The organism is Aliiroseovarius sp. D2-2, from assembly GCF_055809455.1.
Genome location: NZ_CM147913.1, coordinates 2,520,344 through 2,635,245, shown reverse-complemented (window position 1 = coordinate 2,635,245; position 114,902 = coordinate 2,520,344). Strand labels below are relative to the sequence as shown.

General features: G+C 55.0%; 105 protein-coding genes, 2 tRNA genes and 4 pseudogenes (2 of these 111 running past the window's edge). 51 read left to right on the top strand and 60 right to left on the bottom strand.

Going from position 1 to position 114,902, the window contains the following annotated elements:
- A pseudogene (locus AC0L6A_RS12965) lies at positions 1-2,043 on the bottom strand (valine--tRNA ligase) (it extends 1,099 nt beyond the left edge of the window).
- A gap of 264 nt (positions 2,044-2,307) precedes the next feature.
- Here AC0L6A_RS12965 and AC0L6A_RS12960 point away from each other — a divergent pair.
- Positions 2,308-2,646: a hypothetical protein gene (locus AC0L6A_RS12960; protein WP_473290606.1), complete on the top strand. Its 339-nt coding sequence runs from the start codon at positions 2,308-2,310 to the stop codon at positions 2,644-2,646.
- A 236-nt stretch (positions 2,647-2,882) separates the two neighbouring features.
- On the opposite strand, the gene AC0L6A_RS12955 is transcribed toward AC0L6A_RS12960, so the two are convergent.
- On the bottom strand, positions 2,883-4,520 hold the full coding sequence (locus AC0L6A_RS12955; RefSeq protein WP_473290605.1) for an alpha-D-glucose phosphate-specific phosphoglucomutase: 1,638 nt from the start codon (positions 4,518-4,520) through the stop codon (positions 2,883-2,885).
- Between the two features lie 42 nt (positions 4,521-4,562).
- A complete protein-coding gene (locus AC0L6A_RS12950) occupies positions 4,563-4,994 on the bottom strand; it encodes an Lrp/AsnC family transcriptional regulator (protein ID WP_473290603.1) in 432 nt (143 codons plus the stop codon).
- Positions 4,995-5,116: 122 nt separating this feature from the next.
- On the opposite strand from AC0L6A_RS12950, the gene AC0L6A_RS12945 reads away from it, so the two are divergent.
- Positions 5,117-6,256 carry a type III PLP-dependent enzyme gene (locus AC0L6A_RS12945; RefSeq protein WP_473290601.1) on the top strand — a complete coding sequence of 380 codons (1,140 nt, stop codon included), beginning with the start codon at positions 5,117-5,119 and terminating at the stop codon, positions 6,254-6,256.
- Here the strand turns inward: AC0L6A_RS12945 and AC0L6A_RS12940 are convergent.
- Both AC0L6A_RS12940 and metF read right to left on the bottom strand, forming a co-directional pair.
- The gene (locus AC0L6A_RS12940) at positions 6,253-6,735 is read right to left on the bottom strand and encodes a PaaI family thioesterase (RefSeq protein WP_473290599.1); all 483 of its coding nucleotides are present in this window, start codon (positions 6,733-6,735) and stop codon (positions 6,253-6,255) included. The two genes, AC0L6A_RS12945 and AC0L6A_RS12940, sit on opposite strands and share 4 nt — an antisense overlap.
- A gap of 104 nt (positions 6,736-6,839) precedes the next feature.
- Positions 6,840-7,706 carry a methylenetetrahydrofolate reductase [NAD(P)H] gene (gene metF, locus AC0L6A_RS12935; RefSeq protein ID WP_473290598.1) on the bottom strand — a complete coding sequence of 289 codons (867 nt, stop codon included), beginning with the start codon at positions 7,704-7,706 and terminating at the stop codon, positions 6,840-6,842.
- Between the two features lie 98 nt (positions 7,707-7,804).
- Here metF and AC0L6A_RS12930 point away from each other — a divergent pair, with 98 nt between their 5' ends.
- The 3 genes from AC0L6A_RS12930 to AC0L6A_RS12920 all read left to right on the top strand — a co-directional run bounded on the left by AC0L6A_RS12930 (position 7,805) and on the right by AC0L6A_RS12920 (position 9,844).
- The gene (locus AC0L6A_RS12930; RefSeq protein ID WP_473290596.1) at positions 7,805-8,710 is read left to right on the top strand and encodes a LysR substrate-binding domain-containing protein; all 906 of its coding nucleotides are present in this window, start codon (positions 7,805-7,807) and stop codon (positions 8,708-8,710) included.
- Positions 8,711-8,782: 72 nt separating this feature from the next.
- On the top strand, positions 8,783-9,568 hold the full coding sequence (locus AC0L6A_RS12925) for an inositol monophosphatase family protein (protein WP_473290595.1): 786 nt from the start codon (positions 8,783-8,785) through the stop codon (positions 9,566-9,568).
- A gap of 75 nt (positions 9,569-9,643) precedes the next feature.
- Complete coding sequence (locus AC0L6A_RS12920; protein ID WP_473290593.1) at positions 9,644-9,844, top strand: hypothetical protein; 201 nt, start codon at positions 9,644-9,646, stop codon at positions 9,842-9,844.
- Between the two features lie 11 nt (positions 9,845-9,855).
- On the opposite strand, the gene AC0L6A_RS12915 is transcribed toward AC0L6A_RS12920, so the two are convergent.
- Together AC0L6A_RS12915 and putA are read right to left on the bottom strand one after the other, a co-directional pair.
- Positions 9,856-10,605, bottom strand: coding sequence for a rhomboid family intramembrane serine protease (locus AC0L6A_RS12915; protein ID WP_473290592.1), 750 nt, complete (start codon positions 10,603-10,605; stop codon positions 9,856-9,858).
- A 46-nt stretch (positions 10,606-10,651) separates the two neighbouring features.
- Complete coding sequence (gene putA, locus AC0L6A_RS12910) at positions 10,652-14,098, bottom strand: bifunctional proline dehydrogenase/L-glutamate gamma-semialdehyde dehydrogenase PutA (protein ID WP_473290590.1); 3,447 nt, start codon at positions 14,096-14,098, stop codon at positions 10,652-10,654.
- A 125-nt stretch (positions 14,099-14,223) separates the two neighbouring features.
- Between putA and AC0L6A_RS12905 the strand changes: the two are divergent.
- Together AC0L6A_RS12905 and AC0L6A_RS12900 are read left to right on the top strand one after the other, a co-directional pair.
- Positions 14,224-14,680 (top strand): annotated as a pseudogene (locus tag AC0L6A_RS12905) (Lrp/AsnC family transcriptional regulator).
- Between the two features lie 66 nt (positions 14,681-14,746).
- Positions 14,747-14,832 (top strand) — tRNA-Leu (locus AC0L6A_RS12900).
- 72 nt (positions 14,833-14,904) lie between these two features.
- On the opposite strand, the gene AC0L6A_RS12895 is transcribed toward AC0L6A_RS12900, so the two are convergent.
- The 6 genes from AC0L6A_RS12895 to AC0L6A_RS12870 form a co-directional block, all read right to left on the bottom strand.
- A complete protein-coding gene (locus AC0L6A_RS12895) occupies positions 14,905-15,894 on the bottom strand; it encodes an ABC transporter substrate-binding protein (RefSeq protein ID WP_473290588.1) in 990 nt (329 codons plus the stop codon).
- Positions 15,895-15,941: 47 nt separating this feature from the next.
- On the bottom strand, positions 15,942-16,787 hold the full coding sequence (locus tag AC0L6A_RS12890) for an ABC transporter permease (protein ID WP_473290586.1): 846 nt from the start codon (positions 16,785-16,787) through the stop codon (positions 15,942-15,944).
- A complete protein-coding gene (locus AC0L6A_RS12885; RefSeq protein WP_473290584.1) occupies positions 16,784-17,719 on the bottom strand; it encodes an ABC transporter permease in 936 nt (311 codons plus the stop codon). Before AC0L6A_RS12885 ends, AC0L6A_RS12890 begins: the two co-directional genes overlap by 4 nt.
- Complete coding sequence (locus AC0L6A_RS12880; RefSeq protein ID WP_473290582.1) at positions 17,712-18,494, bottom strand: ABC transporter ATP-binding protein; 783 nt, start codon at positions 18,492-18,494, stop codon at positions 17,712-17,714. Before AC0L6A_RS12880 ends, AC0L6A_RS12885 begins: the two co-directional genes overlap by 8 nt.
- A gap of 2 nt (positions 18,495-18,496) precedes the next feature.
- Positions 18,497-19,951, bottom strand: a complete 1,455-nt coding sequence (hydA, locus tag AC0L6A_RS12875) for a dihydropyrimidinase (protein ID WP_473290580.1) — start codon at positions 19,949-19,951, stop codon at positions 18,497-18,499.
- A gap of 78 nt (positions 19,952-20,029) precedes the next feature.
- Complete coding sequence (locus AC0L6A_RS12870) at positions 20,030-21,277, bottom strand: Zn-dependent hydrolase (protein WP_473290578.1); 1,248 nt, start codon at positions 21,275-21,277, stop codon at positions 20,030-20,032.
- Positions 21,278-21,477: 200 nt separating this feature from the next.
- Between AC0L6A_RS12870 and AC0L6A_RS12865 the strand changes: the two genes are divergently transcribed.
- The gene (locus tag AC0L6A_RS12865) at positions 21,478-22,116 is read left to right on the top strand and encodes a TetR family transcriptional regulator C-terminal domain-containing protein (protein WP_473290576.1); all 639 of its coding nucleotides are present in this window, start codon (positions 21,478-21,480) and stop codon (positions 22,114-22,116) included.
- Positions 22,116-22,742 (top strand): TetR family transcriptional regulator C-terminal domain-containing protein, encoded by a 627-nt coding sequence (locus AC0L6A_RS12860; protein WP_473290574.1) that lies wholly within the window; start codon positions 22,116-22,118, stop codon positions 22,740-22,742. Before AC0L6A_RS12865 ends, AC0L6A_RS12860 begins: the two co-directional genes overlap by 1 nt.
- Here AC0L6A_RS12860 and AC0L6A_RS12855 read toward each other — a convergent pair.
- The 4 genes from AC0L6A_RS12855 to ychF all read right to left on the bottom strand — a co-directional run bounded on the left by AC0L6A_RS12855 (position 22,723) and on the right by ychF (position 27,550).
- On the bottom strand, positions 22,723-23,613 hold the full coding sequence (locus tag AC0L6A_RS12855) for a DMT family transporter (RefSeq protein ID WP_473290572.1): 891 nt from the start codon (positions 23,611-23,613) through the stop codon (positions 22,723-22,725). The genes AC0L6A_RS12860 and AC0L6A_RS12855 overlap by 20 nt on opposite strands.
- Before the next feature lie 7 nt (positions 23,614-23,620).
- Positions 23,621-24,925 carry an NAD-dependent dihydropyrimidine dehydrogenase subunit PreA gene (preA, locus tag AC0L6A_RS12850; protein ID WP_473290571.1) on the bottom strand — a complete coding sequence of 435 codons (1,305 nt, stop codon included), beginning with the start codon at positions 24,923-24,925 and terminating at the stop codon, positions 23,621-23,623.
- On the bottom strand, positions 24,925-26,265 hold the full coding sequence (locus AC0L6A_RS12845) for an NAD(P)-dependent oxidoreductase (protein ID WP_473290570.1): 1,341 nt from the start codon (positions 26,263-26,265) through the stop codon (positions 24,925-24,927). The genes preA and AC0L6A_RS12845 overlap by 1 nt, the downstream gene beginning before the upstream one ends.
- Positions 26,266-26,452: 187 nt before the next feature.
- On the bottom strand, positions 26,453-27,550 hold the full coding sequence (gene ychF, locus AC0L6A_RS12840; protein WP_473290568.1) for a redox-regulated ATPase YchF: 1,098 nt from the start codon (positions 27,548-27,550) through the stop codon (positions 26,453-26,455).
- Between the two features lie 100 nt (positions 27,551-27,650).
- Between ychF and AC0L6A_RS12835 the strand changes: the two genes are divergently transcribed.
- Together AC0L6A_RS12835 and trpA are read left to right on the top strand one after the other, a co-directional pair.
- A complete protein-coding gene (locus AC0L6A_RS12835) occupies positions 27,651-28,067 on the top strand; it encodes a VOC family protein (protein ID WP_473290567.1) in 417 nt (138 codons plus the stop codon).
- Positions 28,068-28,126: 59 nt separating this feature from the next.
- Positions 28,127-28,918, top strand: a complete 792-nt coding sequence (trpA, locus tag AC0L6A_RS12830) for a tryptophan synthase subunit alpha (protein WP_473290565.1) — start codon at positions 28,127-28,129, stop codon at positions 28,916-28,918.
- Here the strand turns inward: trpA and AC0L6A_RS12825 are convergent, their stop codons facing one another.
- Together AC0L6A_RS12825 and AC0L6A_RS12820 are read right to left on the bottom strand one after the other, a co-directional pair.
- A complete protein-coding gene (locus AC0L6A_RS12825) occupies positions 28,919-30,136 on the bottom strand; it encodes an NAD(P)/FAD-dependent oxidoreductase (protein ID WP_473293492.1) in 1,218 nt (405 codons plus the stop codon).
- Between the two features lie 13 nt (positions 30,137-30,149).
- The gene (locus AC0L6A_RS12820) at positions 30,150-30,683 is read right to left on the bottom strand and encodes a DUF2478 domain-containing protein (RefSeq protein ID WP_473290563.1); all 534 of its coding nucleotides are present in this window, start codon (positions 30,681-30,683) and stop codon (positions 30,150-30,152) included.
- A 118-nt stretch (positions 30,684-30,801) separates the two neighbouring features.
- Between AC0L6A_RS12820 and AC0L6A_RS12815 the strand changes: the two genes are divergently transcribed.
- Together AC0L6A_RS12815 and creD are read left to right on the top strand one after the other, a co-directional pair.
- On the top strand, positions 30,802-31,665 hold the full coding sequence (locus AC0L6A_RS12815) for an urea carboxylase-associated family protein (protein WP_473290562.1): 864 nt from the start codon (positions 30,802-30,804) through the stop codon (positions 31,663-31,665).
- 69 nt (positions 31,666-31,734) lie between these two features.
- Positions 31,735-33,168, top strand: a complete 1,434-nt coding sequence (gene creD / locus AC0L6A_RS12810) for a cell envelope integrity protein CreD (RefSeq protein WP_473290560.1) — start codon at positions 31,735-31,737, stop codon at positions 33,166-33,168.
- Positions 33,169-33,220: 52 nt separating this feature from the next.
- Here creD and deoD read toward each other — a convergent pair whose 3' ends face one another.
- Positions 33,221-33,925 carry a purine-nucleoside phosphorylase gene (gene deoD / locus AC0L6A_RS12805; protein ID WP_473290558.1) on the bottom strand — a complete coding sequence of 235 codons (705 nt, stop codon included), beginning with the start codon at positions 33,923-33,925 and terminating at the stop codon, positions 33,221-33,223.
- A 46-nt stretch (positions 33,926-33,971) separates the two neighbouring features.
- Here deoD and AC0L6A_RS12800 point away from each other — a divergent pair, with 46 nt between their 5' ends.
- Positions 33,972-34,496, top strand: a complete 525-nt coding sequence (locus AC0L6A_RS12800) for a DUF4329 domain-containing protein (RefSeq protein ID WP_473290557.1) — start codon at positions 33,972-33,974, stop codon at positions 34,494-34,496.
- Positions 34,497-34,559: 63 nt separating this feature from the next.
- Here AC0L6A_RS12800 and AC0L6A_RS12795 read toward each other — a convergent pair whose 3' ends face one another.
- Positions 34,560-35,192: a CAP domain-containing protein gene (locus AC0L6A_RS12795; RefSeq protein ID WP_473290555.1), complete on the bottom strand. Its 633-nt coding sequence runs from the start codon at positions 35,190-35,192 to the stop codon at positions 34,560-34,562.
- Between the two features lie 129 nt (positions 35,193-35,321).
- Positions 35,322-37,286: a methylmalonyl-CoA mutase family protein gene (locus AC0L6A_RS12790; protein WP_473290553.1), complete on the bottom strand. Its 1,965-nt coding sequence runs from the start codon at positions 37,284-37,286 to the stop codon at positions 35,322-35,324.
- 213 nt (positions 37,287-37,499) lie between these two features.
- Between AC0L6A_RS12790 and AC0L6A_RS12785 the strand changes: the two genes are divergently transcribed.
- The 7 genes from AC0L6A_RS12785 to AC0L6A_RS12755 all read left to right on the top strand — a co-directional run bounded on the left by AC0L6A_RS12785 (position 37,500) and on the right by AC0L6A_RS12755 (position 44,567).
- On the top strand, positions 37,500-38,945 hold the full coding sequence (locus tag AC0L6A_RS12785) for a 1-acyl-sn-glycerol-3-phosphate acyltransferase (RefSeq protein WP_473290551.1): 1,446 nt from the start codon (positions 37,500-37,502) through the stop codon (positions 38,943-38,945).
- A 147-nt stretch (positions 38,946-39,092) separates the two neighbouring features.
- Complete coding sequence (gene ccrA / locus AC0L6A_RS12780; RefSeq protein ID WP_473290549.1) at positions 39,093-40,382, top strand: crotonyl-CoA carboxylase/reductase; 1,290 nt, start codon at positions 39,093-39,095, stop codon at positions 40,380-40,382.
- Between the two features lie 233 nt (positions 40,383-40,615).
- Positions 40,616-40,831 (top strand): hypothetical protein, encoded by a 216-nt coding sequence (locus AC0L6A_RS12775; RefSeq protein WP_473290547.1) that lies wholly within the window; start codon positions 40,616-40,618, stop codon positions 40,829-40,831.
- On the top strand, positions 40,776-41,489 hold the full coding sequence (locus AC0L6A_RS12770) for a helix-turn-helix transcriptional regulator (protein WP_473290545.1): 714 nt from the start codon (positions 40,776-40,778) through the stop codon (positions 41,487-41,489). The genes AC0L6A_RS12775 and AC0L6A_RS12770 overlap by 56 nt, the downstream gene beginning before the upstream one ends.
- Before the next feature lie 89 nt (positions 41,490-41,578).
- Positions 41,579-42,229, top strand: coding sequence for an acyl-homoserine-lactone synthase (locus tag AC0L6A_RS12765; RefSeq protein ID WP_473290543.1), 651 nt, complete (start codon positions 41,579-41,581; stop codon positions 42,227-42,229).
- 78 nt (positions 42,230-42,307) lie between these two features.
- Positions 42,308-43,846, top strand: a complete 1,539-nt coding sequence (locus AC0L6A_RS12760) for an ATP-dependent DNA helicase (RefSeq protein WP_473290541.1) — start codon at positions 42,308-42,310, stop codon at positions 43,844-43,846.
- Positions 43,839-44,567, top strand: coding sequence for an SDR family oxidoreductase (locus tag AC0L6A_RS12755; RefSeq protein ID WP_473290539.1), 729 nt, complete (start codon positions 43,839-43,841; stop codon positions 44,565-44,567). The genes AC0L6A_RS12760 and AC0L6A_RS12755 overlap by 8 nt, the downstream gene beginning before the upstream one ends.
- Before the next feature lie 59 nt (positions 44,568-44,626).
- On the opposite strand, the pseudogene AC0L6A_RS12750 reads toward AC0L6A_RS12755, so the two are convergent.
- From AC0L6A_RS12750 to AC0L6A_RS12690, 13 genes and pseudogenes are all read right to left on the bottom strand, one after another.
- Positions 44,627-45,395 (bottom strand): annotated as a pseudogene (locus AC0L6A_RS12750) (TIGR02186 family protein).
- Positions 45,395-46,309 carry a sulfite exporter TauE/SafE family protein gene (locus AC0L6A_RS12745; protein WP_473290537.1) on the bottom strand — a complete coding sequence of 305 codons (915 nt, stop codon included), beginning with the start codon at positions 46,307-46,309 and terminating at the stop codon, positions 45,395-45,397. The pseudogene AC0L6A_RS12750 and the gene AC0L6A_RS12745 overlap by 1 nt, the downstream one beginning before the upstream one ends.
- Positions 46,310-46,360: 51 nt before the next feature.
- A complete protein-coding gene (locus AC0L6A_RS12740; RefSeq protein ID WP_473290535.1) occupies positions 46,361-47,173 on the bottom strand; it encodes a purine-nucleoside phosphorylase in 813 nt (270 codons plus the stop codon).
- Entirely contained in the window at positions 47,157-48,164 is a 1,008-nt protein-coding gene (locus AC0L6A_RS12735) for an ABC transporter permease (protein ID WP_473290533.1), read from the bottom strand. Before AC0L6A_RS12735 ends, AC0L6A_RS12740 begins: the two co-directional genes overlap by 17 nt.
- Before the next feature lies 1 nt (position 48,165).
- Positions 48,166-49,272 (bottom strand): ABC transporter permease, encoded by a 1,107-nt coding sequence (locus AC0L6A_RS12730; protein WP_473290531.1) that lies wholly within the window; start codon positions 49,270-49,272, stop codon positions 48,166-48,168.
- A complete protein-coding gene (locus AC0L6A_RS12725; RefSeq protein ID WP_473290529.1) occupies positions 49,272-50,840 on the bottom strand; it encodes an ABC transporter ATP-binding protein in 1,569 nt (522 codons plus the stop codon). Before AC0L6A_RS12725 ends, AC0L6A_RS12730 begins: the two co-directional genes overlap by 1 nt.
- Positions 50,841-50,847: 7 nt before the next feature.
- Positions 50,848-51,843 (bottom strand): BMP family lipoprotein, encoded by a 996-nt coding sequence (locus AC0L6A_RS12720; protein ID WP_473290527.1) that lies wholly within the window; start codon positions 51,841-51,843, stop codon positions 50,848-50,850.
- 178 nt (positions 51,844-52,021) lie between these two features.
- Positions 52,022-52,444 carry a GNAT family N-acetyltransferase gene (locus AC0L6A_RS12715; protein ID WP_473290525.1) on the bottom strand — a complete coding sequence of 141 codons (423 nt, stop codon included), beginning with the start codon at positions 52,442-52,444 and terminating at the stop codon, positions 52,022-52,024.
- Between the two features lie 7 nt (positions 52,445-52,451).
- The gene (gene tsaB, locus AC0L6A_RS12710) at positions 52,452-53,039 is read right to left on the bottom strand and encodes a tRNA (adenosine(37)-N6)-threonylcarbamoyltransferase complex dimerization subunit type 1 TsaB (RefSeq protein WP_473290523.1); all 588 of its coding nucleotides are present in this window, start codon (positions 53,037-53,039) and stop codon (positions 52,452-52,454) included.
- 10 nt (positions 53,040-53,049) lie between these two features.
- The gene (locus AC0L6A_RS12705; RefSeq protein ID WP_473290521.1) at positions 53,050-53,613 is read right to left on the bottom strand and encodes a NifU family protein; all 564 of its coding nucleotides are present in this window, start codon (positions 53,611-53,613) and stop codon (positions 53,050-53,052) included.
- A gap of 68 nt (positions 53,614-53,681) precedes the next feature.
- Positions 53,682-54,137, bottom strand: a complete 456-nt coding sequence (locus AC0L6A_RS12700; protein ID WP_473290519.1) for a universal stress protein — start codon at positions 54,135-54,137, stop codon at positions 53,682-53,684.
- A gap of 67 nt (positions 54,138-54,204) precedes the next feature.
- A complete protein-coding gene (locus AC0L6A_RS12695; RefSeq protein WP_473290517.1) occupies positions 54,205-55,077 on the bottom strand; it encodes a branched-chain amino acid aminotransferase in 873 nt (290 codons plus the stop codon).
- Between the two features lie 227 nt (positions 55,078-55,304).
- Positions 55,305-55,739 (bottom strand): DUF1489 family protein, encoded by a 435-nt coding sequence (locus AC0L6A_RS12690; RefSeq protein WP_473290515.1) that lies wholly within the window; start codon positions 55,737-55,739, stop codon positions 55,305-55,307.
- Between the two features lie 127 nt (positions 55,740-55,866).
- On the opposite strand from AC0L6A_RS12690, the gene AC0L6A_RS12685 reads away from it, so the two are divergent.
- A complete protein-coding gene (locus AC0L6A_RS12685; RefSeq protein ID WP_473290513.1) occupies positions 55,867-58,122 on the top strand; it encodes an adenosylcobalamin-dependent ribonucleoside-diphosphate reductase in 2,256 nt (751 codons plus the stop codon).
- A 576-nt stretch (positions 58,123-58,698) separates the two neighbouring features.
- On the opposite strand, the gene AC0L6A_RS12680 is transcribed toward AC0L6A_RS12685, so the two are convergent.
- From AC0L6A_RS12680 to AC0L6A_RS12625, 12 genes are all read right to left on the bottom strand, one after another.
- Positions 58,699-59,772, bottom strand: coding sequence for a glycosyltransferase family 4 protein (locus tag AC0L6A_RS12680; RefSeq protein ID WP_473290511.1), 1,074 nt, complete (start codon positions 59,770-59,772; stop codon positions 58,699-58,701).
- 343 nt (positions 59,773-60,115) lie between these two features.
- Positions 60,116-61,084 carry an NAD-dependent epimerase/dehydratase family protein gene (locus AC0L6A_RS12675; RefSeq protein WP_473290509.1) on the bottom strand — a complete coding sequence of 323 codons (969 nt, stop codon included), beginning with the start codon at positions 61,082-61,084 and terminating at the stop codon, positions 60,116-60,118.
- A 172-nt stretch (positions 61,085-61,256) separates the two neighbouring features.
- Positions 61,257-62,063: a glucose-1-phosphate cytidylyltransferase gene (locus tag AC0L6A_RS12670; RefSeq protein ID WP_473290507.1), complete on the bottom strand. Its 807-nt coding sequence runs from the start codon at positions 62,061-62,063 to the stop codon at positions 61,257-61,259.
- A 115-nt stretch (positions 62,064-62,178) separates the two neighbouring features.
- Positions 62,179-63,828, bottom strand: a complete 1,650-nt coding sequence (locus AC0L6A_RS12665) for an ArnT family glycosyltransferase (protein WP_473290505.1) — start codon at positions 63,826-63,828, stop codon at positions 62,179-62,181.
- 253 nt (positions 63,829-64,081) lie between these two features.
- Positions 64,082-65,227, bottom strand: coding sequence for a glycosyltransferase family 4 protein (locus AC0L6A_RS12660; protein ID WP_473290503.1), 1,146 nt, complete (start codon positions 65,225-65,227; stop codon positions 64,082-64,084).
- 89 nt (positions 65,228-65,316) lie between these two features.
- Positions 65,317-67,410: a polysaccharide biosynthesis protein gene (locus tag AC0L6A_RS12655; RefSeq protein WP_473290501.1), complete on the bottom strand. Its 2,094-nt coding sequence runs from the start codon at positions 67,408-67,410 to the stop codon at positions 65,317-65,319.
- A 1,142-nt stretch (positions 67,411-68,552) separates the two neighbouring features.
- Complete coding sequence (locus tag AC0L6A_RS12650) at positions 68,553-69,782, bottom strand: polysaccharide biosynthesis/export family protein (RefSeq protein WP_473290499.1); 1,230 nt, start codon at positions 69,780-69,782, stop codon at positions 68,553-68,555.
- Positions 69,779-70,156 (bottom strand): hypothetical protein, encoded by a 378-nt coding sequence (locus tag AC0L6A_RS12645; protein ID WP_473290497.1) that lies wholly within the window; start codon positions 70,154-70,156, stop codon positions 69,779-69,781. The genes AC0L6A_RS12650 and AC0L6A_RS12645 overlap by 4 nt, the downstream gene beginning before the upstream one ends.
- Entirely contained in the window at positions 70,153-71,508 is a 1,356-nt protein-coding gene (locus tag AC0L6A_RS12640; protein ID WP_473290495.1) for a lipopolysaccharide biosynthesis protein, read from the bottom strand. Before AC0L6A_RS12640 ends, AC0L6A_RS12645 begins: the two co-directional genes overlap by 4 nt.
- Positions 71,505-72,938, bottom strand: coding sequence for a pectate lyase family protein (locus AC0L6A_RS12635; RefSeq protein WP_473290493.1), 1,434 nt, complete (start codon positions 72,936-72,938; stop codon positions 71,505-71,507). The genes AC0L6A_RS12640 and AC0L6A_RS12635 overlap by 4 nt, the downstream gene beginning before the upstream one ends.
- Positions 72,916-74,784: a GumC family protein gene (locus AC0L6A_RS12630; protein ID WP_473290491.1), complete on the bottom strand. Its 1,869-nt coding sequence runs from the start codon at positions 74,782-74,784 to the stop codon at positions 72,916-72,918. The genes AC0L6A_RS12635 and AC0L6A_RS12630 overlap by 23 nt, the downstream gene beginning before the upstream one ends.
- 186 nt (positions 74,785-74,970) lie before the next feature.
- The gene (locus AC0L6A_RS12625) at positions 74,971-76,107 is read right to left on the bottom strand and encodes a glycosyltransferase (RefSeq protein WP_473290489.1); all 1,137 of its coding nucleotides are present in this window, start codon (positions 76,105-76,107) and stop codon (positions 74,971-74,973) included.
- A gap of 209 nt (positions 76,108-76,316) precedes the next feature.
- Between AC0L6A_RS12625 and AC0L6A_RS12620 the strand changes: the two genes are divergently transcribed.
- From AC0L6A_RS12620 to AC0L6A_RS12550, 15 genes and pseudogenes are all read left to right on the top strand, one after another.
- Positions 76,317-76,928: a sugar transferase gene (locus AC0L6A_RS12620; protein WP_473290487.1), complete on the top strand. Its 612-nt coding sequence runs from the start codon at positions 76,317-76,319 to the stop codon at positions 76,926-76,928.
- Complete coding sequence (locus tag AC0L6A_RS12615) at positions 76,925-77,842, top strand: methionyl-tRNA formyltransferase (protein WP_473290485.1); 918 nt, start codon at positions 76,925-76,927, stop codon at positions 77,840-77,842. The genes AC0L6A_RS12620 and AC0L6A_RS12615 overlap by 4 nt, the downstream gene beginning before the upstream one ends.
- Positions 77,839-78,543: a PIG-L deacetylase family protein gene (locus AC0L6A_RS12610; protein ID WP_473290484.1), complete on the top strand. Its 705-nt coding sequence runs from the start codon at positions 77,839-77,841 to the stop codon at positions 78,541-78,543. Before AC0L6A_RS12615 ends, AC0L6A_RS12610 begins: the two co-directional genes overlap by 4 nt.
- A gap of 11 nt (positions 78,544-78,554) precedes the next feature.
- Complete coding sequence (locus AC0L6A_RS12605; protein ID WP_473290482.1) at positions 78,555-79,718, top strand: DegT/DnrJ/EryC1/StrS aminotransferase family protein; 1,164 nt, start codon at positions 78,555-78,557, stop codon at positions 79,716-79,718.
- 27 nt (positions 79,719-79,745) lie between these two features.
- On the top strand, positions 79,746-80,531 hold the full coding sequence (locus AC0L6A_RS12600; protein WP_473290481.1) for a metallophosphoesterase: 786 nt from the start codon (positions 79,746-79,748) through the stop codon (positions 80,529-80,531).
- 210 nt (positions 80,532-80,741) lie between these two features.
- A complete protein-coding gene (locus tag AC0L6A_RS12595; protein ID WP_473290480.1) occupies positions 80,742-81,950 on the top strand; it encodes an aminopeptidase P family protein in 1,209 nt (402 codons plus the stop codon).
- 355 nt (positions 81,951-82,305) lie between these two features.
- Entirely contained in the window at positions 82,306-83,406 is a 1,101-nt protein-coding gene (locus AC0L6A_RS12590) for an ABC transporter ATP-binding protein (RefSeq protein WP_473290478.1), read from the top strand.
- A 116-nt stretch (positions 83,407-83,522) separates the two neighbouring features.
- The gene (locus tag AC0L6A_RS12585; RefSeq protein ID WP_473290476.1) at positions 83,523-84,629 is read left to right on the top strand and encodes an extracellular solute-binding protein; all 1,107 of its coding nucleotides are present in this window, start codon (positions 83,523-83,525) and stop codon (positions 84,627-84,629) included.
- Positions 84,630-84,741: 112 nt separating this feature from the next.
- The gene (locus AC0L6A_RS12580) at positions 84,742-86,016 is read left to right on the top strand and encodes an ABC transporter permease (RefSeq protein WP_473290474.1); all 1,275 of its coding nucleotides are present in this window, start codon (positions 84,742-84,744) and stop codon (positions 86,014-86,016) included.
- 32 nt (positions 86,017-86,048) lie between these two features.
- A pseudogene (locus AC0L6A_RS12575) lies at positions 86,049-86,873 on the top strand (ABC transporter permease); the annotation flags it as partial.
- A 236-nt stretch (positions 86,874-87,109) separates the two neighbouring features.
- Entirely contained in the window at positions 87,110-87,736 is a 627-nt protein-coding gene (locus AC0L6A_RS12570) for an ATP-dependent Clp protease proteolytic subunit (RefSeq protein WP_473290472.1), read from the top strand.
- Between the two features lie 148 nt (positions 87,737-87,884).
- Positions 87,885-89,153, top strand: coding sequence for an ATP-dependent Clp protease ATP-binding subunit ClpX (gene clpX, locus AC0L6A_RS12565; protein ID WP_473290471.1), 1,269 nt, complete (start codon positions 87,885-87,887; stop codon positions 89,151-89,153).
- 187 nt (positions 89,154-89,340) lie between these two features.
- The gene (locus tag AC0L6A_RS12560) at positions 89,341-89,712 is read left to right on the top strand and encodes an NADH:ubiquinone oxidoreductase subunit NDUFA12 (protein ID WP_473290470.1); all 372 of its coding nucleotides are present in this window, start codon (positions 89,341-89,343) and stop codon (positions 89,710-89,712) included.
- 46 nt (positions 89,713-89,758) lie between these two features.
- Positions 89,759-90,217, top strand: coding sequence for an outer membrane lipid asymmetry maintenance protein MlaD (gene mlaD, locus AC0L6A_RS12555; RefSeq protein WP_473290469.1), 459 nt, complete (start codon positions 89,759-89,761; stop codon positions 90,215-90,217).
- Positions 90,214-90,573: a DUF2155 domain-containing protein gene (locus tag AC0L6A_RS12550; RefSeq protein WP_473290467.1), complete on the top strand. Its 360-nt coding sequence runs from the start codon at positions 90,214-90,216 to the stop codon at positions 90,571-90,573. The genes mlaD and AC0L6A_RS12550 overlap by 4 nt, the downstream gene beginning before the upstream one ends.
- On the opposite strand, the gene aat is transcribed toward AC0L6A_RS12550, so the two are convergent.
- From aat to AC0L6A_RS12525, 5 genes are all read right to left on the bottom strand, one after another.
- A complete protein-coding gene (gene aat / locus AC0L6A_RS12545; protein ID WP_473290466.1) occupies positions 90,537-91,163 on the bottom strand; it encodes a leucyl/phenylalanyl-tRNA--protein transferase in 627 nt (208 codons plus the stop codon). The genes AC0L6A_RS12550 and aat overlap by 37 nt on opposite strands.
- Before the next feature lie 36 nt (positions 91,164-91,199).
- Positions 91,200-92,552 (bottom strand): acetyl-CoA carboxylase biotin carboxylase subunit, encoded by a 1,353-nt coding sequence (gene accC, locus AC0L6A_RS12540; RefSeq protein WP_473290464.1) that lies wholly within the window; start codon positions 92,550-92,552, stop codon positions 91,200-91,202.
- A gap of 10 nt (positions 92,553-92,562) precedes the next feature.
- Complete coding sequence (gene accB / locus AC0L6A_RS12535; RefSeq protein WP_473290463.1) at positions 92,563-93,054, bottom strand: acetyl-CoA carboxylase biotin carboxyl carrier protein; 492 nt, start codon at positions 93,052-93,054, stop codon at positions 92,563-92,565.
- A 146-nt stretch (positions 93,055-93,200) separates the two neighbouring features.
- The gene (locus AC0L6A_RS12530) at positions 93,201-93,599 is read right to left on the bottom strand and encodes a hypothetical protein (protein ID WP_473290461.1); all 399 of its coding nucleotides are present in this window, start codon (positions 93,597-93,599) and stop codon (positions 93,201-93,203) included.
- A 120-nt stretch (positions 93,600-93,719) separates the two neighbouring features.
- On the bottom strand, positions 93,720-94,262 hold the full coding sequence (locus AC0L6A_RS12525; RefSeq protein WP_473290460.1) for a helix-turn-helix transcriptional regulator: 543 nt from the start codon (positions 94,260-94,262) through the stop codon (positions 93,720-93,722).
- Positions 94,263-94,383: 121 nt separating this feature from the next.
- Here AC0L6A_RS12525 and AC0L6A_RS12520 point away from each other — a divergent pair, with 121 nt between their 5' ends.
- Entirely contained in the window at positions 94,384-95,889 is a 1,506-nt protein-coding gene (locus tag AC0L6A_RS12520; protein WP_473290458.1) for a class I adenylate-forming enzyme family protein, read from the top strand.
- A gap of 52 nt (positions 95,890-95,941) precedes the next feature.
- Here AC0L6A_RS12520 and AC0L6A_RS12515 read toward each other — a convergent pair whose 3' ends face one another.
- On the bottom strand, positions 95,942-96,169 hold the full coding sequence (locus AC0L6A_RS12515) for a glucose-6-phosphate isomerase (protein WP_473290456.1): 228 nt from the start codon (positions 96,167-96,169) through the stop codon (positions 95,942-95,944).
- Positions 96,170-96,540: 371 nt separating this feature from the next.
- Between AC0L6A_RS12515 and AC0L6A_RS12510 the strand changes: the two genes are divergently transcribed.
- The 8 genes from AC0L6A_RS12510 (at position 96,541) to AC0L6A_RS12475 (ending at position 105,486) form a co-directional block, all read left to right on the top strand.
- Positions 96,541-97,875 (top strand): short-chain fatty acyl-CoA regulator family protein, encoded by a 1,335-nt coding sequence (locus AC0L6A_RS12510; protein WP_473290454.1) that lies wholly within the window; start codon positions 96,541-96,543, stop codon positions 97,873-97,875.
- Positions 97,876-97,992: 117 nt separating this feature from the next.
- Positions 97,993-98,361 carry a response regulator transcription factor gene (locus AC0L6A_RS12505; protein ID WP_473290453.1) on the top strand — a complete coding sequence of 123 codons (369 nt, stop codon included), beginning with the start codon at positions 97,993-97,995 and terminating at the stop codon, positions 98,359-98,361.
- Positions 98,362-98,438: 77 nt separating this feature from the next.
- Complete coding sequence (locus AC0L6A_RS12500; RefSeq protein WP_473290452.1) at positions 98,439-98,750, top strand: hypothetical protein; 312 nt, start codon at positions 98,439-98,441, stop codon at positions 98,748-98,750.
- Complete coding sequence (locus AC0L6A_RS12495) at positions 98,750-101,485, top strand: ATP-binding protein (protein WP_473290451.1); 2,736 nt, start codon at positions 98,750-98,752, stop codon at positions 101,483-101,485. The genes AC0L6A_RS12500 and AC0L6A_RS12495 overlap by 1 nt, the downstream gene beginning before the upstream one ends.
- A gap of 45 nt (positions 101,486-101,530) precedes the next feature.
- Complete coding sequence (locus tag AC0L6A_RS12490; RefSeq protein ID WP_473290449.1) at positions 101,531-102,568, top strand: FliM/FliN family flagellar motor switch protein; 1,038 nt, start codon at positions 101,531-101,533, stop codon at positions 102,566-102,568.
- 76 nt (positions 102,569-102,644) lie between these two features.
- On the top strand, positions 102,645-102,971 hold the full coding sequence (locus AC0L6A_RS12485; protein WP_473290447.1) for a TraR/DksA family transcriptional regulator: 327 nt from the start codon (positions 102,645-102,647) through the stop codon (positions 102,969-102,971).
- Between the two features lie 87 nt (positions 102,972-103,058).
- Positions 103,059-103,271 carry a hypothetical protein gene (locus AC0L6A_RS12480; protein WP_473290445.1) on the top strand — a complete coding sequence of 71 codons (213 nt, stop codon included), beginning with the start codon at positions 103,059-103,061 and terminating at the stop codon, positions 103,269-103,271.
- A 130-nt stretch (positions 103,272-103,401) separates the two neighbouring features.
- Positions 103,402-105,486 (top strand): 3-hydroxyacyl-CoA dehydrogenase NAD-binding domain-containing protein, encoded by a 2,085-nt coding sequence (locus AC0L6A_RS12475; RefSeq protein WP_473290443.1) that lies wholly within the window; start codon positions 103,402-103,404, stop codon positions 105,484-105,486.
- A 49-nt stretch (positions 105,487-105,535) separates the two neighbouring features.
- On the opposite strand, the gene AC0L6A_RS12470 is transcribed toward AC0L6A_RS12475, so the two are convergent.
- Positions 105,536-105,751 carry a hypothetical protein gene (locus AC0L6A_RS12470; protein ID WP_473290441.1) on the bottom strand — a complete coding sequence of 72 codons (216 nt, stop codon included), beginning with the start codon at positions 105,749-105,751 and terminating at the stop codon, positions 105,536-105,538.
- A gap of 191 nt (positions 105,752-105,942) precedes the next feature.
- On the opposite strand from AC0L6A_RS12470, the gene AC0L6A_RS12465 reads away from it, so the two are divergent.
- On the top strand, positions 105,943-106,200 hold the full coding sequence (locus tag AC0L6A_RS12465) for a DUF2312 domain-containing protein (protein WP_473290439.1): 258 nt from the start codon (positions 105,943-105,945) through the stop codon (positions 106,198-106,200).
- Positions 106,201-106,250: 50 nt separating this feature from the next.
- Here the strand turns inward: AC0L6A_RS12465 and AC0L6A_RS12460 are convergent, their stop codons facing one another.
- Positions 106,251-107,168: a hypothetical protein gene (locus AC0L6A_RS12460; RefSeq protein WP_473290438.1), complete on the bottom strand. Its 918-nt coding sequence runs from the start codon at positions 107,166-107,168 to the stop codon at positions 106,251-106,253.
- A 48-nt stretch (positions 107,169-107,216) separates the two neighbouring features.
- Between AC0L6A_RS12460 and AC0L6A_RS12455 the strand changes: the two genes are divergently transcribed.
- From AC0L6A_RS12455 to AC0L6A_RS12440, 4 genes are all read left to right on the top strand, one after another.
- The gene (locus AC0L6A_RS12455; protein ID WP_473290436.1) at positions 107,217-108,878 is read left to right on the top strand and encodes an ABC transporter permease; all 1,662 of its coding nucleotides are present in this window, start codon (positions 107,217-107,219) and stop codon (positions 108,876-108,878) included.
- A 46-nt stretch (positions 108,879-108,924) separates the two neighbouring features.
- A tRNA-Thr gene (locus AC0L6A_RS12450) sits at positions 108,925-109,000 on the top strand.
- A 210-nt stretch (positions 109,001-109,210) separates the two neighbouring features.
- Positions 109,211-110,269 (top strand): HNH endonuclease signature motif containing protein, encoded by a 1,059-nt coding sequence (locus tag AC0L6A_RS12445; RefSeq protein WP_473290434.1) that lies wholly within the window; start codon positions 109,211-109,213, stop codon positions 110,267-110,269.
- 104 nt (positions 110,270-110,373) lie between these two features.
- On the top strand, positions 110,374-110,730 hold the full coding sequence (locus tag AC0L6A_RS12440; protein WP_473290432.1) for a hypothetical protein: 357 nt from the start codon (positions 110,374-110,376) through the stop codon (positions 110,728-110,730).
- Positions 110,731-110,894: 164 nt separating this feature from the next.
- On the opposite strand, the gene AC0L6A_RS12435 is transcribed toward AC0L6A_RS12440, so the two are convergent.
- The 5 genes from AC0L6A_RS12435 to AC0L6A_RS12415 form a co-directional block, all read right to left on the bottom strand.
- Positions 110,895-112,529 (bottom strand): DUF6119 family protein, encoded by a 1,635-nt coding sequence (locus AC0L6A_RS12435; RefSeq protein WP_473290431.1) that lies wholly within the window; start codon positions 112,527-112,529, stop codon positions 110,895-110,897.
- Between the two features lie 270 nt (positions 112,530-112,799).
- Positions 112,800-114,062, bottom strand: coding sequence for a hypothetical protein (locus AC0L6A_RS12430; RefSeq protein WP_473290429.1), 1,263 nt, complete (start codon positions 114,060-114,062; stop codon positions 112,800-112,802).
- A gap of 109 nt (positions 114,063-114,171) precedes the next feature.
- A complete protein-coding gene (locus AC0L6A_RS12425; RefSeq protein WP_473290428.1) occupies positions 114,172-114,396 on the bottom strand; it encodes a hypothetical protein in 225 nt (74 codons plus the stop codon).
- Between the two features lie 130 nt (positions 114,397-114,526).
- The gene (locus AC0L6A_RS12420) at positions 114,527-114,745 is read right to left on the bottom strand and encodes a helix-turn-helix transcriptional regulator (protein WP_473290426.1); all 219 of its coding nucleotides are present in this window, start codon (positions 114,743-114,745) and stop codon (positions 114,527-114,529) included.
- A gap of 107 nt (positions 114,746-114,852) precedes the next feature.
- On the bottom strand, positions 114,853-114,902 hold the 3' portion of the coding sequence (locus AC0L6A_RS12415; protein WP_473290424.1) for a hypothetical protein. It continues 628 nt past the right edge of the window; the window shows 50 of its 678 coding nt (coding positions 629-678); the start codon falls outside the window, past its right edge — the gene reads right to left on this strand; it ends in the stop codon at positions 114,853-114,855.

The following is a 114,902-nucleotide window of genomic DNA, read 5'->3' as shown; positions in this document are numbered from 1 at the left end:
TAGACCGTGTGGAACGGGTTCTTGTGGCACACGGCTTGGCTCATCATCATCATGCGCGCGACCCAGAAGAACAGAATGTCCTGACCAGTGATCAGCACATCACCGGGGAAGAAGCGGTTCAGCTCGTCCGTGTCCTGAGGCCAGCCCAGTGTGCCGAAGGGCCAGAGGCCCGACGAGAACCACGTGTCGAGCACGTCAGGGTCGCGCCAAACCGGGTAGATCAGCTTGGTGGGATCCTGTGAAGTCTCATAGGTCGCAAGGCTCTCGGCTAACATGTGCATAGCTTCGGCGCGGGTGGAAACCTCGACCACGCGGGCGTGGTTCAGCGGGGCAGGCAGCGTGACCAAAACTTCATTGAACTGCGGTGCGACTGCTTCAAAATCATGAGCGCAATGGCTGTGCTCGTGACCCGGCAGTAGATCTTGGTTCAAAAGCAAACGGCCCATTTCGACCAAATCAAGTGCACCGTCGTTTTCGTCGTCCTTGAAATCTTCGCCAGACAGATCGAGCCCGTACCAAACCGGCACCTGATGCCCCCACCACAATTGGCGCGAGATACACCACGGCTCGATGTTTTCCAGCCAGTGATAGAAGGTCTTCTCGCCGCTTTCCGGCATGATCTTCACGTCGCCGTTGCGGACAGCCTCCAGCGCGGGGCCGGCGATTTCCTTTGCGTCCACGAACCACTGGTCGGTCAGCATCGGCTCGATCACCACGCCCGAGCGGTCACCGAAGGGCTGCATGATCGGCTTGTTTTCAACGTAAGGCACGGTTTCGGTGAGTTGGGTCTCATTACCCTCGTCATCTTTCTCGGTCCGCGTGACGTCGTGCATCACGGCCAGACCCTCGGCGGTAATCTGATCAACGACCAACTTACGTGCTTCGAACCGGTCCAGCCCGCGATATTCATCCGGCACAAGGTTCATCGCAGCGATCTTCGCCTCGTCAAACCCTTCTTCTCCGTTTGCGATGCGCTGGGCGGTCGCGGCTTCGTCTGTATAGGGCAGGCCGTCCGCGCGCATGTGGCCACGCGTGTCCATCAGCGAATACATCGGAATGCCGCCGCGTTTGGCAACCTGATAGTCGTTGAAGTCATGCGCGCCGGTGATTTTCACGGCACCAGACCCGAAGGTCATATCCGGGTATTCGTCGGTGATGATTGGGATCAGGCGACGATGCTCTTTCGGACCCACTGGGATTTCGCAAAGCTTGCCCACGATGGATGCATAGCGTTCGTCATCCGGGTGCACGGCAACTGCGCCGTCGCCCAACATGGTTTCGGGCCGCGTCGTGGCGATCGAGATATAGTCACGCTCCTCGCTCAGCGTGATATTCCCGTCCTCGTCTTTCTCGACATAGGTATAGGTCGCGCCACCGGCCAGCGGGTATTTGAAGTGCCACATGTGGCCGTGTGTCTCGATGTTCTCGACCTCAAAGATCCGAAATGGCGGTTTCAAAATGTGGGTCCCAGTTGACCAGACGCTTGCCGCGATAGATCAGGCCCTTGTCGTACATGTCGACGAAGACCTTCAGAACGGCATCATGGAAATCTGCCGAGTTTTCGTGACCCGTGCGCGGATCGCCCGGCGCACCTGCCATGGTGAAGGCATTGCGTGACCAGTCGCAAGTTGATCCAAGACGCTTCAGCTGTTCGATGATGGTCGAGCCGTATTCGCCCTTCCATTCCCAGACCTTCTCAAGAAACTTCTCACGGCCAAGTTCACGGCGGCCGGGCTGACCGGTTTCGGCCAGCATCTTTTCGACCTGCAACTGCGTGGCGATGCCTGCGTGGTCTTGACCGGGCTGCCACAGAGTGTCGAAGCCACGCATGCGGTGCCAACGGGTCAGAATGTCCTGCAGGGTGTTGTTGAACGCATGGCCAAGATGCAGCGCGCCCGTCACGTTGGGCGGCGGGATCATGATGGTGAAGCTGTCCGCGCCGGGCTTGGCATTTGCGCCTGCTTTGAACGCGCCTGCGTCTTCCCAGGTTTTATAAATGCGTGCCTCGGCAGATGCCGCGTCGAAGGTCTTGTCCATGGCCATGGTGGTCGCCTCAAATGCTATAAATCAAAGACCGTTTACCCAAGTGGGCGCGAAAGGGAAACCCCGCCGTCGTCTGCAAGGCTCAGGATGTGCGAAAACGCCTTCAGGCGAACCTTTGTGCAAACTGGAGGCAGGGATGGCTTTGGAAAGAGTTAGTAAGGGTTTCGACAAATTGATGCCTTATTCAACTCTTAGCAGTGCGGATCACGCGACGGATCAATCTATGATGTCCGAAACTTAAACCGGATCAATAAGCGAAAAAACATGAAAAAAGCACTTCTTCTACTCGCCTTCTCCCCTTCCATGGCCTTTGCGCAAGAACGGAAGTTCAATTGCGAAGTTCCGAACGGCAGGCTGGCCGAAATGTCGGTGACTTTGGTGGCTTTCGATGGTGGCAAGGACGGCTATGTGATGGTGGATGGCGAGAAGAAATCCGCCAGTGTCTACCCGGGTCTTGATTCAATCACCTATCTAATGTTCAGCGACGACTACAGCTATACGCTGCACTACAATATGAACATGGAGGACGGGGACTATGACTTTTCGGCCTCTGGGGCCAAGTCTGGCTGGGGACGCGGCACCTGCACTGAGGTGACCAGCTAACCCCAAACAGAAACGCCCGGCGGATTGCCGGGGTTTCTGATCTCTGCTCCGATGTTGGCCCTCGGTTGCAAACACGCGGAGTGGCAGAATAAATAACAGCGGCCATAGCAACTTGAAGACCGCGTTAAGCGACATGTTAACAATTTCTTAACCTTTCCCCCGAATGGCGTCGCGGATGCAAGAAAACAGGGCTTCAAAGTCACTACAGCGAACAAAAGACGCAGATTTGCTGCACTTTAGCTGACGACATCCGGTCGCGTTCGCCCAAGCAGGCCTTGAATGCCTGCAATCTGCGATGTTGCGGCAATCACCTTTGAAAGCGCATCTTGCGCGTCACGGGTCAGATCGCCAGCGGGATCTGCGTATTGTTCAAGGTAAACCCGCAATGTCGCGCCCTCGGTGCCTGTGCCCGAAAGCCTTAGCATGGCCCGTGCGCCACCTTCATAGGTCACGATCACCCCTTGGCCCGTGGTAACGGACCCGTCAATCGGATCAGTATAGGCAAAGTCTTCTGCCCCGGTGATGGTCAACCCAGCGGCCGACTGGCCGGGCAGGGTGGGCAGTTTGGATTTAAGTTCTGCCATCAAGCTGTTGGCAGCGCCCGTGTCCAGCCCCTCATAGTCGTGCCGGGAATAGTAATCGCGGCCATAGGTTTTCCAGTGATCGTTCAGAATAAGGGCGACACTTTCGCCACGTACCGCCAGGATGTTCAGCCACAATAGAACGGCCCACAGCCCATCTTTTTCACGCACGTGATCTGACCCGGTGCCGGCGCTTTCTTCGCCGCACAATGTGGCGCGGCCAGCATCTAGTAGGTTGCCAAAGAACTTCCACCCGGTTGGGGTCTGGAACGCTTCAACCCCCAGCTTTTCTGCCACACGATCCGACGCAGCTGACGTCGGCATTGATCGTGCAACCCCTGCAATCCCTTGGGCATAGCCCGGCGTAAGATGGGCGTTTGCAGCCAGCACAGCCAAGCTGTCAGAAGGGGCAACATAGATGCCCTTTCCAACAATCATGTTGCGGTCTCCATCCCCATCTGATGCCGCGCCAAAATCCGGGGCATCCGGTCCATGAAGATGATCAAAAAGCTCGTTTGCCCAAACAGGGTTCGGGTCAGGGTGTCCGCCGCCGAAATCTTCGCTGGGAATGCCGTTCACAACGCTGCCAGCCGGGGCCCCTAAACGCCGCTCGAGAATTTCGACGGAATAGGGGCCGGTCACGGCGTGCATTGCATCAAATCGCAGGGTGAACCCATCTGCGATCATCTTGCGGATGGCGTTGAAATCAAACAGGTCCTCCATCAGTGCCGCGTAGTCGGAAACGGGGTCTACGACCTCGACCACCATATCGCCCAGCATCGCCTCGCCACAGTCTGACAGGGTTGGAGCGGCGGCTTCTGCGATATGGTAAGCGTCGATGTCTTGTGCACAGGCGACAATTGCATCCGTTACAGCCTCGGGGGCGGGGCCGCCGTTTGAAATGTTGTATTTCAAGCCGAAATCTCCGTCCGGACCGCCGGGATTGTGACTTGCCGACAGGATCAGCCCACCATCTGCCTGACGTTTTCGGATCAAATGACTGGCGGCGGGTGTGGACAGAATGCCGTTTTGCCCAACGATGACCTTTGCGACCTGATTGGCCGCAGCCATGCGCAAGATTGTAGCCATTGCCGGACGATTGAAATAGCGCCCATCACCGCCCAAAACCAAGGTTTTTCCTACAGGATCGATGGCGTTGAAAATGGCCTGCGTGTAGGTCTCCAGATACCCCGGTTCAGAGAACACCGCGACCTTCTTGCGCAATCCTGAAGTTCCCGGAACTTGGCCATCAATCGGGGCGGTTTTAAAGGTCGTCGAGGCGGTGGAATTCACAATCGGTCCCCTTGAAATGCAATAATCAATATTGAGACAGTCTTAGCCCAACCGGTCGATCCGCGTCGAGAGGTGGATCAGACTTTCCGATCCTTTGACACCGTCAATTTCCCCAACTGCATCCAGAACTTCATCCAAAAGCGCCGTCGAGGGGGCTGCCAGTTTTAACACCATGTCCCAACGTCCAGACGCGGTATGAGCGGCTTCGACCTGTGTCAGGGTTTTCAAACGCGCCAGTACAGCTGGCGTCGAGCGGGGTTCAATCGAGATCAGAACGGTTGCGTGGATTTTATCACTGCGGGCGGCATCTCCTAGCCGAAGGGCATATCCGGCGATGATCCCCTTTTCTTCCAGTCGCTCGATGCGGGCTTGTACCGTAGACCGCGCAAGCCCCAGCCGTCGGGCCAAAGTGGCGACCGGAAGGCGCGCATTGCTTTCAAGCTGGGCAAGTAATTCTCGGTCCGTGTCGTCCATTTGTCCGATCTCTCATTCAATTTGACGATATATAAGCGACATATTGACCGGAGTGCCACTAGAAATCGACGGCGCGAGTGGTGATTCTTAGTTTAGCGACAACAGGATCATGGAATATAATAATGAGCAGGCAACCCTCAATCTGGCTGACACCGCTGTCTCATCTGAAGACAGAGCGTCCGATGCAGCCCGTCATGTATTTTGCACCCGCCGTACTGCAGTCCACTGCGCGTCGATTCATCGCCGGATTTGACGGATTGGTGACCTATGCGGTGAAAGCGAATGATACGCCGATGGTGCTTGAAAATCTTGTCACCGCAGGGCTGCAAGCCTTTGATGTTGCAAGCCCGGCTGAAATGCAGGCTTTGCGCGCCGTGTCCCGTGATGTCGAGATGCATTATAACAACCCCGTGCGTTCACGCGCCGAAATCACCGAAGCCGTGTCCTTAAATGTGCGCTCTTATTCCGTAGACAGCACCCGCGAGCTTGAGAAGCTGATCGCGCAAGTTCCGCCGGAAGGGGTTGAAATTTCCGTGCGTTTGGCCCTTCCGATTGAAGGGGCCGCCTATAACTTCGGGGCGAAGTTTGGGGCTGATCCCGATTTGGCTGTTTCACTGCTTGAACAAGTTAAGGCCGCTGGATTTATCCCATCGATGACGTTCCATCCCGGTACGCAATGTGCCGAACCGTCGGCATGGGTGGCGTATATTTCCCAATGTGCCAAGGTGGCACAGCAGGCAGGAATTAAGTTGCGTCGCCTGAACGTTGGGGGCGGGTTCGCCGCCAACCGCGGTGTTGCGCCGGACCTTGAAGCGATATTCCATGCCATTCACGCCGCTGTTGTGATCGAGTTCGGAGAGAGTGCGCCGGAACTGGTTTGCGAACCGGGCCGGGCCATGGTGGCCGAAGCGTTCAGCCTTGCCACTTGTGTCAAAGCCATCCGCGAAGATGGTGCGGTCTATCTGAATGACGGCATTTACGGCGCATTGTCGGAAGCACCGTCCATTGGCGTTCCTGATCGGCTTAAAACAGTGCGTGCTGACGGCGGCCCGCATCAAGGTAAACAAGAGAAGCGGACGGTGTTTGGGCCGACATGCGATTTAATTGATCAATTGCCCGATCCACTTGTGCTGCCCGATGACTTGGCTGAAGAAGACTATCTTCTTTTGGCAGGCATGGGGGCCTACAGCCTTGCGACCGTCACGCGGTTCAACGGCTATGGCGCGATTGAGACCGTGACCGTGCAGTCCTTGGCGCTTTAAGTCGCTTTCATAATGATACAGGTGGTCGAGCCGGTGGCGTAAAGTTTGCCGTCCTCGACGCCTCGGATCTCTCCGTTCGATATCCCGGTTGATCGCCCTGCGTGTTGGATTTTCCCGCTGGCCTCAATCAACGTGTCGCGTGGAATAGGGCGCAGGATATTCACCTTGTATTCCAAGGTCGTATAGACCGACCCTTTCGGCACGCGGGTCATCACTGCGCAGGCCATCGCGCTGTCCAGCAGCGTGCCGTACCAGCCCCCATGAACGGTTCCCATCGGGTTGCAATGCTCAAATAACGGTGTGCCGCGAAAGGTGACTTTCCCATCCTCGACCGCGTGAAGGTGGTAGTTCAGCGTGGTCCCAATCGGCGGCCCGGGAATGGTCCCGTCCAAGATCCCTTGCATGAAATCCAGCCCAGACATTGACGTGGTGACGTCCAATGTTGGCAGTTGCTCATATGAGGTTGCGATGATGCTCATAAGGGGACCTTTCCGATCTGACACTTGGGAAGGCTAAAGGCAGCACCCCAAGGCGCAAGACTTACGCTAGGTCACAAAATCTGTGCAGTCGGAAGAAACTGAAATCAGGCCACATTTGCCAGACTGATTTGTGGCGTTACACCCAAAGCGTGGGCCACATCGCGTGTCAGGGTCGGTTTGTTCAGCGTGTAGAAATGAAGGTCGTTCACACCTTCATCAATCAGATCCGAACAAAGCTCTGTGCATAGGGCCGTGGCCAACAGTTCGGTACGGTCATCGCGTTCCGCTTTCACGAAGGCATCATCTAACCATTTGGGAATGTTGGTGCCGCAGCGTTCGGCAAATTTTCGCACGCCTTTCCAGTTCTCAATGGGCAGGATGCCTGGAATGATAGGCACATCAATGCCGGCTTTTTCGCATTTGTCACGGAAGCGGAAGAAGGTCTCGGCTTCGAAAAAGAACTGAGTGATGGCTGATCCAGCACCAGCATCAACTTTGCGCTTAAGCCATTCCACGTCAGCATCCAGATCCGACGCTTCAGGATGCGGATCGGGGTAAGCGCCAACACGGATATGGAAATCACCAGTATTGGCAAGCGCTTCGATAAGCTCGACCGAGTTCGCAAACCCGTCTTCGCGGGGGGTGAAGCTGTCTGCGCCTTTGGGTGCATCACCGCGCAGGGCGACAATTTCTTTCACGCCGACCTCAGCATAGCTTTTTGCAATCGCCAAGGTTTCATCGCGTGTGGCCTCAACGCAAGTCAGGTGTGCTGCAACATTCAGACCGTAATGCTTGTGGATCGTGCCAACCGCGTCATGGGTAAGCTCGCGCGTTGTTCCGCCGGCTCCGTAGGTGACGGAAACAAAGTTTGGGTCCAGCGGCGACAATTGACGAACGGTTTCCCAAAGCCGGAACGATGCGTCCAGCGATTGCGGGGGGAAGAACTCGAATGAAATATTTGGCGTGGTCATGGCACCCTCAGCGGAAGTATGGCGATTGGGGCCTCTTGTGCCTCAACTTCGATTGTGAGACAAATTCATAATGCTCACATAGAACATGAGGTGCGTGCATGTATATTGAATTTCGGCACTTGCGCACGATACGGGCCATTCACCAATCGGGGTCTCTGGCCCGTGCGGCTGACATCCTGCACATAACTCAGTCCGCGCTGAGCCACCAGATCAAGGGATTGGAAGAACAGGTGGGTATGGAGTTGTTCCATCGCAGGACAAAACCCATGCGTCTTAGTCCGGCAGGTATGAAACTGCTGCGACTCGCCGAACAAGTGCTGCCCGAGATTGATCGGCTCGAGGAAGAATTCAGGGCGTTGCAATCAGGACGCTCTGGACGGTTGCACATCGCCATTGAGTGCCACGCCTGTTTTGATTGGCTATTTCCGGTGCTTGATAAACTGCGTCACGCATGGCCTGACGTGGATTTGGATATTCGCCAACGTCTTGCCTTTGATGCGATCGAGGCGTTGCGCCGCGAAGAGGTCGACTTCGTGATCTCCTCCGATCCGGTTGAGGTGCCAGGCATCACCTTTACCCCGCTTTTCGCATATGAACCTCGGTTTGTTGCGTCTGCTGGACATCGGTTGGCGGATGAAGACTTCATCGTTGCAGAAGATTTCGAGCAGGAGTTCCTGCTGACCTATCCAGTAGAGCGTTCGAAGATTGATGTTTTTACAGCTTTGCTCACCCCAGAACGCATTGAACCGCGCAGTATCAGACAAGTTGAAATGACAGAAGTGATCTTGATGCTTGTTGCCGCCGGGCGGGGTGTCGCGGTGCTGCCAGATTGGGTTTTGGGAGAGGTGAAAGACAATCCAGACTTCATCACCAAGCCCCTGACCGAGGATGGTCTGAGAAAGCAAATGTATGCCGCGACACGGGATGAGGATACAATGGTTCCATTCATGGCACATATGATCCGCCTGTGCCGGTCAGAGCCCGTGAAACTTCAACGCAACTAGCGCCCTTTCAGGCTTGGCAAACAAGGCGCACGGGCGTATACGCGCCGTTTGAAACCTCAGGAGTCCTTTTCGATGCAAGGCAGTGCAAATCTGAACGTGATGATCAAAGCGGCCCGCTCGGCTGGTCGTAGCCTTGTGAAAGACTTCCGCGAGGTTGAAAACCTGCAGGTCTCGATGAAGGGTGCTGGGGACTTCGTGTCAAAAGCAGACATCTCGGCCGAACAGATCATCCGTGAAGAGCTGATGGAAGCACGCCCGAACTATGGCTGGTTGGCCGAAGAGGGTGGCGCTGCTGAGGGCAAAGACCCGACCCGTCGCTGGATCGTTGATCCTTTGGACGGAACCACAAACTATCTGCATGGCCTGCCGCACTGGGCAATCTCGATTGCATTGGAACACAAAGGCGAAATCATCGCTGGTGTGGTTTACGATGCCGCCAAGGACGAGATGTTCTACGCCGAAAAAGGTGAAGGTGCATGGCTGAACCAAAGTCGCCTTCGTGTTTCGGGACGCTCGCGTTTGATTGAATGTATCTTTGCAACCGGCCTGCCATTTGGTGGCCGTTCTGATCTGCCTGAAACTCTTCAAGATCTGGCCCGCATCCTGCCCGCAACGGCCGGTGTGCGCCGCTTTGGATCCGCCGCCTTGGATTTGGCCTATGTCGCTGCTGGTCGCTATGATGGCTATTGGGAACGTAACCTCAATTCATGGGATATCGCTGCCGGTCTGCTGATTGTACGCGAGGCAGGTGGCATGGTTGCCCCAGTTGAAGGCGAGTCGATTTTGGATACTGGCAGCATTGTTGCTGGAAACGAGCCAATCTTTGAAAAGTTCCTTGGATTGGTCCGCAACAGCTAAATCAAGTGGTTTTCGAGCTTAAAAAACCCCAGCCATGACACATTCGTGCCGCAAATGTCGCCAATAGAATAAGCCATGAGCACACTGTTACATATCCCTCACCGCCTTACCCGTTTCGTCTGTGACGAGGATGGTGCCGTTACTCTTGATTGGGTGGTTTTGACCGCAGCAATTGTGGGGCTTGGGCTAACCGCAGCTTTGCTTGTCAGGGCAAATATCCCTAGAATTGCCGAGGATATCGGAACTTACGTTTCCACGATGTCGGTTGGCCTTTAATATTAGCCAGATTAACGCTTGCGACGCCCGGTCCGGGGAATGCTGGATCGGGTGAGTTTGTATTTGGTTTCCGGATGATCGGGATGCCCATCTGTGCGTTCCCAGAACTTCTGGGCACCCAATCGAAGCCAAAGCGGAAGCACAAACGCAAAGCCTGCGATAAAGCCACCGGCATGGGCCCAATGAGCCACGCCTCCTCCTTCAGCCCCGAATGAGGAAACACCATTGAAAAGTTGCAATCCAAACCAGAACAGCAACGCGGCCCAAGCAGGAATCGGGATCACCTTGATGATGATCACGATGATGAAAAGCACATCAACTCGCGCTTTTGGAAACAGCAACAGATAACCGCCCATGACGCCTGCAATCGCCCCTGACGCCCCGATCATCGGTACTGCGCTGCTGGGGTCTGACACGTATTGCAACAGCGCCGCTGCGATGCCCGTTGCCAAATAGAAAAGCAGGAATTTGACGTGGCCCAGCATGTCTTCAAGGTTGTCGCCGAAGATCCATAAGAACAGCATATTTCCTGCGAAATGCATAAAGCCGCCATGCAGGAACATGGATGTCACAAGTGTTATAAGATCTGTGCCCTGTGACAGGCGCGCTGGGATCATGCCGAAGTTGACGAAGATGTCTGATGCGGCAGAACTACCATAAAGCGGCAACATGAACAGAAAGATCAGTGAGTTCGCCGCCACTAAGCCATATGTGACGACCGGGCGACGTGTTGAGGGGTTGTGATCGCGTAATGGAAACATGCGCTGACTTGACCCGATGCCTGTCACCGGGTCAAGTCAAAGGCGGTCAGGCTTTGGTTTGGGCCAGCATCAGCAATTCTGCATTTCCGCCCGACGCAGTGGTGTCGACACAGAGATGGCGTTCATGGGTGACCGTTTCAGCGGTCGGTGCGCCTGTGATCAAAGGCAGAATGGCCCCCGGACGTTTGGCCAAAGCCGTCGCGATTTGGCATGCGGTTTCGTCATCCCCCCAGAACACAACACCCCCTATGCCGTCGAGGACCTCGACGATTGATGTAGGTGCATTCGGAGCGAGTACAGCAGTGCCTCCCAGCTTCTCGACCGCCTCTTTCTGAGCCTTTGCGTTGGCTTGACCCGGCCCCATGCACAGGAACGGCGCGCGGGGGTGAACGGAAAGTTGGTTCAACTCTCCTGTAGGTCCGGGCAGACGTTCAGAAGATAAAGTGATATTGCAATCGATCGCTGCGATTTGAGTTTCGAGAACTGATAATGGCGGGGCGCCAACCTTGTCAGCGGGTGCAGTTTTCGGTGCAGCGCCCGCTTTGCAGAAACGATCCATATACATCGGACCACCCGCCTTGGGGCCAGTGCCTGAAAGGCCTTCACCACCGAAGGGCTGAGAGCCAACGATGGCGCCGATCTGATTTCGGTTCACGTAGGCGTTGCCAACATGCATGCGATCGCAGACATGCTGCACCCGATCATCAATGCGAGTGTGCAAGCCGAAGGTCAGGCCATAGCCAGTAGCATTGATCGAATTGATCACCTGATCTAACTGGTCGGCTTTGAAGGTTGCAATATGCAGCACAGGCCCGAAAATCTCTCGCGTCATCTGCTCTATGCCCGACACACGCACCAAGGTGGGCGCGATGAAGTATCCACCTTCAAGCGGCGTTAGTTCATGGGCGATGCGACCCTCTGCACGGGCGGTATCCACATAGGATTTGATACCCTGATAAGCTTCGTCGTCGATCACCGGACCAAGATCAGTGTGCAGATGCCACGGGTCGTCCTGTTTCAGCTCGTTCATCGCGCCGATCAACATCTCGGTCATCGTGTCAGCCACATCTTCCTGCACATACAAGCAGCGTAAGGCGGAACAGCGCTGACCCGCCGATTGGAAGCTCGAGGCGACGATGTCGCGCACGGCCTGTTCGGGCAGGGCAGTGCTGTCGACGATCATTGCGTTCAATCCGCCGGTCTCTGCGATTAAGGGCGCGGAGGGTGCCATGTTTGCCGCCATGGCGCGACGGATGATCTGTGCTGTGTCGGTCGACCCGGTGAAGGCGACGCCGCCAACCCGGGCATCCGATGTCAGCGCCGCACCGACGGTGACGCCATCGCCTGGCAACAGCTGCAAAACGTCACGCGGGACACCGGCTTCGTGCAGCAGTTTGACCGCAGCGTGGGCGATCAGGCCCGTCTGTTCGGCCGGTTTTGCCAAAACGCCATTGCCCACAGCCAAGGCCCCGGCAATCTGGCCAGTGAAGATTGCCAACGGGAAATTCCAAGGTGAGATACAGGTGAAAACGCCCACGGGTTCGCGGTTATGCTCGGACGCGTGACTGGCGTAATAGCGCATGAAATCAACGGCTTCACGCAGCTCTCCCATGCAGTCCAGCCAGATCTTTCCGGCTTCACGCGACAGAAGCGCAAAAAACAGGCCAAGGTTCTCTTCGTACAGATCCGCGGCGCGGTTCAGCACCTCGGCGCGTTCTTTCGGTGACGCGTCCCAACGTTTTGCTGCGGACAAAGCGGTCTCGACGTCCTTGGGGCTAGCCCATTGGATCTTCCCGATCTCGGCATGGGTCGAGGGGTTTTTTACAGTGACCAGTTCCCCAGCCGTAAGCGTTCCAGCGATCAAAGGCTCTGCAGTGAATTGGCTGTCAGCAAATGCTCCACGCGCAGCTTCGATCTGTTCCAGATGCGGGTCATAGGTCAAATCCAAACCCATCGAGTTTTTGCGCGCCCCGAAAATCTCGGGCCCAGTGGGGACATGAGGGGCTTCCAAGGCAAGAGCGTCAAACGGGCAGGCGGCGACCTCTGCCGGGGTGACGCTTTCGTCAACAATTTGGTTCACGAAAGAGCTGTTCGCGCCGTTTTCCAACAACCTGCGTACCAGATAGGCAAGCAAATCTCGATGCGCGCCCACAGGAGCATAGATGCGGCAACGCGTGTCGTTGGCGTCCATAATGATTTGGTGAAGCCGTTCACCCATCCCATGCAGCCGCTGAAACTCGTATGCTTGCGGTTCAATGTTTCCAGTTTGGGCGATGTCCAGAATAGCGGCGGCGGTGTGGGCGTTATGGGTGGCAAATTGCGGATAGATGCGATCGGTGAGGCCCAAAAGCTTCTTCGCGTTGGCGATGTAGCTGACGTCCGTAGCCACTTTGCGCGTGAACACGGGGAAGCCCTCAAGCCCTTCGACCTGCGCACGCTTGATTTCGCTGTCCCAGTAAGCTCCCTTCACCAGCCGGACCATGATCTTGCGATCCAACCGCTCGGCCGTCGAATGCAACCAGTCGATCACAGCGCCGGCCCGGTGACCATAGGCTTGCACGACGACGCCAAACCCGTCCCAACCAGCCAATGCGGGGTCTTCCAAAACCTTCTCGATCACGTCCAACGATATCTGCAGGCGGTCGGCCTCTTCCGCGTCGATGTTGAACCCCATCCCTGCGGATTTTGCCAGCTGCGCCAGCGCGGACACGCGTGGAACGAGGGTATCCATCATGCGCTTGTGCTGACCACGTTCATAGCGCGCAAATAGCGCTGAGAGCTTGACCGAAATGCCGGGGTTGGCTCGGATGTCGTTCGAGTGGCAAGCGCTGGCGATCTCGGAAATCGCTTTGGCATAGGCCATCTGATACCGGCGTGCATCGCTGTCGGTCAGGGCGGCTTCGCCCAACATGTCATAGGAGTAGGTGAACCCTTTTTCTTCCATCTTCGAGCCACGCTTCATCGCGGCCTGAATGGTTTCCCCCAACACGAACTGGCTGCCCATTTCCTTCATCGCGCGCCCAACCGCGGTGCGGATCACGGGTTCGCCCAGACGCTTCACCGCACCACGCAATGCGCCTGCAATGCCCGGTTCGCGATCTTCAAGGACTTTACCTGTCAGCAGCAGTGCCCAGGTTGAGGCGTTCACCAAAGAAGACGACGAACGGCCCAAATGCTTGCCCCAATCTGAGGGCGCGATTTTGTCTTCGATCAGCGCGTCAATGGTTTCGGCATCCGGCACACGAAGCAATGCTTCGGCCAGACACATCAAGGCGATGCCTTCATCGGTGGACAGCCCATATTCGGCCAAAAAGACTTCCATCAGACCGGGGTCGGATGATTCCCGGATTGCCTGAACCAACAAGGCCCCACTGGCAGAAATGCGCGCGCGATCTGTGTCAGACAGATTGGCGGCATTCACAAGAGTATCTAGATGGCGTTCTTCATCTGTGTAGGCCAGGTCATCAATCAGCGTGCGCAGATTCGAGGTCATACGGAGGTCTCCTGAGTTGTCGTTATGATTAGTGTATATCAATTTGGGGGGTCGAAAATCCTGAAGATATACCTTATGGCAAGTCATAAGCCTGAATTATGAAATATTAGCGGGAAGAAAAGACAATGGAATTTGATCGCTTCGACCGCCTGATTCTGGACATTCTTTCAGTAGATGGGCGGATATCGATCACGGATCTTTGCAGCCAAAATCGGGTTGTCAAAATCCCCCACACAGGCCCGCCTGAAAAAGCTTGAGAATACCGGCGTGATCACTGGCTATCGTGCACAGATAGACCCGATCCGAATGGGCCGCGACCACGTGGCATTTGTCGAGGTGAAGCTTTCCGATACGCGAGAGGTCGCGTTGTCAGCCTTTAACGCGGGTGTTGCAGCCATTCCTGAAGTCGAAGAGTGCTACATGCTGGCTGCGCATTTTGATTATCTTCTGAAAGTGCGCACTCAGGACATGCGCGATTACCGCCGTATCCTTGGTGAGAAAATCAGCTCATTGCCTTATGTGGCGCAAAGCTCGACCCATGTAGCGATGCAGGCTGTTAAGGAAGATGGCGCTGCGCTTTGATCCGCCGTTGCCCCCATCAAATTTTGATTGTAGGGAAAAGACGTCAGACCTGATGGGATGCGCTATGCGGGCGTGATGGAATGGTAGACATACCAGACTTAAAATCTGGAGGCCGTATGGCCGTGTGGGTTCGAGTCCCACCGCCCGCACCAAACTTAACTAAGACTATGAACGTAAAACGGCGCACCAAAGTGGCGCGCCGTTCATGATGATATTATGCCGTCTTATTTCAAAGCAGCATCAGTGATGGCACTGGTCCATGCGCCCGAAGGCTCGGCCGTGATGACGGGATCAGATCCGCCGCCCAGAAGGGTCGCGACCGTGCGTTTATACGCGGCCTCGTCCAAGGCACCATTTGACCCTGCGGTTAGCTTGGCAATCTCGCCCATCATGCGAACCTGATGCTTTTCGGTTTGTGCACCGGTTTCATCATATTCCAGAACGATCATGGCAGCGTCTGCTGGGTTTTCTTCTGCCCATTTCCACCCCTTCATCGAGGCACGAACGAAACGCTCCATTTTCCCGGTGAACTCGGCATCGCCAAGGTTTTCTTCCATGACGTACAGGCCGTCTTCAAGTGTTGCGACCCCTTGGTCTTCATACTTGAATGTCATCAGCTCTTCCGGCGCGACGCCTGAATCGATGACCTGCCAGTATTCGTTATAGGTCATGGTCGAAATGCAATCGGCCTGACGCTGAAGCAGAGGATCAACGTTGAAGCCTTGCTTCAGAACCTCGACACCCGTTTCGCTGGCGCCGTCCGTGGCAATGCCCAGCTGTGACATCCAGCTCATGAATGGGAATTCATTGCCGAAGAACCAAACACCCAGTGTGCGGTTTGCCAGATCAGCTGGTGTTTTTATCCCAACGTCCCCCCAGCAGGTCAGCATCATACCAGATGAGGCGAAAGGTTGGGCGATGTTCACAAGTGGCAAGCCTTTTTCGCGTGCGGCCAAAGCTGCTGGCATCCATTCAACAATGACGTCTGCGCCGCCACCTGCAATCACCTGCGTAGGGGCAATATCCGGTCCGCCGGGTAGGACAGTAACATCAAGATCCTCGTCCGCGTAGAAGCCGTTTTCCAACGCCACATAATATCCCGCAAACTGGGACTGTGTGACCCATTTCAATTGCAGTTTCACCTCGTCCGCAGCCATCGCCATGCTGGACGATGCTGCCAGCACTGCCGCGCTGATCATAGATGTGAGTTTCATGTCTCTCTCCTTGTTGAATGTTTTTTCGTTATTTTTATTGGGTTTACTCAGCCTCTTTGAGATGGGTGCCAGAACGTCACCTTCTTTTCTATCCAAGCCACAGCACCATAAAATGCGGTGCCTGCCATTGCGGCCACGGCGATCTCGGCCCAGACCAGATCAATAGACAGGCTGCCGACGCCAGTGGAAATGCGAAATCCCATGCCGCGCGTGGGGGATCCGAAATACTCGGCCACGATAGCACCGATAAGCGCCAAGGTCGCGGCAACTTTCAATCCATTGAAGATGAACGGCATCGCTGCGGGGATACGCAGTTTGATTAGGGTAGAAAAATAGCCAGCCGCATAGGTTTTCATTAGGTCGCGCATCATCGCATCGGTCTCACGCAATCCCTGCACGGTGTTCACGAGCACGGGGAAGAAGACCATCACGACCACGACTGCGGCTTTTGAATGCCAATCAAATCCGAACCAACTGACAAGGATCGGGGCCACGCCGACAATGGGAAGGGCTGCAACGAAGTTTCCGATGGGCAGCAGCCCACGGGTCAGGAATGGCGACTTGTCGATCAGGATGGCGACAAGAAACGCCGCTGCCGCACCGATGAAATAGCCGCGAAGCGCGCCTTTCAGGACGGTTTGTTTGAAGTCCACCCACAGCATGCCGGTCGACTTGGCAAATGTTTCTGCCACGTCGGACGGCGCAGGTAGGATTGCTGCCGAGACGTTGAAGGCATGAACCAATGCCTCCCACGCGACGATAAGTGTCAGGCCGAAGATGATTGGCACCAGATAGCGGACCAGCGTCGTGTTGGCCCATTTAGAGCGCACCATAGCGACATTCGCGGCCCACGCTGCCATCCAAAAGATAAGGGCAATGATCAACCAACTCATGAGCGCATCCCCATCTTGCGCAACAGCACATGCTGCGTTCGATCAATCAGGGTGACGAGCAAGCCCGCCAGAATGGCAGCTGCAAACAGGGCAGACCAAATGGCCAGCGGCGTGCCAAATTGATCCCCGATCAAGATGCGTGCACCAAGACCACTGATTGCGCCGGTTGGAAGTTCACCAACAATGGCCCCAACAAGCGCCGCGGCAATCCCGATCTTAAGCGACGTGAAAAGATAGGGCAGGGACGCCGGAAGGCGTAGTTTCAAAAACCGCTGCGTCCCGGACGAGCTGTAGGTTTTCAAAAGGTCCAACTGCTCTCCAGTCGGAGATCGCAGCCCTTTCACCATGCCCACAAGTACCGGGAAGAAACACAGGTAAGATGAGATGAGCGCCTTCGGAAAGCCGCGCCCTTCGATCCCGACTTGGGACGACAAGACGATGATCATCGGGGCAAGCGCCACGATAGGAACCGCTTGCGAGATGATGGCCCAAGGCATCACTGACATCTCGATCACACGGGACTGCACGATGGCAATGGCGCCGATGATCCCAATGGTTGTGCCCAGTACGAAGCCCCAGAAGGTCGATTGAAGGGTGATCCAGCCGTGGTAAATCAACGATCGCTTGGACCATGTGCGGCCCTTCAGGACCATCGCGCCCGTGGTTTTCCAAAGCTCTTGTCCGACCTGAGTGGGGGTCGGCAGCCTTGGCCGATCCAGATCATAGCCGGCAGTGATGTGGTCGCTGTTCTTGGCCATCAACACCCAGCTAGATACCTCGCGCCGTTCCACGGGCGTTTCGGGCGTGACGGTTTCGCCCGCCCGATCCGCCTGATCCAAAGCAACGCGGATGTTCATGGGCGCGACCGCCAGATACCAGATGACGACGATGGCCGCCAAAACCGTCAGGACTGAAAGCGCGGTTTTAGTCATAAGAATGCCCCGCGCGCAGTCCTTCACGCACCCTGTGGGCCACGTCCAGGAACTCTTGCGTGTCACGTATATCCAAGGGCCGATCCTTGGGCAGCGGGCTTTCGATCACATCCGAAATCCGTCCGGGACGCGGTGACATGACAACGATCTTGGTCGACAAATACACGGCCTCGGGGATCGAGTGGGTCACGAAAGCAATCGTCTTTTCGGTCTTGGCCCAAAGCTGCAAAAGCTGCTCATTCAGGTGATCACGCACGATCTCGTCCAGCGCGCCGAACGGTTCGTCCATCAACAATATGTCCGCATCAAAGGCCAGCGCACGCGCGATCGAGGCGCGTTGCTGCATGCCACCTGACAGTTGCCATGGGAACTTCTTCTCGAACCCCTCTAGATCAACCAATTCAAGCACACGTTTAATCCGTTCGTCCTGATCTTCTTTCGGGTAGCCCATGATCTCAAGCGGCAGGCGGACGTTCTTGCCAATCGTGCGCCATGGATACAGGCCAGCGTGTTGGAACACATAGCCATAGGCGCGCGATTTGCGTGCCTCGCGCGCGGACACACCATTGACGGTGATCGTGCCGCCCGTGGGCTCTTCAAGGTCTGCCATGCAGCGCAGAAAAGTGGTTTTCCCGCAGCCCGACGGGCCGATGAAGCTGACAAAGTCACCCTTGTTGATATCCAGCGACACGTCTTTCAGCGCATGCACTGGACCGTCATTGGTTTGAAAGGTCAGCGAGAGATTCTCGGCCTTAATCGCCGTTTCTGTAGTCAAAGTCAGACCCCTGTCGCCGGAATGCCGGTGCGTTTGACCGGCTGCGGCGCAGTCAGTTCTTTCCATTTGCTCAGCGCGGTGTTGACGGTCGCATTCGGCTCGCGCTCGACAAACTTGCCGTGGCCTTCCTGTGTGCGGATTTCGCCGTCATGCACCGCAACTTGGCCGCGCGACAGCGTGAAACGGGGCAGACCTTTGACCTTGTGACCTTCGAACACGTTGTAGTCGATGGACGATTGCTGGCTGCCTGCCGCGATGGTCTTTTCCTTTTCAGGATCCCACACAACAAGGTCGGCATCCGCGCCCACCAGAACCGCGCCTTTACGCGGATAGCAGTTCAGGATTTTGGCGATGTTGGTCGAGGTCACAGCGACGAATTCATTCATCGTCAGGCGACCCGTTGCCACGCCATTGGTCCACAGCATCGGCATTCGATCCTCAAGCCCACCTGTGCCGTTTGGAATCTTAGTGAAATCCCCCACGCCAAAGCGTTTCTGCTCCGTGGTAAACGCACAATGGTCCGTCGCGACAACCGACAGACTGCCCGATTGTAGACCGGCCCACAGGCTGTCTTGATGCTTTTTATTGCGGAAGGGCGGCGACATCACGCGGCGTGCAGCGTGGTCCCAATCCTTGTTGAAATACTCGCTTTCATCCAGCGTCAGGTGCTGGATCAGCGGCTCGCCCCACACGCGTTTGCCTTGCATCCGCGCGCGGCGGATGGCTTCGTGGCTTTCCTCGCAGGACACATGCACGACATAAAGCGGTGCACCGGCCATATCGGCGATCATGATCGCGCGGTTGGTGGCTTCGCCTTCGACCTGAGAGGGGCGCGAATAGGCGTGTGCCTCGGGCCCGGTATTGCCCTCGGCCAACAGCTTGGCGGACAGTTCGGCAATCACGTCGCCGTTCTCGGCATGGACCATCGGGGTTGCACCGAGTTCGGCCAGTCGGTTGAACGAGGAATAGAGCTCGTCATCATTCACCATCAACGCGCCCTTATAGGCAAGGAAGTGCTTGAACGTGTTGATGCCGCGCTCTTGCACGACGGTTTTCATGTCGTCGAACACTTGCTCGCCCCACCATGTGACCGCCATGTGGAACGAATAGTCGCAATTGGCGCGGGTCGATTTGTTGTCCCAGCGCTTCAGCGCGTCCAGCAGGCTTTCACCTTGGTTGGGCAGAGCGAAATCGACAACCATCGTGGTGCCGCCCGCAAGTGCTGCCCGCGTGCCACTTTCGAAATCGTCCGAGGAATAGGTGCCCATGAACGGCATTTCGAGGTGCGTATGAGGGTCAATCCCGCCGGGCATGACGTAGCAGCCCGTCGCATCCAGTTCCTTATCGCCCTTCAGGTCCGGCCCGATCTCAATGATCTTGCCGCCCTCGGTCAGAACGTCGGCCTTGTATGTTAGGTCAGCGGTTACAACGGTTCCGTTTTTGATGACTGTGGTCATATCAATCCTCCCAGTGGATGACGCCGGTTGATGCTGTCACTCGATTGGGCGAAGCATCTTTGCGCCATAGCTATTTGTTCAATCGACGATTTCCGCCGTCGCCAACACCGCATGCATCAGCACATCCGTGCCAGCTGCGGCCCATTCCTTGGATATGTCCTCGGCCTCGTTATGGCTTAGACCATCCACACAGGGGCACATGATCATGGCTGTTGGATAGATCTCGTTGATCCAGCAGGCGTCATGGCCCGCGCCAGAGACGATATCCATGTGGCTGCAGCCCAGTTCCTCGGCCGCATCGCGCACGGCTTTCACGCAGCCTTCGTCAAAGGCGGGTGGGTCGAATGTTCCGACCATCTCCCAGCTCATCTCGACACCGATATCGGTGCAAAGCTTCGGGGCACGTTCGTCGAATTCAGAGATCATCGCGTCGATGACCTCTTGCAGATGCGAGCGGAAGTCGACGGTGCAGACGACCTTGCCGGGGATGATGTTGCGCGAATTTGGATAAACGTCGACATGACCGATGGCACCCACTGCATTTGGCTGGTGCTTCATCGCGATCTCGTGGACCAGTTCGGTGATCAGGGCCAATCCGCGCCCCGCGTTGATCCGCATGGGCATGGGGGTCGAGCCTGTGTGGCTTTCCTTGCCCACGATGGTTACTTCCAGCCAGTTCAGCCCTTGGCCGTGGGTAACGACACCGATGTCCTTGCCTTCGGCTTCCAGAATGGGACCTTGTTCAATGTGCAGCTCGAACATGGCGTGCATCTTGCGCGCGCCAACCTCTTCGTCGCCGACCCAACTGATACGTTTCAGCTCGTCTCCGAACTTCAGGCCTTCAGCATCTTCGCGATCATAGGCCCAATCTTGCGTGTGCTTGCCCGCAAACACGCCGGACGCCAGCATGGCAGGCGCAAAGCGCGTGCCTTCTTCGTTGGTCCAGTTGGTCAGAACAATCGGATGCTTGGTTTTGACGTTCAGGTCATTCATCGTGCGGATGGCTTCCAGCCCGCCCAGCACGCCCAACACGCCGTCATACTTGCCGCCCGTAGGCTGCGTATCCAGATGTGAGCCCATATAGACGGGCAGGGCGTCGGCGTCTTCGCCGGCCCGCGTGGCAAACATGTTGCCCATCGTATCAAGACCCATCGTCATGCCCGCCGCTTCGCACCACGTCTGGAACAACGTGCGTCCTACGGCGTCTTCGTCGGTCAGGGTCTGGCGATTGTTGCCGCCCGCGATGCCGGGGCCGATCTTGGCCATCTCCATCAGACTGTCCCACAGCCGATCAGGATCGATGCGCAGGTTTTTCCTGTTGGTCATATTCATCTCCCTTTGGGTACGCATGAATGTCGTGGCGGATTATAGATTCCGTCTTAGCCTCAGGCTGGCGGATTTCTGCACGATCGGTCAACATTTTTCTGACCGACCGTGCAGAATATGTCTGTTTTCCCTGCAAAACTCGTGCCAAAAGGAAAGACATTGCGCGTTTTTTGCGCAGAAATTTGGTGCAAAGTGCAAACGTGAGCAAATCGACAACGGGCATCCAGAGCCGTAATCGGCAAGAGGTGACGGCGCGAATTCTGACCGCCGCCGAACGCGTGTTTGCCGATTTTGGCTATGCTGGGGCCTCGATCAGCCGCATTGCTGCGGTGGCGGGTATTCCGAAGTCGAACGTCGTTTATTACTTCGAAACCAAAGAAGCGCTGTATCGTCGTGTCGTGGGCGAAATCTTCGATATCTGGCGTGACGCGGCGGACAGCATTGCTGTCGACAATGATCCGGTTTGTGCGCTGGGCGACTACATCGATACCAAGCTGGATCTTGCCCGTACGCGACCGTATGGTTCTAAGGTCTGGGCGAATGAGATCATTCAGCGCGCGCCCATCGTGCAGGATTATCTTGAGGATGAACTCAGGTCTTGGACCGAGGACAGGATTGTTGTCATCAACACGTGGATTGAACGTGGACAGATCCGCCCAATCAGCGCGCGTCATCTGCTTTATGCGATTTGGGCCACGACGCAGCATTATGCGGATTTTACCCATCAGATTACCACGCTGAACGAAGGGGTTGAGCTGTCTAACCGCCAGTGGGACGAGACCAAAACCGCGGTGAAAGATCTGCTTTTGTCCGGTGTTCAGAAGCACGAGGGTGCGTAATGGCACGGGCTGGAAGTACCGCGCGTAAGACGCGCAATCAGCTGGAAAAACGGCAGGCGATTTTTGAAGCCGCGCTTGATGTGTTCTCAGAAAAAGGCTTGCGTGGCGCGACGTTAGAGCAGGTTGCCAAGGCCGCCGGACTGTCCAAGCAGAACGTGGTTTATTACTTCAATGGGAAAGACGAGATCTATTCCGAGCTTCTAGAAAGCCTTCTTGAAGTTTGGGTGCAGCCGTTGCGCGATATGTCAGCGGATGGCGATCCAATGGACGAGATCCTGACCTATGTCTCGCGTAAGGTTCAGATGTCGCGTGACATGCCCCGTGAAAGCCGGTTGTTCGCAACCGAGATTTTGCATGGCGCGCCACGTTTGGGCGATGTATTGAACTCGGAGTTGAAGCAGCTTGTGGATGAAAAGGCCGCCATCATTCAAGACTGGATGGACGCGGGAAGGCTTGCCCCACTGGACCCACATCACTTGATCTTCTCGATTTGGTCAATGACGCAGCATTATGCGGATTTTGATGTGCAGGTGCGGTCTGTCCTTGGTCCTGAAAGGTCTGCAACGCGGTTCGAAGATGCTGAGCGTTTCATCAAAGAGATGTTGATCAGGACCCTTCGGACCTAAGCAGCATCAAAAGCGCGACCAGTGTTGCCCCGACTCCCAGCAGAAGCATTATTGGCTGCGTGGCATCGTGTAACAACAAATCCCACAAGACCACCCAACTTGGCACAAGATAGGTATAAGCCATGACCTTGCCTGCGGGCAGGCGCTGGGCCGCGTATTGAAGCAGGAAAAAGGACCCGGCTGTGGCCGCAACGGCCAGATAGACGATCACCAGCCAAACCACGGGACGTATCGACGTATAGTCCGTCGCGATCAGGTCTGGTGCGCCGTAAATCGCCGTGACAATCAGCGCCCCAAGGATGGTTCCGATTGAGGTTTGCACTGGCTTCACGTCATAAGCCAGTTTTCGGGCGAGGGCAGGGACCATGGCATGGGAGAAAGCCCCGAGTGTGAAGAGCGCTTCGCCAAAGCCGATTTCGAACCTCAAGAGCGCATTCAGATCAGCGCGGAAGATGACCCAGATGGCTCCTGCCGCGCCGATGGTCAGGGCGACTAATGTCCAACGGCAGGCGTGTTGTCGGGCGATTAGAAAACCGAACCCGGCCGCCATCAGAGGGGTCAGCGTGAAGACGGCAGCGGTAGATACGGCTGATGTCACACGCAAGGCTTCGAACATGGTGATGAAATAGACGGCCATCAGCCCACCCATTAGCCCGAAGCGCCAGAAGCGCTGAAATACTGGGGCCAGCGGGACCCGCATCGCTTTCGCGACAGCCATCAGCAGCGCCGCCGCCAAAGCAAATCGAACAGTGCTAAGCGCGGCTGGGGCCATGTCACGAGCTACGATGTGCCCAAAGGTAAACGACAACGACACCAGCATCGAAAAGCTGAGCATCGCCAGATGGCCCTGCCGGGAGAGGGACAGGGCCATCTCAGCCTTACTCAGCGGCTGTTGCGCTTGGGTTGTTTGGGTGGGTAGTCCAGTTGGCATACTCCTCCTTTACAACCGTTCCGGTTCGTTCATCCATCGCGCCGGGCGCAATGGTTTCCATTGTGATACAGCCTTCAACCGGGCAGACATTGACGCACAAGTTGCAGGCGACACATTCGTCATCCTTCACGTCAAACACCCGATCCTCTGACATGCTGATTGCCTGATGCGAGGTGTCTTCGCAAGCCGCATAGCAGCGCCCGCATTTGATACAATCATCCTGACTGATCCGCGCTTTGGTCACGTGGTTCAGGTTCAGATATTGCCAATCTGTGACGTTGGGAACAGCACGTCCGACGACCTCGTCGATCGAATTGTAACCTTGTTCATCCATCCATTGGCTCAGACCTGTGATCATCTCTTGCACCACTTTAAACCCATAGGTCATAGCAGCTGTGCAGACCTGCACGTTGCCAGCCCCAAGTGCCATGAATTCGGCCGCATCGCGCCATGTGGTGACGCCGCCGATGCCCGAAATTGGAAGGCCGTGCGTGCCGGGATTGCGTGCAATCTCGGCCACCATGTTCAGCGCAATTGGCTTCACCGCGGGACCGCAATAGCCACCATGGGTGCCTTTGCCGTCGATCATGGGTTCGGGTGCCATGGCATCCAGATTGACGTTGGTGATCGAGTTGATGGTGTTGATCAGGCTGACCGCATCCGCGCCGCCATCCTTTGCCGCCTGAGCGGGCATCAGGATGTTGGTGATGTTGGGTGTTAGCTTCACAATCACCGGCAGGTCGGTGGCTTCTTTGCACCAACGCGTGACCATCTCGATGTATTCCGGCACCTGACCGACGGCAGATCCCATACCGCGTTCGGCCATCCCGTGTGGGCAACCGAAATTCAGTTCGAACCCATCACAGCCCGTTTCTGCGATGCGCGGAATGATCTCTTTCCACGCTGCTTCTTCGCACGGCACCATAACGGAGGCGATGAGCGCGTGATCAGGATAGTCCTTCTTCACGCGGGTCATTTCCTCAAGGTTCACCTCAAGCGGGCGGTCGGTGATCAGCTCGATATTGTTCAAACCCAGCAGGCGACGATCCGCGCCGTGAATCGCGCCGTAACGCGGGCCATTGACGTTGACGACCGGGGGCCCTTCCATGCCGAGCGTTTTCCACACGACGCCACCCCAACCGGCTTCGAACGCGCGGCGCACGTTGTATTCCTTGTCGGTGGGCGGGGCGGAAGCCAGCCAGAACGGGTTCGGTGATGAAATTCCAAGAAAGTTTGATGTCAGATCGGCCATTAGCTTGCTCCCATCAGGCTGGCGTGAATGTCCATGGCCGCATCGCGGCCTTCAGCAACGGCTGTGACGGTCAAATCGTCCCCGCCTGAGGCACAATCGCCCCCGGCCCAGACGCCTTTGGCGCTGGTGCGTTGAGTGTCGTCGACAGCGATCTTGCCGCCGTCCAGCGCAAGCGCATCAGGTGTGCTGCCCAGTTTCTGGCCAATGGCTTTAAACAGCTGATCGGCTGGCAGCGTGAAGGTCTCATTCAACGTGACCAGCTTGCCATCCTGCGTTTCAGTGTAGGCGAAGGTGACGCCAGTCAGCGACCCGTTGCCTTCAATTCCAACAGGGGTGGCATTGCAGATGAGCGTGACGCCCTTTTGCTGTGCCAGATCCTGTTCAAACTCGGATGCCGCCATAGCGTCTTGGCCGCGACGGTAAACAATTGTGACGTCCTCGGCCCCAAGCAGTTTGGCTTGCACGCCTGCGTCAATCGCGGTCATACCGCCACCGATCACCACAACGCGCCGACCGACGGGCAAGGTGGACATGTCGCTGGCTTGGCGCAATTCAGCAATGAAGTCGACCGCGTCCGAGACGTTGTCTTTGTCTTCACCGTCCATGCGCAGGGCATTCACAGCGGAAAGCCCCATGCCAAGGAAGATGGCGTCAAAGTCGTCTTGCATCGCGTCCATGGTGATCGATTGGCCAAGGCTTTGATCATAGCGGATGTCGATCCCGCCGATGGACAGCAGCCAATCCAGTTCGCGCTGGGCGAAGTCGTCGGTAGACTTGTAAGCGGCGATGCCAAATTCGTTTAGGCCGCCCCCTTTGGCGCGCGCTTCAAACACCACAACGTCATGACCCAACATGGCCAAACGGTGGGCGCAGGATAGACCTGCGGGGCCAGCGCCAACGACGGCAACTGTTTTACCTGTTTTATCGGCGCGGGCGAATGGGTGTGCATTCGCAGCCATCACTGTATCGGTGGCAAAGCGTTGCAAACGACCGATTTCGACGGGCTTACCTTCGGCTGTTTCGCGCACGCATACCTCTTCGCAGAGCGTTTCTGTGGGACAGACCCGCGCGCACATGCCGCCTAGAATGTTCTGTTCCAGAATGGTCTTCGCTGCGGCCTCGGGTGTGCCTGTGGCGATCTGACGGATGAAAAGCGGAATGTCGATCGAGGTCGGACAGGCCGTCATGCACGGCGCGTCGTGGCAAAAATAGCAGCGATCCGCGGCTACCAGAGCTTCGTGTTCGTCATAAGCGGGGTGAAGGTCTGTGAAATTATCGGCAACTTGCGTTGGGTCTATTCGCCCAGCTGCAACACCGTTTTCCCTGTTGATATGTGCCATAGCTACGTCCTTGAATTGGCTTTGGTCCAATCAGTAAGGCACAGAACTAAAAGTTTTACCAGATGGTAAAATAAATTGACGATGAAACCCATTCGCCCGTTGTGACGAGGTTGGCATTGGAACGAAACCAATGAAAAAAGCCGCAGCGCTTCCGCTACGGCTTCTGAAATTCTGCGTTTAAAGGGGGTTAGGCGTTGAACAAGAAGTGCAGAACGTCGCCGTCTTTGACAGTGTATCCCTTACCCTCGGCACGCATCTTGCCTGCATCCTTGGCTCCGTTTTCGCCGCCAAGCGCCACGTAATCATCATATGCGATGGTTTCAGCCCGGATGAAACCGCGTTCGAAATCGCCGTGAATCACCCCAGCGGCCTGAGTCGCCATGGTGCCTTCTTTGATGGTCCAGGCGCGGGCTTCTTTCGGGCCGACGGTGAAATAGGTTTCCAAATGCAACAGCTCATAGCCCGCGCGGATCAGACGATCGAGGCCTGCTTCCTTCAGGCCAAGTTCTTCCAAAAACATCTCCATGTCGTCGGCGTCTAATTGGCTGATTTCCTCTTCAATCTTGGCAGAGATCACGACAGATGCAGCACCCTGAGAAGCGGCCATCTCCTCGACCGCCTTTGAATAGGCATTGCCAGTTGCCGCATCCCCTTCGTCCACGTTGCAGACGTAAAGGATCTTTTTCGAGGTCAGAAGCTGCAGCATTTGCCACTGCTTACGATCTTCTTCATCCACGTCGACGGTGCGGGCAGGGCGGCCATCTTCCAGCGCTTCCTGTGCCGCTTTCATCAGGCGTTCCTGTTGAACGGCTTCTTTGTCGCCACCGCGCACCTTGCGTACGATGTTCTGAAGGCGCTTTTCGATGCTTTCCAGATCGGCCAGCATCAGCTCAGTCTCGATCACTTCGGCGTCTTCGACCGGGTTCACGCGTCCATCCACATGGGTCACGTCGCCATCGTCAAAGCAGCGCAGCACATGGGCAATGGCGTCGGTTTCGCGAATGTTGGCCAGAAACTGGTTGCCCAGACCTTCGCCTTTGGATGCACCTTTTACCAAACCGGCGATGTCCACAAAGGTCATGCGAGCTGGAATAATCTCTTTCGACGTTGCGATCTCGGCCAGCTTGTAAAGGCGGCTGTCGGGCACGTTCACTTCGCCCACATTGGGTTCAATGGTGCAGAAAGGGAAGTTGGCAGCCTGCGCCGCAGCCGTTTTGGTCAGCGCGTTGAAAAGCGTTGATTTGCCCACATTCGGCAGACCCACGATACCCATCTTGAAACCCATCACGGCCTCCGTCGTTGAAACACTCGCGCGTTCTAGGGCTTTGACAGGCTGGGCGCAAGCGTGGTGGAATTGAAAGACATGAAACGGAGGAGGACGACTCATGCAGCCTATTCCCTATGTATTTTTCAAAGACAGCGCCCGCGCGGCCATGACCCGTTATGGCGAAGTGTTCGGCGCCGCGCCCGAAATCATGTCGTTTAAGGACATGCCCGAGGAGGACCGCGCCCAAATGCCAGGGGTGCCCGATGACGCCGTGATGCACGCGGGGATTGCGATTGGCGATGGTTGGCTTTTCGCAAGTGATGACCCAACCGGCGAGCCACCCGAGATGTCGGGCTGTAATGTCTGTGTGTCGTTGGCGGGTGACGATGAAACGCGACGCGTGTTCGACGCGCTTGCCGACGGTGGAGAGGTTCGCATGCCGCTTACGCCGATGTTCTGGACGTCATTGTTCGGTACGCTTACCGACAAGTTTGGTGTGCGTTGGATGATTATGGCCGACAGCGAGTATCAGTGAGCCATTGATTTTCCCGTCCCGCTTGGGCAAACCGGGCGGGACCAAGGAAAGGACCGGGCATGACTCGCATCGACGCCAAATTCGCCGCGCTTAAGGAACAGGGCCAAAAAGCCTTCGTTAGCTACATTATGGGCGGCGACCCGGATATGGCGACCTCGCTTGAGGTGATGAAGGGGTTGCCCGCCGCTGGCGTGGATATTATCGAGCTTGGTATTCCGTTCACCGACCCAATGGCCGATGGCCCGACCATTCAACTGGCCGGTCAGCGGGCTTTGGCGGCTGGGATGACCCTGCAAAAGACGCTGGATATGGCGGCCGAGTTCCGCAAAGGCGACGACACCACCCCGATTGTTCTGATGGGATATTACAATCCTATCTACAACCGAGGTGTGGATACGTTCCTTAAGGATGCAAAGGCTGCCGGCATTGACGGGCTGATCGTTGTGGACCTTCCGCCTGAAGAAGATGAAGAGCTGTGTATTCCCGCCCAGAAAGCCGGTCTGAATTTCATTCGCTTGGCCACGCCGACCACAGATAATAAGCGCCTGCCCAAGGTGCTTCAGAACACCTCGGGCTTTGTTTATTACGTGTCTGTCACGGGCGTAACAGGCTCGGCCGAGGCGCAGTCGGATGATGTTGGCCCGGAAGTGGCACGCATCAAAGCGGCAACTGACATTCCTGTTATCGTGGGGTTTGGCGTCAACACGCCCGAGAAAGCTCAAGCCATTGCAAGCATCGCAGACGGTACCGTCGTCGGATCAGCAATCGTGTCGAAAATCGCAGCAGGCGAGCCCACTGCGGACGTTCTGGCATTTGTCAAAACGCTGGCGGATGGCGCACATCGTGGCTGATCAGATCACTGCGCTTTCCCCAAACGGGATGCCCGTTACAATCCGTTCATAGCCAAAGGGCGAAAGGTCCATGCTGCGATAGCACCCATGGCAAATCAGCTCTGCCAATCCGCGCCCCATGGCCGGGGCTTGCTGTAGGCCGTGCCCCGAGAAGCCATTGATAAAGTGGAAGTTTACCAAATCGGGATGCCCCCCTAAGATCGCATTCTGATCAAGCGTGTTATACGCATAGTGACCAGTCCATTCGGTGACAATCTTCAAAGCTTCGAACTGAGGGATGCGCGTCGCAACATGGGGCCAGATGTGGTTTTCCCAGATGCTGTGATCCATATGAAAGTCGTCCGGGTCGGCGGTGGTATCTTCTTCTGGGGCCGCCCCAATCATATAGGTTTCCGGCCCGTCCTGACGGAAGTGGATGCCACTTGGGTCCACTGTCAGGGGCAAGGGGCGATCCAGGGGATCAGCGGCACTGACCACCCAAGTGAACCGTTTGCGGGGCTCAACAGGGACGTCCAGCCCAGCCATTTTTGACAAGCTAGCCGCGCGTGGACCAGCAGCGTTTACCAGCTGCCCACATCCAATTTTGGTGCCATCTGACAAGCTGACAGATGTCGCACGCGCGCCTGAAGTTTGCACAGCGGCAACCTCGCCTGACAGATACTCAACTCCGGCTTCAAGCGCCTTTCGACGGAACCAGCCGAACAACGCACCGCCGTCCCAATAGCCTTCATCTTTGCCGCCATGGCTGCCCAAGATGATGTCGTCCAAGTTGTAGAAAGGATAGGCCTCTGCAAGCTCGTCACGTGATAAGATGCGAGTTGACGCACCAAGCTTACATTGCATGGCCTGCGCAGCTTTCAACGCGTTTGCACGCTGATCCGTGTCGGCCAGATAGAGATACCCGAAATCTTGCACACCAAGGTTTTCAACCCGCTCATCTCCGCCCATTTGCGCGCGCAGATCTTTGATGAACTCCAGAGTGAACTGCGAAATTTGGACATTCAGAGGCTCGGAAAATTGCTGGCGGATGCAGGAATTCGTGTGCGCGGTCGAGCAATGTGCAAAGCTCGGATCACGTTCAATGACCAGTATGCGTCCATCAAAATCCGGGTCCCGCGAAAGCCACCAGGCAACCGAGGATCCCATCATTGCACCACCCACAATGACCACGTCATATGTCGCGTGCTCGGGCGCATTGGTGAAAACCTGACGGGTCATCGGTCCCCCCATCTCATTGGTTTTCGAAGCTGCTTTTGCCATCCACCGCGCCAACGGCATTCAAGACCCATTGCAGAATGGCGTCATGCTGCGGTTCCAGCGCTTCAGCTTCACCGACAAATTCCATGAACGCGTCGCGTGAGCCTTCGCTAAGCCCGATGATAGCGGGAATTTCATGTTCCAACGCCAACCCGACGGCTTCGCGAAATCCACGGCCTTCCGCCTCTTGTTTTCCGAACTTGTTGACCAAGAGAAGATCAGCACCTTCTTTAAGGCGCGACTCGGTCGCTGCGACTGCCGTTTCCAGAGCTTCTGGGTTCAGTTTGCATCCACGCGCATTCGCGCCAAGATACTGGCTGATGCGGATTTTAGGACCGTCAGGCAAGACAAGCACATCCATGTCACAATGATGCTCTTCAGCGCGTTCGGTATCCAATTGGACGGTGCCGCAAAGCTTCAAACCCTTCTGGGCAAGGGCTTCGGCGACGCCAGCCAAAAGCAGATTTGTTGTGCCCCGACCGGGCGCTATCACATAGGCAAGTTTCATCTGGTATTCCTTCTGTTTCCCAGATTGCAAGCAGCGGCTTGCTTGTCAATTGTCGCCTACGCTCTTGCCCTGAATTTGCCCTCGTGACTTTATGTGTCCAGTCAATGGGAGTGGGAATATGAAACCTGAGATTTCGCAGCATGAAGCCCCTGCAGATGCGGACCAGCGCCGCGCAGTTCCACCGGTGATCTGTTATCCCGTGGACAGTCTTACACCGCCCCCGATGACGCTTTATCGCAAAGCCCGCGAAACCGCGCGAAAGGTGGACGAGGTTTTGGTTCCTGCGCGGGATGCAAAGACCTTTCACGTTCCAGCGGGGCAGTTTTTCCGCATCTCTTCGGTCGATGGTCCGCAAGTCGGAGACCTAAACCTATGGAATGCAGATGATCTGAGCGAAAGGTTCTATTCAGGCAAGACTCGCGCCCTTCATGGCACGCATTTAAGTGTTTCAGATCGGATGTGGACAAGTCATCCAACCCTGCGCCCGATGGCAACCATCACCGATGACACGCTGGATTGGTATGGATTTGATGAATTTGGCGGGTCCGTGCATGACGTGATCGGCACGCGTTGTGATCCCTACACGCATAACCTTTTGTCGGGTGGTCAGTATCATCACTGCTGCCATTCAAACCTAACGCGCGCCTTGGCCGATCACCTTGGCTGTTCCTTGGCCGAGGCCGAACCCCACGTGCACGATGTTCTGAACGTCTTCATGTGTACGGGCTTCACGCGGGACACCGGCCAGTATTTCATGAAAGCCAGCCCGGTACGTCCCGGTGATTACCTTGAGTTCTTTGCCGAGATCGATCTGCTGGGTGCGCTGAGCGCGTGTCCGGGTGGGGATTGTTCAGCCGAGCACAGCTCGGACGAGGCAGCATGCTATCCGCTGTTGGTTGAGGTTTTCGCACCCGCACAGGGCGCATTGATCGGCTGGGAACCGCCGACGCGCAACGGATATGACGGCAGCCACGGGCGCTAAGGTATTCCGTCCCTTGCACCTTTTGGCGTCCGTACTAACTTGTATTCAACTTAGTTGAAGGAGGTTCCCATGCGGTCCCTTGGTTGGCGTTTTATTATCGTCGGTGTTTTGTGCCTTGTTATGTTTATTCCCCTGATGATGGTGTCAGATATCGTGAATTCACGGCGGCACTATTCTGACGAAACCATTCGGTCTGTTGGGCAGGAATGGGGGGGCGAACAAACGATTTCCGGCCCTCAGGTTGTCATTCCGGTGAAAGCGCGGGTCAAAGTGACCGAACTGCGCAACGTGATTGACGAGGCCTCGGGTCTGGTTATGCGTGACGCTGAAACGGGCAAGAACCTGCAAAAGCTGGTTGAAGAAGAACGGATCGAAAATCGCGAACCGCTTTATGTGTATCCTGATCTTTTCGATGTCCAACTGTCCTCGGAAACGCAAATGCGTCACCGCGGGATTTTTCAGGTGCCAGTCTTTCAGGCCAAAGCGAAGATCGTGACAGAGTTCCCATTTGACCGGGTTGAGGCCACTTTGGGCGAAGGCGAGTTTGCCGTTTGGGACGAGGCGATGTTGCGCCTGACCGTCAGTTCAAACCGGGCGTTGCGCGGCGAAGCCAGCCTAACATCAAATGGGCAGGAGATTTTGCTTGAGCCGCTAGGTGGTACAGCCGGCCTGTCCGCCGCATTGCCCGGGGGCAAAGATCAATCCAGTTTTGACCTGACCTTGGGGTTCAACGGCGCGGCCGAGCTGCGCATTTCGCCTGTGGGGCGTGACAGTTCGATCCAAATGAGCAGCGACTGGCCGGACCCCAGCTTCAGCGGGGCGTTCTTGCCCGATGGGTCCGACATCTCGGACACCGGGTTTACGGCCAACTGGTCGATCCCACATCTGGCACGCAGCTTGCCGCAAATCTCGCGCATCGATCATGAACCGATCTCTCGTCGCGATACGTCTTTTGGGGTGCGCTTCTACCAACCCAATGATTTCTATCAAAAAGCGTGGCGCGCCGCACGGTATGGCATCCTGTTTGTGTCGCTGACTTTCCTAACCGTTCTGCTGATGGATATGCAAAGCAAACGGCCTGTGCATCCGGTGCAATATCTGTTGATTGGCCTGTCGCAGTCTGTCTTTACGCTGCTCATGCTGGCCTATGCCGAACAGGTTGGCTTCTCGCTGGCGTATCTGGGTTCTGCAGCCGCGCTGATTTTGCTGCTCGTTATGTTTGGCAAATTTGCTCTGAACATGGGCACGCGGACTTGGGTGTTGGGCGGGATGCTCGTGCTGCTTTACGCCGTGCTTTATCTGATCCTCTACTCCACCGATTACGCGCTGCTTGCAGGTGCGACGCTGGCCTTCGTGGCCATCGGCGCGACGATGTACGCCACTCGGAACGAGGAATGGTATGGCGAGGATGGACCGGGCACCGGCCTTTTTGCGCGCCGTGCCGCGCGAAAAGCTGAGAAGCAGACGATAACCCCACCTTTGGAGCCAAAGCCTGAAAGCTAAAACAAAAAGAGGCGCCGGTTGGCGCCTCTTTCATTTGGATGTGTGGGGTAGGTCAGGCGAAAGCCGCTTCAAGCGCGATTTCAACCATATCGCCAAAGGTCTTCTCGCGCTGATCCGATGGCAGGGCCTCGCCAGTTTGCAGATGGTCAGACACGGTCATGATCCCCAAGGCGCGCACGCCATGACGGGCGGCCAGAGTGTAAAGCTCTGCCGCTTCCATCTCGACCCCTAGGATGCCGTGGCGGGTCATTTCTTTGTTCAGATCTGGGCGTTCGTCATAGAATGTATCGGACGAATAAATCCCACCAACATGCACACCCACATCGCGCCCACGCGCGGACGAAACCGCGGCTTCCAGCAGGCCGTAATCGGCGCAGGGCGAGTAATTCAGCTCGCGAAAGATGGTGCTGGACGGGGTGGCGACCGTTGTGCAGGTCATCGCGATGACCACATCGCGCACCTTCACCTGAGGCTGCATCCCGCCGCAGGACCCGATCCGGATCAGCGTTTTCGCGCCGTAATCCTGGATCAACTCGTTTGCGTAGATCGAAATCGACGGCATCCCCATGCCCGATCCTTGGATCGTTACTCGGTTGCCTTTGTACGTTCCGGTTAAGCCCAGCATTCCGCGCACTTCATTCACCAGCTCGGCACCTTCAAGGAAGTTTTCGGCAGCCCAACGCGCCCGATAGGGATCACCCGGCATCAGAACAGTTTCTGCAATTTGGCCTTTTTCGGCCCCGATATGGACGGTCATGGTCGGCTCCTATAATCATTGTGTTTCGCAGGCAAAGGAGATCCCCGTGCGCTGGATAGTATTACCATTCTTTATCATGCCAAGTTTGGCCCATGCGCAAGAGGCAGCAGAGTTGACGCTGGTGAAACAGGTCTTTGTCGAGCTTCAATCCAAATCGATCCGATGGAACCGCGAATATTGCGGGTATATTGGGTATGATCAAAGTGGCGCGCTGGTTGCATCACGTCCGACACCAGGGAAACGCGCAAGCTGTTTGGCGGATGATCCCGAAAATATTGAGACCATTCTGTCGTCTTATCACACGCATGGTGGGTTTTCGTATGACTATGCCAACGAAGTGCCATCTGGCGATGACATGGAAGGGGATGAGGAAGAGGGGATCGATGGTTGGGTAGCCACGCCTGGTGGACGGCTTTGGTATATCGACACTGAAGACATGATCACCACGCAGATATGCGGGATCGGGTGCTTACCTATGGACAAGAAATTCGAGCCCGGCGACATGGGGCACATCGCCGAGAGTTATAGCTATGACCAGCTGGTGCAAAAGCTTGCGGATGGGGACAAGTGATTAGAAGTCGGTCTTGGGCATCGCGCCTGGAACGGTGACGATGCCAGATAACAGTGCCCAACCTTAGTTGCGTTTGGGCTTGCCAGCGGGATCTTTGGCGTCCCCGAACCAGATCGACCAGAACGTCCGGTATTGCCCTTTAACCTTTGCGCGCGCAAAGCCAATGCCAACGGATTTCCAGTTCTTCCGCCGCCACATACCTTCGTTCAAAATGACCTTGCGGTGATTAGGCGAATTCAGGAAGCCTTTGATCACAACTTCAGGGTCGCTATATCCCCATGCGGTGATTTCATAGGCGTTTTTGCGGTACTTGGTGCGCAAGCGTTTGGGGGCGTCCCACATGGCCTTAGGGGCCCGGTGGTTGGCGTAATAAGGCGCATCGCTCCAGCTGTGTGTATTCGTGCCGCGCAGAGGGCCGCCCTTTGGGGCGATATTGCGGGTGAAATCCTCGACATGACGCCCGGCGACAAGGGTCAAGCTGGATGATAGTGGGATCGGTTTCAATCCGCGCTTTGCGCGTTCGCGCATAAGAATATCATAGATCTGTTTTTCGATGCCGCTGAGGTGATCGTTGGGGGTCGGCTTATAATAATTGAATGCCGCACCTTTCGAGCTAACCCGGATAACCTCACTCGCCAAGACGGGTGACTGGAACGCGAGCAGCCCGAGAACTGCTGTCAGAAGAAGCTTTTTCATTGGACGTACAAGCCTTTGGCTGGAAACGGAGCACTACTATCACGAGATTTACACGCGAAATGAGGCCGAATTCTGCAGCGAATGGTGCAAAATCGCGTCAATTGTTTCCAGTTGTAGCTAGTTCCCGCTCTATTCTGCAGCGATGTCCTTGGTTTCAACCAGCGTCACGATGTCTTCCATGATCGTGTTCAGCTCGAAATCCTTCGGCGTATAGACCTTGGCCACGCCCATGGCACGTAGTCGTTCCGCATCTTCGTCGGGGATGATGCCACCTGCGACAACGGGTACGTCGCCAAGCCCAGCGTCGCGCATCCGTTCGATCAATTCTTCCAGAAGCGGGATATGGCTGCCTGACAGGATCGACAGTCCGACTACATGGGCTTTGGTCTCAAGCGCCGAGGCCACCAGTTCCTCGGGCGTCAGGCGGATGCCTTCATAGGTAATGTCCATGCCGCAATCGCGCGCGCGGGCGGCGATTTGTTCAGCTCCGTTCGAATGCCCATCAAGGCCGGGTTTGCCCACAAGGAATGTCAGGCGGCGACCCAGAGCGTCTGACACGGCGTCGACGCGCGAGCGGATTTCGTCCAGCCCTTCGGTGCGGTTTGACGGGTTCTTAGACACGCCAGTCGGCGCACGATATTGGCCGAACGTTTGGCGCATCACTTCACCCCATTCTCCGGTCGTGACACCCGCTTTGGCGGCCGCGATGGAGGAAAGCATGATGTTCTCACCGGATTTTGCGGCGGCCCGCAGGGCGTTCAGGGCGTCTTGGACCACAGCGTCATCGCGATCCGCGCGCCATTGATCCAAGCGCGCAATCTGATCGGCCTCGGCTTCCTTGTCGGCCACCATAATGGCGCCATCCCCGGAGGTCAGGGGGCTTTCTGTGGTCTCAAGCCATTTGTTCACGCCGACGACCGTGGTGTCGCCGACTTCGATCTTGCCAATGCGGGCGGCGTTGGATTCCACAAGACGGGACTTCATGTATTCGATGGCCGCGACCGCGCCACCCATGCCGTCGATCTGGGCGAGTTCCGCACGGGCACCGTCTTTCAATTCAGCCACTTTGCGTTCCACGGCGGGGTTTTCATCAAACAGGTCGTCGAACTCCAGAAGGTCCGTTTCATAGGCTAAGATCTGTTGCATGCGCAGCGACCATTGCTGATCCCACGGGCGGGGCAGGCCAAGCGCTTCGTTCCACGCGGGCAATTGCACGGCGCGGGCGCGGGCGTTTTTGGACAGAGTCACGGCCAGCATCTCGATCAAAATGCGGTAGACGTTGTTTTCTGGCTGCTGCTCAGTCAGGCCAAGCGAATTCACCTGCACACCATAACGGAAGCGGCGGAATTTGGAATCTTCGACGCCGTAACGCTCGCGGGTGATCTCGTCCCACAGCTCGACAAAGGCGCGCATTTTGCACAGCTCGGTCACGAAGCGGATGCCCGCGTTCACGAAGAAACTGATGCGACCAACCATGGCGGGGAAGGCCTCGGCGGGGACCTTTTCTTTTAGGTCATCCAACACGGCGATGGCGGTGGCCAGCGCAAAGGCCAGCTCTTCTTCCGGCGTCGCGCCGGCTTCTTGCAGGTGATAGGAACACACGTTCATCGGGTTCCACTTCGGCAGATGCTCGCGGGTATAGGCGGCCACATCCGTGATCATGCGCAGCGAAGGTTTCGGTGGGCACACATAGGTGCCGCGCGACAGGTATTCTTTGATGATGTCGTTCTGAACGGTGCCTTGCAGCTTCGAGACGTCAGCGCCCTGTTCTTCGGCAGCAGCGATATAGAGCGACAACAACCACGGCGCAGTGGCGTTGATCGTCATCGAGGTGTTCATCTGCTCAAGCGGGATATTGTTAAACAGCGCACGCATGTCGCCCAGATGGCTCAGCGGCACACCAACCTTGCCCACCTCACCGCGCGACAGTTTGTGGTCGCTGTCATAGCCCGTTTGTGTTGGCAAATCGAAAGCAACAGACAGCCCTGTCTGACCTTTGGCCAGATTGGTGCGGTAAAGCTCGTTTGAAGCTTTGGCGGTCGAATGACCGGCATAGGTGCGGAAAAGCCAGGGGCGGATGGTATTCGAGGACATGGCAGAGACTCACCTTATGTTGCGCTGCAGCATTTTTAGTGACGCAAGAAAATTACGCAAGGGGTAAAATCAAAGGAAGAAAGTTACGCGACGTGGGAGTGTTGTCCGTTGGCTGCGGTCGCCAGACCTTGAAACGCATTAGACATGCAACGCTAGGATCGGACCTGTGTCACGATGCTTTACCTTTTTGCCAAATGGTGAAAAAGCTTGAGCATGACGCGCGCGGTGGAACTTCCTCTTTGGTTGCTTGTGTTGATCCTGGCCTTCGCCACGGTGACCTTCGCGTCGCATTTCCTATTTCCGTCTGTGCGTTGGTTTTTCCGCAAACGCCTTGAACGTGCGGTGGCCCGTCTGAACGAGAAACTTGAACGCCCGATCGAGCCGTTCAAGCTGGCGCGGCGCTATGACATGGTGCAGCGCCTGTCTTATGACCCCGAGGTTGCCAAAGCCATTGTCGAACACGCGCGCAAAGCGGGCATTCCCGAGCAGGTGGCTTTCGAGAAAGCCCAACGTTACGCGCGCGAGATCGTGCCACGGTTTTCCGCTACGGCGTATTTCGGCTTTGGCATTTGGCTGGCGAAACTGCTAAGCCGCGCCTTCTATCGTGTGCGCTTGGGCGCTTTTGATGAGGCACGTCTAAGCGAGATTGATCCAGACGCGACTGTGATCTTTGTGATGAACCACCGATCCAATATGGATTATGTGCTGGTGACGTGGCTGGCCGCCGAACGATCACATCTGTCATATGCAGTGGGGGAATGGGCGCGGGTCTGGCCCCTTCGTACATTGATCCGGTCAATGGGCGCGTATTTTATAAGACGGAAAAGCCGCAACAACCTTTATCGTAAAGTTCTGTCTCGGTACGTGCGCATGGCAACAGATGGCGGCGTGACGCAGGCGATGTTCCCTGAAGGTGGGCTAAGCCTTAACGGCGAGGTGGGCGAACCCAAACTTGGTTTGCTCAGCTACATCGTTCAGGACTTTGTGCCGGGCGAAAGCCGGAATGTGGTCTTTATACCGGTCGCTATGAACTATGATCGCGTGCTGGAAGACCGGGTTCTGGTATCAGCAGATATAAAAGGCAGCCGCCGGTTTGGGCTTCGGTTTAAGTATGTGGTGCGCCACGTGGGGCGACATTTCTGGCAGCGAATGACCGGGCGGTTCCACAGGTTTGGTTATGCAAGCGTTTCCTTCGGGGATCCGGTGTCGTTGTTGGACTATCTGGATGGCCGAGATCCCAACGACGTCATGGAACCTTTGGGACACGAACTTATGTCGCGCATTCGCGATGTGGTTCCTGTGCTGCCGGTGCCTTTGGTGTCAGCGATCTTGTTAGAGCATGACGGATCTACCCAAGCCGAGATTGCAGAGCGCTTCCGTTCGCTGGTTCAAGACATGGAAGCAAAAGGTGCCCACGTGCATATTCCGCGCAGTGATATGAACTACGCTGCCGAAGTGGGGTTGCGCGAATTGTTGTTGCGCAAGTTGATTACTAAATCCGGCGATGACGCAGACGCGACCTATCATATCTATCGACCAGACAGGTTGGTGCTTGCCTATTACTCCAACTCGATTGCGCATCTCAGTGCAGAAATCGAACCGATCCATATCTCGGATCTGACCCCAGCCGAGGTCGCAGATGCCTCGATCTTGCCATAAGTCGGGGAAATCCGGCGCGACATAAAATTACAAAAACTTCCTGATTGAGGTTGCAATCTTACGTTCTGATCCGTAATGCTGCGGTAGCAGCCGCATTTCTGCACTGCGGCAATAGAATCAGATAACGCGCTAGATCAGGAGGCCGCTATGGCTTTGGACACACAACCCGGCATCGCCGAATATGATGCCCCCAAAAAAGACCTTTATGAAATCGGCGAAATGCCCCCATTGGGGCATGTCCCAAAGCAGATGTATTCGTGGGCAATCCGCCGCGATCGTCAGGGTGAACCCGATCAGGCCATGCAGGTCGAAGTGGTTGATACCCCCACGCTGGACAGCCACGAAGTGCTGGTTCTGGTGATGGCAGCAGGCGTGAACTACAACGGTATCTGGGCCGGTCTTGGCGTTCCGGTCAGCATGTTCGACGTACACAAGCAAGACTACCATATCGCAGGGTCCGACGCGTCGGGCGTTGTCTGGGCCGTGGGCGACAAGGTCAAAAGCTGGAAAGTGGGCGACGAAGTTGTCATCCACTGTAACCAAGACGATGGCGACGACGAGGAATGCAACGGTGGCGATCCGATGTTCTCGCCCAGCCAGCGCATCTGGGGCTACGAAACGCCTGATGGGTCATTCGCCCAATTTACTCGCGTTCAAGCCCAGCAGCTTCTGCCGCGTCCCAAGCACCTGACTTGGGAAGAAAGCGCTTGCTACACACTGACGCTGGCGACCGCTTACCGCATGCTGTTTGGCCACCATCCACATGAACTGAAGCCGGGCCAAAACGTGTTGATTTGGGGTGCTTCGGGTGGTTTGGGTTCATACGCCATTCAGCTGGCCAATGCAGCCGGTGCAAACGCGATTGGCGTGATCTCGGACGAAAGCAAGCGTGACTTTGTCATGGGTCTGGGCGCCAAGGGCGTAATCAACCGCAAAGACTTCACCTGCTGGGGTCAACTGCCGACGGTGAACACGCCCGAGTATGACACGTGGTTCAAAGAAGCCCGTCGTTTCGGCAAGGCCATCTGGGACATCACCGGAAAAGGTAACAGCGTGGACATCGTGTTCGAACACCCGGGTGAATCGACTTTCCCGGTGTCCAACCTGGTCTGCAAGAAGGGTGGCATGGTTGTAATCTGCGCTGGTACCACCGGCTTCAACTGTACCTTCGACGTGCGCTACACTTGGATGCACCAAAAGCGCCTGCAGGGGTCGCACTTTGCGCATCTGAAGCAAGCCGCCGCCGCCAATAAGTTGATGATCGAGCGTCGCATCGATCCCTACATGTCGGAAGTGTTCCCTTGGGACGAGATCCCAGCGGCCCACATGAAGATGTATCGCAACGAACATAAGCCGGGCAACATGTCGGTGTTGGTGCAGGCTCCGAAGACCGGTTTGCGGACCTTCGAAGACGCGCTGGAAGCCGGCCCCAAGTAAACAGCAAAATCTGCGAATGAAACTGCCCGTCACCTTCCCAAAGGTGGCGGGCAGTCGTCTTTTGAAAACGAATCACTGTCTGTTTTCATGCGATTCGCACGAATTTACCCTACGGAAGGTAATTTAAGCCCGTATCTCTACCTCGCTATTTATGGGGAGTTGCATTCAGCGAGTTAGAAGTCCCCAATTTACCTGCTAGAGTTGTCATAAGCTGCACTTAACGAGGTTTTGTAATGTCTGATAAATGGATTGTGGATGTACTTACGGACCTCATGGCCTATGCTGAGCAAAATGGTCTGAGTGTAACCGCGGAGCAGCTCGATGATGCACGTCTCATCGCTTTGACCGAGATCGCTAACACGTCTCGCGAGAAGATGGAGATCGCGCACACCTATGAAGAACCGGCTCGAAGACCTTCTCTCTACATTGCAAGCGGCGGCCACGCTTGAGGATCTTCAAACGGTTCTAGAAGAACTGCGCGACCACTACAAAGTCGAACATTCCGTCTATCACTGGGTAAATTCTGTCGGTGAGCGCTATGGCGCTGGCACCTACTCTGCGGAATGGGTGGATCGCTATCTTGAAAAAAACTACCTGCGACTAGATCCCGTTATTTTTGGCTGTTTTCAAAGGTTTACTTCCGTTTCTTGGAAGGATCTTGATTGGTCTTCGAAGCCAGCACGCGAGATGTGGCAGGATGCGATCGACCATGGATTGGGCAATCAGGGTTATACAATTCCCATTCGGGGACCAAACGGACAGTTTGCACTTTTCACAATGAACGCGACTGCGACTGACGAAGACTGGGATGAATTCATTGATGAGAATACGCGAGATCTGATGATTCTAGCGCATGAGTTCAACAAGAAAGCGTTGGAATTCGAACAGTGGGGAGAGGATGGAAATGTGCCCGCTCTGTCCCCCAGAGAGCTTGCGTCGATGAGCTGTTTGGCACGTGGAATGAGCCGTGCTCAGGCCGCTGCAGAGCTGAATATTTCGGAACACACCCTACGTGTTTACATTGAAAGTGCCCGTCACAAACTCGGCGCAATGAACACAACCCACGCGGTCGCGAGGGCCCTGTCGACGGGAATCATAATTATTTAATCTAGGTTCTACCCAACGATGTATTTGCTATACGTTAACTAAGAAGCGAGCATTGTCCCATTACTCACACGGACAAAGGAGCTCCACTCATGCTGCGTTATCTCTATGGCAATGATCTTTCGAAATTTCCCCTGCTTGCTGACACCATGTTCAAGGACCGCGCTGAACAGTTTTCGCGCCGCCTAGGATGGGCTGTATCGGTTGACGACAAGGGTCATGAACGCGACGAATATGATGATATGAACCCGCTATACGTTATCTGGGAACAAGCGGATGGACGTCATGGCGGATCCATGCGCTTTCTACCTACGGTCGGTCAAACAATGGTGAATGACCACTTCGGCCACCTGACTGACGGTGTTCACATTGAAAGCCCGCTGATCTGGGAATGCACCCGCTTCTGCCTTTCCCCCGAGGCAGATCGCCGGGCATCTGCAGCGCTTGCTCTCGGCGCTGGTGAACTCATGAACTCGTTCAAGCTCGAACACTACGTGGGTGTCTTCGATCCTCGTATGGAACGGATCTATCGTTTGATGGGTTTGGTGCCGGATGTGATCGGCATGGCTGGTGAAGGCCGCGACCGTATTGGTGTTGGACTATGGTCGATGGATGAGGCCGCGTTTGAGCCCACCTTGAAGAGGGTAGGTGTCACACGCGAGATCAGCAAAGGCTGGTTGCGCTATTCACTGTCGACAGGCAACCGTGCTCCTGCCCCAGAAGCACTGCCGCGTAGCGCATAAGAAAAGATACCTGAGAAAAACGGCTACCAGCGCCTACGGGTGCTGGTGCTGCCCCAAAGCGCGCGATAGGGTCGCGCCATGACCGAACGTTCCCCCGTTACCTTTTCAGACGACCAGGCCGAAGCACATGACCGCGTGACCGAGATGTTGCGCCTGTCGGGCGTTAATCTGGATGATGCGCTGCTGACACCGGTTTCTGATGGCAAATCACAGCTGATGGCGGTGGTTGGAAAGGCAGGGTCAGGGAAGACACTTCTGCTGGCGGAACTGTACCGCGCTTTGGATGAAGCTGGCGTCGACGTGATTTCGGGCGATTGGGAAGGGAAGCGTCGAAAGGATCGCCGCACCTTGGCCATCCTTGCACCGACAAACAAAGCTGCAAGTGTTTTGCGCAACCGAGGCGTGCCAGCTACGACCATCCACCGCATTCTTTATACGCCGGTCTATGATCCCGAATACGAAAAAATTGCTGAATGGCTGGCCGGAAACGGCGAACGACCCGAGATCGAAGGCCTGACGGATGAGGCTTTGGATCGGGCCTACAGCTTCTATCAAGCGCAGAAATCAGTGCCGGGGGCGTTGGCCGCTGCGGGCCTAAGGGGATCTGACTTTATTACCGGGTGGAAACGACGCGACGATCCACTGGATATCGGGTTTGTCGATGAAAGCTCGATGCTGGATGAAAAGCAGTATGATGATCTGCGCGAGATCTTCCCAACTTTGGTCTTGTTTGGGGATCCGGCGCAGCTGGCCCCGGTTGGGCAATCCGGGAAAATGGTGTTTGACGGTATCAAGGGCCCCCGAAAGCAGGTTTTGCACCGCATTCACCGACAGGAAGACGACAATCCCATTTTGGACCTCGCCCATGCGTTGGCGGATGATAGCTTGGACTTCGATGCGTTCGAAAAGATGATCCACGACGCGGCCCAGCGGGATGATCGGGTGGTCGTGTCCCAGCGCGCAAATGCAGATCTGATGGCGCGTTCGCCGGTTCTGGTCTGGCGCAACAAAACGCGCGTGCGCCTTATCCAAGCCTTCAGATCCGCCTTTCAAGCCCCGGAGATGGAGCTCTTGCCCGGTGAACCTCTGATTTGCGATGGGATCGAGCTGCCGTTGAAGCATCGAAAGAAGCGGATCGATCTGGAAGCGCGTGGCCTTATCAAAGGCGCGCAATGCGTTTATTTGGGGCCGGGGAAACGGCCCGGGTTCTCTCGGTTGCATGTCCTTGGGGCTGAGGATCCGCAAGTCTCGGCGGCGTCGATTGTTAAAATCGAGAAGCCGGATGAAGAAGAGCCGTTTATTCCCTTTGCAGCCCGAATGGGTGCCACGTTCCTGCACGGCGCTGCGGTGACAATCCACAAAGCGCAGGGTTCTCAGTGGCCAGAGGTGCAGGTATTTGCCCCCGATATCGCCGCGGCTGCATGGGCTGGGCGAAGCGAGGCCGGCCTGCCGCTTTGGAAGCGCTTGGCCTATGTGGCGATCACGCGGGCTGAAACACGCCTGCACTGGGTTACACGCTACGCCATGGCACGCCCATCGGCCGAGCTTTCAACAGCTGACCTGCCGGCCAAACCCGCGGCACTGACACTCGAGACTCAAGGAGCGCCGGATGCCTAGTATTCTTATCACCGGGGCCAGTGCTGGCATCGGTCGCGCAGTGGCAGAGCTGTTTTTGTCCGAAGGGTGGACAGTCGGGCTTTTGGCACGGCGGGCTGAGGTGTTGGAGGAGATCGCAGCGGGTCACCCAAACGCACATGTGTTGGTGGCGGACGTCTCCGACCCAGATGCCGTCACTGAGGCGTTTGATCGGTTCAACGCCAAGGCAGGCCGGTTGGATGTGCTGTTCAACAATGCCGGGCTTTTTACCCCAGCTGCCCCAATTGACGAAGTTTCAGTTGATGACTGGAACCAAGCAGTTTCGGTGAACCTGACGGGAATGTTCTTATGCGCGCGTGCCGCTTTTGCGCTGATGCGTGCGCAGTCTCCGCAAGGTGGCCGGATCATCAATAACGGGTCGATCAGCGCACATGTCCCGCGTGAGGGGGCGGTGACCTATACCGTGACGAAGCATGGTGTCACCGGCCTAACCCGCCAGCTTAGTCTGGATGGTCGGCCCTATGATATTGCGTGTGGTCAGATTGATATTGGAAACGCGCGCACTGATTTGTTGCAAGGCATCATCGATGCAGCCGTTGCGCAAGGCGAGGCGCCACCACCGTCCATGGATGTAGGCGAGGTGTCCAAATCGGTCCTTCACATGGCCAATTTGCCCGCAGAGGCGAATGTGCAGTTTATGACCGTGATGGCAACCAAGATGCCCTATATTGGCCGAGGGTGATGCGCGCTTAATTTGCCGGGCTACATGCTTTCGGTTGGTTGCGAGAAAAACGTCGGAGATCAGTTTCTCAGGAACACGCGGAAGATGGCTGATGCACCCCAGCCTGCAGCGATGGCGATAACCAAAGACAGCAAGCCATAGATCAGGGGTTTTTCGTGAGCCAGGTTAAAGACTCCACCGCTCCAACCCAACCTTCTGAACATTGATGACGGTTTCGTATTCAGACGTTACTTCCCCGCCGCGGGTCAGCAAAATACGCGTGCGATACTCACCTTCAGTCAGATTGGCTGGCAAGGCGACGCGTGTCTCAAAGAGCGTGTCTTTTTGAAGCTTCACCGAGCTTTCTAGAAGCTTGTACAAGCCTGCCTTCTGTCGAATGCGGATCAGGGCTTCAACGAATTCGCGCGGGTCATCGATGTTGAACGGGTTTTCCGATATCTTGATCGACCGTTCGACGGAAATCAGATGACGCAGATCGTCGAGTGTCGAGACGCTTTGTTCAAGGGGAGCCGAAGACGCAACCGCATAGAAACTTGGGGCTGCGGCAAGTTCCATCGCCTCGGTATTCACCCAAATCCCAAAGCGCTTCGCTTTCTTGCGAATTGTGATGGGCCCACTGGGTCCTTCAACCACAACGACGACTTCCAGAGGGTTATCTTGGGGCGGAGGGCTGTCACGTTTCACCGCGCCGAAAATCAGGATCTCGGACCCTACGAATGTCGCGGTGATGGAAACTCGGTTCTGGCTAAGACCGGCTACGACTTCTTCCGAGCGGCCGGGCAGGGCGGACAGAAGCAGAAATGAGAAGACGGCAAGAAGGCGCAGCATCAGTGACCTCCCGCAGCGCCAAGCTCGAACAGCTCGGTCGGCATGATCAGTAGATCCAGCCCCAGTTTTCCGCAGACGACAAGAACCATCAGAGCCAACAGAACACGCAGCTGTTCAGCCTTAAGCTTGACGCCGATCCGTGCCCCAATTTGGGCCCCAATCACACCACCGATCAAAAGAAGCACGGCAAGCCCCATATCAACGGTGAAGTTGGTGGTGGCATGCAGAAGCGTCGTGAAGGCGGTCACAAAGATGATCTGGAACAACGATGTTCCGACAACAACTTTCGTAGGCATTCCAAGCAAGTAGATCATGGCAGGCACCATGATAAAGCCGCCACCCACACCCATGATCGCGGCCAGAATACCCACAAGTACACCGACCAAGATCGGCGGAATGACCGAGATATAAAGTCCGGATGTGCGGAATTTCATCTTGAAAGGCAGGTTGTGAACCCAAGTGTGCTTGCGTCGTTTCGGAACGCTGCCGCCACGCGATTTCATTAGCGCACGCAGGCTCTCGACGAACATCAGTGACCCAATGATACCCAGGAACAAGACGTAGCAAAGCTTTACCAACAGGTCGACCTGACCAATGGCTTTCAGGGCGTTGAACAGTTGCACGCCCAGCGCCGCACCAATCAAACCACCGACAAGCAGCACGCAACCCATGCGAAGGTCCACCGTCTTTCGCTTTAGGTGGGCAAGCACGCCGGAGAATGAGCTGGCAACAATTTGGTTGGCTTCGGTGGCAACCGCAACTGCGGGCGGGATCCCGATGAAGAACAGAAGCGGCGTCATCAGAAAGCCGCCTCCAACACCAAACATGCCCGACAGGACGCCGACGATGCCACCAAGGCCCAGCAGAAGGAACGCGTTCACGGACACTTCGGCGATTGGCAGGTAAATCTGCATGGGGCAAAACTCTGAATTAGTGGTCGTGGGGTGCGACCTTAATGGCTCAAACTACGCCCGTTCGTCACCTGTTAAGTAGCGCCAAACCAGTTTTTCCAGCTTTTCTGCGCCAAGTGGTGCCATTTTCTTGGTGTGCTCGTGGCTTATGGCCTCGTCTGACATGCCCTGAGCCATGTTTGTGATGGTCGAGAAGCCCGCAACGCGTAGCCCAAGGAACCGCGCCAGAATCACTTCAGGTACCGTAGACATGCCAACGGCATCCGCCCCCAAGGTGCGGATGGCCTTAATTTCGGCAGGTGTTTCGAATGATGGACCCGAATACCACGCATAGACGCCTTGTTGCAGCGCGATCCCTTCCGCTTGCGCGATGCGCTGAAAATCGGCGGTCATGTCAGGGTCGTATGCGCCGCCCATGGGAACGAAACGGGCGTCTGTTTTTTCACCGATCAGTGGGTTCAGGCCCGAGAAGTTGATGTGATCTGTGATCTGCATCAGCTCGCCCGGCGGAATGTCAGGACGCATCGACCCGGCCGCATTGGTCAGGATCAGGCGGTCTGCGCCGAGTTCGCGCAGGACTTCAAGCGGCAGGCGCATCGCGTCAGAACGGCCGCTCTCGTAATAGTGCTCGCGTCCGCCGAACACAGCAACGCGTGTGTTGCCAAGTGTGCCGATGGCAAGGTTCGGATTGTGTCCCGAAACGCCCGCATGGGGAAACCCATCCAGTTGATCATAGGGGATCGCTACGCCGTCCACAGCCTCAGCCAAATGTCCCAGTCCCGACCCCAGTACCAAACCGACCGAGACTGGATCAGATCCGGCAATCGCGCGGATCTGATCCGCGACGGCCTTAGCGTTCTTTGACATAAGGTTGTCCGCCTGCTTTTGGCGCGACGGCCTTGCCAACAAACCCGGCAAGGATCACCACGGTCAGGATGTACGGCAGGGCCTGCATGAACTGCACCGGAATGACGATGCCGCCTAGGTCGATGTTTTGATAGCGATTGGCGATGGCTTCCAGCAGACCAAACAAGAAGGTCGCACCCAAAGCTGGCACGGGTTTCCATTTGGCAAAGATCAGGGCAGCCAATGCGATATATCCACGGCCTGCTGACATTTCCTTGATGAAGCCTGCGCCCAGTCCAGTTGCCAGATATACGCCTGACAGCCCACACAGGGTGCCGGCGATCGCCATTGATGCGTAGCGCAGTCGCACCACAGAAATGCCTGCCGTATCCACGGCTGCCGGATTTTCGCCCACAGCACGCAGTCGCAGACCGAAGCGCGTGCGGAATAGAATGAACCACGACAGCGGCACCATCAGAAGCGCCACATAAACAAGGATCGTGTGGCCCGAGATGAACTCGGAATAGACTTGCTGAACAGGATTGGCCTGTTGGATCAGAACACGCAGAGGAACGCCTGCGGCTTCTGCATCGGTCTTACCAAGGGCGAAGGGCAGTTCGATGGGCAAGAAGCGTCCACCTCCCATCAAGGGAGGGGTGCGGCCGCCTTGGCCAAACCAAGCCTGAGCCGCCAGCACCGTGATGCCAGAGGCTAGAAAGTTCAAAGCCACGCCCGAGATCAGTTGGTTGCCCCGGAATGTAATCGATGCGACGCCATGGACGGCCGAGAAACAGATTGAGGCAAAGACACCGGCCAGAAGGCCAAGCCAAACCGAGCCCGTGACATAGGCGATCGCCGCCGACATAAAAGCTGAGGCAAGGATTTTGCCTTCAAGCCCGATGTCAAAAATACCGGCGCGTTCTGAAAACAGGCCAGCCAGGCAGGCAAACAAAAGAGGTGTCGCAAGGCGCAGCGCCGAGTCTGCAATCTGGATGATCGTCAGGAAATCCATCTTACGCGTCCTTTCGTTTGGCGGCGGCGATGAACATCCGTTCCACCGGCAGGCGCACCAAATTGTCCAGCGCCCCAGTGAACAAGATCACCAAGCCCTGAATAACAATGATCAGTTCGCGCGGAATTTTTGTCCAAAGCGACAGCTCGCTGCCACCTTGATAAAGAAAGCCAAAGAGCAGCGCTGCCAGCAGCACGCCGAACGGGTGGTTGCGGCCCATAAGCGCCACAGCAATGCCGATAAAGCCCGCGCCCTCAACCGCATTCAGAATCAACCGCTCGTGTTGTCCCATCGTGGCGTTGATGGCCATGAGGCCTGAGATGGCTCCGGACAACATCATGGCGACGATGATGATTTTCGTTGGCGAAATGCCTGCATAAACCGACGCTGTCGGGCTTTCACCAAATGCGCGGATCTCATAACCCAACCGCGACCGATTCATCAGAAGATAGACAACGACGCACATGGCCAACGCGATGAACAGCGACACGTTTGCCGGGGCTGATTTTGAGAAATTGATGCCAAGAGGGGCAAGAATTTCATGCAGCGTTGGCAGGTTCGTGACATCCGGGAAACTGGCGGACGCACTTTCTTGGGCACCCTTCAGCTTTAGGGGTTTGATCAGCAGGTAGCCCATCAAAGCCGTCGCAATGAAGTTGAACATGATCGTGGTGATCACAACGTGGCTGCCACGTTTGGCTTGCAGATAGGCAGGGATTAGCGCCCAGCCCGCGCCGAATAGACCACCAGCGATCATCGCAAAGACCAGCGCAATGGACCAATGGGGCATCAGAGCAGTTGGAATGAACAGGCACGCCAGACCGACGCCCAGCCCCCCGATGATTGCCTGACCTTCGCCGCCAATATTGAACATCGCCGCCTTGAAGGCGATCGAAACGGCCAATCCGGTAAAGATGAAGTTGGTGGTGTAGTAAAGCGTATAGCCCCAGCCGTAAGTGGACCCAAAGGCCCCATCGATCATGGTCATCAGCGCTTTGAACGGGTTTTCACCAATGGCGAAAATCACAAGGCCGGACAGGACAAAAGCGATAAGCAGGTTTAGGAAGGGGATCAGGGCAACGTCAGCCCATTTAGGCATCTTTTCCATCAGTTATCTCCCTCGCCGGTGACGCCGGCCATGAGAAGGCCAAGCTCTCGCTCGTCCGTTTCGGAAGGCAAGCGCTCGCCCATAATATGACCGTCAAACATCACAGCAATCCGGTCAGACAGCGATAGAATTTCTTCCAGCTCGACCGAAATCAGCAATACCGCTTTGCCTTGGTCGCGCAGGCCAATGATCTGTTTGTGGATGAACTCGATCGCACCAATATCGACACCGCGTGTGGGTTGGCCAACCAATAGCAAATCTGGGTTTCGCTCAATCTCGCGGGCAACAACGATCTTTTGCTGGTTGCCTCCAGAGAAGCTTTTTGCAGCCAGGTTCGGCAAAGGAGGTCGCACATCAAAGCGATCCATCTTGTCCTGCGCAACCTCGACCATCTTGGCATTGTCCATCAGAAGCTTGTTCTTCTGAAACTCGGGTTCGTGGTGATATCCGAATGCGATGTTTTGCCATGCGGGGAAGTTCATGATCAAACCGTGCTCTTGCCGATCTTCCGGTACATGCGCAATGCCGCGTTCACGTCGTGACCGACCGTCGGAGTATTTTCCCGTCAAATCAATAGGATCACCGTTGATCCGGATTTCTCCGGTGGCTGATGCGTAGCCACCCAGAACCTCAAGAAGCTGGGTTTGTCCATTGCCGGATACGCCTGCGATCCCCAAAATCTCGCCCGCACGGACGTTTAGATCAATGCCCTTTAGGCGTTCGACGCCGTGGTCATCAACCATATGTAGGTTCGTGACTTCCAACACCTTTTCGCCGGGTTGCGCAGGGACTTTATCGACCTGCAACAGGACTTTGCGGCCAACCATCAGCTCGGCCAGTTCTTCCGGATTGGTGTCCTTGGTTTTAACAGTCGCGGTCATTTCTCCGCGCCGCATCACAGATACTGTGTCCGTGATCTCCATGATCTCGCGCAGTTTGTGGGTGATCAGGATGATGGTTTTGCCTTGATCCCGCAGTCCGTTCAGAATGCGGAACAGGTGGTCAGCCTCGGCGGGTGTCAGAACACCCGTGGGTTCGTCCAAAATCAGGATGTCGGCTTCGCGATACAGCGCTTTAAGGATCTCGACACGCTGCTGGGTTCCAACGCCTAGATTTTCGATCAGGGCTTCGGGATCAACGTGGAGCTCGTACTCATCCGCAAGTGCTTTCAAAGACTTACGCGCCTTGGCCAAAGATGGGCGCAGCATCGCGCCTTCTTCGACTCCAAGGATCACGTTCTCAAGCACCGAGAAGTTTTCGACCAGTTTGAAGTGCTGGAACACCATCCCGATGCCCGCGCGAATAGCCGCCTGACTGTCAGGGATTTGGGTCTCATTGCCGTGGATGAAGATTTGCCCTTCATCGGCTTTGTAAAACCCATAGAGGATGGACATCAGCGTAGATTTTCCCGCGCCGTTTTCGCCGATGATCCCATGGATCGTACCCGGCTTCACGGAAATCGAGATGTCCTTGTTCGCCTGCACCGGCCCGAAGGCTTTTGAGATACCGCGAAGCTCGATAGCGGGGGCAACAGTCGCCTGTTGCCCCTCGTTTTTCATGTCAGCCATGATCGGATCAGAAGTCCAGAACTGGGCAGCTGTCATCCGACATGTAGTCGTGTACCACCAGTTCGCCCGAGATGATCTTGGCAGCTGCTGCGTCAACAACAGCTTTCATCTCGTCCGAAACCAACGCGGCGTTGTGTTCGTCCATCGCGTAACCAACACCTTCAGCAGCCAGGTTCATCACACGTACACCAGGTTTGATATCTGCACCCACTGACATGGCGTCGTAGACGGCAACGTCAACGCGCTTCATCATCGAGGTCAGAACCTTGCCTGATTGCAAGTGGTTTTGGTTGGAATCCACGCCGATCGACAGGATACCTTCGTCCGCAGCAGTTTGCAGAACACCAAGTCCGGTACCGCCAGCCGCAGCGTATACGATGTCAGCGCCTTGGCTGATCTGCGCTTTGGTCAGTTCGCCACCTTTAACCGGGTCGTTCCAAGCCGAAGGCGTGGTGCCAGTCATGTTGGCAATGACAGTTGCGTCAGGGTTCACAGCCAGAACGCCTTCAGCATAGCCGCAGGCAAATTTGCGGATCAGCGGAATGTCCATGCCGCCAATGAAGCCAACGGTGCCCGATTTGGACGCCGTCGCAGCCATCATACCAACTAGGTAGGAGCCTTCATGCTCGGAAAACGCGACGTTCAAAACGTTCGGTGCATCCGACCAGCCGTCAATGGTGACGAAGGTCGTGTCAGGGTAATCCGGTGCAACTTCCGAGATCGGGGTCGACATGGCGAAACCCATGGTGATCACAGGGTTGGCACCCGTTTCAGCGAAGCGGCGCAGAGCTTGTTCGCGCTGGGCTTCGGATTGCAGTTCGACCTCAAGATACGAACCACCAGTTTCCTTGGCCCATTTTTCGGCGCCATTGAAGCCAGCTTCGTTGAAGGATTTGTCAAATTTTCCGCCCAAGTCGAAAATGATTGCGGGCTCAGCCAGCGCGGCACCTGCGGTCAGGGCCAACGACGCGGCTGCGCCTAGAAAGCTTTTCATCAGGGTCATTTCAATTCTCCCGGTTATTGTTGTGGGGCCGTACAGACCGAATGTCCGCCGATTCCCCAAAGTCTGCGAGCAGATCGCTGCAAAGGATCATCCGGGATTTTACAACAAGGGCAAGAGGTGATCACAACTTTTGTTCGCCGCAGTGCCGCAATTTCTGGGGAAATTCAGTTGGTTCACGCTAGGTAACGTGCTTTTCCATCAAGATGGCATCGCAAGATGAACCATCATCGCGGGTGTAATAGTTGGGACGTTTGCCGCAGATACTCCAGCCAGAGTTCTTGTAAAGTGCCACCGCTGCGTGATTGTCAGTGGCCACCTCTAGGAAGGCGCGCGTTGCGCCACGTTCGACGGCCGTCCGCTCGAACTCCTGCAAAAGGGCGGTACCTTGCCCGTGACCTCGGGCACTGGGCAGAACCGCTATTGTTAGAAGCTCTGCTTCGTCAACAACCACCCGCCCCATCGCAAACCCATCAGGTCTGGTGACTGCGAACACATGGCTTGAAACAAGCAGCTGCTCGATTTCCTCAGCGCTCCAGCCGCGAGACGTGTCAAATGCGGCGTGATGGATGGCAGACAGCTTTTGGGCGTGCGAATTGGGCATGCTGTTTCTACGGCAAAATGGTTGGGGCCGGGTCTTTCGGAGGGGCCGCGTCTGCTGATCTGATATACAAAGGTGCTGGGCGATCAATTGGCGCGTTTGAGCTCAGCCGCTCGGCCGCAATCTGTGCGATGGCCGGGGCAGGGTTCTGATCAGATACAGGGCCCACGCGATCCCCTTTTAAGTTTTGTGTCTGTTCATACGTAATCAGCTCTGGCGAAGATGTCTGACCGTTTTCGAACTGTTGCGCATAAAAATGATCACGCCGTGCGTCGATCAACGACCAAACGGGTCGCGCAGCGTTGGATACCTGAGCCTCAAGCGACGAAACACCGATGGCGGGTATGTTGAGCGACAGGGCAAGCCCGCGTGCAGCAGATACTGAAATGCGAATGCCTGTGAAGTTACCGGGGCCGATACCGACGCCAATGGCAGAAAGGTCAGTCCAGGTCACTCCGCCGTCGACCAGAACTTCTTCCAGCAAGGGAAACAGACGTTCAGCCTGTCCCTTGGCCATGTGTTCAACGCGTTCCACCACAATCTTGTCGCCACACAGCAAAGCGGCCGCGCAATGCGCGGCCGATGTGTCGAATGCCAAAATAAGTGGGTTAGGCTGCAACTGGGCGCACCTCAACCACTTCAGGAATATAGTGCTTCAGCAAGTTCTCGATCCCCATTTTCAACGTCAGGGTCGAAGACGGGCAACCGGCACAAGCGCCTTGCATATGCAGATAAACGATGCCGCGATCAAAGCCATGAAAGGTGATGTCACCGCCATCTTGTGCCACCGCAGGGCGTACGCGTGTATCAAGCAGCTCTTTGATTTGCTCAACAATCTCGCCATCTTCACCGTCATGTTCAGCATGACCTGAGGCCGCAACCGCGTCACCTGCCATGATCGGCTGACCAGATTGGAAGTGCTCCATGATCGCGCCCAGAATTGCTGGCTTGATGTGATCCCAATCAATGGCTTCGTCTTTGGTGACGGTCACGAAATCAGCGCCGAAGAACACACCAGTTACGCCATTAACTTTAAACACGCGTTCCGCCAACGGCGACGCGCCCGCAGCATCTGCAGTCGGAAAATCAGCGGTTCCACCGCCAAGAACGTCCTGACCAGGCAGGAACTTCAATGTCGCGGGGTTCGGAGTGGATTCGGTCTGAATGAACATGGGGCACACCTTTTTTGTCAGGTTTGATATGGGCCTCGGACCTCAATCTGTCAAGCGGGCTGCTTGCGTCAGGTGATCGCTTCTAGCCGTTCTTTGGTCATGGTGCCGGGCACAATCGTAATCGGGATTGGCAATTCTGCTGCTGCTCGCGTCATTTGCGTGACCAGCGGGCCGGGGCCGGATTTCCCTTCCCCCGCACCAAGAACCAAAACGCCGACATCAGAGTTTTCGCGTACATGGGCCAGAATTTCATGAACGGCTTCGCCTTCGCGGATAACCAATTCAGGTTCAACATCTTGGCGATCGCGCATCCACTTGGCGAAGACTTCATAATGCACGGTAATCCGCTCACGCTCTTCTTCCCGCATCAGTTCGCCAACACCAATCCAGTGGTTGAACTCCTCTGGGGGAATGATTGACAGGACGGTCACGCCGCCGCCGGTATGAGCCGCGCGCATGGCCGCAAAACGCATGGCGTTCAGGCATTCGCGGCTGTCATCTAGAATTACGAGAAACTTGCGCATAGGTGTCCTCCGAAACGCGATCACTTTGCCCGAGGGGCTGGGGAGTGTCTATCGTTTTCGATCAAGTTCAGTTGCGGGCTGCGTCGGAAAGCGCCCAATCCCAATACAATTCACGCACGTTCCGGGTGACCGGCCCCGCATTATAGCGTGTTTCTTCAAACGCGCTGACCGGAGTGATTTTGGACATATTGCCGGTCACGAACACCTCGTCTGCTTGATGGAAATCATCATAGCCCAAGACTGTCTCGTGCACGGTGAAGCCATTGGCGCGCATGTTGTTGATATGACGTGCGCGGGTGATGCCAGCCAGAAAACACCCATTGGCAATGGGGGTGAAGACTTCGCCATCCCGAACCGTAAACACATTCGTGGTCGCTGTTTCAGCGACATTGCCAAGTGCATCGGTGACCAGCGCATTGTCGAAGCCCTTGGAACGCGCCTCAAGTAGAATGCGCGCGTTGTTTGGGTAAAGGCAGCCTGCTTTGGCGTTTACAACAGCACTGTCGAGTGTCGGGCGGCGGAACCGTGAGGTCGTCAGGGTTGTCGAGGCCGCCGCGGGTGTCATGGGAATTTCCTCCAAACAAACCGCGAAACCTGTTGCGCCCTCTTTTGGGGCAACCCCCATGTGGCCACCATCCAACGCCCAGTACATGGGGCGGATATAGACGGCTGCGTCTTTGGGGTACAAAGCCAGACCTTCTTTGACGATCTCAACCATCTGCTGCGTCGAAACGGTTGGCGTAATCATCAGCGCTTTGGCAGAACGATTGGTGCGGGCGCAGTGAGAATCTAGGTCCGGGTGTACGCCCTCGAAATAGCGCGCTCCGTCAAAAACATTGGTGCCCAGCCATGATCCATGATCGGCCGCTTTCATCACAGCTACATCTTCATTGTGCCAACTGCCGTTGAAATAGGTGCGGATGTTTGTGCCGATTGCCATGATGACCTCCCAGATTTTTTGGGAAGTTACCAGCGAAGTCAGCCGGTTCCAAGAGCGGCAAAAGAAGTCGCTCTGACAGCTTGGGGAGCTGCCAGAGCGCAAATGCGTGCAATAGGACCAGACGGGCACGCGATTGTGTCCTGAAGCATGTCCGGGCGGGCATCCGGAACGGTTGTTTCAGGCACGGTGACAGTCTGACCGACAGATGAAAAAGTTTTGTGACAGTGCTACCGAATGCCGATATCGGCCAAAGCGGATGCCAGTTCAGCGGGCAGGGGATCCTGATCCGTGCTGTTGGTGCCGATCAAATCGCGTGGGGCATCGTTTGCGTTCAGATACCGCCAGCCTTGGAACGCACGTCTTGGTTGGCTTTCTGTGCGTATAACCGCGTGATCCAGTACCAAACCACAGCGGCGAATTCCGTCTTCACCAATGACCTCTTCAAGGCGCAAAATACGCTGGCGCGCAAGGATCAGGCCTTTGAAAACCCAGTAAAGCGATCCCCCGTTCAGCAGTTCGGATTCGCGTTTTGGCCACATCCGAGTCACATGACGCGGGTTGGGCATTCCAGACTGCCCCAAACGCATGTTTTGCCATGCGGTCAGATCTTCGACCTTTTCAGCGCCGACGCAGAGCTTCACAAGATTTACGTGTTTCGTCATGGGGGTCTACTAGATGTTGTGTTCAGAATGTCGATTTTAGTGTGAATGACTAGCTTTGGCAATTGACCTTTCCAGACCAAATCGCCTATTCTGGAACACCTTCCACGCCGAACAGGATTGACGCTTAATGACTCGCTTTGCTGCCCCCATCGCCGAACAGATCTGGGATATGAAATACCGCCTTAAAGAGGCGGATGGCACGCCGCAAGACTTGACGGTCGAAGACACATGGCGACGCATTGCACGCGCCCTGTCGGCCTCAGAAACCGAGCATGAGCAGCGATTCTACGACGCGCTGGACGATTTTAAGTACTTGCCAGCAGGCCGCATCACCGCAGGTGCAGGCACCGGCCGGTCGGTTACCCTGTTCAACTGCTTTGTGATGGGCACCATTCCTGACAGCATGGGCGGTATTTTCGACATGTTGAAAGAAGCTGCGCTGACCATGCAGCAAGGCGGCGGAATCGGCTATGATTTCTCGACCATCCGCCCGCGTGGGGCCGATGTGATGGGCGTGGCGGCGGATGCGTCTGGGCCGCTGTCTTTCATGGACGTCTGGGATGCCATGTGCCGAACAATCATGTCGGCAGGTTCACGCCGCGGCGCGATGATGGCGACCATGCGTTGCGATCACCCGGATATTCAGGATTTCATCACAGCGAAGTCTGACGCGGCCCGTTTGCGCATGTTCAACATGTCGGTTCTGGTCACTGATGATTTCATGACGGCCGTAAAGGAAGACGGAAGCTGGAATCTGAAGTTCAACGACACGATTTATCACACGGTTGAAGCCCGTGATCTTTGGAACAAGATCATGAAAGCGACCTATGACTACGCCGAGCCGGGCGTGATCTTCATTGATCGCATCAATCAGATGAACAATCTGAACTACTGTGAAACCATCGCGGCGACCAACCCGTGCGGTGAACAACCCTTGCCGCCTTATGGCGCTTGTCTGCTGGGATCAATCAACCTTGCCAAGTTGGTCAAAGACCCGTTTGAGACCGCCGCCCAGTTGGACGCAGATGGGCTTTCAGAGCTGGTGGCGACCGCTGTGCGCATGATGGACAACGTGGTGGATGAAAGCCGTTTCCCGCTGGAAGCACAGGCGCAAGAAGCGCAAGCCAAGCGCCGGATCGGCCTTGGAGTCACCGGACTGGCAGATGCGCTTTTGATGCTCGGCCTGCGCTATGGCTCGGACGAGGCTGCCGCACAGACCGAAGCCTGGATGAAGCAGATTGCGCGTGCGTCCTATTTGGCGTCGGTTGATCTGGCCAAAGAAAAGGGTCCGTTCCCACTGTTTGACGCCGAGAAGTTCCTTGCCTCAGGCTCGCTTCAACACATGGACGATGACGTGCGTGACGCGATCCGTGAACACGGCATTCGCAACGCGCTTCTGACCTCGATTGCACCCACCGGCACCATCAGCCTGTATGCGGGCAACGTGTCCTCAGGGATCGAGCCTGTGTTTGCCTATGCGTACACCCGTAAAGTCCTGCAAAAGGATGGCACGCGCACTGAAGAGGAAGTCGTGGACTACGCCGTACAGCTGTGGCGCGACAAGTTTGGCGATAAAGAGCTTCCGGATTACTTCGTCAACGCGCAAACTCTGGCCCCGATGGATCACGTGAAGATGCAGGCGGCTGCGCAGAAATGGATCGACAGCTCGATTTCCAAGACGATCAACTGCCCCGAAGACATTGGGTTTGAGGACTTCAAAGACGTCTATATGGAGGCGTGGGAAACAGGCTGCAAAGGCTGCACCACCTACCGCCCGAATGACGTGACCGGATCGGTTCTGTCCATATCCGAGGAAAGCGAGAAAGCACCCGAGGCCGACAGTGGCGCGGATGTTGTCTACATCTCAGAGCCATTGGATCGTCCGCAATCGTTGGAAGGGCACACCTACAAAGTTAAGTGGCCCGACAGCGAGCACGCGATCTATATTACCGTGAACGATCTGATCATGAACGGGCACCGCCGTCCGTTCGAAGTCTTCATCAACTCCAAAAATATGGAGCATTTCGCTTGGACCGTGGCGCTGACCCGCATGATTTCGGCCGTGTTCCGGCGCGGTGGCGACGTGAGCTTTGTCGTGGAAGAACTGAAAGCCGTATTTGATCCGCGTGGTGGCGCATGGATGGACGGGAAATACATCCCCTCGATCTTGGCTGCGATCGGGTCTGTGATCGAGCGTCACATGATTGCCACCGGCTTCATCGAAGGCGAAGGCATGGGCCTTAAATCGGATCCGCAGGCCGAGGTTGTAAACCTAGGCGAGCGGCCCCGCGGGAAAGCCTGCCCCAGCTGCGGCCAGTTCGATATGCGTATGATTGAAGGGTGCATGACCTGTGCGTCTTGTGGCCATTCAAAGTGCGGCTGAGAACCGGCTTTTTGAGTGTGTCCCGTCTCACATAAACCTTCCATTGGGACAGGTTTTCTTCCAATCGCAATGAGCTTGCGTGGCGCGTTTGTGCCTCGTTTCAAAAGTGATGGAGAAGTGGCTGTGACGATGTAATCACGCGGTCGCAAGCGGCCCAAAGCCGACCTCCAGCCATCCTCGGACATGCTGCGGTGCGACCCGTCATTACGGACATTCGCTGCGCATGCAAAATTCAGTGATCGGCGAACTCACAGATCGCGAGCCCATTCTGCCAAATTTCTGCGGTGCAATGAATGTCAGCTTACGCAAGAGGCCACTGATCTTTCGCTTCGTCGATGAAAACGTTGAATGTGTATGTGATCCACAAGCGCCCATCTCGCGGTATCGGCCAGTTGGTCATTCGGTGTGGATATGCCAAATCAAGGGCTTTATCTGACCATTCAAGATAACCAAGGCGTTCCTCGGGGAAGCTTGCCGCTGAGAGTAACTCTATCATACGCCTGAGGCCCCCGATGATCTGCATGCAGCTGATTGTGTGATCGAAAGCTTTGACGAGCTCGACGCGGTACTCTCAGTTTAAACCCGAGTCGTGGCCTGCGCGATGACGTGATCCCAATCTTGCAAAATTCGTTGGGGTGCCAACCGGTCGCGATTGATCGCGGCCGAGCCCGCCATATGGGTGCGTAAGTCGCGATCTTTCAGCAATCGGCTGATCGTATCAGACAAGGCCTGACTATCGTCGACAGGAACAAGCAGACCGTTTTCACCTTCGGAAATGATCTCGCGTGGGCCGAAATCACAATCTGTGGACACAACGGGCAGGCCGTTGACCGTTGCTTCCGCTAGCACATTTGGAAAGCCTTCAAAACGGGAGGGCATGACCAGGACATCAGCCCCGGACAGCCATGAACCGGGTATTGGGCTGGCCCCAGGCAGGGTGACGCGATCTGTCAGGTCAAGCTTGGAGCGCAGTGCTTCCAATTTAGCACGTTCAGGCCCTTCGCCGTGGATTGTCAAACTGGCGTCTGGAACCTCTTGGGTGATCTGGACCATTGCACGCAAAAGAACGTCAAACCCCTTTTGCTTGTCCAGCCGACCTACGGCGACCAATCGGTTCTTCGCAGAATCCGGTGCGGCTTTGTGGGTTTCATGTGGTGCGCAGGGGTTGGGGATCACGACAGATGAACCTTGTACGGAAGAGGGTAGATCCGCGCGGGCACGCTCCGTTTGCATAACAGCGCAGGCTGCGCGGCGCACCAGTAGGTTCTGTGCATGTCGCCAAATGGGATGGGCATTTTGGGCGCGCGGGTTGTTGCGTTCTGAAATCACAACAGGTGTCCCGGTTCCGATCGCAGCCGCAAGGCTAAGTACATTCACCTTTGTCAAAAAGGACAAAACCACATCCGGACGCTCGCTGCGGATGGTTTTCCGGATCATTTTTAGGCGCGCGATAGGAGAGCCGCCTTTCGCCCCATTGGGTACAAGAAGCTGAACGCTCTCGGGATAAGGAAAATATGACCCGTTATCGGGCATGTTAAAACCCATGACGGTCACGTCATCACCCATTGCTGCGCGATAGGCGGCGATCATGGCGACAACCTTTTCAGCACCGCCTGCACCAAACCCGCCCTGTGTCATTAGGATTTTCACGTACTACTCCGCCGCGTTAGGAACCTTGTTTTTCCCCTACTGATATTGAAGGGAATCTCTGTGTCAGATGAACCGTCCGGCGCATTTGATTGTGTCTCGAATGCCGGTTGGTGCAAGTTTTCTTGACTGGAAAAATATGAGCCCAATATATCCTCCAAAAATGCCAAGTAACACTACATTCAACTTCATTGAGAGCAAAAGTAAGGCCGTTGGTGTCGTAAGGCCCGACGACCACTCGGCACATAGCCTTCAAGGGCTTCAAAAACGGCCAGCAGGCGATCATTAGCGCGTCATACATAGGCCTCATTATTCATGGCGGGGATCAGGATTGAAACGAGCGCTGTCATGCGCTTCCCCTTGCATAGGGTAACATATTTCCCTGTTCCTTCATCGCTTTGATCATAAGCGTCAGGCCAGCGTGCAAATCAAGGGATGGGCGCCAGCCGATCAGATCAAAAACCTGCTCTGAAATCAGGCATAATTCGTAGCCCGTTTCAGGGTCTTGTGGATGCAGGTGTAAAAGATCCTCTGAGGCTCCCGTGATTTCCAATACGGCTTGCGCCAGTTCACGCATACTATGAGCCGTGGCTGAACCAAGGTTCAACACGGGTGGCAGATCGCCTTCAACCCGGCCAAGCCCGCTCAAGGCATCAACCATATCTGAAACATGCACCAGGTCGCGACGGTCTTCTGGGCGTCGCACATCAAAGCTTTCCTCTGCAAGACATGCTTCCACCATTGACGGAACAATGAAATCTCCGCCTTGATCCGGGCCATAAGTCAGTGCCAATCGAGCAGTGGTTGCCGCAAATCCCAAATACGGAAGGGCCGCATTCAAGTAATGCGTTCCCGACAACATCGAAGCTGCATAGGCATCGGTTGGCTGAGCGTGAGACCCTTCATCCTGCGGGGCCGGTGCACGGCCATATTCGGCAATCGCACCCGCGCGAATGAATGCCTTGGGTGGTTTCTGTAAAGCGTCAGCAGCCCTGATCATGGTCAAAAGCGGCGCAACATTTGCCTCATGCGCAGTTGTAAGATCGCGAAGCGGATCCGATGATGAGAACCGCGTCTGTGCGCTCAGGTGATAGATCACATCAGGCGCGATTTGCTGCATCTGCCGGCTAAGCCCATCCAGATCCTGTGAGCCCACCCAGTAAATCCCAATCTGCGATGCGATATCCTGTAGGCGGGCAGTGGAAGAACCCGGCCGTGATAGAACTGCGACCTCATCCCCTTCGGCGACTAAAGCGCGGGCCAAGTGTGACCCGATAAAGCCGGTGCCGCCAGATATTAGGACACGGCGGCTCATACGCTCATATCTTTCTGCAATGCATGGACCAGGGTCCGCCAGTTGCTGAGTAGGGTTGCCGGCAGTTTTTGCGCGAAGCGGCAATCCAACAGAATGACGGTGTTGTCGGCATTGATGTGCTTCGCCGTACAGCCGCCGAAATTAGATAAAACAGCGCCCGACATCATAGACCTCAAATCGCTAGGGCTGCGACGTCCGACGGCAGCTCCTTGTTGAACCGCATCCAAGGAGGCGTTTCTTCTTCGCAAAGATCATCTAACGTGTTGCGATCCCGTATCGTGTCCATTGGTTGCCAGAAGCCTTCATGTTTGAAGGCCATCAACTCGCAATCCTGTGCCATCTGAGTAAGAGGTGACTTTTCCAAAGGCTCCATATCGTCAACGAAATAGTCCATGACTTCGGGTTCGAAAACGAAGAAACCCCCATTGATCCAAGTATCACTACGGCGGACGTTTTGAGTGAACGCTTCGACGCGATCACCGGCAAGCTCAATGTTGCCGAGGCGGGCAGGGGGCTGAACCGCAGTGACAGTCGCCAATTTACCGTGTGATTTGTGAAACTCGATCAGTGCGTTGATGTCGATGTTACCAAGCCCATCAGAGTAAGAGACCATAAAGGAGCCGGGTTTTAGCCATTCCTTCAGGCGGCGAATTCGTCCGCTGGTCATCGTCTTGGGACCTGTGTCCACGACCGAGACATTCCACCCTCCGGGTGAGGCCGGGACAAGGTCGATCTTGCCGCTGTCTACGGCCACAGTGATGTTGTTGGCAATCAGGTGATAGTTTGCAAAATATTGTTTTAGTGACAGGGGGTTTTGCCCTGCAGCGACGATGAAGTCATTGTGCCCAAAATGGCTGTAGATATCCATGACGCGTGTGATGATCGGGCGACCACCAACTTCGACCATAGGCTTTGGAACGGCTCCGGTTTCTTCCGCCAAACGCGAGACATGGCCTCCGGCTAACAAAATTGTCTGCATGGTTCGTTTCCCCTTTTAAAAGTGAACTGAACGCGAGTTCTTTATGTCCCAGTTAGTGCCACCCTCGGGACGTGATACTGAAAATGATTTGGTTGAAATGGTTGCGTGAGGGGGATCATTGAATACGCTCCCCAGGTTGAAGAAAAACTCGGCCCTCTCCGTAGCGGTTGTTCAGGCCATTGATGGATACCTCACGGTACCCCTTTGAGATTGCATAGCGCAACAGTGGCTCTTCAAGGGTAGTTTCATACCCTAGTAGAAACGCGGCTGGCGGCTCTTTGTCGAAGATGGATGTGATCTCATCTGGTCCGGCCATCACGTAATATTTGGCCAGTTCCGGATCGGTATACGGGGCAATTCGATAGGCAAGTTGACCGGTGGCAAGTTCGGGATAAACATCCAGACCTGCCTCCAGCGGATATATCGGCAAGAACGTCGCCACTTTGCCGTTTACGATACCCTGTTCGCTCATTGCAGCTTCCAAGGCACGACCACCTGAATTCATGCGATGTGGTGTCGATGTTCCAGCCCCAAGCGTTGTGCGAAGATCCGGTGCAAGCCAGGGAACGGCAGTCAGAACGCAAAGCAATGCGGCTGCTGCAATAACCGGACGTGTCTGGTGCCGTAGCTGTTCCGGAATATGATTCAGCATCAATGCCGCGAGCACGGGCAAAAGCACCAATGGTGCGATGTAATATTGTGAAAAGCCGGGAGTTGGCAGAAAACTCATCAGTACTGTTGTCAGCATAGTGCCCAATACGACCAAAATGGGTCCAAACGACGGTTGGATTTCCGCGGTCTCTAAAGCGTTTTCCGAGAATGCCATCCAGCCAAAGCAAAGGATCACGAAGCCGGTGATCAAGGGGACACCCTCAAGCCAGATTCCGTAGGCCAGCTGTGCTTTGCTGCCCAATCCCATCGGCAAATTGGGTTCCATCAGCCGGTTAACTTCCCAATATGCAACATGCGGCCCAGTGTAGAATTTGACGATATGGGCCAAGAAAAGCTGTGGGTCTGTGAACAGCAGTATGAAAAGCGGAAGTGCGCCCACAAATCCACCAAGAAGAATGGGCAGTGCAACACGCCGAGCCCGCTGGGCGAAAGGGAGCGCGGTGGGCAACAGAAAGGCGGCAATTGCGACAGGGGGAATGAATGCAATGGCGCTTACTTTCATCCCGATCGCAATGGACAAACACAGACCTGAAACGAACAACTGGGCCCAGCGAAACCTGTGCCCTTGCAGTTCGACCAAAAACAAACCTAGGCCCGCGAGGGCAAAAGGGAGCTGCAGAAGATTGTTAGAAGCCGCCATGCCCGGCTCGTTCATCAAGGGATGGCAAGTCAGGATCGCAACAGCTGCGAAGACCGACATGCGCACGGAACCTGATAGGCGCAACGTGATCCAACTTGTGACCCCAGCCAGAATAAGCCACGCCGCGAAAACTCCCATTCGGGCTGAAAACAGCAGCCCTCCTGCTCCGAAAATCAGGTCAAACCCGCGGAAATACCATGCGGAATAAGGGGCATGGGTATAAAAGACGTCCTGGTAAAGCTGAAGCTCTCCCAAAAGACGTGCCGGAGGGACGAACATCATCTCATCCCGACGCAATCCAAATCCCATCAGTCGTCCATAGATGGCTGCCAGTAAAACGACAAAACCGATGGTAAGGGCGGTTTGCCCCATGCGACGGGCCACCGGATCGTCAATCGTTTTCGATCTCGGTGATGCAGATGGATCAGATTTGTAAAGCTCAGTCACACTCATGAGGCCCTACTTTCACCATCAGACGAAGTAGATTGGCCTCCGCGCAATGCGACTGACACGAGTTTGAATAAAAGAAGAACCGTTGAAACGAGGGCAATGGCCTTCACCAGATTTGTCCCTGCACCCAGCGTCATCATAAGCACCAAGACAACTGCGTTGAACAAGTGGCCCGTTACATAAGCCTGAACGAAAGGCAGGAAGTGGTTGCCATGCACTGTTGAAGTGCCAGAGGTGGGAGATGCGACAGCATGGATCAAGATGCCAGCTCGGAATAGGCAAGGCCTTTGGGAAGGCCTGCGTCGGGATCAAGCGGTTCAACCCCCATGTGTTGCATCAAGATCGAGTTGACCAGATGCACATCGTACTTCCTGCACGCATGTTCGCGTGCGGCATTGCCCATCTCTGCGGCAAGGGCAGGGTTTTCGATGAATTTTTTCATCGTCTGCGCAAGGGCGTCCGCGTCTCCTTGAGGGAATACCATTCCAGACACGCCATCTTGGGTGGCTTCGCCACAACCGGGGGCGTCTGTGGTGATAACAGCGCGTCCACTGGACATGGCCTCAAGGATCGATCGCGGGACGCCCTCACGCAGCTCGGTTGGCAAAACAAACACGGTGCACTTGGCCAGATACGGACGCACGTCGCGCGTCTCGCCCAGCCAATTGACCAATCCACGCTTTTGCCAGTCGGCAAAAAGATCAGGGTCAATGGCATCGGGATTGCTGTCTGCCGGTCCCAAAATATCGATGTCACATTCATGCCCTTGGGCACGAAGAATTTCGGTGGCCTTGCCAAGGGTCAAAAGCCCTTTGCTGCGCAATAGCCGCCCGATGAAGAGAAATCTGGCGCGCCCCTCAGGTACGGGGGACGCCGAGTAGCGCCGCGTGTCGACGCCTGAACCGGGAACGTCATGCAAGGCGACGTGATCCGGTATCAGACGAAATCGGCGAATGTCGCGCCGATCTGCCGAGTTATAGCAAAATGCGCCATGAATTCGGCGCAAGGCAATGCGGTGCAAGAAAATCGACAAGTCACGCACGCGTTTGCGCCGACCTGTGGGGTTTTCTTCCATAAAGCTGTACCCAAGCCCTGTGAAAAGCGCATAGCGATGTGGGACACCAGCGATCTGGGCCGCGAGGCTGCCATAGATGTTGGGCTTCATCGTGTAGGAAATGACCAGTTCAGGCTTTTCTTTTCTGAAGAAGCGCACCAACGCCCACAGCGTTCCCAGATCGCGAATGGGATTGGTGCCCGTGCGATCCATAGGAATGGGGCAGGGGCGCACACCATTTTCGCGCAAAGTTTGAGCGGTTTCGTCGTCAATATCCGCAGCTGCGGCCAATACTTCATAGCCATTTTCAGCCAGTCTTCGGATCAGATCGAGGCGAAAGTTTACCAAGGACCAGCCCAAGCTGCCAAGAACGACGGCTTTTCTAGGGGCACTACCCCTGATCGGTTCGTGCGATTTCGATGAACGAGACATCTTACTTACTCGCCTGCCCACAGTCGTTGCCCGGAAGAACCCTTGACTTCAGTGGGCCGTTTAGGACCGGCCACCGGAGCAGGGTTGGATGCGCCACGGCGATTGATGCTATGCACGTTTTCTTGCGATCCGGCATCAGCCTGGTCCCCATACCCGGGTACAAGGTCAATCAATTGCTGACGCACCGCTGCTTCATCACCTTCGCGCGCAGCTGCTTCCAACGCGATAATCGCGGATCTGAGCTGTGCCATCGGAAGTCCATCAGGAAGCGCGCTTTCGACGGATTCGATACCGCTATCGCGCCGCTCTTCGGCTTTGTCGAACAGTTCTTCAAACAGTTTTTCACCCGGACGAATGCCGACAAAATCTATGTCGATGTCGCGGTAAGGTTCAAGTCCAGCCATACGGATCATCCGCTCGGCCAGATCTACGATTTTCACCGGCTCTCCCATGTCCAGAACAAAGATTTCGCCTAGTCCTGAATTTCGGGCCAACCCTTTGGCTGCTGCCACAACGGTCAACTGTACCGCTTCACGGATGGTCATGAAGAAACGTTCCATCCGGCGATCGGTGACCGTCAATGGCCCGCCTTCGCTAATCTGCTTTTGGAACAACGGAATAAGCGATCCAGACGATCCCAATACATTGCCAAAACGAACCGAGAAGAAACGTGTTTGCGACTCGTTCTTGGGGCCCTGCTTTTCATAGGTAATGCGGTCCTGCGCTTGCGCATAGAACTCGGCTACACGTTTGGTGGCCCCCATCACGTTTGTTGTGTTTACAGCCTTATCCGTCGAGATTTGGACCATCGCGATGGCACCAACCTCACGCGCCGCGTCGGACACATTGCGTGTGCCAACAACATTGGTCAAAACGCCTTCACATGGGTTCAGCTCGACCATTGGTACGTGCTTCAGGGCAGCCGCATTGAAAACCAGTTCTGGCTTATAGCGTTTGAAGATTGATTGGACGCGTTGTGCATCTCGGATACAGCCGACATGGACCCGACGCTGGACATCGGAATAGTTTTTCCCAAGATCCATGTCGATCGAGTAGGCATTAAATTCACAGTTGTCCAACAAGACCAACAGTGATGGGTTGAAAGATGCGATCTGGCGCGACAATTCACTGCCGATCGATCCACCCGCACCGGTAATCAACACCCGGCGACCTTCGATCATTTGCCGCAACAGAGAACGCTCAACGGCCTTTTGCGGGCGGTTCAAAATATCTTCGGGTTCGATCTGGCGCAGCGTGATTTCATCATCACCGGCTTTGTCCAGTTCGGGATCAGCAAGGCCCGGAAGGCGCGAAACTTTAACTCCGTTGGTCGTGGCCCATGACAAAAGCTCAAAGATACCTTTGTGGTCGAAATGGGCGACGTCTTCAGTCAGCAAAAGCTGACGCGCTTTCAGATCGCAAGCTTCAAGCGCTGCGATTGCCTTTTTAGGTTCACGGATAGACCCAAGAATACGGGCGTTATGGAAGTGAAGCCCTGTCGAGCCTTTGGCATCGTCGATGATCCCTACGGGGACATAAGTCGAACTGGAACGGTCCAGCGAACGCAGGAACAGATCGCAATTCGTACCAGTACCGATCAATGCGACGGGAACCTGTTTCGCGGCAATGCTGTCAGCACGTTTGGTACGGCGCACCAATTCACGATGCCTTGCAATAATGCGCAGAGCACCCGTGAATGGGATCGTAGCTAGAAGCTGAATGGTGAAGATTGAAAAGGTAATCGGCGCAAGTGCCGGGATCTGAGCGGCAATCAACACCTGAACGCAGATTGCGACCAGTGCTCCGCGTGAGATGACGATAACGTCGTCCAGCGAAGTGGACCGAGAATGCCGCTTGTAAAAGCCTATCACGGTAAAGGTGAGAAAGCTTACGACAGCTGCCAAAAGCATCATTGGCAGCATAACCGAAGTCAGCTCGACCGTGACTGCACCACCTTGCGACAAGCTGATCGCAACGAACACTGCAGCCGCAGAGGCGAAGATATCCCCAATCACCAATTTATGGTTGGCGCACAGCTCTATCTTTTTCTGAGCAAGCCATTGCACCAGTGTTTGTCGCATTCCACCACGAGCAGACATGTTGTCTTCCTGAGAAGACCGGAACCCCATTCCATCTAGCATTTTAAGAACCTTCCCCGGCTCCAAGATAAAAAAACATTGTTCAAATTTCGTGACGCTCCAGGGGCGCACGACAGAAATTCATACTTTTGAGAAGTTGAACCGACTGACATTTTCCAGCACGGATGGCTGGAAAATGTCAGCCACTGAGTTATTCAAACGAATTGTTCAACATCCCCTCACACTCGTTACGCATTTGCTCTCGCCTCAAACCATTTAACGTGCCAAAAATTTGGCAACTACACATCCACGCTTGAAATACGCGCGAACAATACAATTGGGGTGGAGAGCACAGACACAAAATTCTTTGCGATATAGGAAATAGATCCACCCCTGGAAGCTCCGAGCAATGCCGAAACGTTATCCATTTCCTAGTTGTTATCTATACAGCAGTACTCGCCACAATTCTAACAAATTGTAGACACGTACTGTTTCTTTTTGGGAAACTTTCTAGTTTTTCAATGGCTTGCGGCAAAATTATAGCGCCGATGGAGAGTAATTAATTTGCGGCACACGCAGTGCGCGAGTAGTGCAGGGATGGAAAAACACTGATGAGATGATAAAATTCAATCCAATACAACCATGAGTGTATATCACCAGAATCGGCATATGTTAACTATCTTAGGCTTGGAGGGGGCTTCCGTCCTGATCCAATGTGGCCGGAAAAGATAGAGCCAGTTCTGCAAGCAAAGATTTGTCGCTTTGGTAGAACACTTCTTTCTCTTCGCACAGATCATCTGGCAAGTCTGGTTAGGAAAATGGTTTTGCTACCAGGCTTCATAGTGTGGTGATTGGCGGGTGATTGCGGATCGGATCACGAAGAGGTTTCAGAGACGCAAAAACATGATGCAAAGGCGCTGTGACCGCAGTTGTGTTTTGGGACAATGATACGCGGTGTACTCAAGCACTTCGTCGGCCAGCCCCAAATCCGAGATACTGGCACCAAATGCACCGGCTTCGCGGTGCAGAGCAATGACTGGCTCATCACGCTCAGGATCAAGGTTTCAGATCAGACCCGACGCCGAAACATGGCTGCCACTGATCGTGGCTCCCCCAAGAGGGGATGGGAAATTCGTAACTTCTGCAGGAATAACCTAAAAGGCTTATTGAGAATTGGTCGGCACCCCATTGATGCGCGATATTTCGATTGTATCACCAGGCGCCAAAGTATCGGTAGGTGCAAAAGCCAAGGAAACGGACGCGCCATCAACCACGCGCGTAACCCGATATTCGGTCAGGCTTTCAGTCAACGGGTCAGGTACAGCCAACCCACTTGCCACGGCTTGCGCACGCAGCGCTTCTGAGGTCGCCAACCGGATATCCAGTCGGGCCAAGTCCCTGTCAACGCGGTTCAGTTGTTCTAATGTGCGGGCCCGTGCATCATCTGTCAGGGCAAGGGTGTCACGCTCTGCGCGATTAAGTTGCTGGCGCGCGGTAAGGCGCGCGATCTCAAGCTGAAGACGTTTGCTTTCAAGATCGTTCAAGGCGGTGATCAGGGCACTGACGCGCGTGTTAACGGTTAGCCCGCGTTGTTTCAGGGCGTTGACGTCTGCCAGTTCGGCGCTGGTGCGTTCGATCTGCTTTGACCGCAGAGCGATCTGTTCACTCATCCGGTCGATCTGTTCGCGCAAAACGGTTTGAAGATCACGCAGGCGTTCACCTTGTGCCGTGCGAGCCTTCTGCGTTGCGTCCAATATGTCCCCTTCAATCCCGCGGGGGCGTGGGCGTATGGGTTTGTTTGCGTCATAGCTGGCTTGATCTAAGTCTTGAAGATCCGCTAGCAAACGGGAGCGTTCGTCCTGTAAGGCATCAATCTCGGCGGCGAGGCGACGCACTTCTCCCCCCAGTCGCATGGTGTCCTGAGAAAATGCTCCAGCATTGGCGGGTTGTAGACGGACCAACCCCCCCGCCAAGGCCAAGGCTTGCTGTGCGGTTAGGCCGGGACGATAACCAAACGCTCCGGGCGAAGATACTTCGCCCAACACGAATACTGGTTGGTGCCCGGTAACCTCGACGCCGACACGTGGCGCAGGAGAAATCCCCAACTTCCTTTCGATTTCGATCTCGATTTGGCGTGCAAGCGCCGGGGCGGTTTGCCCTTGCACGGACAAGCTGCCAATCAAGGGAAGGGACAAAATCCCATCGGTTGAAACACGGTAGTCGCCTGACACGCCGTCCAGAACTGTAAATGCATTGCGGTCGCCATCCCAACGCAGCACCCGGATACGCAACTCATCCTGAACGTTCAGTTGGTACTCTGCAGCCATTCCGGTGTTCGGCGGCAGGACCGAGGCAAGCGTTAAGGTCAGAACAATTGATAAAATACGGATCATGGGCGCACACTTTTTCTGCGAAAGACGAAGTTTTGAGGGCTCGGCGGGCGTTGGCTTGTTTGGGCGGTAGCAAAGTTGCTGCGTGCAGCGAAAACAGAAGGATCCAGCGCACATTCCAGAAACTCGCCCATTTTATAAATGCAGAGCATCAAAACAATTGCCATGAGCGTCATGATGTCAGAGGCGATAATACCAACCGAACCAAGCATGAAGTGAGACATCGGTGTGAGAATGGCCGCTGAAGCAACCAGAATCCCCGTTGGTGTGGACAGGCCAACACAGATCATTACGAAGGGATCATGCCGCTTCCCTTCATGGGGCTTTGTTATAGGGGGCATATTCGTTGGCAATGGATAAGCACGGCGCGCGGTCATGAAGGCACCTCGGTTTGATGCGCTGGATCATGCCGAGTTTTGGCTCCAAGCGTGTGGATTACCAGCCAACCGCACCCCACCAACCAAAACGCGTTGCTTAAGAGATGGCTCATGGCTGCCCCATTGACACCGAAGGTTTTAACAAGGGGAAAGATCAGGACAAAGAAGAGCGTCGCTGTCGCTGCTCCTATCAGCATAAGTTCTCGGTCCCGACCGAGGCTCAGCAAAACAGGACCCAGTATCACGCCAGCTAAAAAGAGGGCCACGGCAACAGCCTGAATAGACACGACTGGTGCGGCTTCAATGAAAGCCTCTCCGAAAGCGGCGTTCAGAATAGGGGCGATATAAATAAGTGTCGGTGTGATGCCAACAAAAAGGACAATGGCAAATCCTGCGCTGACCCAAGTCGCTGTTTTGCGGATCCGTTTGTAGTCTCGGCTGGCCGCAAGGCGGCTGAACTCTGGGAAGATGGCTTGCTTGATGGGGCGCCCAAGCCGGATCGCAGCATCACCGCATTTTCGCGCGATGTGATAGTGTCCTACGAAAACCGGTGCAACCAAAGCGCCAAGGATCACCACGTCAAGCCGCTGAGTGGTTTGACGCAGGATCACTGAAAGGTTTGAGTTCAACATGAAGCGCAGGAAGCCACGGTTCTGTCGCAAAGTGTCGAAGAGGTTCCCGAAACGGGGCCGCTGCCCCTGCAGACGCATTTGTCGGAGACCAAAAGCGAGTGCGATCAAGCCTTCCGCCAAGCCGTAAATAACAAAGATAATCACGAAGTGGATTAGCCCACCGCCAACCAGCCAAGCGATAACAAAAAGAGCCAACCGCAATAGGGCTGTTGCCGTATCTATTTTGGCAAGCTGATCAAAGCGATCATAAAGCCTAAGCAAAGCAACACCGGTCGCACGCAAAGACACGACAACCGCAAGAGCACCTAGCGACAAAAGCCAGGCATCGGAACTGTCCAAGCCAATTTTACTGGCCAGTATTGGAGCTAGAACAAGGATCAAAGCTGCCGCAGCTAACCCACCAATCACGTCCAGCACAATGGAAAGCCCAACGAGCTTTTCAAACTGCTCGTTGTCCTGATTTTCCAGGGCAGCACTTCCATATTGGATAACCGCCTGCCAGGGTTCAAAATGAACCAGTCTGGCATTGATACGTGCGAATGCCTCGATCAAGGCGAGCGCACCCAATCCTGCAGCCCCAAGAGCACGCGCCGAGATTGCCAGTGCAATCATGCCCAACACAGCCATCGCAATCTGTGAGGAAAAGATCCACTTCAGGTTACGCAGTAATCGTTTTGCGGCTTGATCTCGCAGCAAAAACTGGCGCAAGCGTTGCTTCATTCAATGTCTCCGGCAAGGGTCGCAAGCCATATCTCAATGTGGCTAAGATCGCTTCCGCGGGGACGAGTCCACGGGTTGATTGGCTGCGTAGGTGAAAGGTCTGCAACAGACGCTTCATAGTAATCGGGCAATCCATCGTCATCGCTGTCAGGAGCAGCGGGAACGCTTTGAATCTTGGGCCAGCCCTCAACTTCTTCCACGGTGTTTATAACCCGGCCTCGGCATTTCAAGGTGTCATTGATTACACGTTTGTCCAGCCGATCCAAATGAACGTTTCCAGGCATACGGTCGCCCGCTTGGGTTAACACCTTTTGCAAGGTGTGTTTCCCTTTGTACAGCGGCGCTGAAAACGGCCCGGAGGTCGTACGAATGCGGCGTGCCCTGGCGGTCGAGTCCAGCACCGCAAAGCTACTCTGTTTGCATCCTGCCGCCGCGCCCGTTTTGTTATCAAATGACATTATCGAAACGCGCCACTTGCGTTTCCATTCGAATACTTGGACCGCTTCTGGCGTTTTGCTTTTTGTGCTTGGGCCGCTTAAGGCGACATTTCCGCCATAGATAATCTTTACATTGCCAAGCAGATCGTAGAACTCGCCGAATTGGCTCTTCGGGTTGTAAAATACGTTGTTTAGTACTTCGATTGGACCGATATCCGTCCCTTTGATATCCGGCATCCGGTCACGGTGATGAGCAAACAGATTTCGGGCGAGGGTGATACGTCCGCAGACATTTTTCTTTTTTTCTTGCGAACAGATCAGCGCACCCTTGGAGTGTTTACCTTTTGGGTGCGTACTGCGATCCAAGCTGAGTGCGAGAATGCTATCCGCCAGCGTGATGTTAACCGCTTTGCCACCTGACACATGGATGTTGAATGTCTCGTCCGTGGCGAAATACATCGACAAGTTGCCCAGATAGACATTCGAGGAATCTTCAACGGTTATGGCATCCACATTGGCAGATGGAGTGATGCTGGGACCAGGCCTGACTTTCAAAAAGCGGATTACCACGTTGCGGGCATTCTTCACTACCAGGGGGGTACGGTATGATTTTCGATTGCGCAGTTGGATGCCTTGGCCCGGCGCTGTTTGCCCAGCGATATACAGGTTCGATCCCACACGAATTGGACTATCCAACATGATGGTGCCCGAAACGTGGAAGACACAGACACGCGGCTTGTCACTATTTTTGGCGCACTCGCGCAAGCTGCCGGTCCCACTGTCCGCCAATGTGGTCACAGCGACCACGTCGCCGCCTTTCCACGCAACAGCATGGGCCCCAAAGCCGATCGCGCCCGGGAACGCTTTCTCCTTCGCCTGAGCTGGCATCAGCGTCGCGCCCAAAAAGCCTAAGCTGGCAGCGATGGCCACGACCGTCGGTTTAAAATTCAACCGGTGCGCATAGCGGCGATTACGAATAGTATCCCTCACCATAATTATAGTATTGAGCATACCCACCATATCCCAATCTTTGATGTCTACGTGTATCAACGTCGTTGATAAGAGTCGCAGTGATCGGCAGACCATCTCGTTTCAAACGTTCGACTGTATCTACAAGTACGTTTTCTGGTGTGCGACCCCAACGAACCACTTGCCAGATTTCGTCCGCTAAAACGCCAATGCGAACAGTGTCGTCCACGACAAGCACAGGCGGCGTGTCAACAATCACTAAATCATATGTATCACGTAGTACGGCGCGGAGCGACGCCAATTGCTGGCGCTGCTCTTTTAGGTTGGCCGTGCTACGCGCGTCCACTGCCAGAAAATCCAGCGCCTCGACTGGTTTGCCGTCCAAAATGACGGGGCTGGGGGTGACCTTGCCCTCAATTATATCAGTCAATTTTGCAGGTTTGGTCTCCGCCTCAAGCAGGCGTGTTGCGACTTGGCGGTGGCTGTCCATGTCAATGACCAGCGTGCGTAGTCCATTCAGTGCTGCCGACACGCCAAGCGCAACGGTCACTGTGGATTTGCCTTCATGTGGCAAGCCCGAGGTAATCATCACCACCCAGCCTTCGTTATTGTCGTCAAACCATAGACTTGTCGCACTGCGCACAGCTTGCGCGAACATCGTATGTGGCTTGGAGATGAGGTATCGAGCAACGCCTTTGCCCCGCTTTGCGCCGGCGGCACGTCCAATGCCGGGCACGAACCCCGCATTCGGCAAACCAGAAATTCTCATCGTTTGACTTTCGTTCCAAATCCTGCGGTTCAAAAGATCAAGAATGAGCGCAATGACAAACGCCAGAACAAACCCGCCAACAGCCGCAATTACCAGCGTTGCCTTCTTGTTTGGCCAAGATGCCGAAACCGGAGGCCGCGCAACCGAGACCTGACGCGCGCCTTGAGAGACAAGATTGATCTGTGTCTCAAGTTCATTCAATTTTTCGATGGCGGTTTGGTACCGAAGGCGCTGGACTTCAAGCAGGCGCTCTTTGCGCATTTGCGCAAGTTCGGCGCGGGTTCTGTCCTGCAGCTCAGATTCAACCTTTTCCAGTTCACCCTTAAGCCGTTCTTTGTTTTCCGCGTCTTGTTCCGTTTCTGCTGTTTTTAGGAATGTGGTCAGATATTGAACCTGAGAACGAAGGCGATCGGGAAGTTGGTCGTCGTCCAGTTGGTTTTCTCGAATAAAGTCTGCAAGATCGACCTCTGCGAGCGAAAGCTCTTCTGCTAGTGTTTCGACCCGCTCCCGTAGAAACACGATTGAGCTTGAGACGCTATCTCGTTGTTCTGACAAGCTGCTTTCGATGTAAACCGCTGGAATGGCGTTGGCGATGTTTGCTGCAAGCGTTGGAGATTTTGCGGTGGCGACGATATCGATTGCCAAACTCTCGCCTGAACGGAGCACCACATAGGATGATTGTATCTTGTCCAGAACTTGTTCCTGATGCAGGGCTGCGTCAATTGGCTGGCCGTCCGATGTAAGCGACACGAAAGTCGGATCGTCATGCAATGAAAGATAATTTGCCAACTGATCCGCAAAGGCGCGAGATTTCAGCACGTCCATCTCGGTCTCGATCACAGCGCGTGACAATTCGAAGCTTTCAAGCTGAGTGTCGGCCTGACGCACACGCGTATCAATCCCAGTCAGCACCAAAGTCGCCCTTGCTTTGAATCGCTCTTCAAGCCGATCAACGACAAAGTACGTTGCAGCGATCACCGCGACCACCGTCAAGATAATAAGGCGCAGATGACGGCGTAGGATCAGCCAAAAGCCGTCCAGTCCGATGCGATCAAAATCGTTCGAACCTTCATTGCCACCTATTTGCGCGTCAATCTTCATGCATAAATCTCCATTCGGGTCACGATCCGTTTTCCGAATGGCGAAAATATGATGACGACTTCGCTTGGAACTCGCCACATAACCCTTATCAACTTCTTCTTGCCGCCTTTCGACGGGCCACCCAAATTCATCCAGCCCCTTAACCCCCCAGGGCTGAACGTCGTTATAATTTATCTCTCCACGCGTTCATTTCGCAGAGATCGCGCGGTTATAAGCCGCTAAATGACGATCGACATAAATCTGTGTCGAAAAATTCTCGATCACACGCTCGCGTGCCAGCTTCCCTAAGATTGCCCTAGTGGCAGGGCCTTCGTCAATGAGTTCTGCAACTGCAAAGGCTTGTTTTTCCGGTGATCCCGGTGGAACAACGCGGCCCGTGTCCCCCACAAGTGTCGCGCAATCCCCGACATCAGTAACCACGCAAGGAACTTCGGCAGCCATTGCCTCGGAAACAGCAAGCGGGAAAGCTTCCCCCCATGCTGAAGACAACAGGAAGATATCAAAGCCGGGGACGATCTCATGAATGTCGGGGCGGGTATCGATAATACTGACCCGATCCCGGATGTTTAGATCGCTCGCGGTTTGCTCGGCCAAGCTGCCACGATGCCCTTCACCAACAAGTACTGCGTGGACGTCATGCCCCATTTGCACAAGCTGCGCGGTGGCTTTCACCATGGCGACGTGATCTTTCATGGGATGGTTTCGCGCTACGTTGCCAATGATTATGCGACCTTCGGGAATGCCTGCAATTTCAGACAGGTGCGCGCGCGCGCTGGGGTATGGTCGAAATACCTCGGGGTCAACGGCGTTGGCGATCAATTCAACCCGATCAGGGGAAAAGCCGACGGCTTCGTGTTGTTCCTTTGAGACGCCAGAACAGTAGGTGATCAATTCGACCTTGCGCGACAGTTTCGCCATCATGCGCACAACTATTTGGGTGGAGCGTTTCTCGTTCTTGATGTCCTGCAATGAATGGTGAACCGCCCAGACCTGTGCCGCGCGCTGACGCTTGGGGAGAAGTTTGAGCCCGGCCCACGCTGCAAGGCAGCCGTGATACATCCAGCCATGCACGATGTCGGGACGTGCGTCGCGCAAAAGGCGCCGCAGCTGCCACAAGGCGCTCAGCGTGATCTTTCCAGGACGGAGCCCAAGATCTGTAACCTCAACCCCCAGCGCTTCGATCTGCGAAGCGACGGGGCCGGGAGGCACCAACGATATCACGGAATGAGACTGTGCATCATCCTTCAAAGCAGACAAATATCGTTGCAACATAATTTGAGCGCCGCCGACATGGGTAGTTGTGACGACATGAATAACTTTCATGGCTTGAGCTTGCATGGAATCTGAATGTCTGGCAAGCTTCATTCATTGCGTATGTGCATGTTGGGGCAGGATTTTCTGGTAAATCTCGAATTTGTCGTCACTCTGGGCATTTCCGCCCGAAAACTGCGGCGATCAAAGTGCTTCAGGATGCCCTCACTGATATTTATTGCCTTCTATGGGCCCCTAATTGTTGGACACTCATGAATTGATTGCTCGAGATTCTGATCTGCTTGTGCATGTTGGTGATTGCCATTCCTCTTTGTGCTGTCACTTATCTGGTTGTGGTTGCGAAACTTGGTTGGCCGGTCATGTTTCGTCAGACACGGGCTGGTAAAGGGGGAGCGCCCTTTGAAGTCGTTAAATTCCGAACGCTGACAGATGATCGTGATGAGAACGGCGTTTGGCTTCCAGATGAAGAGCGTTTGACCCCCGCCACAAAGCTTTTACGACGCACCCGGTTTGATGAGCTACCGCAGCTTTTCATCATTCTAGCAGGTCGCATGGCGTTGGTCGGGCCGCGTCCTTTAATGGCCGAGACTATTGAGGGGTTTGGTGCGGAAGGTGTTGTTCGTGGGTCGGTTCGACCCGGCCTGACAGGTTGGTCGCAGGTCAGCGGGAACACCGCGCTTAGTGATGACGAGAAGCTGAAATTGGATTTATGGTACGTCGCCCATCGGACAGCTGCGCTGGATTTCCGCATCCTTGTAGAAACCATTGGCGTCGCATTGTTCGGGGAGCATCGGCGTACTGATCGGATCACTGCGGCCGCACATTGGAGTGCAAAGACAAGCAGTACTACAGATAAACAGGTGCGCGCATGAAGTTTGTTTTGGTTGGCGCGGTGGAAGGCACACAGGTTGCGCTTGAGGCGCTTTGCGGTGCCGGGCATGTTCCGGAGTTGGTGGTGACATTGCCGCCTGAATTGGCGCATCGCCATTCTGACTATGTAGACCTTCGACCAATCGCCCAGACCTATGGATGCGAAATGCATCTGACGCGCAAAAGTGACTCGATCGAGACAATCGAAGCGATACGCGCCATCGAACCGGATTTGGTCCTTGTAATCGGTTGGTCACAGCTTTGCGGGGCAGAGTTCCGGGCGGTGCCAACACTTGGCTGCATCGGGTTTCATCCCACAGACCTTCCAAAACTGCGGGGCAGGGCAGTGCTGCCTTGGACGATTCTTCTGGGCGAAAAGACCATTGGGTCGTCTCTTTTCTGGTTGGGGGACGGGGCCGATACCGGACCAATCGCGGCCAAGGCACGGTTTGATGTTGATCCCGACCAGATCACGGTTCGTGAGCTGTATGATCTTCACATGAAAGCATTGGGCGAGATGTTGCCGCCATTGATGGATCGCATTGGCGCCGGGGATGTTCCACGCACTCCGCAGGATGAAGCTGGCGCCAGTTCATGTGCGCTGCGACGTCCCGAGGATGGTCTGATCGACTGGACTGCCTCAGCTGCTGATGTCCACAGGTTGATACGTGCGGCTGGACCGCCCTATCCCGGGGCATTCACATATACGGCAGATGGCGCGAAGCTGATTTTGACGGCTGTGCGCTATACGCCGCGAACGGACTATTACATTGGCATTCCCGGGCAGGTTCAAGCCATTGAGGACCGGATTATCACCATCTGCTGCGGGGATGGCGCCTGCATTGATATTCTTGATTGGCACGGGGCGGACGCTCCGCCAAAATTACATACGAAACTTGGAAAGATGACGACATGAGCAAGCAAGCTTCTTTGGCATTTGGGGGCGACCCGAAAGCTCCAGTTCTGGTAATCGCCCCGCACCCTGATGACGAGGTGCTGGGTGTTGGCGGCACTATCGCGCGCCTTGCTGCCGAAGGGCGTGAGGTTCATGTGGCCGTTATCACCAAAGGCGGTTTGCCGCTTTTCACTGAAGAATTGATCGCGAGCGTTCGGGCTGAAGCGCGCGCTGCCCATGACCATCTGGGTGTTGCGAAAACCCATTGGCTGGATTTCCCAGCGGCCGAATTGGCAGAGCACCCTCATGGTGGGCTGAATGCCGGCGTTGGTGCGTTGGTTCGGGATCTGGCACCGGGGCTGATCTTTGTTACGCATCCCGGTGACATCCACATGGATCACCAACTGTCTTTCCTGTCCACGCTGGTTGCAAGTCGCCCGCATCAGCAGGATTACCCAACCACGATCATGGCCTACGAAACCCTGTCGGAAACCAATTGGAACGCGCCTTACCTGACACCTGCGTTTGTGCCGAATGTCTTCATCGATGTTTCTGAAACCTTGGAGCGCAAACTGGAAGCCTTCCAGATGTTCGCAAGTCAGGTGAAAGAGGCCCCGCATGAACGATCCGTCAACGCGCTACGCGCCTTGGCAACCTTGCGTGGTGCCACTGTACACCGTCACGCGGCCGAGGGCTTTGTCCTTGTGCGCAGCGTGGTTTGAGGGAGAGACCAATGTCCACTTGGCCCGTATTTGATGACGAACAGATCGCCGCCGTCACTGAGGTTCTGAAATCCGGCAAGGTGAATGCATGGACAGGCCCCGATGTTCGCGCTTTTGAGGCCGAGTTCGCTGAATGGTTCGAAACACCACACGCGATCGCCATGGCGAACGGGACAGTGACCTTGGATGCGGCCCTTCATGTCTTAGATCTGTCCGAAGGCGACGAGGTGATTGTCACGCCGCGCAGTTTTATCGCTTCTGCCAGTTCGGTGTCGCTGAAGGGCGGTGTGCCGGTCTTTGCGGATGTCGATGCGGATAGCCAAAATATTACGGCCGAAACCATCGCGCCTTTAATCACGCCGCGCACCAAAGGGATTATCCCTGTTCACCTTGGGGGGTGGCCCTGCGACATGGGGCCGATCATGGACTTGGCGCGTGCGCATGATCTTTGGGTGATCGAGGATTGCGCCCAAGCGCATGGTGCGATGATCGGGGACACGCATGTGGGCAATTTCGGCACGTTCGGGTCGTTCTCTTTCTGTCAGGACAAGATCATGTCCACAGGCGGGGAAGGCGGTATGCTGACCTCTAACGATCGGGATCTCTGGTCTAAAGCTTGGAGCTTCAAGGATCATGGCAAAGATTACGATGTGGTGTTCAACACCGAACACCCGCCCGGTTTTCGCTGGCTGCATGGGGCAGGGCCGGGAACCAACCTTCGTATGACAGGACCATCGGCTGCGATCGGTCGGGTGCAACTTAGGCGTCTGGCAGATTGGCGCACCCACAGGACTGCGAATGCCAGTATTATTGCCCAAGCCCTTGATGGTCTTGAGGCGGTGCGGGTGCCCGAGCTTACCAGCGGAATGACCCATGCTTACTATCGGTTTTATGCTTTTGTGCGCCCCGAGGTTCTGAAAAACGATTGGAGCCGCGATCGCATCATCGCTGAGGTCTCGGAAAAAGGGTTCCCGATCTTCTCGGGCAGCTGTAGCGAGATCTATCGCGAAGGCACCTTCACACGTTATGGTCTGGGGCCAGATGCGCCTTTGCCGGTTGCGCGTGAGCTGGGGGATACAAGCCTGTGCTTCCTTGTTGACCCGACATGGAGCGCAGATCGCACGCGGGATATGTCTGACTGCCTTCAACAGTTTGTCAAATCCGCAACGCGTTGAAGGCCGGCAAGTAAGGAAAAGGATTGAATGGCGAAGCTGCTGGAAACCCTGTTCCGCAAATTTGGGGCCACGTCGGAGTTTGAGGCCGAGCTGGCCCCGGATCAGCCTTTTCTTGTGGTTGGGGATATTCACGGTCGGTTGGATGCTTTGCAGGCCGCACTTGATCTGATTGCACGCCATCCTGAACACGATCAGTCACCACTGGTCTTCGTTGGCGACTATATGGATCGCGGCCCGGCAAGCGCCGAGGTTCTTCGCCTGATCATGTCGCTTCAATCAGGTGCCGCACGTGATGTCATTTGTTTGCGTGGCAACCATGAACAGATGCTGCTTAGCTTTCTTGAGAACCCAGCGCTTAATGCTCCGGTGTGGTTTTCAAACGGCGGTCTCGAAACCCTACGCAGTTTCGGCGTAAACGCCTCCAAATTAGATATGCGCGGTGACCGCGTGTTGATGGTGCGCGAGCGTTTGAAACAGGAAATGGGCGAGGCCGCGTTGTCCTTCGTTGAGGCATTACCGACCCGTTGGACAACAGGGAATGTTGCTGTCGTTCATGCGGGGGCTGATCCTGCTGTCTCGATAGAAGATCAAGAAGATGATGTTCTGATCTGGGGACACACGGACTTTCGAAGGCTTCCAAGGCAAGATGGCGTTTGGGTCGCGCATGGTCATACCATCGTCCCCGATGTTTCCATCCAACAAGGAAGGATCGCCGTTGATACGGGGGCCTATCGTTCTGGCATCTTGCCAGTGGTGTCCGTGTCGACCAGTGGCGTACAGGTGGTCGGTCGGGATGACTTTGTCCTAGCCTAGCCTTTTGGACCACCATGAACGGTTCATGTTGACACAAGCGCAATTGCGCGCCAAGAAAATGCATCCGCAGCGATGGCGTCGCTGCCCTGTGCAGGTTCGAAGGTAACTTCACCGCACCGGTCCGGAGATCAACCGCCCTGCACGCCGGGGAGTTTGGTTGGCCGGGCATATCTCAGATCACCCCGGCCTCGGAAGATGGAGATATGTGAAATGTCACGCCCTCAGTACTTTATTTGTGAAAATGGGGAAAAAGCCCCGCTGCCCTTTTCAGACGTGGAATATGAACGCCGCCTGACCAGATTGCGCGCGATCATGGCCGCGCGTGGTGTGGAAGCAGCCGTGTTCACCTCGATGCATAACATCGCTTATTATTCGGGCTTTTTGTATTGCTCGTTTGGCCGCCCTTATGGGCTGGTGGTCACCGCTGATCGGTGCACGACAGTATCGGCCAATATTGACGCGGGCCAGCCGTGGCGGCGCTGTTATGGCGACAACGTCATCTACACGGATTGGGAGCGGAACAACTATTGGCGCGCTGTGAAAAATCTTGTGGGGAACGCTAAGGCGATTGGGATCGAAGGCGACCACATGACGCTGGCGCAGCGTGGCTTGGCCGAAGAGTTTCTTGACGGCAGCACCTTCACGGATATTGCGCCAGACACGATGCAGGCCCGCATGATCAAATCCGCGGAAGAGATCGTTTTGATACGCGAAGGCGCGCGTGTTGCTGATGTCGGCGGAGCCGCCATTCATGACGCCATCCGCGTCGGTGCGCGCGAAATTGACATTGCCATGGCTGGCCGCGACGCGATGGAGCTTGAGATTTCACTTGCCCATCCGAACAGTGAAGTGCGTGACTCGTGGGTTTGGTTCCAATCGGGCATCAACACGGATGGCGCGCATAACCCGGTCACCACCCGGCGCTTGGAAGATGGGGATATCCTGTCCCTGAACACCTTCCCTATGATCTCGGGCTACTATACCGCGCTCGAGCGGACTTTGTTTGTTGGCGAGCCCGATGCAGAAAGTCTGCGGATCTGGAAAGCAAATGTCGCCGCGCACGAGCTGGGGCTTAGTCTGATCAAACCAGGCGCGACCTGTTCGGGCATCACGGCCGAGATCAACAGGTTCTTCGAAAGCGAAGGGCTGCTTCAATATCGGTCGTTTGGCTATGGTCACTCGTTCGGCGTTCTGTCGCATTACTATGGTCGCGAGGCTGGCCTTGAACTGCGCGAGGATATCGACACAGTTCTTGAGCCGGGGATGGTCGTTTCAATAGAACCAATGTTGTTCCTGCCGGAAGGCACGCCGGGGGCCGGGGGCTATCGTGAACATGATATTCTCGTTGTTGGGGAGGATAGTGCGGAAAACATCACCGGTTTCCCCTATGGACCGGAGCACAACATTATTTCGCGATAGACGCTGATTCTGGCGTAAAATTGCATTTACTGGTCGTGATCGCATTATCTTTGCTATCCGATATGCTAAGAATAGATGCATAAATCCGGGCGGTGCCAAGATTTTGAACGCAGTTCATGTCTATCGCCCGGACACCGGTTTGCAGCTTGGATACGCTTCTGGAAAAGACGTGGCTGAGTGCTAAGAAATAGAGGTTTCACCTAATCTGACGATTTTTCTTTTCGGCTACAGACGCATGCGGAAAAGCACATTTAATTGTCAGACAGTATGAATTCAGTCGAATTGACTGTTGAAATCATGCACTTCTTCGTGTTGGCTGGTGTCTGAAAAAAGAAAAATAGACCAGGGGGGTCACTTGGCTGAAGCTGCTTCCGACGACGGATTTGTCGTTTTTGATCGTGTCCAGAAAAGCTATGACGGGGAAATACTGGTTGTAAAAGACCTGAACCTGTCCGTTGCTAAGGGCGAGTTTCTTACCATGCTTGGACCATCAGGCTCTGGTAAAACCACATGTTTGATGATGTTGGCTGGATTTGAAACAGCAACCCACGGCGATATTCGTCTGGGTGGGCAACCCATCAACAACATTCCACCGCACAAACGCGGTATTGGCATGGTCTTTCAGAACTATGCGCTATTCCCTCACATGACGATTGCCGAAAATCTGAGTTTCCCTTTGGAAGTGCGGAAAATTGGTAAGTCCGAACGCGAAGAGAAGATTAAGCGCGCGCTGGATATGGTTGAGATGGGCGACTTTGGCGGTCGTCGACCATCACAACTTTCGGGTGGCCAACAGCAACGTGTCGCTCTGGCGCGTGCCTTGGTGTTTGAACCTGAGCTGGTGCTGATGGACGAACCGCTTGGCGCTTTGGACAAGCAGCTGCGGGAAAAGATGCAGTTCGAGATCACGGATCTGGCGCACAATCTGGGCATCACCACGGTATATGTGACGCACGACCAGACCGAAGCACTGACAATGTCCGACAACGTCGCCGTGTTCGACGACGGCCGCATTCAGCAACTGGCACCGCCTGATCAACTGTATGAACAGCCCGAAAACAGCTTCGTGGCCCAGTTCATCGGTGAAAACAACACGCTTGAAGGCGTAGTGACCGAGATTACTGGCGATACATGCGTTGTTCGACTGGATGACGGAGAAGAACTGGACGCGACTCCGATCAACGTATCGAAAGTGGGCGACCGGACCACGGTTTCGATCCGTCCTGAGCGTGTTGAATACAACAAAGAACGCCTTCAGGAAGGCGCCCATACGCTTAAAGCCGAAGTGCTTGAGTTTATCTATATGGGCGACATCTTCCGCACCCGTCTGCGGGTTGCAGGAAATGACGAGTTCATCATCAAGACGCGGAACGCGCCAGATGTAGAGCGCCTGAAGCCAGGTCAGCAGATCGAAATTGGCTGGTTGCCGACGGACTGCCGCGCGCTGGACGCGTAAACCCAATTGCTCTGGGGGCATGGGATCATGGCCCCGGGCATTCTACCAGGGAATCGCAATGCAGCCCGTCATGCGGTTTTGACAAAACAAACGGGATAACTAGGGAGAATCTAAGTATGAAACTTGCGAAGATGTTTATGGCCACCTCGGCTCTGACGCTTGCTGCCAATGTGGCAACAGCAGAGGATATGGCCAACGAACTGACGCTGGTATCCTGGGGTGGCGCTTACCAAGCCAGCCAGGTGAAAGCCTATGTCGAACCATATCTGGCAATGCACCCGGACGTAAAAGTCACTTGGGATGAAAGCTCGGGCGATGCTGTTGCGAAACTGCGCGCCATGAACGAAACCGGCAACGTGACATGGGATCTTGTTGATGCTGTGGCGTCAGACACAATGCGTCTGTGTGACGAAGGTCTTGCCGAAGAAATCAACCACGACGAAGATCTGGCTGCTGCGCCTGACGGCACATCGGCTTCGGAAGACTTCGGCGACCTTTTGGTTTCCGACTGCTTCGTACCGCAGATCGTTTACTCGACAACATTCGGCTACCGCACCGATCTTGTTGGCGCAGAAGCACCGACCACGGTTTGTGATATCTTTGATCTTGCGAAATACCCAGGTAAGCGTGCGCTGCAGAAACGCCCAATCGACAACATGGAGTGGGCTCTGTACTGCGACGGTGTTGCCAAGGACGAGATCTACGACGTGCTGGGCACCGACGAGGGTGTAACTCGCGGCCTTGCCAAACTTGATACCATCAAGGATCAGGTTGTCTGGTGGACAGCTGGTGCGGAAACACCACAATTGCTGGCGGATGGTGAAGTTGTTTTCGGTTCGACCTTCAACGGCCGTCTGTTCTCGGCAATTGCTGAACAGAACCAGCCGATTGCTATGCTCTGGGATATGCAGTCGTTCGACCTTGATGGTTGGGTTGTTCCTACCGGTCTTCCCGCAGATCGCAAAGCACGCGTCATGGACTTCCTGAAGTTCGCGACCGACACACAGCGACTGGCTGATCAAGCCAAGTACATCTCGTACGGTCCGGCTCGCGCTTCGTCAGCCCCACTGGTTGGCATGCACGCCGAACTGGGCATCGACATGGCGCCTCATATGCCGACAGACCCTGCAAACTCGGGCAACGTTCACGTGTATGACTACGAATGGTGGGCAGACAACCGTGACGATCTGAACGCTAAGTTCGAAGCTTGGCTTGCCAAGTAATCCGATCTTGAAGGGGGCCCTCGGGCCTCCTTCACCCCAATTTTTGATATCTGATTTGTTTGTCAATTTACCTGACTGAAACCAAGAAACGGCAACAGCCGACAGGGAAGATATGAGCGATATGACCGACACCGGCGGCCCGGTACTGGCCGCAGATGGAACACCGCTGAAGCGCAGTCTTGCAAGAGCATTGCGGCGGCAGAAGCTGCGCGCGTTGTTGCTGATTGCACCACTTTTGCTGTTTATCCTGATCAGCTTTATCTTGCCGGTCGTGGATATGCTGTATCGCTCGGTTCAGAACGGGATCGTAACGGACACGCTGCCGCGGTCTGTAGTTGCTTTGGCCGATTGGGATGCTGATGGCGGTGATTTGCCGTCCGAGGCAGTCTATGCCGCGATGGCTGCGGACCTGAAAGATGCCGCCGCCGAAAAGACACATACCAAGGTCGGCACGCGTTTGAACTACGAGAACCCGGGGATTTCTTCGCTGTTCCGTAAGACAGGTCGTAAAGCCAAGAAGTTCGACCTTGAGAATGGCGGTCCTTGGAAAGAAGCCCTGATCGACATCAACAAAGGATGGGGTGAGGCTGACAATTGGCGCACCATTCAGACCTATTCGCCACCTGTCACAGCTGGGTATTTCCTGAACGCGGTTGATATGCGCGTTGGGCCAGATGGCGCTGAAGCTCGTCCTGAAAGCGAACAGATTTACATGAATCTTCTGAAGCGGACGCTTTGGATGTCTTTGACCATTACGGTGTGCTGTATTCTGCTGGCTTACCCGGTCGCATGGATCTTGGCCAACCTGCCAATGCGCCAATCTAACATGTTGATGATCCTCGTGCTGCTTCCGTTTTGGACGTCGCTTTTGGTGCGGACATCTGCATGGAAAATCCTTCTGCAACAGCAGGGGGTGATCAACGATATTCTGGTCTGGATAGGCTTGGTTGATGACGGTTCGCGTCTTGTCATCATCAACAATCAGTTCGGCACAATCGTGGCGATGACACACATCTTGCTGCCGTTCATGATCTTGCCGATGTATTCGGTGATGCAGACCATTCCGCCAACTTATCTGCGTGCTGCCAAAAGCCTTGGCGCGACGGATTGGACCGCCTTCTGGCGCGTGTACTTCCCGCAGACCATCCCTGGTATTGGCGCCGGTTCGATCCTCGTGTTCATTCTGGCGATTGGCTACTACATCACACCCGCACTTGTTGGGGGTACGAAAGGCACGTTCATTTCGAACCAGATTGCCTTCCACATCTCAAGCTCTTTGAACTGGGGCCTTGCCTCGGCGCTGGGTGCAATTCTTCTGGCGGTCGTTCTTGTCCTGTATTGGGCCTATGACAAGATCGTCGGCATCGACAACGTGAAGCTGGGGTAACGGACATGGCTCTTCCAACATATGCAAGCACCGGCCAGCGCATCTGGTATTACACGTTCCGTGTGATCTGCGGGTTGATCTTCTTCTTCCTGATTGCGCCCATTGCCGTCGTGATCCCTCTGAGCTTTAACTCGCAGGATTTCTTTACCTTCACCAAAGAGATGCTCAGCTTTGATCCAGCCGGGTATTCGCTGAAGCACTATCGTGACTTCTTTGGGAACCCCGATTGGCAAGACGCTCTGTGGAACTCGGTCAAGATCGCACCTGCTGCGACATTCCTGTCTGTTTCGCTGGGGACGTTGGCTGCCATCGGCCTTAGTCAGCCGCATGTACCTGCGCGACGTGCGATTATGGCGACGCTAATTTCGCCGATGATTGTGCCGCTGATCATCTCGGCCGCGGGTATGTACTTTTTCTACTCGCGTATCGGCCTTGCGGGCACCTACTGGGGTGTTGTGCTGGCGCATGCCGCACTTGGCATTCCGTTCGTCATCATCACTGTGACAGCAACGCTGGTTGGTTTTGACCGCTCTTTGACACGTGCGGCTGCGAATATGGGTGCGGACCCGGTTACCACCTTCTTTCGGGTGCAAATGCCCCTGATCCTACCCGGTGTGATCTCGGGTGCGCTGTTTGCCTTCATCACGTCGTTTGACGAGGTCGTCGTTGTGATTTTCGTGGGCTCTGCCAAACAACAGACCCTGCCGTGGCAAATGTTCATTGGTTTGCGTGAGCAGATCAGCCCGACAATTCTGGCTGTTGCGACCATCCTCGTGGTGGTTTCAATTGCGCTTTTGACCACAGTAGAGCTTCTGCGCCGTAGGTCAGAACGGTTGCGCGGAATGTCTCCGGGCTGATCTGGCTGAACAATCGAATTAAGATCAGGCGCTTTATAGCGCCTTTTCTTTTGGAATTTGTTGCTTTGCGTGCGCTCTGGGAAGGAAATTGTTAACCGTTTTCCGGCATCTCTGTCTGAAATGTGCTTCAGTCTAGGACATGTGGGGTTTCGACCTCTTGCAGCCCCCTCAGCACAGGACTAGGTTGGCAGCAGGTAGCCCAGAGTGGGCTTAGGCGCGAAGAGAAAGCAGGCGACATGCACGATCCGATTGATACCTACATGAATACCCTTGTCCCGATGGTGGTTGAACAGACCTCGCGCGGGGAACGGGCCTACGATATTTTCTCGCGCCTTTTGAAAGAGCGGATCATTTTCCTGTCCGGTCCGGTGCATGATGGCATGTCCAGCCTGATCGTGGCACAGCTTCTGCATCTGGAAGCGGAAAACCCGAACAAAGAGATCTCGATGTACATCAACTCGCCCGGTGGCGTGGTTACGTCGGGCCTGTCGATCTATGACACGATGCAGTACATCAAACCGAAAGTGTCGACCTTGGTGATTGGGCAAGCTGCCTCGATGGGGTCGCTTCTACTGGCCGCTGGCGAAAATGGCATGCGCTTCTCGCTGCCGAACTCGCGCATCATGGTACATCAGCCATCGGGTGGTTATCAGGGTCAAGCGACAGACATTATGATCCATGCGCAAGAAACCCAAAAGCTGAAGGATCGGTTGAACGGTATCTATGTGAAGCACACGGATCAGAAACTGGACGCGGTGGTCGAAGCGCTGGAGCGTGACAATTTCATGGATCCCCAAGCAGCCAAAGATTGGGGTTTGATCGACGAAATCGTCGAAAACCGCGCCAAAGGCGAAGACGAATAAACAGCAGACCTGTGGGAAATTGCCCGCTGGATAGCTGTTCAAAAAGCTGATTGTGCACGCCCCATCCCTAGCCTAAGCTAGCGGAAGGGGCAAAAGACCGCCCAGATGGGCTTAACGGGGTCGGAAATCGGCCTAATAGGACTGGACTATGGCGAATAATTCCTCTGGTGACAGCAAGAACACGCTCTACTGCTCGTTCTGCGGCAAAAGCCAGCACGAGGTGCGTAAGCTGATTGCGGGACCGACCGTTTTCATTTGTGACGAATGCGTCGAGCTGTGTATGGATATCATCCGCGAAGAGACGAAATCTTCCGGTCTGAAATCCTCGGACGGTGTGCCTACCCCGCAAGAAATCTGCCAATTTCTGGATGATTATGTAATTGGGCAGGCGCATGCAAAGCGTGTTCTCTCGGTGGCGGTGCACAATCACTACAAGCGATTGAACCACGCAGCTGCTGTTGGGGACGAGATTGAGCTGGCGAAGTCCAACATCATGCTAATTGGCCCTACGGGCTGCGGTAAGACCCTATTGGCGCAGACGCTGGCGCGCATTCTTGATGTGCCGTTCACCATGGCGGATGCAACCACGCTGACCGAAGCCGGTTACGTGGGCGAGGATGTGGAAAACATCATCCTGAAGCTTCTTCAGGCATCGGAATACAATGTCGAACGCGCACAGCGCGGCATCGTCTATATTGACGAAGTCGACAAGATTACCCGCAAGTCGGACAACCCCTCGATCACGCGTGACGTGTCGGGCGAGGGCGTGCAACAAGCGCTTCTGAAAATTATGGAAGGGACCGTTGCCTCGGTTCCTCCGCAAGGTGGTCGTAAACACCCACAGCAGGAATTCTTGCAGGTGGATACGACGAACATCCTGTTCGTTTGCGGTGGTGCATTCGCTGGTCTGGATAAGATCATCGCGCAGCGCGGCAAAGGCTCGGCTATGGGCTTTGGCGCTGATGTACGCGAAAATGATGATCGCGGCGTGGGTGAACTGTTCAAAGAGCTGGAACCGGAAGATCTGCTGAAATTCGGTTTGATCCCGGAATTCGTTGGCCGCCTGCCTGTGATCGCTACACTGGAAGATCTGGACGCTGAAGCGCTGGTCACTATCTTGACCGCGCCGAAGAACGCCTTGGTTAAGCAGTATCAACGCTTGTTCGAACTGGAAGAAGCGCAACTGACCTTTACGGATGATGCGCTGAAAGCGATTGCCAAGCGTGCAATTGAACGCAAAACCGGCGCGCGCGGACTGCGTTCGATCATGGAAGAAATTCTACTCGACACCATGTTTGAGCTACCGGGGCTTGAGAATGTGGATGAGGTCGTCGTGAACGACGAGGCTGTGACCTCGGAGGCGAAGCCGCTGATCATCTATTCTGACACCGCAAAGGAAGAAGTCAGCGCCAGCTGATACCTGCGGAAAATCGATTCCCGATACATTTGGAAAGCCATCGCTATTGCGGTGGCTTTTCTCATTTCAGCCGCCTGCGGGGCGAAACAGGCTTCATTTTGCGCAATGCGTGGGGAAAGACGGGCAAAGCTCTGGACCTTCGCCCTGCCTTGGGCCATATCAAGTGTAAGAAATTTCGGAGATCAGCATGCGGCTTCTTTCGCTTTTGACTTGGTATCACAGTGAATCAATCGGAACCTGGCTGTTCACGCGACGCAAGGGCGTGAAAGTGGGCGAAGATGCACAAGGTAACGTCTTTTATCACAACAAAGACGATAGCCGCCGTTGGGTGATCTATAATGGCGAGCCTGAAGCAAGCCGCGTGAGCCCTGAATGGCATGGGTGGTTGCACCACACCTTTGACAACTGCCCGGAAGATAAGCCACTGGCCCACAAGTCATGGGAAAAGCCACATCAGGACAATCTGACAGGCACTGACATGGCTTATGCGCCCGTCGGATCCTTGCGCCAGTCGAACTTGGCAGAGCGCAGCGACTACGAAGCTTGGCAACCCGAGTGACACGAACCGAATTGACGGTTAGACCCTAGAGCATGGGAAGTTTCACATGAGCAACAGTCACACAACTGAAGTCGTCACTGGCAGCATCGTTCTGGCCGTGGCCGTAGGCTTTCTTCTGTATGCGGGGCAGATCGTAGGTCTGTCAGGCACCGGAACAAAAAACACGTATACGGCGTCCTTCCGCACGGCGGATGGCATTTCGATTGGCACAGATGTTCGATTGGGGGGCGTTAAAGTCGGCGCGGTGACAGATATCACTCTGAATCCCGAGAGCTTCCGTGCCGATGCAGATTTTACCGTTCAGTCGGATGTCGCATTGCCCGACGATACGGCAATCATCATTTCGTCCGAAGGCCTTTTGGGCGGAAACTTCGTTGAGCTTCTGCCCGGTGGATCCCCCTTCAATCTGGATCCGGGTGCCGAGATTGAGGACACGCAAGGCTCTGTCAGCTTGGTGCAGCTTTTGCTGAAATACGTGGCTGGTGGTGAGGATAGCGCCCAGTGATCTTGCGTGTGGTTGCTTTGACCGCTGCCCTTATGGCCGCCGCGCCAGCTTCGGCGGAAACTGAGAAGGCTTCGGGCGCTCATCTTCGCGGGCTCGACAAGATTTCTGGCACGCCAGTTGATTTCAAAATGAACGTGGGTGACACGGTTGAACTTGGTAAGCTGCGTGTAACGTTGGGCGAATGCCGCTATCCAACTGACAATCCTTCTGGGGATGCCTATGCATGGCTGGTGGTGCGCGATGGCAATGCCGAGCAAACCACTTTCGAAGGCTGGATGATTGCATCTTCGCCCGCACTTAGCGCGCTGGATCACCCGCGTTATGACGTCTGGGTGTTGCGCTGCGCGACGGAATAAGCGTCGGGCAACGGGCAGCTTTGAAGGTCTGCTGTGGCCTCAAGTGCGGATCTTAGCAGTTGGTGATAGGCCTCACGTGGAATTTCGACGGCTCCAAGACTTTCCAAATGCGGGGTTAGGAACTGGGTGTCAAACAAAGTAAAACCCGTTTGACGCAGCTGGGCGACCAAGTAGGCCAAGGCGATTTTGGATGCGTCGCGCCGCCGCGAAAACATGCTTTCCCCAAAGAAGGCCCGTCCAAGGGTCACGCCATAGACCCCCCCGACCAATTCGTCCCCCTCCCAAAGCTCAAGCGAATGGGCGTGCCCCATCTGGTGTAGCTCTTTGTAGAGTGAGAAGATTGTGTCGTTGATCCAAGTTTCCTCGCGATCGGCACAGCCTTCCACGGTCCCTACGAAATCTCGGTTCAGCGTGACGTGGAAGGGGCATCGGCGGATCGTGCGGGAAAGGCTGCGCGAGATGCGAAAGCCGTCAAGCGGCACAATCCCACGTAGCTTGGGGTCAACCCAGAAGACTTCGGGATCATCCTGGGCTTCGGCCATTGGGAAAATGCCCATCGCATAGGCACGCAAAAGCAGATCAGCGGTCAAAGGAGGGGGATCAGAGGTGGGGTGGGCCAATGGCCCTTACCCCATGTTTTCATCCAGCCAGCGTTCCAGCCAGTGGATGTTGTATTCACCCGAATGGATGTTGGCTTCGGCCAGCAGCATGTCGAACAGCGGCACCGTGGTCTCGATCCCGTCAATGATCAGCTCGCCCAAGGCGCGGCTCAGACGCGCTAGAGCTTCTGGTCGGTCACGCCCGTGGACGATCAGCTTGCCAATCAAGCTGTCGTAATAGGGCGGTATCGAATAGCCGTCGTAAAGCGCGCTATCCATGCGTACACCCAATCCGCCGGGGGCGTGATACTGGGTGATCTTGCCCGGGCTGGGTGTGAAGTTGGGTAGACGCTCGGCGTTCAGGCGCACCTCGATGGCGTGACCGTTCACCTCAAGATCCGACTGTGCGAAGGACAGCTTATTGCCTTCCGCCACCAAGATCTGCTCACGCACAAGGTCGACACCGAAAATCGCTTCTGTAACAGGGTGTTCCACCTGAAGGCGGGTGTTCATTTCGATGAAATAGAACTCTCCATCTTCGTACAGAAATTCGATTGTACCAGCACCAGAGTAGCTCATTTCAGCTATAGCGTTAGCGCAGATCGATCCGATCTTCTCGCGATTTTCCGGGGTGATCGAGGGGCCGGGGGCTTCTTCGAACACTTTCTGGTGACGTCGCTGAAGCGAACAGTCGCGTTCAGCCAAGTGGACGCCGCCGCCTTGCCCGTCACCAAAGACCTGAACTTCGATGTGACGTGGTTTCTGGAGGTACTTCTCCATGTAAACTTCGTCATTTCCGAAGGCAGCTTTGGATTCAGAGCGCGCGGTGGAAAATGCCATGTCGATATCGGCTTCGGTCTCGGCGACCTTCATGCCGCGACCACCGCCACCAGCGGTGGCTTTGATGATCACCGGGTACCCCATCTCGGCGGCAACTTTGCGGGCCGTTTCAATGTCGGGCACACCGCCGTCAGATCCGGGAACGCAGGGAATACCTAGCTTGTCCGCGGTGTCCTTGGCGGTGATCTTGTCGCCCATCATGCGGATATGCGCCGCCGAGGGGCCGATGAATGTGATCTCGTGATCTTCCAACGCCTGTACGAAAGTCGCGTTTTCCGACAGGAACCCATAGCCGGGGTGTACGGCCTGCGCGCCAGTTATCTCGCATGCGGCGATAATGGCTGGGATCGAAAGATAGCTGTCTGTACCGGCATTTGGGCCAATACAGACGCTTTCATCCGCCATACGTACATGCATTGCGTCCACGTCAGCGGTCGAATGCACTGCAACGGTTTTGATCCCCATTTCACGGGCCGCGCGGATGACGCGAAGCGCAATCTCACCACGGTTGGCGATCAGGATTTTATCGAACTGGGCCATGATCTGCCCCTTATTCGATGATCATCAGAGGCGCGCCAAATTCGACCGGCGAGCCGTCTTCGACCAAGATACGTGTTACTTTGCCTGCACGCGGGGCCGGGATCTGGTTCATGGTTTTCATCGCTTCCACGATCAGAATGGTCTGTCCTTCTGAAACGGTGTCGCCCACGTTCACAAATGAAGGCGTGCCGGGTTCAGCCTGCAAATAGGCGGTGCCAACCATGGGGGACGGAACGGCGCCGGGATGGCTTGCCGGATCATCCGAGGCCGCGGGGGCTTCAGCAGCTGCGGCAGGGGCCGCTGCAACGGCAGCAGGTGCAGCAGCGGCAACTGGTGCCGCGATGTGCTGAACAACTTCCTTGGCGCGACTTACACGCACGTTCAGGCTATCGTTTTCTCCGTAGTCGCGCATAACTTCCAGCTCGGTCAGGTCGTTTTCCTGAAGCAGTTTTGCCAGCGCTTCGATGAATACCACATCGGTGTCGTGATTTTTCTTAGCCATGGGTCCTCGCCCTAGATTGTCTGCCTGTCATTTATGCAGGCCTTGTTTCTTTGCAATGCTTATAGGACGCTACGTAAGGGGAGAAAAGCAAGAAGGTTTCCCAAAACGGAAATTCCCCCGAAATCTGTCAGGTTTTCAGGGGCGTCTTATGTTTCCGTCTTTGGGAATCTGTCCAATTCGGACAAATCAACGGGCAATATGGGCGGATCGTCGGTTTGCGAGGTGGGGACTTTTGTATTTGATGCCGAAGCATCATTCGGAAGCGCGCGGGACATTTCGATCGTGGCAAGCCGTTGTTGAAGCTGCCGTTCCATCTCAAGAACATTGACCTGAAAAGTCGGGGGTGGTCCGACAGGTTGATCAGGGTCAGGGGGCTGATGAAGGGTTTGCGTATTCTCATGTTCCTGAGAATTATGCGCGTCTGCCCGTGCTTTGCCTGCACTGTCCGCCTTTTCAACACGCATGGGATCCGGTGCTTTTCGCGCAGGCTGCCGCGCTGCGATGCTGGCTTGTGCCCCTAAAGCTGAGGGTAAATTAAACTCCATTTCAAAGCTCCGTCTGAATGCGAGGTTCCCACCAGCTATCAGCATGGGGTGCAAAATGTTAACAGAGGGTTATAATTTGAGTGGAAATTTTAACGAAGGTTAACAGACAGTTAAGTTGCGTCACAGCGGCATGCCCGAGAATTTGGCGACAAGTTCTGGCAGCTTTCGGGCTCCGAACTTCTGAAGCAATCGCGCGCGATGGGCCTCGACCGTTCGATAGCTTAATCCCAGTGCGATCCCGATTTCCTTCGACGTTTTGCCCTGACAGGTCAGGATCGCAACGTCGCGTTCGCGCGGGGTAAGTTCGACCACAGGACGTTCGGCCGACAGGTCAGCAAAGCTCCAGACGCCTTGTCTGAACGGGTCATCCGGCGTCAGGCTGGTGCCGCGAACCCTGCACCAGAACATGTCCCCATCAAGCCGGCGCATGATACGCTCGTCTTCATAGCGTCCTGTTTCGCGCAGGATGTCGCCGCCGACACGGGCGACCTTCTCATATTCCCGCAAGGACGGATACAAATGCTCCAGCGGCATATCTTTAAAGGCATCGACCTCAGCCCCGAAAACCTCGGCAAAGCGCAGGTTGCATTGGCGTACAATCCTGTTTTCAGTCAGCGCGAGCCCTGTGGGGGCGTGCATAAAGGCAAGGTCCATTTGCGTCATACCTGCCATCCTGCCAAAGCTTTTGCCGCAATTCAAACAGTTGCGTAGTTTTACGGGGCTTGTCTGGTGAGAATTATTTGGCGGATAGTCGCAATATCGATCTTGCAAGAAGGGTGGTCTTATGAATTTGGCTCATTGGCTTGAACGCACAGCGCAGACAAACGGCGACCAACCGGCTGTGTTTCGCGGGCCGACCCAAGTCTTTACCTATGAACAATTTTTCCGTGCCGCGCAGGGGCTTGCAGCGGGCCTTGCCGCCCGTGGGGTCAAGCCTGGGGACCGCGTGGCCCTGTTTATGAAGAACTGCCCAGAATACCTGCTTGGATTTTTCGGCGTTTGGGGGCTGGGTGCAGCGGTGGTTCCGATCAACGCCAAGCTGCACGCGAAGGAAGCGGCGTATATCATTGAAAACTCGGGTGCCAAGCTTGCTTTGGTCAGTGATGATTTGGCGTTAGAATTGGCGGAAGCGACCGATGTTCCTTTGATCCGTGTTGAGCAACCCGAATTTGAGGTGCTGTGCGCGACGGACCCACTGCCCGTCGCTTCGTGCCTGGACACGGATTTGGCGTGGTTGTTTTACACATCAGGCACAACAGGACAGCCAAAAGGGGTTTATATCAGCCACGGAATGATCCGGTCGACCTCACTGTCCTATATGTTGGATTGTGACACTGTCGCGCCTGAAGATGGCGTTTACTACATGGCGCCGATGAGCCATGGCGCAGGGATCTATGCCCCCATTCACGTGGCCCGTGGTGCGCGTCATATCACGCCAGCGTCCGGTGGTTTTGATGAGATTGAGCTGCTGGATGCGGCACGCGATCAAGGGCCGCTTCAAATGTTCATGGCACCAACGATGGTGCGGCGGTTCACCGATATTGCCAAAGCTGCGGGGCGACGGGGCGAGGGGATTAAGACCATCGTCTATGGCGGTGGACCGATGTATTTGGCGGATATCGAGGATGCCGTGGATTGGTTCGGGCCGCGTTTTATCCAGATATACGGCCAGGGTGAATGCCCGATGGCGATCACGGTCTTGTCGCGCGAAGATGTGGCAGACAGGTCCCATCCGCGATGGCGCGATCGGCTTGCGTCTGTGGGGCGGGCGCAAAGCGTGGTCGAGCTGCGGATTGGGGATGAAAACGGCGCAGCGCTGCCCCCCGGAGAGGTGGGCGAGATTATGGTGCGCGGGACCCCGGTGATGCCGGGGTATTGGAACAATCCCGATGCCACATCGAAAACACTGATGGATGGCTGGCTGAAGACCGGCGACATGGGGTTTTTGGATGAAGACGGATACCTGACCATGCGTGACAGGTCCAAAGACGTGATCATTTCCGGCGGAAGCAATATTTATCCGCGCGAAGTGGAAGAAGCGATCTTAACGCATCCCGATGTGTATGAGGTTAGCGTGGTTGGACGCAACAGTGAAGAATGGGGCGAAGATGTCGTTGCCTTCGTCGTGCTTGCGAATGGGGCCGATTTGGATGAAGCGGCGCTCGGCGCGCATTGCCTAAAGAACATTGCGCGGTTCAAACGCCCCAAAGCGTATTTTGCTCTGAAAGCGCTTCCAAAAAATAACTACGGAAAAGTTCTGAAAACGGAACTGCGTAAACAGCTCACATAAAAAAACGCGCGCCATTTCTGACGCGCGTGATTTTCGGTGTGCTTGTCTGAAATTAGACAGGGCAGGGACGTTCGCGATAGGTGCCGTCACCATTCGAATAGGCGCACATGTTGGTATGGCTGTTGCGGGCAACCATGATGCCAGCAGCAGCACCAGCCAACGTGGTCAGTACAGTCCAGTTTTTGTTGGCGCCAATGGCGTTTGCGGTGACCAGACCTGCGCCGATGCCGGCAAGTCCACCAGCGATGGTTTTTTCCTGATCGGTAAGTGGGCGGCTCATGCAAGCGGTCAGGGCCAAAGAAGCCACGCAGGCAAGGGTCAATACTGATTTCTTCATCATATCCTCCTGGATGTATGCTATTTTCATACTCTTTCTAGGCGATTGCGAGGTCAAGGAAACTCAACTGTTATTTCAGAGTGTAATCCCGGCGGTATTTCGCCGCTGAGGGTTCAGTTTGAGTTCTTGATGCATCAATATGTTTTGTAAAGAATGCTAGGCTGTCTAGAAGTTCTTGGAAAATTTGCTGTTAAGGTGCTAAAAAGCATACACCTTTTTGTAAATTGACTAGGATTGACCTGGTCCAGTTGATAAGTCGAAAAAAAAGCCAACCCGTTTTGTGAAAGCAGATTGCACCGATGCCCCAATCCCGATTGACAGGAAGCCGTATTCGCGAACGTCGCCTTGTGCTGGGAATGAAACAGGCAAGTCTGGCGAAAGCGGTGGGGATTTCTGCGGCCTATCTGAACCTTATCGAACACAACCGTCGGCGTGTTGGTGATGCGTTATTGGTCGTCGTTGCGAAAGAGCTAAAGACGGATCCTTCCGTACTGGCCGAAGGGGCGGAAGCCGCCCTGTTAGGGGCGCTGAGCGAAGCCGATAAACGCATTCCAGAAGCTCAGGCAGAGCTGGAAAAGTCAGAAGACTTTGCGGGCCGGTTTCCCGGCTGGGCATCGTTGGTTATGGCACAGAACCAGCGCATTCATGAGCTGGAGCATACCGTCGAAGCGCTGTCAGACCGTTTGACGCATGACCCTGAACTTGCCGCTTCGCTGCATGAAGTGATTTCGGCGGTGACGGCAATCCGATCGACCGCGGCCATTTTGTCCGGTGGTGGCGAAGTGGATCAGGAATGGCAGGACAAGTTCCTGCGCAACATGCGCAATGAAGGAATGCGCCTGTCCACAGCCGCGCAGGGTTTGGTTGAGTTTCTTGATGCGGGGGCAAGCGAAGACATGGTGCCAATCGGTCCGTCTGAAGAGCTCGCGACCTTTCTGGACCAGAATGATCATTATTTCCCGGAGTTAGAGACCCCGGCGGTTTGGGCCTCGGATATGCGCGATCAGGCCATTGGGCAGGTGATTGCAGGGAGTGATGCCCTTACTTCGCGAGAAGCACAGGATATGGCGCGTCAATTCCTTGAGCGTTACATCGCGGACGCTCAGGTCATGCCCGAAGCGGATTTCGATGCGGCCCGAGGGGCGCTCAACTGGGACCCAACAGCCCTTGCGCGCAAATTTGGTCAGTCGCTTCCTGCAGTCATGCGCAGGATTGCGTTCCTGCCCACGACATCTCAGACGGTAAGCGCGGGGGTGATCAGTTGCGACGGTGCAGGGGCCTTGGAACTGCGCAAAACGCTTCCCGGTTTTCCGTTGCCCCGGTTCGGTGCTGCTTGCCCTTACTGGCCTTTGTTCCAAGCGCTTTCTCAGCCAGAACGACCCGTTCGTGCAGTGGTGCGCCATCCAGGGGGCGCACGCCGCCGCTTTGTCTGCCAAGCCGTGTGTATCCAGAAAGATATGCCATCGTTTGACCGACCGCCTGCATTCGAAGCGTACATGTTGATTAGGGAGCTGAGCGACACGCTGGATGACGGCGTGTTGGTTCATTCGACCCCAACCGAAGTGGGGTCTTCGTGCCGTGTATGCCCACGCATCGATTGTGCCGCCCGGCGCGAAGCGACCATCTTGTCTGCGGGTACTCCAATCTAAGCCTGGCAAAACCGCGTCCCGCAATGGATGTACTTCACGTGTTTCGCTTGATTGACACCACTTTCTTGGCAATAGTCACAAGAGGTTGCGGCTTTGCGCATCCCGGGGGAGGGCTGAATGACAAAACAGGTGCTGGTTATCGAGGATGAACCAAACATCGCCGAGGCCATCAGCTTTATTCTAAGCCGTGAAGGCTGGAAGGTGTCGATCCACTCAAGTGGAACAACCGCTGTCCAAGCGGTCCATGACATTTCACCCGATGTTTTGATCTTGGACGTCATGCTGCCCGGAAGGTCTGGGTATGATATTTTGCAAGACTTGCGCAGTTCAGATGCGACCCGTGCATTACCGGTTCTGATGTTGACGGCGCGCGGTCAGAAAACTGACCGGGAACTGGCACAGCGTTTGGGGGTCAATCGTTTCATGACCAAGCCCTTTTCTAACACCGAGATGCTCAGCAATCTGCGTGAGCTGGTCGGGGAGTGAAGCGCCATGTGCCGGGATTGCACATATCAGGCAATCGGCGGGCTGGTCCGGGCTCTACCTGAAAAGGTGAACCCCCAATGAGATCCCCGCGTGAGCCATTATTTCTTGCCCGCCAGAGCTATCGCAAACGCCGGATCGAGGATGCCGCGCGTCTGCTGCCGCTATTGGGTGTGATCCTTTTCTTGCTGCCGCTTATGGTCGGGGGCGAGGTGGGTCCAATGCGGTTGGCTTATGTCTTTATCGCGTGGTTCTTGTTGATCCTTTCTGCTGCCGTGCTTTCTTTCTATCTTGGCCGAGGTCTGGATCACGATACGTCCGGCGATGACGCTGGTCGTGCCGATGCGTCGGATGCGAGCAATAGAAACGATCAAGAAGCAAGGCACCTCTGATGCTGACGTTTAACACGCTGGTCGTCGTCTGCTTTTTATACGTTTCATTCCTGTTTCTGGTTGCGTTCGGTGCCGACAAGCGTGCGCGTCGAAGCAAGGTGCGGTTCCTCAGCACGCCCATGATCTACACCTTGTCGCTGTCTGTTTACTGTACGGCGTGGACCTTTTACGGGGCTGTTGGCTATGCCGCGCGATCCGGGTTGGAGTTTGTCACCATTTATCTGGGCCCGACGCTGGTTATGATCGGTTGGTGGTGGTTTTTGCGCAAACTTGTGCGCGTTGGGCGCAGCCAACGGGTAACGTCAATCGCTGACCTTGTGTCGTCGCGCTATGGGAAGTCGAACCTGCTGGGGGTGTTGGTTACGCTCATCGCTGTGGTGGGCACCACGCCTTACATCGCGTTGCAGCTGCAATCGGTGACCTTGTCGTTTGCCGTATTTGCGCGTGATCGCTCCGCCGGGTGGGCGGTGCCTGATCTTGAGCAGACCGCAATCTGGGTCGCGGGTGGATTGGCCCTGTTCACCATCTTGTTTGGCACGCGAAACCTTGATGTAAACGAACGTCATCACGGCGTGGTCACCGCCATCGCGGTCGAGGCCGTGGTCAAACTGGTGGCGCTTTTGGCAGTTGGAATCTTTGTCGTTTGGGGGATCGGCGGCGGTCCACAAGGCATCGCGTCGGCCATGGAGCAGGTTATTCAGGATGCACCCGAGGGGGCATGGGCCATGCAAGGTGGGCGTTGGGTTGGTCTGACGTTCCTGTCTGCGGCGGCTTTTTTGACACTGCCACGCATGTTTCAGGTACTGGTTGTTGAGAATGTGAATGAGCGCCAGCTGGCCATGGCGTCTTGGGCATTCCCCCTTTACCTGTTTTTGATGAGCCTGTTTGTCATCCCGATCGCGGTTGTTGGATTGTCGCTGATGCCAGCGGGCGAGAACCCCGATTTGTTTGTTCTGACGCTTCCGCTTTATTTCGAACAAGACGGCCTTGCGATGCTGTCCTTTCTGGGTGGCTTCAGCTCGGCCACATCAATGGTGATTGTGGCTTCAATTGCGCTTTCAACAATGGTGTCCAACCACATCATCATGCCGATTTGGCTGTCGACACGTCTTAGTGGCGCTGCGGAATATGGCGACGCTCGCCAGATTCTTTTGGCCGCCCGCCGTTTGTCCATCATTGCCATATTGGCCCTGGGCTATTTCTATTATCGCCTCTCTGGCGGCGGCACGGCCTTGGCTGCGATTGGTCTGATTTCATTTGCGGGTGTGGCGCAGGTGCTTCCGGCGATGGCGGGCGGCTTGTTCTGGCGCGGAGCATCGCGCAGTGGTGCGGTTGCCGGGCTGGTCACAGGCTTTGCAATATGGGCCTATACACTGTTCTTGCCCAGCTTCGGGGAAGCGGGCGTGATGAGTGTCTCTGTGCTGGCGAACGGCCCTTGGGGGATCGAGGCCCTTCGCCCGCAAGCTTTGTTTGGCGTGGATGGGTTGGACCCGGTTGTTCATGCGATTTTCTGGTCGCTGATACTCAACTGCACTGTATTCATTCTTGTGTCACTGATGTCATTCCCCAGCCCGTTGGAGCGCCTTCAGGCGGCACAATTTGTGAACGTGCTTGATCACACAAGTTCAGCACGTGGTCGAAGCTTCAGCGCTGCCACGTCCGAGGACTTGTTGGTCATGGCGCAACAAATTATGGGCGCTGAACAGGCTCAGGTCTGGTTCCAGTCGCAGGCTGAACAGCAAGGCAAGCAGGGATATCTTCCTGACACGACCCCAGATCTTATCGCGCGGTTGGAGCGCGAGTTGTCCGGTTTGGTTGGGACTGCAACAGCACATGCGATGATTGCCCAGATTGTTGGTGGGGCGACGGTTTCTGTTGATGATCTTTTGGCTGTGGCGGATGAAACGCAGCAGATGTTGGAACAGACATCGTTGATGGAAGCCAAGCAAGAGGAACTGGCAACAACTGCGCGTCAGCTCTCGGACGTGAATGAGAAGCTAACGCAGCTATCGATCCAGAAAGATGCGTTCCTAAGTCAGATTAGTCATGAGCTGCGCACGCCTATGACGTCCATTCGCGCGTTCTCGGAAATTCTTCGGGATGGGGGGGCTGACGACCCACAGGCCGCGGCGCGACATGCATCGATTATTCATGATGAAAGCGTACGTCTTACCCGGCTTTTGGATGATCTTCTAGACCTGAGCGTTTTGGAAAATGGCCAGGTGCAGCTGTATCCGAAGCGCGAAGTTGTGCGGACGGTCCTGGATCGGGCTTTGGCCGCCACGAGTTCGGTAATTGATCAAGAGAGTGTCCACATTCACAGAAACCGCTCGGACGAAGGAATTGCCCTATACACGGACACGGACCGGTTGGCGCAGGTCTTTATCAACCTGATCTCAAACGCGGCAAAATACTGTGATGCGAACGGCAAACGTCTTGCAATTCGGGTTCGGCAAAGGGACGGCAATCTGCAGGTGGATTTTGTGGACAATGGCAGTGGCGTCCCCTTGGAAAGCCAGTCGATGATATTCGAGAAATTCTCGCGGCTGTCAGATCAAGCAGCGGCCGGGGGCGCTGGGCTTGGGCTCGCCATTTGTCGCGAGATTATGGACAAGCTGGGCGGTTCGATTACCTATCTTCCGGGCCAAAGTGGTGGTGCTTTCCGTGTGACATTGCCCGTGCAGGCAACTTTGGGTCAAACCGGCAACCCACACGCTCAAATCAATCATTTGTAAACCTTGTCGAGGCAGTGTCGAAGCGATTGATCGCTTGGAGCCGACATGGCCGAAACAGAAACCACCAGCGTCCTGCAGCGCAAAGCGGGCGCCCGGCGTGCAAAGACCGAAATACGCCCGCTAACGGCGACAGGGGCACTTGGCAATGCTCTGCGCCGTGCTGGTCGGGACATCGCGGGTATCGCGGTTTCGGTTAAGGACGCCACAGAAGGCACAGCCGTACTTGATAACGTGCTAGGTGAACTTCCCGATCAGGCGCTGTTGTGCATGGTTGAAGGGCCGGAAAGCAGTTTCGGCATGGCAATTCTGGACAGCGCGCTTTTTGCAGGTTTGATCGAAGCGTTGACGGTTGGAAAGGTCTCTGCAAATACGTCCGCCGCCCGTGCGCCCACGCGCACCGATGCGGCCATTTGTGCAGACTTCGTTGATCGGACTTTAGAATGCTTTGAGGTTGAAGCTCACGATGCCGGATTGGCCATGGCCAAGCTTGTATCGGGTTATCGGTACGCATTGCCTTTCATGGATCCTCAGGTGATCTCCCTGACGCTGGAAAACGTGGTGTATCGCACCTTCCGTGTTGATCTGGAACTGGATGGTGGTGCGAAGCGAGGCGTGCTGACGTTGATTTTGCCGTTGGAACCCACAAGCAAGTCTAAGTTATCTTCAGTGGGTCACGGCGGGCCAGAGGTTCAAACGGCCGAGGAGGTTGCACTGACCTGTCAGGCAGAACTGCACGCGATATTGCATGAGGTGCAATTGCCGGTGACTGATGTGGCAGGACTAGAGGTTGGCATGGTTCTTTCGGTTCCGCTTCAAGCGGTTGGACAAGTCAGTTTGTTGGACACGGGTGGACACGAAGTCACAACTTGCCGGTTGGGGCAGGTGCGGGGACAACGGGCCCTGCGGATTGGACCTGCAATGGCATTCGAAACGAATTCTGTTTCCAGAAAAGACAAGACGGGTTTAACATCGGTCACAACGGCAGATCCTCAAGTACTCAACTCCTTGCCAGATGATGGGCTAGCCGCGCCCGTTCATGAAACTTCTTGGGTCACAGATCAGGCGGACACACCGGGGCAATAGGGCCGGTTCAAAAGCTTGACCTGTATCAAGGCAATCTTCCGCGTATAGTTTCAAATTCGAGTAAAAGGAGAACGCAATGGTTGATGTGAACAGGTATCGCGCCATTCTGAACGCGCGCATGAACGAACTGGACAAACGACTTCACGAGATTGAAGATGAATTGGACAGCCACCAGTCAAAAGACTGGGAGGAACTGGCCGTGGAGCGCGAAGAAGACGAAGTTCTGGAAGGTCTTGGAACCTCGGGTCAGACTGAGATCGCACAGATTAAGGCCGCGTTTATCCGAATGGATGAGGGCGAATTCGGGTTTTGCGTCGAGTGCGGGAATGAGATCTCGCCCGAACGCCTGAAGGTCCTGCCTCATACTCCATTCTGTCGCGACTGCGCGGCCAAGCATGCATGACGGCTTGTCGCCGCTGGTTAGCCTGCGGCGACATCGCACTGCGTAGAGGGGGTGTAAACCCAATCGTTGAAATGAAGGGAGGACGCCATGGCGTTTGAAGAGCTTAAGGCCTCGATCAGTTTGATTTTGGATGAGATTGCGAAACGTCCAGAAGATCGGCACATCTTGCAAGAACAACTTCGCGAGAAAATTGCAGAGCTGGACAAGCTCGGTTTGCCGGTTCCAGAAGACATTCGTCGTTTCGAAGACAAGTTGGAAGAGGATGACGCGGACGAGTTGTTCGACAACATGCCCATTTGATTGCCAGCTATATGGCGTATATGCGACAAAACCGACCAATTGGTCGGTAAAGATGTGCGAATGACGCCAAGAGGCATTGACAATGCTACCCTCGATCTGGCCCTTGAAGGGAACTGATCACGGAGGAACCATGTCCGAACCTGTCGCACTACGCATCGAAAACAATATTGCTGTCATCACGATTGGCAATCCACCAGTCAATGCGCTGAGCCACGCCGTGCGTGTTGGGCTGTCGGACAAGATCCAAACCGCAATTGATGACGATACAGTTCAGGCCATTGTCCTTAACGCCAGTGGCAGAACTTTCCCCGCTGGCGCGGACGTAAGTGAATTCGGTCGGCCGCGTGAAACACCGATCCTGTCGCAGGTGTGTGAACTTCTTGAGACAAGCCCGAAACCGACGATCGCGGCCGTTCATGGCAACGCGTTGGGTGGCGGATTTGAACTGGCTTTGGCCTGCCACTATCGCATTGTTTTGAGCAGTGCCCGGCTTGGTCTGCCAGAAGTGAAACTGGGTGTCCTGCCCGGAGGCGGGGGGACGCAACGTGTCCCGCGGATCGTTGGGGCGGATGCTGCCCTTGATTTGATGCTGAGCGGAAAGCTCATCTCTGCACAGCGCGCATTTAAACTTGGGCTGATCGACAAGATCGTGGACGAAGACGTTGATCAGGCTGCGATCTCAATGGCGGGTGATGTGATTGCGGCGGGGGCAAAAACGGTTCCAACCCGTGATCGAATTGAAGGATTGCAGGATGCCGTAGGCTTTTCCAATGCTGTCGCCAAACTCCGCAAGAAGATGAAAAGCGACCCGCTGCCTTCGGTTGCAAAGATTATTGACTGCGTTGAGGCAGCGCAAATCCTTCCCTTCGAAGCAGGTATCGCGATGGAGCGTGCCGCATTTGACAAGTGCGAAATTGGGCCCGAAGCTATTGCCATGCGCCACGCTTTCTTTGCTGAACGGCGCGCTGCCAAAGTTCCCGAACTGAAAGGTGCAAAACTACGAAAGATCAGTACGATCGGTGTGGTTGGCGCTGGGACAATGGGGACAGGAATTGCTATTTCTTGCTTGGACGCAGGTTTTCCAGTCGTGTTGGTCGAGCGTGATCAGGAGGGGCTGGAGCGTGGCGTTGAACGTATCGTGGTCAACTATGACGGATCCGTTGCGAAGAAGCGTATTGATGCGGCCACCGGTGAAGAGCGCCTATCGCGTCTTACGGGCACGACCAAGATGCAGGACCTCTCAGAGGTCGATTTGATCATTGAGGCTGTATTTGAAGACGAGGATGTGAAACGCAATGTGTTTGCCCAATTGGACGCGGTCATGAAGCCGGGTGGAATTTTGGCAACAAACACGTCTTATCTTGATATCGACGCGCTGGCTGCCACAATCACGCGCCCGCAAGACGTGGTTGGCTATCACTTCTTTTCACCTGCGCATATTATGAAACTGCTGGAAATTGTAGTTGGCGAGAAAACCGATCCTAATGTGGTTGCGACCGGCTTCAAGCTAGCCAGCAAATTACGTAAAATACCGGTTCGGGCCGGGGTTGCAGACGGGTTCATCGGCAACCGGGTTTTGGCCGCGTATCGCTTGGCTGCGGATTTCATGCTTGAAGATGGGGCGACCCCGGCACAGATTGACGCGGCAATGCGGGCCTATGGCTTTCCAATTGGACCCTATCAAGTTTTGGATATGGCTGGGTTGGATATCTCGTGGGCACGACGCAAACGACTTGCGGCCACACGTGCACCCGAAGATCGCTATGTTTCTATCGGCGACAAAATCTGTGAACAGGGATGGTTCGGACAAAAGGCTGGTCGGGGATATTATGTCCATGATCAGGAAGGCGATCCGGTCGAAAACCCAGACGTTCTGGAGATCATCGACGAAGAACGCAAACTACTTGGCATCAACCCGCGCAGTTTCACGGACAAGGAAATCCAAGATCGCTGCCTTTATGCAATGGCAAATGAAGGTGCGCGTCTGGTGTCGGAAGGGGTGGCATTGCGCCCATCTGACGTGGATGTCGTGCTTCTGTACGGCTATGGCTTCCCGCGCTACCGCGGTGGACCGATGATGGCTGCCGATCAAGTAGGACTGCTTGCTGTTAAGAACCAGCTAACATCCTGGAAGGTGGAAGAGCCGCGGTTCTGGGCGCCTTGTCCCTTGTTTGATGAACTGATCAAAAATGGGCGCAAGTTCGGCGATCTTTAAGCCGAAGAGCTGAATTTAGGCGAAGGGGCATGTCTGCCCCTTTGCAAATTCAGCCCAGCGAAACGCCTACGATCACACACATCAAGCCCAACACGGACAGGCCAAGCGCCCCCATGTTCAGCGCCATTGCTTTTTGCACGCGGGCGCGCAGTTCGGCGTCATCAAGCCCTTCGCGCTTAGCTTTCATAACCTTCAGCGCGCTGGCCACCAGTCCGATCAGGCCAAAGCCGGACATGATTGCCCCAATGATAATCAGCCACTCCATGTCGGTCTCCTATTCCGGTTTGTTTGCGCCTACCGTGCGCGATGATGCTTCGCAAGCCCCGAGAGGTCTTGAAGGTAGGTATCTGTCAGGCTAAATCGGTTTGCAACAACGCCTGTTGTTCAGTGCCGCAGTTACGCGGTTGATGCTACGTTTTGTGGTGAACTTCAGGCCATCAGAGGAAAGAGGGCCCAATGGACGATCAACAGACCCAAAGCAGCTATCGCGTCACAGCAGATGAGCTGCGCCAGTTTATCGAACGCATTGAGCGTCTCGAGATGGAGAAAAAAGACATCGCGGATCAGCAAAAGGAAGTCATGGCAGAAGCAAAAGGTCGCGGTTATGACACGAAGGTTATACGCAAGGTGGTTGCCCTGCGGAAACGTGACGCCAATGACATCGCTGAAGAAGAAGCTGTTCTTGAGATGTATAAAGAGGCATTGGGCATGTAATCCTACCCAATGGATAACCTAAAAAAATGGCCCCATTTGTGGGGCCTTTTTTATGGGGTTAACAAAGTCACTCCCGGAATCTCGGCAATGTCTTGCAGATCATCTTCGTAATTCTTTGTAAGTTCATCGACCAGGCCCTGTGTCCATCCTGGCAAGCCGATTTCGTGGTCGATTACGCCGTCCTTAGCAAACTTATCAAGAAAGGCTGCTAGAATTCTACGGCGATGAACTTCGTTCTGGAACGGGTTTTCACGCAGATAGGCGCGCAAACGTGTCATCCCATCTTCTTTGGTAATCTGTTCAAGGATATCCAGATTTCCCCGTTCCAACTTGTCGGTACTATCCACCCCTGTAATTTCGCGCATGATCTCTGGCCAGATCAGTGGCGTATCTTCATTGCACCAAACGGTGATCGGGGTGCCGGGGTTAGCGTGGCGAATACTCTCGATCACATCAGACCAAAACAGGTCAAGCGGGTTGGTTGAACCCAGCATAAGTGCCTGCTTCTCCTCATCCAAATGCGACGCAATATCTGGCATGAAGTTGGCTATATTGCTGATGCCAATGAAAAAGCTGACTTCATGCTCGGGAAACAGATTTCGCATCCAAACCGTGTTGCGCTCGGCAAGGGGATACAATCTGCCACCTTCAATCGCGCGATGGTGTACGCCTAAAGAGTGCTGATGCCCCAGAACGATCCGTTCAGCCTGCTTCGAATCTATCAGCTCGTCGATTAGCATGTCCTGCGTATCAGCGCTGGCGACGCTGCCATTCAACTTGACCATGATCTGACCCAACAACCCACGATAGCGAGTGGGTCCCGGAACGGCGATGCCATCGGAAAATAACTGATTGGCATTTTTAAGCAGCGATTTGGTCAACTGATCTTCGTCAGTGCAATGTGCGCCGATATGTATTGCGATTTTCATATGTTGCCCGCGTCTTGTTGTCCTGCCGGAGTGAAACATACTGGGGATTTCTGGACAGTTAAACTAATTTCAGGTTAAAGCCGATACATGGTTGAGCAAAAGACTCAGAAAGATATGGCGGGCCGCAGCAGGTTACGCCTAAACATTTGGTCTTTCGGGGCAATTCTGATTGCTGCGCTGGTCTTGTTGCCCATTCTTTCGATCCTTTGGCTGGCGTTCACTCCCGAAGAGAATGCCTGGCCACATTTGATGGCGACGACGCTGCCGCGATATGTGACCAACACGATGATAATCTCGCTGTCAGTTGGGTTTCTTTCGGCAGCCATTGGGACAGGGTCCGCTTGGCTTATCACCATGTATCGATTTCCTGGCGCACGCTGGCTAGAGTGGTTGTTGCTCACCCCTTTGGCCATTCCTGCCTATGTTGGCGCTTATTCTCTTGTCGATTTTCTTGAGTATGCGGGCCCATTGCAAACCGGATTACGATCCTTGTTTGGGTGGGAAAGCGCACGCGACTACTGGTTCCCCGAAATCAGATCCCGTTGGGCAGCGATCGTAGTGTTGGGTGCGGCGTTGAACCCCTACGTGTTCCTTCTGGCCCGGGCCGCCTTCCGCGAACAATCAGCGGATGCTTATGAAGTCGCCCGTGCCTTGGGGGCAGGGCCCTTCGCACGCTTCTGGCGCGTAGGCCTTCCCTTGGCACGTCCAGCCATCGCGGCGGGTGTGGCCATCGTAATGATGGAGACGGTCTCGGACTTCGGGGTGGTTGATTATTTCGCCGTCCAAACCCTCACGACGGGGATATTCACGGTCTGGCTGGAAAGTCACAACGCGGGAGGGGCCGCGCAGATTGCCTTGGTCATTCTCGGGTTTGTATTCTTGCTGGCAGCGCTTGAAAAGATGGGACGTTCGCGCAGTCGGTTCTATCGGATGTCCCGTCAAAGCCGCCCGGTTGAACCACGAAACTTGGATGGTTGGGGCGGTTTGGCTGCATTGGCGCTTTGTAGCGTGCCGTTTGTAATCGGTTTCGTGCTGCCGGTGTCTGTACTGATTTCGCACGCCTTGTCGAAGCCGGAATACTGGTTGTCGAACGGGTTGTTCTCGGCACTGGTCAACACACTGACAGTTGGTTCGGTTGCGGCCCTGGTTACAGTACTTGGGGCGGTGTTTCTGGTTTATGGCGTTCGCTTGTCGGGGAACATGCTTGCCCGTAAGCTTATGCCGGTTACGACCATAGGCTACGCCGCACCAGGAGCAGTCCTGGGTATTGGAATACTGATCCCAATGGCCGCCGCGGACAACGCGATGGCAGATGGGGTTCTTGCGCTAACTGGATGGGATCCGGGGCTTGTTATGACCGGCACGGCGTTTGCTGTGATCTACGCTTACAGCGTTCGCTTTTTTGCCATTGCACAAGGGGCCACCGACGCCGCGATCGAGCGTGTTTCGCCCAATATTCCGATGGCGGCCCGATCGCTTGGCCGTTCTGCTAGCAGCACTCTGTCCGAAGTCTATTTTCCATTGATCCGTGGGTCGGTCGGTACTGCGCTTTTGTTGGTTTTCGTCGACAGTGTGAAAGAACTGCCCGCGACCCTTCTGCTGCGTCCATTCAACTATGGAACATTGGCCACGCGGGTCTATGAACAAGCTTCGCTTGAACAACTAGGACAGGCCGCGCCACCAGCCCTGATGGTGATTGCCGTCGGTCTTTGCGCAGTCGCTTTGATGGCCCGTGCGAGCCGACGCTGAACTTTCCCTTGCACCTTCCGAAAGAAGCAATTAGATCGACCGAAGTGCCCCTATAGCTCAGCTGGTAGAGCAACTGATTTGTAATCAGTAGGTCCGCGGTTCGAGTCCGTGTGGGGGCACCATTTCATAAATAAATTCAACTACTTGAGCGCTTTGGCTTGGCGCGGTATTTTTGCCCGTAAAATCTGGAAGCATATCGGAAGCAGGTTCTGAGTTGTGGCACGTGTGATACGGTCAAGCGATAGATTCGGTTTGATCATCGTTCGAGAGCAAGCATTGTTTGGAATCGCAGTTTGGTGTGAAGGTTTGCCGCATGTTCACTGGCGACTTGAGTGCGCTTGATTGCCTCTTTTACGTGTAAGCTTACCTTCAGGGAGAATTTTTTTAGCCGCAAGCAAACTGAGGGTTATATGCCAGACGATGAGAAACTTCACAATTTCCAACAGGAGGTATCATGTACGTATCGTGGAGAGAGCTATTGTGTTCGCGACAACGGTGCTGTGTTCCGCCTCACGCGCACTGGTAAGCGTCGGCGTCCCCTCGATGAAAAGTGGACTTTCGGGACTCCAAGTCCAAACGACGGCTATATGGGTATTTCTTCGCACAAAGTACACCGTATCGTGGCGACGGCATTTCATGGTGAGCCGCAGAGTAAGAGCTACGTGGTTGACCACATTGACACTAATCGCAGAAACAATCGCCCTGAAAACCTCCGGTGGGTCACTAGATTAGAAAATATTCTCCTGAATCCAATCACGGTTAAGCGAATTGAGTACACTTACGGCAGCATTGAGGAATTCCTCAATGATCCTCGCAATCCGAAGAACGGCCCGCTCAACTCTGACTTTGAATGGATGCGAACCGTATCGTTATCAGAAGCCAAATATAGCCGAGAACGTATGCTAAAGTGGGCGCAAGCTGATCAGCAGTCGGAACACGGTACACTCAGTGAGTGGGTCTATGGACGAACTGCTCCGACTGCTGAAGCGGTGCAGCCGGAGCTAGTTATCTCGAAAACTCTAGGCGCCGTTCAGCGCAATTGGCAAGTTCCAGCGGAATTTCCGCTTTGCCCTAATTCCACAGTGAATGCGCCGCTAGAAGCTTATTTTGACCGATTAGAAAAAGGTGCAATCTCAGCTATTACCCCTTTCGACGAGACCAAGGTTGGTGACGTGGCTATGTCAAAAGACCAAGATGCGATTTTCATTATCGGCGAACATGGTGAAAAGGCGATCAAGCCTTGGTCGCTTGCGCAGATAACCTTCGAAAATGAAGTGTTTGTGCATGAAAGCCTTGGTACTTTTTTCACGCACGAGGGCGCCCAAAAGGAGTTCACCATTGCTCAGGGTCTATCTTGGGAAGGTGGTGATACTTTCGACGATTTTTGTTGAACCCCACCTGACCCACTCAACGCACTCGAGATTGGCTACTCTTTAGGGTTGCTAAATTTGCAAAGGTAATCAATTAGAAGGCGTACAACTTTGAGGGGACTCCCATGTTTAAGATTGAAGATCTCGAAAATGCTAGGACTGAGCTGAAAGTCTGGACAGACCGATTTGATCGATACTCAGGTAACAACCCTAATAAGTATGACTCCGACATAAAAGCAGCGCGTCGACACGTACGAGTAATCGAAGATTTACTAAAGGCCGCCGGACTCGTTCCACTCTCGGATTCTGAAAAACTCGAGCAGGAACTAGACAAGGCATTTCCAAACGCTACTAGCAAGCAAGTTGTGGAATTTGAGGGTCGATGCTTTCAGCGGCAATTCTGGCCGATTGAGAAGAGTCGATCCGGCAAATCAGTCAAAGAGTGGGGCAAAGGCTGGGCTGAAATCAAGGTTAAAGACTGACGGCCTAAAACGGGTATTGGCGTCGACGATACTAGCGGTATCTTTGAGTGCCAATAAGCCCAAGCACCAATCGGATTGTATCAAGCCAGTGCTTAGTGGATCAATTCGTGACAGCCGTTCAGAGCAATTGAAGAGCAGCAAATACTATAGCTCAATCTTCTCGTCTAAGTAGGAATAAACTTGAGTGCCACTTTAAACTCCATCGCTTTTAGTGTGCGAGCTTCATCCCGCAACGTGATCCGGCTAAAAAATGGGATTTTGTGAGTTCCGTCGGCCCTTGGTGCATCAACAATGTGGAACTCCACAGTCCAGCCAGCAAGGATGTCTCCAAAACTGTCCCTCAATTTATCAGCAGTAGCATCATCAGTCAGGTTCCTGACTTTTTCAATCATCACATCGCGAGCTTCGGGGATGGTTTTCAGTATCCTCGCAGAATTACTGCCTTGTTTGAAGAAATGGCTCAGAACACTGGATTGGCGGGAGCTTTTTTTCACATGGATCAGGCGCTTGTTTTCAATGTCGAGAAGATCACAGGCTTCAAATTTGCCATACGGAATTGCTGGCACTGTCAGAATTTCCTGATCGAGCAGCACCTGACCGTATTCAGCCGCACAACGAGTATTGTAGTCCAGTTCACTTTCAAAACCCGTTTTCTTACCGTCTGCGGAAACTTTTTTGATTATCGTTAGAGGATGCCCATCCCATGCTACGATCAATGTCTGAAACGCGGCATCAACATCTCCCTTGAACTGCTGATCCAGTCGATACCATTCGCCTTCACTAATTGCATACAAACCGCCGTCAACGACAATCGAACCGATCAGTGATTTCTTGATACTCCATCTTTTTTTGCTTGCCGCGTCATTATTGAATTCCGCAAAAACGCCATGCTTTGAAGTCATCATCGCAACATTCAGGGCAGCAAGCTTGCCGCCGAGCGCGTCACGGTAATTTGCCATTAGAAGGTCAGGAAAGCGCCCCTGAACACCGGGGCCAAACAGGCCGTAGTAAACTACATCATCCTCTGACCATCCGGGCATAGACAACTCAAAATTGTCACCGCCGTTCTTGATTATATTCACGGCTTCTTCATCCAGCCTCGCCAAAACAACTGGATCGAGTATCGGGCGAACTTTGTCGATGATATGAAATCCGGTGGTCTTGTAATCGTCCGAATTAAACCGATTCAACGCCTCTTCCGCAACGTCTGCCAGTTCCGACAAATCCATTTCACGAGAAATTTTTAAAGCTGTTGCACCAGTCAGGCTTCGGGCGAATTCATCCCCTTCTTTGCGCCCACTAATTCGTCGAACGAGATCGAGGGCTTCGTCTATGCCGAATGCTTGCAAATCTCGCTGAAACGCTGATTGCGAAACACCTTTCATTGCTTCGCCTAAATGGCTTCTATCAATACGCTTAATTTTGTCATCATCCAGAGAATTAATTGCGACTTTCAGTCCAAAATCCATTTCAATTTTGGTATCGTCAATGAACTGCCAGCCGTGCGCAAATGGTGCGATCCAAACTCGGTCTAAATGCAAGAAAACGATAACTGCGCATGAAGACTTATTCTTGATGCTAGGTAACCCTTGAAAAACCCCATTTAGAACGGAAAGCCAAACGGGGGGAATAGGGTTGTTTTCAAAGATGTAGACAGATGCTTTTTCTCCTAGCTCATTTGATTCATAAGTTGCTGCACCAGCGGCAATTTTATCTTTTGCGTTTTGCGTGAAAACATCTTCAAATTCGTCGACACCATCTTTGGCTAGATATAATGAAAAAGTTCTTGTTTTAGCCAAAATAATACCCTCGTGAATCGTAATCGCTTAATCAAATTGTCAGCACTGACTCGCCTAATAGGTGTAGGGTAGGGGTGGCACTTTCCCAAGTCAACTGAGCGACAGGGTTCTTTGAATTTGGTTCGGAGCTGCCACTTTCTGACAGACATATCTGAAATGGCTAGACAGAATTTATCATACCTCAGGCATTCCCTACATATCGTAAGCGCCCTACGTATACGTTACATAGGGCGCTTCGTATGTCTCTCCGTTTCCTACGTATTGGTAAAGTTATGCAGGCGGCTTGTCTGGCTCCCGCATAAACACATATCTGTCCTTGGCATCCTGTAGCTGCTTGGCGGATCGCTCGGGGTCTTCCTCAACAGCCCCGGTCATTCGCTCGGCAAAACTGTTGAACGCCACCGGCAGTTCCTCGTGCTCCCATCCCTCCAACGCGGCCATGGTGATGCAGGTGCCTGTGACCTGCTTCAGTAGGCTGGCGATGTGTTCTTCCCGGTGAACCTCCTTCATGGGGTTCGGGTCGGCCCCGCTGCGCATCTCGATCAGGTCGTCATTCATCTCAGCGCAGACCACGTCCCAGAGCGGGTGGTTCGGCCAGCGGGCGCGGTTGGTATCATTGGGGTCGGGTTCCGTGTATCGGATACGCTCACCAGAAGACCGGCAGAGGTCTCCGAACTGGTCAAAGAACTGCTCCCATGTGCGGATGCCCCAGCGGTCTTTCAGCAGGGACTTGCCCGCCCGGAACTCAACCCGCCAGACTTGGTTCTGGGCAGCTTGGGTCTTGTCCGGGGTGAGGGGGCCAGGGACATGGCCCCTATGTAACGTATAGGGGGCGTTGGTGTTCCCAACCCCACTACGTAACGTATGGTTCCAGATGTCCCACCAATGGCGCTTGCCATGGGCAATCACCTCGGACCGTTTGTTATAGATAATGACCTGCCGGTTGGTGATGCTGCCAGATGTGACGGACGATACCCAGCCGGATTTGCCATGCACGGCCACATCCTCATAAGTGATGTTATCGCGGCGACCGGCGGCGCTATGCGCAATCAGTTTGTTTGGGTCCAGCACCAGATCATTCACCAGCACATCGACGCAGAAGTCGGCACGAGAGATGCTAACGCCGTCCGGGCCATAGCGCACCCCAAAGGCGTCTAGAACGCGCTCACAATGGGCCTTGGCGGCTCCTAGGCCATAGATGGACATGAAGAACGATCCGAAGCTTAAGCGGATGCCCCATTTGTCCCGTGAGTTGGGTTTCTTGATCGACCAATTCGCCCCTTCGGGGCCACCGTCCAGCAAGAAGCGATACCCTTTGCCGCCGTATGGCTTCAGCAAGAACTCTGCGCCGCCATAGGAGACCAGCACGTCTTTCTGCTCTTCCTCGGCCATCGCTTTCTGCGCTTCCAGATATTCAAACAGTTCCGGGCCGATATTGGCCTGAATAGACAGGGCCAGAGTGTCAAAGCCCCGATGCAAAACGGTGTAGTCTTCTGGGGTCTCTGTATTTCCAGAGGGGGGTGCTACTATCACCCCCCTCTTGGGGCGCGCGCCCTTTGACTGGTGGGATGCGCTGGACGCTTGGGAGCCTCCGGCGGGGTAGCTTGTGTTTTGGGTCCGAGTGTTAAATTCGGTATTCGAGTTACGCTTGTTCATTTGTTTTTCTCGCAATCCAGTTTTCGGCGCGTTCAGCGCATTTTGAGATGTTTAGAAGGTCGGCATGGGCAAAGCTCTGAGTGCTGTGCCAATCGCCTTGTGCGTCCTTGTAGGAGCGCGTGAAGTCGACAGAATAGAAGCTGTCATTCTTCCAGATCGTGGCTGTGATCAACCCGACCCGGAATTTGTAAGCGGGTAAATTAGACATCATGTGCCTTTCTATTTTTGAGTTACTGGCAGACATAGAAAGGGCGCAGGGTGGCGACACCCTGCGCCCCGTTTGAAAGCCTCTCGGCCCCAAAATCCCCACAACCGCTACCAACTGTTGCGGGGCAAAACTGTTACGTGTTTGGTGCTTGCGACGTGTTGGACACAGTGCGATCCGCAATCCACTTTTCCAGATCGGCACGTCGATATCGGATCGATCGGGCGGACACTTTCACAAAGTTCGGACCGCCACCGCGATGCCGCCAATTCTGCAAGGCCCGGACGGAATAGCAAAGGATCGAAGCGGCTTCGCGTTCGTCCACTAGCTGGCTTGTTTGGTTTGCGTTTGTCATGTTCACCTCTTTGTCGCTGTTTGCGTTGAGGTGAAAGTGCGGCGTAATGGGAGATTCCGGTAACACCACTAGTGATTTTTTTTGACCCTTAAGTGGTGTGGAACAATTCAGGCATTCTCCAGAACCCTGTTGATACGCTTGCCGAGGGCAGTTGGTT

What these genes read in the sequence shown, in the direction of transcription:
- AC0L6A_RS12960 (WP_473290606.1), top strand. Translation starts at nt 2,308, where the DNA reads ATGAAAAAAGCACTTCTTCTACTCGCCTTCTCCCCTTCCATGGCCTTT.
- AC0L6A_RS12950 (WP_473290603.1), bottom strand. Translation starts at nt 4,994, where the DNA reads ATGGACGACACGGACCGAGAATTACTTGCCCAGCTTGAAAGCAATGCG.
- AC0L6A_RS12945 (WP_473290601.1), top strand. Translation starts at nt 5,117, where the DNA reads ATGAGCAGGCAACCCTCAATCTGGCTGACACCGCTGTCTCATCTGAAG.
- AC0L6A_RS12940 (WP_473290599.1), bottom strand. Translation starts at nt 6,735, where the DNA reads ATGAGCATCATCGCAACCTCATATGAGCAACTGCCAACATTGGACGTC.
- metF (WP_473290598.1), bottom strand. Translation starts at nt 7,706, where the DNA reads ATGACCACGCCAAATATTTCATTCGAGTTCTTCCCCCCGCAATCGCTG.
- AC0L6A_RS12930 (WP_473290596.1), top strand. Translation starts at nt 7,805, where the DNA reads ATGTATATTGAATTTCGGCACTTGCGCACGATACGGGCCATTCACCAA.
- AC0L6A_RS12925 (WP_473290595.1), top strand. Translation starts at nt 8,783, where the DNA reads ATGCAAGGCAGTGCAAATCTGAACGTGATGATCAAAGCGGCCCGCTCG.
- AC0L6A_RS12920 (WP_473290593.1), top strand. Translation starts at nt 9,644, where the DNA reads ATGAGCACACTGTTACATATCCCTCACCGCCTTACCCGTTTCGTCTGT.
- AC0L6A_RS12915 (WP_473290592.1), bottom strand. Translation starts at nt 10,605, where the DNA reads ATGTTTCCATTACGCGATCACAACCCCTCAACACGTCGCCCGGTCGTC.
- putA (WP_473290590.1), bottom strand. Translation starts at nt 14,098, where the DNA reads ATGACCTCGAATCTGCGCACGCTGATTGATGACCTGGCCTACACAGAT.
- AC0L6A_RS12895 (WP_473290588.1), bottom strand. Translation starts at nt 15,894, where the DNA reads ATGAAACTCACATCTATGATCAGCGCGGCAGTGCTGGCAGCATCGTCC.
- AC0L6A_RS12890 (WP_473290586.1), bottom strand. Translation starts at nt 16,787, where the DNA reads ATGAGTTGGTTGATCATTGCCCTTATCTTTTGGATGGCAGCGTGGGCC.
- AC0L6A_RS12885 (WP_473290584.1), bottom strand. Translation starts at nt 17,719, where the DNA reads ATGACTAAAACCGCGCTTTCAGTCCTGACGGTTTTGGCGGCCATCGTC.
- hydA (WP_473290580.1), bottom strand. Translation starts at nt 19,951, where the DNA reads ATGACCACAGTCATCAAAAACGGAACCGTTGTAACCGCTGACCTAACA.
- AC0L6A_RS12870 (WP_473290578.1), bottom strand. Translation starts at nt 21,277, where the DNA reads ATGACCAACAGGAAAAACCTGCGCATCGATCCTGATCGGCTGTGGGAC.
- AC0L6A_RS12860 (WP_473290574.1), top strand. Translation starts at nt 22,116, where the DNA reads ATGGCACGGGCTGGAAGTACCGCGCGTAAGACGCGCAATCAGCTGGAA.
- AC0L6A_RS12855 (WP_473290572.1), bottom strand. Translation starts at nt 23,613, where the DNA reads ATGGCCCTGTCCCTCTCCCGGCAGGGCCATCTGGCGATGCTCAGCTTT.
- preA (WP_473290571.1), bottom strand. Translation starts at nt 24,925, where the DNA reads ATGGCCGATCTGACATCAAACTTTCTTGGAATTTCATCACCGAACCCG.
- AC0L6A_RS12845 (WP_473290570.1), bottom strand. Translation starts at nt 26,265, where the DNA reads ATGGCACATATCAACAGGGAAAACGGTGTTGCAGCTGGGCGAATAGAC.
- ychF (WP_473290568.1), bottom strand. Translation starts at nt 27,550, where the DNA reads ATGGGTTTCAAGATGGGTATCGTGGGTCTGCCGAATGTGGGCAAATCA.
- AC0L6A_RS12835 (WP_473290567.1), top strand. Translation starts at nt 27,651, where the DNA reads ATGCAGCCTATTCCCTATGTATTTTTCAAAGACAGCGCCCGCGCGGCC.
- trpA (WP_473290565.1), top strand. Translation starts at nt 28,127, where the DNA reads ATGACTCGCATCGACGCCAAATTCGCCGCGCTTAAGGAACAGGGCCAA.
- AC0L6A_RS12825 (WP_473293492.1), bottom strand. Translation starts at nt 30,136, where the DNA reads ATGACCCGTCAGGTTTTCACCAATGCGCCCGAGCACGCGACATATGAC.
- AC0L6A_RS12820 (WP_473290563.1), bottom strand. Translation starts at nt 30,683, where the DNA reads ATGAAACTTGCCTATGTGATAGCGCCCGGTCGGGGCACAACAAATCTG.
- AC0L6A_RS12815 (WP_473290562.1), top strand. Translation starts at nt 30,802, where the DNA reads ATGAAACCTGAGATTTCGCAGCATGAAGCCCCTGCAGATGCGGACCAG.
- creD (WP_473290560.1), top strand. Translation starts at nt 31,735, where the DNA reads ATGCGGTCCCTTGGTTGGCGTTTTATTATCGTCGGTGTTTTGTGCCTT.
- deoD (WP_473290558.1), bottom strand. Translation starts at nt 33,925, where the DNA reads ATGACCGTCCATATCGGGGCCGAAAAAGGCCAAATTGCAGAAACTGTT.
- AC0L6A_RS12795 (WP_473290555.1), bottom strand. Translation starts at nt 35,192, where the DNA reads ATGAAAAAGCTTCTTCTGACAGCAGTTCTCGGGCTGCTCGCGTTCCAG.
- AC0L6A_RS12790 (WP_473290553.1), bottom strand. Translation starts at nt 37,286, where the DNA reads ATGTCCTCGAATACCATCCGCCCCTGGCTTTTCCGCACCTATGCCGGT.
- AC0L6A_RS12785 (WP_473290551.1), top strand. Translation starts at nt 37,500, where the DNA reads ATGACGCGCGCGGTGGAACTTCCTCTTTGGTTGCTTGTGTTGATCCTG.
- ccrA (WP_473290549.1), top strand. Translation starts at nt 39,093, where the DNA reads ATGGCTTTGGACACACAACCCGGCATCGCCGAATATGATGCCCCCAAA.
- AC0L6A_RS12775 (WP_473290547.1), top strand. Translation starts at nt 40,616, where the DNA reads ATGTCTGATAAATGGATTGTGGATGTACTTACGGACCTCATGGCCTAT.
- AC0L6A_RS12770 (WP_473290545.1), top strand. Translation starts at nt 40,776, where the DNA reads ATGAAGAACCGGCTCGAAGACCTTCTCTCTACATTGCAAGCGGCGGCC.
- AC0L6A_RS12765 (WP_473290543.1), top strand. Translation starts at nt 41,579, where the DNA reads ATGCTGCGTTATCTCTATGGCAATGATCTTTCGAAATTTCCCCTGCTT.
- AC0L6A_RS12760 (WP_473290541.1), top strand. Translation starts at nt 42,308, where the DNA reads ATGACCGAACGTTCCCCCGTTACCTTTTCAGACGACCAGGCCGAAGCA.
- AC0L6A_RS12755 (WP_473290539.1), top strand. Translation starts at nt 43,839, where the DNA reads ATGCCTAGTATTCTTATCACCGGGGCCAGTGCTGGCATCGGTCGCGCA.
- AC0L6A_RS12745 (WP_473290537.1), bottom strand. Translation starts at nt 46,309, where the DNA reads ATGCAGATTTACCTGCCAATCGCCGAAGTGTCCGTGAACGCGTTCCTT.
- AC0L6A_RS12740 (WP_473290535.1), bottom strand. Translation starts at nt 47,173, where the DNA reads ATGTCAAAGAACGCTAAGGCCGTCGCGGATCAGATCCGCGCGATTGCC.
- AC0L6A_RS12735 (WP_473290533.1), bottom strand. Translation starts at nt 48,164, where the DNA reads ATGGATTTCCTGACGATCATCCAGATTGCAGACTCGGCGCTGCGCCTT.
- AC0L6A_RS12730 (WP_473290531.1), bottom strand. Translation starts at nt 49,272, where the DNA reads ATGGAAAAGATGCCTAAATGGGCTGACGTTGCCCTGATCCCCTTCCTA.
- AC0L6A_RS12725 (WP_473290529.1), bottom strand. Translation starts at nt 50,840, where the DNA reads ATGGCTGACATGAAAAACGAGGGGCAACAGGCGACTGTTGCCCCCGCT.
- AC0L6A_RS12720 (WP_473290527.1), bottom strand. Translation starts at nt 51,843, where the DNA reads ATGACCCTGATGAAAAGCTTTCTAGGCGCAGCCGCGTCGTTGGCCCTG.
- AC0L6A_RS12715 (WP_473290525.1), bottom strand. Translation starts at nt 52,444, where the DNA reads ATGCCCAATTCGCACGCCCAAAAGCTGTCTGCCATCCATCACGCCGCA.
- AC0L6A_RS12705 (WP_473290521.1), bottom strand. Translation starts at nt 53,613, where the DNA reads ATGTTCATTCAGACCGAATCCACTCCGAACCCCGCGACATTGAAGTTC.
- AC0L6A_RS12700 (WP_473290519.1), bottom strand. Translation starts at nt 54,137, where the DNA reads ATGCGCAAGTTTCTCGTAATTCTAGATGACAGCCGCGAATGCCTGAAC.
- AC0L6A_RS12695 (WP_473290517.1), bottom strand. Translation starts at nt 55,077, where the DNA reads ATGGCAATCGGCACAAACATCCGCACCTATTTCAACGGCAGTTGGCAC.
- AC0L6A_RS12690 (WP_473290515.1), bottom strand. Translation starts at nt 55,739, where the DNA reads ATGACGAAACACGTAAATCTTGTGAAGCTCTGCGTCGGCGCTGAAAAG.
- AC0L6A_RS12685 (WP_473290513.1), top strand. Translation starts at nt 55,867, where the DNA reads ATGACTCGCTTTGCTGCCCCCATCGCCGAACAGATCTGGGATATGAAA.
- AC0L6A_RS12675 (WP_473290509.1), bottom strand. Translation starts at nt 61,084, where the DNA reads ATGAGCCGCCGTGTCCTAATATCTGGCGGCACCGGCTTTATCGGGTCA.
- AC0L6A_RS12670 (WP_473290507.1), bottom strand. Translation starts at nt 62,063, where the DNA reads ATGCAGACAATTTTGTTAGCCGGAGGCCATGTCTCGCGTTTGGCGGAA.
- AC0L6A_RS12665 (WP_473290505.1), bottom strand. Translation starts at nt 63,828, where the DNA reads ATGAGTGTGACTGAGCTTTACAAATCTGATCCATCTGCATCACCGAGA.
- AC0L6A_RS12655 (WP_473290501.1), bottom strand. Translation starts at nt 67,410, where the DNA reads ATGTCTGCTCGTGGTGGAATGCGACAAACACTGGTGCAATGGCTTGCT.
- AC0L6A_RS12650 (WP_473290499.1), bottom strand. Translation starts at nt 69,782, where the DNA reads ATGATCCGTATTTTATCAATTGTTCTGACCTTAACGCTTGCCTCGGTC.
- AC0L6A_RS12645 (WP_473290497.1), bottom strand. Translation starts at nt 70,156, where the DNA reads ATGACCGCGCGCCGTGCTTATCCATTGCCAACGAATATGCCCCCTATA.
- AC0L6A_RS12640 (WP_473290495.1), bottom strand. Translation starts at nt 71,508, where the DNA reads ATGAAGCAACGCTTGCGCCAGTTTTTGCTGCGAGATCAAGCCGCAAAA.
- AC0L6A_RS12635 (WP_473290493.1), bottom strand. Translation starts at nt 72,938, where the DNA reads ATGGTGAGGGATACTATTCGTAATCGCCGCTATGCGCACCGGTTGAAT.
- AC0L6A_RS12630 (WP_473290491.1), bottom strand. Translation starts at nt 74,784, where the DNA reads ATGAAGATTGACGCGCAAATAGGTGGCAATGAAGGTTCGAACGATTTT.
- AC0L6A_RS12625 (WP_473290489.1), bottom strand. Translation starts at nt 76,107, where the DNA reads ATGAAAGTTATTCATGTCGTCACAACTACCCATGTCGGCGGCGCTCAA.
- AC0L6A_RS12615 (WP_473290485.1), top strand. Translation starts at nt 76,925, where the DNA reads ATGAAGTTTGTTTTGGTTGGCGCGGTGGAAGGCACACAGGTTGCGCTT.
- AC0L6A_RS12610 (WP_473290484.1), top strand. Translation starts at nt 77,839, where the DNA reads ATGAGCAAGCAAGCTTCTTTGGCATTTGGGGGCGACCCGAAAGCTCCA.
- AC0L6A_RS12605 (WP_473290482.1), top strand. Translation starts at nt 78,555, where the DNA reads ATGTCCACTTGGCCCGTATTTGATGACGAACAGATCGCCGCCGTCACT.
- AC0L6A_RS12600 (WP_473290481.1), top strand. Translation starts at nt 79,746, where the DNA reads ATGGCGAAGCTGCTGGAAACCCTGTTCCGCAAATTTGGGGCCACGTCG.
- AC0L6A_RS12595 (WP_473290480.1), top strand. Translation starts at nt 80,742, where the DNA reads ATGTCACGCCCTCAGTACTTTATTTGTGAAAATGGGGAAAAAGCCCCG.
- AC0L6A_RS12585 (WP_473290476.1), top strand. Translation starts at nt 83,523, where the DNA reads ATGAAACTTGCGAAGATGTTTATGGCCACCTCGGCTCTGACGCTTGCT.
- AC0L6A_RS12580 (WP_473290474.1), top strand. Translation starts at nt 84,742, where the DNA reads ATGAGCGATATGACCGACACCGGCGGCCCGGTACTGGCCGCAGATGGA.
- AC0L6A_RS12570 (WP_473290472.1), top strand. Translation starts at nt 87,110, where the DNA reads ATGCACGATCCGATTGATACCTACATGAATACCCTTGTCCCGATGGTG.
- clpX (WP_473290471.1), top strand. Translation starts at nt 87,885, where the DNA reads ATGGCGAATAATTCCTCTGGTGACAGCAAGAACACGCTCTACTGCTCG.
- AC0L6A_RS12560 (WP_473290470.1), top strand. Translation starts at nt 89,341, where the DNA reads ATGCGGCTTCTTTCGCTTTTGACTTGGTATCACAGTGAATCAATCGGA.
- mlaD (WP_473290469.1), top strand. Translation starts at nt 89,759, where the DNA reads ATGAGCAACAGTCACACAACTGAAGTCGTCACTGGCAGCATCGTTCTG.
- accC (WP_473290464.1), bottom strand. Translation starts at nt 92,552, where the DNA reads ATGGCCCAGTTCGATAAAATCCTGATCGCCAACCGTGGTGAGATTGCG.
- accB (WP_473290463.1), bottom strand. Translation starts at nt 93,054, where the DNA reads ATGGCTAAGAAAAATCACGACACCGATGTGGTATTCATCGAAGCGCTG.
- AC0L6A_RS12530 (WP_473290461.1), bottom strand. Translation starts at nt 93,599, where the DNA reads ATGGAGTTTAATTTACCCTCAGCTTTAGGGGCACAAGCCAGCATCGCA.
- AC0L6A_RS12525 (WP_473290460.1), bottom strand. Translation starts at nt 94,262, where the DNA reads ATGACGCAAATGGACCTTGCCTTTATGCACGCCCCCACAGGGCTCGCG.
- AC0L6A_RS12520 (WP_473290458.1), top strand. Translation starts at nt 94,384, where the DNA reads ATGAATTTGGCTCATTGGCTTGAACGCACAGCGCAGACAAACGGCGAC.
- AC0L6A_RS12515 (WP_473290456.1), bottom strand. Translation starts at nt 96,169, where the DNA reads ATGAGCCGCCCACTTACCGATCAGGAAAAAACCATCGCTGGTGGACTT.
- AC0L6A_RS12505 (WP_473290453.1), top strand. Translation starts at nt 97,993, where the DNA reads ATGACAAAACAGGTGCTGGTTATCGAGGATGAACCAAACATCGCCGAG.
- AC0L6A_RS12500 (WP_473290452.1), top strand. Translation starts at nt 98,439, where the DNA reads ATGAGATCCCCGCGTGAGCCATTATTTCTTGCCCGCCAGAGCTATCGC.
- AC0L6A_RS12495 (WP_473290451.1), top strand. Translation starts at nt 98,750, where the DNA reads ATGCTGACGTTTAACACGCTGGTCGTCGTCTGCTTTTTATACGTTTCA.
- AC0L6A_RS12490 (WP_473290449.1), top strand. Translation starts at nt 101,531, where the DNA reads ATGGCCGAAACAGAAACCACCAGCGTCCTGCAGCGCAAAGCGGGCGCC.
- AC0L6A_RS12485 (WP_473290447.1), top strand. Translation starts at nt 102,645, where the DNA reads ATGGTTGATGTGAACAGGTATCGCGCCATTCTGAACGCGCGCATGAAC.
- AC0L6A_RS12480 (WP_473290445.1), top strand. Translation starts at nt 103,059, where the DNA reads ATGGCGTTTGAAGAGCTTAAGGCCTCGATCAGTTTGATTTTGGATGAG.
- AC0L6A_RS12475 (WP_473290443.1), top strand. Translation starts at nt 103,402, where the DNA reads ATGTCCGAACCTGTCGCACTACGCATCGAAAACAATATTGCTGTCATC.
- AC0L6A_RS12470 (WP_473290441.1), bottom strand. Translation starts at nt 105,751, where the DNA reads ATGGAGTGGCTGATTATCATTGGGGCAATCATGTCCGGCTTTGGCCTG.
- AC0L6A_RS12465 (WP_473290439.1), top strand. Translation starts at nt 105,943, where the DNA reads ATGGACGATCAACAGACCCAAAGCAGCTATCGCGTCACAGCAGATGAG.
- AC0L6A_RS12460 (WP_473290438.1), bottom strand. Translation starts at nt 107,168, where the DNA reads ATGTTTCACTCCGGCAGGACAACAAGACGCGGGCAACATATGAAAATC.
- AC0L6A_RS12455 (WP_473290436.1), top strand. Translation starts at nt 107,217, where the DNA reads ATGGTTGAGCAAAAGACTCAGAAAGATATGGCGGGCCGCAGCAGGTTA.
- AC0L6A_RS12440 (WP_473290432.1), top strand. Translation starts at nt 110,374, where the DNA reads ATGTTTAAGATTGAAGATCTCGAAAATGCTAGGACTGAGCTGAAAGTC.
- AC0L6A_RS12425 (WP_473290428.1), bottom strand. Translation starts at nt 114,396, where the DNA reads ATGATGTCTAATTTACCCGCTTACAAATTCCGGGTCGGGTTGATCACA.
- AC0L6A_RS12420 (WP_473290426.1), bottom strand. Translation starts at nt 114,745, where the DNA reads ATGACAAACGCAAACCAAACAAGCCAGCTAGTGGACGAACGCGAAGCC.